At 65.1% G+C, this 111,898-nt stretch carries 107 protein-coding genes, 6 tRNA genes and 1 riboswitch (1 of these 114 cut by a window edge); of the genes, 73 read left to right on the top strand and 40 right to left on the bottom strand.

All coding sequences use genetic code 11. The features are described from left to right. The 7 genes in view from tssF to tssA are tightly spaced (at most 40 nt apart) and all read left to right on the top strand, a layout consistent with a single transcriptional unit that may run on beyond the window. A protein-coding gene (gene tssF, locus MY55_RS15820; RefSeq protein WP_065202650.1) for a type VI secretion system baseplate subunit TssF crosses the window boundary here: on the top strand, positions 1-1,342 show its 3' portion. Its footprint begins 518 nt before the window's first position; the window shows 1,342 of its 1,860 coding nt (coding positions 519-1,860); the start codon falls outside the window, past its left edge; it ends in the stop codon at positions 1,340-1,342. Next, complete coding sequence (gene tssG / locus MY55_RS15815; protein ID WP_047236394.1) at positions 1,306-2,322, top strand: type VI secretion system baseplate subunit TssG; 1,017 nt, start codon at positions 1,306-1,308, stop codon at positions 2,320-2,322. Before tssF ends, tssG begins: the two co-directional genes overlap by 37 nt. 15 nt (positions 2,323-2,337) lie before the next feature. Next, positions 2,338-3,045, top strand: a complete 708-nt coding sequence (locus tag MY55_RS15810) for a tetratricopeptide repeat protein (RefSeq protein WP_047236375.1) — start codon at positions 2,338-2,340, stop codon at positions 3,043-3,045. Between the two features lie 36 nt (positions 3,046-3,081). Then, a complete protein-coding gene (gene tssH, locus MY55_RS15805) occupies positions 3,082-5,724 on the top strand; it encodes a type VI secretion system ATPase TssH (RefSeq protein ID WP_047236376.1) in 2,643 nt (880 codons plus the stop codon). 12 nt (positions 5,725-5,736) lie between these two features. Then, positions 5,737-7,170, top strand: coding sequence for a hypothetical protein (locus tag MY55_RS15800; protein ID WP_065202649.1), 1,434 nt, complete (start codon positions 5,737-5,739; stop codon positions 7,168-7,170). Beyond that, positions 7,167-7,430: a PAAR domain-containing protein gene (locus MY55_RS15795; protein WP_047236378.1), complete on the top strand. Its 264-nt coding sequence runs from the start codon at positions 7,167-7,169 to the stop codon at positions 7,428-7,430. The genes MY55_RS15800 and MY55_RS15795 overlap by 4 nt, the downstream gene beginning before the upstream one ends. 40 nt (positions 7,431-7,470) lie before the next feature. Then, the gene (gene tssA / locus MY55_RS15790; protein WP_047258038.1) at positions 7,471-8,562 is read left to right on the top strand and encodes a type VI secretion system protein TssA; all 1,092 of its coding nucleotides are present in this window, start codon (positions 7,471-7,473) and stop codon (positions 8,560-8,562) included. A 76-nt stretch (positions 8,563-8,638) separates the two neighbouring features. Here tssA and MY55_RS15785 read toward each other — a convergent pair whose 3' ends face one another. Together MY55_RS15785 and MY55_RS15780 are read right to left on the bottom strand one after the other, a co-directional pair. Then, positions 8,639-9,631 carry a M14 family metallopeptidase gene (locus MY55_RS15785; protein WP_244270690.1) on the bottom strand — a complete coding sequence of 331 codons (993 nt, stop codon included), beginning with the start codon at positions 9,629-9,631 and terminating at the stop codon, positions 8,639-8,641. Next, positions 9,619-11,211 carry an ABC transporter substrate-binding protein gene (locus MY55_RS15780; RefSeq protein WP_047243526.1) on the bottom strand — a complete coding sequence of 531 codons (1,593 nt, stop codon included), beginning with the start codon at positions 11,209-11,211 and terminating at the stop codon, positions 9,619-9,621. Before MY55_RS15780 ends, MY55_RS15785 begins: the two co-directional genes overlap by 13 nt. A 154-nt stretch (positions 11,212-11,365) precedes the next feature. Between MY55_RS15780 and MY55_RS15775 the strand changes: the two genes are divergently transcribed. From MY55_RS15775 to recG, 10 genes are all read left to right on the top strand, one after another. Continuing rightward, positions 11,366-11,977, top strand: a complete 612-nt coding sequence (locus MY55_RS15775) for a M15 family metallopeptidase (protein WP_047236382.1) — start codon at positions 11,366-11,368, stop codon at positions 11,975-11,977. 132 nt (positions 11,978-12,109) lie between these two features. Next, entirely contained in the window at positions 12,110-13,117 is a 1,008-nt protein-coding gene (gene dusA, locus MY55_RS15770; RefSeq protein ID WP_065202655.1) for a tRNA dihydrouridine(20/20a) synthase DusA, read from the top strand. Positions 13,118-13,220: 103 nt separating this feature from the next. After that, positions 13,221-14,294: an ABC transporter substrate-binding protein gene (locus MY55_RS15765; protein ID WP_081284710.1), complete on the top strand. Its 1,074-nt coding sequence runs from the start codon at positions 13,221-13,223 to the stop codon at positions 14,292-14,294. A gap of 67 nt (positions 14,295-14,361) precedes the next feature. Then, positions 14,362-14,955 carry an RdgB/HAM1 family non-canonical purine NTP pyrophosphatase gene (rdgB, locus tag MY55_RS15760; protein ID WP_065202648.1) on the top strand — a complete coding sequence of 198 codons (594 nt, stop codon included), beginning with the start codon at positions 14,362-14,364 and terminating at the stop codon, positions 14,953-14,955. Next, positions 14,952-16,142, top strand: coding sequence for a radical SAM family heme chaperone HemW (gene hemW, locus MY55_RS15755; protein WP_047236383.1), 1,191 nt, complete (start codon positions 14,952-14,954; stop codon positions 16,140-16,142). The genes rdgB and hemW overlap by 4 nt, the downstream gene beginning before the upstream one ends. Continuing rightward, positions 16,142-16,522: a RidA family protein gene (locus MY55_RS15750; RefSeq protein WP_043580245.1), complete on the top strand. Its 381-nt coding sequence runs from the start codon at positions 16,142-16,144 to the stop codon at positions 16,520-16,522. Before hemW ends, MY55_RS15750 begins: the two co-directional genes overlap by 1 nt. A 150-nt stretch (positions 16,523-16,672) precedes the next feature. Further along, entirely contained in the window at positions 16,673-17,143 is a 471-nt protein-coding gene (locus MY55_RS15745) for a DUF4124 domain-containing protein (RefSeq protein WP_076098240.1), read from the top strand. Continuing rightward, complete coding sequence (locus MY55_RS15740) at positions 17,143-17,982, top strand: PhzF family phenazine biosynthesis protein (protein WP_080509550.1); 840 nt, start codon at positions 17,143-17,145, stop codon at positions 17,980-17,982. Before MY55_RS15745 ends, MY55_RS15740 begins: the two co-directional genes overlap by 1 nt. Before the next feature lie 95 nt (positions 17,983-18,077). Beyond that, the gene (locus MY55_RS15735; protein WP_047236386.1) at positions 18,078-18,509 is read left to right on the top strand and encodes a DUF2147 domain-containing protein; all 432 of its coding nucleotides are present in this window, start codon (positions 18,078-18,080) and stop codon (positions 18,507-18,509) included. Positions 18,510-18,593: 84 nt separating this feature from the next. After that, positions 18,594-20,642 carry an ATP-dependent DNA helicase RecG gene (gene recG, locus MY55_RS15730; protein ID WP_065202647.1) on the top strand — a complete coding sequence of 683 codons (2,049 nt, stop codon included), beginning with the start codon at positions 18,594-18,596 and terminating at the stop codon, positions 20,640-20,642. A gap of 198 nt (positions 20,643-20,840) precedes the next feature. Here the strand turns inward: recG and MY55_RS15725 are convergent, their stop codons facing one another. The 5 genes from MY55_RS15725 to pstS all read right to left on the bottom strand — a co-directional run bounded on the left by MY55_RS15725 (position 20,841) and on the right by pstS (position 26,335). Next, the gene (locus tag MY55_RS15725; protein WP_047236387.1) at positions 20,841-22,295 is read right to left on the bottom strand and encodes an inorganic phosphate transporter; all 1,455 of its coding nucleotides are present in this window, start codon (positions 22,293-22,295) and stop codon (positions 20,841-20,843) included. Between the two features lie 249 nt (positions 22,296-22,544). Beyond that, positions 22,545-23,318 carry a phosphate ABC transporter ATP-binding protein PstB gene (gene pstB / locus MY55_RS15720; RefSeq protein WP_197465989.1) on the bottom strand — a complete coding sequence of 258 codons (774 nt, stop codon included), beginning with the start codon at positions 23,316-23,318 and terminating at the stop codon, positions 22,545-22,547. Between the two features lie 3 nt (positions 23,319-23,321). Next, entirely contained in the window at positions 23,322-24,215 is an 894-nt protein-coding gene (gene pstA / locus MY55_RS15715; protein WP_279625455.1) for a phosphate ABC transporter permease PstA, read from the bottom strand. A gap of 34 nt (positions 24,216-24,249) precedes the next feature. Continuing rightward, the gene (gene pstC / locus MY55_RS15710; RefSeq protein ID WP_047236388.1) at positions 24,250-25,212 is read right to left on the bottom strand and encodes a phosphate ABC transporter permease subunit PstC; all 963 of its coding nucleotides are present in this window, start codon (positions 25,210-25,212) and stop codon (positions 24,250-24,252) included. Positions 25,213-25,297: 85 nt separating this feature from the next. Continuing rightward, positions 25,298-26,335, bottom strand: a complete 1,038-nt coding sequence (pstS, locus tag MY55_RS15705; protein ID WP_043580258.1) for a phosphate ABC transporter substrate-binding protein PstS — start codon at positions 26,333-26,335, stop codon at positions 25,298-25,300. Between the two features lie 167 nt (positions 26,336-26,502). On the opposite strand from pstS, the gene tpiA reads away from it, so the two are divergent. The 19 genes from tpiA to MY55_RS15610 all read left to right on the top strand — a co-directional run bounded on the left by tpiA (position 26,503) and on the right by MY55_RS15610 (position 43,473). Continuing rightward, positions 26,503-27,252 (top strand): triose-phosphate isomerase, encoded by a 750-nt coding sequence (gene tpiA, locus MY55_RS15700; RefSeq protein WP_043580260.1) that lies wholly within the window; start codon positions 26,503-26,505, stop codon positions 27,250-27,252. Between the two features lies 1 nt (position 27,253). Beyond that, the gene (secG, locus tag MY55_RS15695) at positions 27,254-27,604 is read left to right on the top strand and encodes a preprotein translocase subunit SecG (protein ID WP_043580262.1); all 351 of its coding nucleotides are present in this window, start codon (positions 27,254-27,256) and stop codon (positions 27,602-27,604) included. 19 nt (positions 27,605-27,623) lie between these two features. Next, positions 27,624-27,708, top strand: a tRNA-Leu gene (locus tag MY55_RS15690). Positions 27,709-27,799: 91 nt separating this feature from the next. Continuing rightward, positions 27,800-28,156 (top strand): NADH-quinone oxidoreductase subunit A, encoded by a 357-nt coding sequence (locus tag MY55_RS15685; protein WP_043580265.1) that lies wholly within the window; start codon positions 27,800-27,802, stop codon positions 28,154-28,156. Beyond that, positions 28,147-28,623: a NuoB/complex I 20 kDa subunit family protein gene (locus tag MY55_RS15680; RefSeq protein WP_019103471.1), complete on the top strand. Its 477-nt coding sequence runs from the start codon at positions 28,147-28,149 to the stop codon at positions 28,621-28,623. Before MY55_RS15685 ends, MY55_RS15680 begins: the two co-directional genes overlap by 10 nt. 11 nt (positions 28,624-28,634) lie before the next feature. Further along, a complete protein-coding gene (locus tag MY55_RS15675; RefSeq protein ID WP_043580268.1) occupies positions 28,635-29,231 on the top strand; it encodes an NADH-quinone oxidoreductase subunit C in 597 nt (198 codons plus the stop codon). After that, positions 29,224-30,477, top strand: coding sequence for an NADH-quinone oxidoreductase subunit D (locus MY55_RS15670; RefSeq protein WP_043580271.1), 1,254 nt, complete (start codon positions 29,224-29,226; stop codon positions 30,475-30,477). The genes MY55_RS15675 and MY55_RS15670 overlap by 8 nt, the downstream gene beginning before the upstream one ends. Next, positions 30,477-30,977, top strand: coding sequence for an NADH-quinone oxidoreductase subunit NuoE (nuoE, locus tag MY55_RS15665; RefSeq protein WP_043580273.1), 501 nt, complete (start codon positions 30,477-30,479; stop codon positions 30,975-30,977). The genes MY55_RS15670 and nuoE overlap by 1 nt, the downstream gene beginning before the upstream one ends. Next, the gene (gene nuoF, locus MY55_RS15660; RefSeq protein WP_043580275.1) at positions 30,977-32,272 is read left to right on the top strand and encodes an NADH-quinone oxidoreductase subunit NuoF; all 1,296 of its coding nucleotides are present in this window, start codon (positions 30,977-30,979) and stop codon (positions 32,270-32,272) included. Before nuoE ends, nuoF begins: the two co-directional genes overlap by 1 nt. 3 nt (positions 32,273-32,275) lie before the next feature. Next, entirely contained in the window at positions 32,276-34,627 is a 2,352-nt protein-coding gene (nuoG, locus tag MY55_RS15655; RefSeq protein ID WP_065202645.1) for an NADH-quinone oxidoreductase subunit NuoG, read from the top strand. Between the two features lie 3 nt (positions 34,628-34,630). Beyond that, positions 34,631-35,680, top strand: coding sequence for an NADH-quinone oxidoreductase subunit NuoH (gene nuoH / locus MY55_RS15650; protein WP_043580280.1), 1,050 nt, complete (start codon positions 34,631-34,633; stop codon positions 35,678-35,680). A gap of 29 nt (positions 35,681-35,709) precedes the next feature. Continuing rightward, positions 35,710-36,189 (top strand): NADH-quinone oxidoreductase subunit NuoI, encoded by a 480-nt coding sequence (nuoI, locus tag MY55_RS15645; RefSeq protein ID WP_197465992.1) that lies wholly within the window; start codon positions 35,710-35,712, stop codon positions 36,187-36,189. A gap of 9 nt (positions 36,190-36,198) precedes the next feature. After that, a complete protein-coding gene (locus MY55_RS15640; protein WP_043580283.1) occupies positions 36,199-36,840 on the top strand; it encodes an NADH-quinone oxidoreductase subunit J in 642 nt (213 codons plus the stop codon). A 27-nt stretch (positions 36,841-36,867) separates the two neighbouring features. Continuing rightward, positions 36,868-37,173 carry an NADH-quinone oxidoreductase subunit NuoK gene (nuoK, locus tag MY55_RS15635; protein WP_043580285.1) on the top strand — a complete coding sequence of 102 codons (306 nt, stop codon included), beginning with the start codon at positions 36,868-36,870 and terminating at the stop codon, positions 37,171-37,173. 32 nt (positions 37,174-37,205) lie between these two features. Beyond that, a complete protein-coding gene (gene nuoL / locus MY55_RS15630) occupies positions 37,206-39,257 on the top strand; it encodes an NADH-quinone oxidoreductase subunit L (protein WP_065202644.1) in 2,052 nt (683 codons plus the stop codon). Between the two features lie 41 nt (positions 39,258-39,298). Beyond that, on the top strand, positions 39,299-40,798 hold the full coding sequence (locus MY55_RS15625; protein WP_043580289.1) for an NADH-quinone oxidoreductase subunit M: 1,500 nt from the start codon (positions 39,299-39,301) through the stop codon (positions 40,796-40,798). A gap of 20 nt (positions 40,799-40,818) precedes the next feature. Then, positions 40,819-42,273 (top strand): NADH-quinone oxidoreductase subunit NuoN, encoded by a 1,455-nt coding sequence (gene nuoN, locus MY55_RS15620; RefSeq protein ID WP_043580291.1) that lies wholly within the window; start codon positions 40,819-40,821, stop codon positions 42,271-42,273. A gap of 13 nt (positions 42,274-42,286) precedes the next feature. Beyond that, on the top strand, positions 42,287-42,583 hold the full coding sequence (locus tag MY55_RS15615) for a DUF2818 family protein (protein WP_043580293.1): 297 nt from the start codon (positions 42,287-42,289) through the stop codon (positions 42,581-42,583). Positions 42,584-42,738: 155 nt separating this feature from the next. Then, positions 42,739-43,473 carry a ribonuclease T2 family protein gene (locus MY55_RS15610; RefSeq protein WP_065202643.1) on the top strand — a complete coding sequence of 245 codons (735 nt, stop codon included), beginning with the start codon at positions 42,739-42,741 and terminating at the stop codon, positions 43,471-43,473. 70 nt (positions 43,474-43,543) lie between these two features. Here MY55_RS15610 and MY55_RS15605 read toward each other — a convergent pair whose 3' ends face one another. Next, positions 43,544-44,410, bottom strand: coding sequence for a lipid A biosynthesis lauroyl acyltransferase (locus tag MY55_RS15605; protein WP_043580297.1), 867 nt, complete (start codon positions 44,408-44,410; stop codon positions 43,544-43,546). Beyond that, a complete protein-coding gene (locus MY55_RS15600) occupies positions 44,407-45,300 on the bottom strand; it encodes a lysophospholipid acyltransferase family protein (RefSeq protein WP_043580300.1) in 894 nt (297 codons plus the stop codon). The genes MY55_RS15605 and MY55_RS15600 overlap by 4 nt, the downstream gene beginning before the upstream one ends. A 78-nt stretch (positions 45,301-45,378) precedes the next feature. Between MY55_RS15600 and metK the strand changes: the two genes are divergently transcribed. Beyond that, positions 45,379-46,548 carry a methionine adenosyltransferase gene (metK, locus tag MY55_RS15595; RefSeq protein WP_043580302.1) on the top strand — a complete coding sequence of 390 codons (1,170 nt, stop codon included), beginning with the start codon at positions 45,379-45,381 and terminating at the stop codon, positions 46,546-46,548. Between the two features lie 61 nt (positions 46,549-46,609). Here the strand turns inward: metK and MY55_RS15590 are convergent, their stop codons facing one another. Continuing rightward, complete coding sequence (locus tag MY55_RS15590; protein WP_052258386.1) at positions 46,610-48,205, bottom strand: histidine kinase N-terminal 7TM domain-containing diguanylate cyclase; 1,596 nt, start codon at positions 48,203-48,205, stop codon at positions 46,610-46,612. Between the two features lie 89 nt (positions 48,206-48,294). Further along, positions 48,295-48,393, top strand: a riboswitch (S-adenosyl-L-homocysteine riboswitch). A 72-nt stretch (positions 48,394-48,465) separates the two neighbouring features. Here MY55_RS15590 and ahcY point away from each other — a divergent pair. From ahcY to MY55_RS15575, 3 genes are all read left to right on the top strand, one after another. Beyond that, positions 48,466-49,866 (top strand): adenosylhomocysteinase, encoded by a 1,401-nt coding sequence (gene ahcY, locus MY55_RS15585; RefSeq protein WP_065202642.1) that lies wholly within the window; start codon positions 48,466-48,468, stop codon positions 49,864-49,866. A gap of 134 nt (positions 49,867-50,000) precedes the next feature. Next, positions 50,001-50,837, top strand: a complete 837-nt coding sequence (gene metF, locus MY55_RS15580) for a methylenetetrahydrofolate reductase [NAD(P)H] (RefSeq protein WP_043580555.1) — start codon at positions 50,001-50,003, stop codon at positions 50,835-50,837. A gap of 54 nt (positions 50,838-50,891) precedes the next feature. After that, complete coding sequence (locus tag MY55_RS15575) at positions 50,892-51,437, top strand: TIGR00645 family protein (RefSeq protein ID WP_043580306.1); 546 nt, start codon at positions 50,892-50,894, stop codon at positions 51,435-51,437. A gap of 63 nt (positions 51,438-51,500) precedes the next feature. Here the strand turns inward: MY55_RS15575 and MY55_RS15570 are convergent, their stop codons facing one another. Beyond that, on the bottom strand, positions 51,501-51,986 hold the full coding sequence (locus tag MY55_RS15570) for an Lrp/AsnC family transcriptional regulator (protein ID WP_043580308.1): 486 nt from the start codon (positions 51,984-51,986) through the stop codon (positions 51,501-51,503). A gap of 426 nt (positions 51,987-52,412) precedes the next feature. Here MY55_RS15570 and hppD point away from each other — a divergent pair, with 426 nt between their 5' ends. From hppD to MY55_RS15540, 6 genes are all read left to right on the top strand, one after another. After that, positions 52,413-53,489, top strand: a complete 1,077-nt coding sequence (gene hppD, locus MY55_RS15565) for a 4-hydroxyphenylpyruvate dioxygenase (protein ID WP_043580310.1) — start codon at positions 52,413-52,415, stop codon at positions 53,487-53,489. 121 nt (positions 53,490-53,610) lie between these two features. Beyond that, positions 53,611-54,744, top strand: a complete 1,134-nt coding sequence (locus MY55_RS15560) for a homogentisate 1,2-dioxygenase (protein WP_047236393.1) — start codon at positions 53,611-53,613, stop codon at positions 54,742-54,744. A gap of 175 nt (positions 54,745-54,919) precedes the next feature. Beyond that, positions 54,920-55,897: a fumarylacetoacetate hydrolase family protein gene (locus MY55_RS15555; protein ID WP_043580314.1), complete on the top strand. Its 978-nt coding sequence runs from the start codon at positions 54,920-54,922 to the stop codon at positions 55,895-55,897. Beyond that, a complete protein-coding gene (gene maiA, locus MY55_RS15550) occupies positions 55,890-56,534 on the top strand; it encodes a maleylacetoacetate isomerase (RefSeq protein ID WP_065202641.1) in 645 nt (214 codons plus the stop codon). The genes MY55_RS15555 and maiA overlap by 8 nt, the downstream gene beginning before the upstream one ends. A gap of 157 nt (positions 56,535-56,691) precedes the next feature. After that, positions 56,692-56,767, top strand: a tRNA-Phe gene (locus MY55_RS15545). A gap of 7 nt (positions 56,768-56,774) precedes the next feature. Next, positions 56,775-56,850, top strand: a tRNA-Phe gene (locus tag MY55_RS15540). Positions 56,851-56,947: 97 nt separating this feature from the next. On the opposite strand, the gene MY55_RS23630 is transcribed toward MY55_RS15540, so the two are convergent. From MY55_RS23630 to MY55_RS15515, 6 genes are all read right to left on the bottom strand, one after another. Then, the gene (locus tag MY55_RS23630) at positions 56,948-58,483 is read right to left on the bottom strand and encodes a WD40/YVTN/BNR-like repeat-containing protein (protein ID WP_157889333.1); all 1,536 of its coding nucleotides are present in this window, start codon (positions 58,481-58,483) and stop codon (positions 56,948-56,950) included. A gap of 428 nt (positions 58,484-58,911) precedes the next feature. Then, the gene (locus tag MY55_RS15535; RefSeq protein ID WP_065202640.1) at positions 58,912-60,099 is read right to left on the bottom strand and encodes an MFS transporter; all 1,188 of its coding nucleotides are present in this window, start codon (positions 60,097-60,099) and stop codon (positions 58,912-58,914) included. A gap of 157 nt (positions 60,100-60,256) precedes the next feature. Continuing rightward, entirely contained in the window at positions 60,257-61,645 is a 1,389-nt protein-coding gene (locus tag MY55_RS15530; RefSeq protein ID WP_065202639.1) for a protein-tyrosine phosphatase family protein, read from the bottom strand. A gap of 70 nt (positions 61,646-61,715) precedes the next feature. Then, entirely contained in the window at positions 61,716-62,120 is a 405-nt protein-coding gene (locus MY55_RS15525; protein WP_043580321.1) for a CesT family type III secretion system chaperone, read from the bottom strand. A gap of 112 nt (positions 62,121-62,232) precedes the next feature. After that, positions 62,233-63,216, bottom strand: coding sequence for a hypothetical protein (locus MY55_RS15520; protein WP_052941372.1), 984 nt, complete (start codon positions 63,214-63,216; stop codon positions 62,233-62,235). 1 nt (position 63,217) lies between these two features. Further along, positions 63,218-63,658 carry an InvB/SpaK family type III secretion system chaperone gene (locus tag MY55_RS15515; RefSeq protein WP_047237716.1) on the bottom strand — a complete coding sequence of 147 codons (441 nt, stop codon included), beginning with the start codon at positions 63,656-63,658 and terminating at the stop codon, positions 63,218-63,220. A 194-nt stretch (positions 63,659-63,852) separates the two neighbouring features. Here MY55_RS15515 and MY55_RS15510 point away from each other — a divergent pair, with 194 nt between their 5' ends. Then, complete coding sequence (locus MY55_RS15510) at positions 63,853-64,650, top strand: Cof-type HAD-IIB family hydrolase (protein ID WP_047243516.1); 798 nt, start codon at positions 63,853-63,855, stop codon at positions 64,648-64,650. Between the two features lie 75 nt (positions 64,651-64,725). On the opposite strand, the gene ptsG is transcribed toward MY55_RS15510, so the two are convergent. From ptsG to MY55_RS15495, 3 genes are all read right to left on the bottom strand, one after another. Then, positions 64,726-66,489, bottom strand: a complete 1,764-nt coding sequence (ptsG, locus tag MY55_RS15505) for a PTS glucose transporter subunit IIBC (protein WP_043580327.1) — start codon at positions 66,487-66,489, stop codon at positions 64,726-64,728. Positions 66,490-66,661: 172 nt separating this feature from the next. Next, entirely contained in the window at positions 66,662-69,175 is a 2,514-nt protein-coding gene (gene ptsP / locus MY55_RS15500; protein WP_065202638.1) for a phosphoenolpyruvate--protein phosphotransferase, read from the bottom strand. 445 nt (positions 69,176-69,620) lie between these two features. Further along, positions 69,621-70,019, bottom strand: coding sequence for a DoxX family protein (locus tag MY55_RS15495; RefSeq protein WP_043580331.1), 399 nt, complete (start codon positions 70,017-70,019; stop codon positions 69,621-69,623). Between the two features lie 102 nt (positions 70,020-70,121). Here MY55_RS15495 and MY55_RS15490 point away from each other — a divergent pair, with 102 nt between their 5' ends. The 3 genes from MY55_RS15490 to MY55_RS15480 all read left to right on the top strand — a co-directional run bounded on the left by MY55_RS15490 (position 70,122) and on the right by MY55_RS15480 (position 71,831). Further along, positions 70,122-71,006: a LysR family transcriptional regulator gene (locus tag MY55_RS15490; RefSeq protein ID WP_043580333.1), complete on the top strand. Its 885-nt coding sequence runs from the start codon at positions 70,122-70,124 to the stop codon at positions 71,004-71,006. Further along, positions 71,003-71,386, top strand: coding sequence for a hypothetical protein (locus tag MY55_RS15485; protein WP_146008444.1), 384 nt, complete (start codon positions 71,003-71,005; stop codon positions 71,384-71,386). The genes MY55_RS15490 and MY55_RS15485 overlap by 4 nt, the downstream gene beginning before the upstream one ends. 124 nt (positions 71,387-71,510) lie before the next feature. Continuing rightward, on the top strand, positions 71,511-71,831 hold the full coding sequence (locus MY55_RS15480) for a hypothetical protein (RefSeq protein ID WP_052258394.1): 321 nt from the start codon (positions 71,511-71,513) through the stop codon (positions 71,829-71,831). Positions 71,832-71,859: 28 nt separating this feature from the next. On the opposite strand, the gene MY55_RS15475 is transcribed toward MY55_RS15480, so the two are convergent. The 5 genes from MY55_RS15475 to aroQ form a co-directional block, all read right to left on the bottom strand. Continuing rightward, positions 71,860-72,948 (bottom strand): DUF3426 domain-containing protein, encoded by a 1,089-nt coding sequence (locus tag MY55_RS15475; protein WP_043580335.1) that lies wholly within the window; start codon positions 72,946-72,948, stop codon positions 71,860-71,862. After that, complete coding sequence (prmA, locus tag MY55_RS15470; protein WP_043580337.1) at positions 72,945-73,841, bottom strand: 50S ribosomal protein L11 methyltransferase; 897 nt, start codon at positions 73,839-73,841, stop codon at positions 72,945-72,947. The genes MY55_RS15475 and prmA overlap by 4 nt, the downstream gene beginning before the upstream one ends. After that, complete coding sequence (accC, locus tag MY55_RS15465; protein WP_043580339.1) at positions 73,841-75,196, bottom strand: acetyl-CoA carboxylase biotin carboxylase subunit; 1,356 nt, start codon at positions 75,194-75,196, stop codon at positions 73,841-73,843. Before accC ends, prmA begins: the two co-directional genes overlap by 1 nt. 121 nt (positions 75,197-75,317) lie before the next feature. Beyond that, positions 75,318-75,785 carry an acetyl-CoA carboxylase biotin carboxyl carrier protein gene (accB, locus tag MY55_RS15460; RefSeq protein WP_043580341.1) on the bottom strand — a complete coding sequence of 156 codons (468 nt, stop codon included), beginning with the start codon at positions 75,783-75,785 and terminating at the stop codon, positions 75,318-75,320. Positions 75,786-75,821: 36 nt separating this feature from the next. Continuing rightward, positions 75,822-76,292, bottom strand: coding sequence for a type II 3-dehydroquinate dehydratase (aroQ, locus tag MY55_RS15455; protein ID WP_174459585.1), 471 nt, complete (start codon positions 76,290-76,292; stop codon positions 75,822-75,824). A gap of 269 nt (positions 76,293-76,561) precedes the next feature. On the opposite strand from aroQ, the gene queA reads away from it, so the two are divergent. The 8 genes from queA to MY55_RS15415 all read left to right on the top strand — a co-directional run bounded on the left by queA (position 76,562) and on the right by MY55_RS15415 (position 84,805). Next, positions 76,562-77,584, top strand: a complete 1,023-nt coding sequence (gene queA, locus MY55_RS15450) for a tRNA preQ1(34) S-adenosylmethionine ribosyltransferase-isomerase QueA (RefSeq protein WP_043580346.1) — start codon at positions 76,562-76,564, stop codon at positions 77,582-77,584. 62 nt (positions 77,585-77,646) lie between these two features. Then, on the top strand, positions 77,647-78,018 hold the full coding sequence (locus tag MY55_RS15445; protein WP_047243540.1) for a gamma-butyrobetaine hydroxylase family protein: 372 nt from the start codon (positions 77,647-77,649) through the stop codon (positions 78,016-78,018). 2 nt (positions 78,019-78,020) lie between these two features. Further along, complete coding sequence (ubiE, locus tag MY55_RS15440) at positions 78,021-78,755, top strand: bifunctional demethylmenaquinone methyltransferase/2-methoxy-6-polyprenyl-1,4-benzoquinol methylase UbiE (RefSeq protein WP_047238895.1); 735 nt, start codon at positions 78,021-78,023, stop codon at positions 78,753-78,755. Further along, a complete protein-coding gene (locus tag MY55_RS15435; RefSeq protein WP_065202637.1) occupies positions 78,755-79,270 on the top strand; it encodes a M15 family metallopeptidase in 516 nt (171 codons plus the stop codon). The genes ubiE and MY55_RS15435 overlap by 1 nt, the downstream gene beginning before the upstream one ends. A 13-nt stretch (positions 79,271-79,283) precedes the next feature. Then, on the top strand, positions 79,284-79,868 hold the full coding sequence (locus MY55_RS15430; protein WP_065202636.1) for a ubiquinone biosynthesis accessory factor UbiJ: 585 nt from the start codon (positions 79,284-79,286) through the stop codon (positions 79,866-79,868). A gap of 8 nt (positions 79,869-79,876) precedes the next feature. Further along, entirely contained in the window at positions 79,877-81,403 is a 1,527-nt protein-coding gene (ubiB, locus tag MY55_RS15425) for a ubiquinone biosynthesis regulatory protein kinase UbiB (protein WP_043580353.1), read from the top strand. A gap of 194 nt (positions 81,404-81,597) precedes the next feature. Beyond that, positions 81,598-82,914 carry an NAD(P)/FAD-dependent oxidoreductase gene (locus MY55_RS15420; RefSeq protein WP_043580355.1) on the top strand — a complete coding sequence of 439 codons (1,317 nt, stop codon included), beginning with the start codon at positions 81,598-81,600 and terminating at the stop codon, positions 82,912-82,914. 574 nt (positions 82,915-83,488) lie between these two features. Further along, positions 83,489-84,805: an MFS transporter gene (locus MY55_RS15415; RefSeq protein ID WP_230623444.1), complete on the top strand. Its 1,317-nt coding sequence runs from the start codon at positions 83,489-83,491 to the stop codon at positions 84,803-84,805. Here MY55_RS15415 and MY55_RS15410 read toward each other — a convergent pair. Then, complete coding sequence (locus MY55_RS15410) at positions 84,802-85,170, bottom strand: Mth938-like domain-containing protein (protein WP_043580357.1); 369 nt, start codon at positions 85,168-85,170, stop codon at positions 84,802-84,804. The genes MY55_RS15415 and MY55_RS15410 overlap by 4 nt on opposite strands. A 236-nt stretch (positions 85,171-85,406) precedes the next feature. On the opposite strand from MY55_RS15410, the gene MY55_RS15405 reads away from it, so the two are divergent. The 4 genes from MY55_RS15405 (at position 85,407) to thrC (ending at position 89,803) form a co-directional block, all read left to right on the top strand. After that, the gene (locus MY55_RS15405) at positions 85,407-86,639 is read left to right on the top strand and encodes a pyridoxal phosphate-dependent aminotransferase (RefSeq protein ID WP_043580360.1); all 1,233 of its coding nucleotides are present in this window, start codon (positions 85,407-85,409) and stop codon (positions 86,637-86,639) included. Between the two features lie 119 nt (positions 86,640-86,758). After that, the gene (locus tag MY55_RS15400; protein ID WP_065202635.1) at positions 86,759-88,069 is read left to right on the top strand and encodes a homoserine dehydrogenase; all 1,311 of its coding nucleotides are present in this window, start codon (positions 86,759-86,761) and stop codon (positions 88,067-88,069) included. Beyond that, the gene (locus MY55_RS15395) at positions 88,062-88,397 is read left to right on the top strand and encodes a hypothetical protein (protein ID WP_043580365.1); all 336 of its coding nucleotides are present in this window, start codon (positions 88,062-88,064) and stop codon (positions 88,395-88,397) included. Before MY55_RS15400 ends, MY55_RS15395 begins: the two co-directional genes overlap by 8 nt. Next, the gene (thrC, locus tag MY55_RS15390) at positions 88,394-89,803 is read left to right on the top strand and encodes a threonine synthase (RefSeq protein ID WP_047236275.1); all 1,410 of its coding nucleotides are present in this window, start codon (positions 88,394-88,396) and stop codon (positions 89,801-89,803) included. Before MY55_RS15395 ends, thrC begins: the two co-directional genes overlap by 4 nt. A 68-nt stretch (positions 89,804-89,871) precedes the next feature. On the opposite strand, the gene MY55_RS15385 is transcribed toward thrC, so the two are convergent. Beyond that, positions 89,872-91,995, bottom strand: a complete 2,124-nt coding sequence (locus tag MY55_RS15385) for an autotransporter outer membrane beta-barrel domain-containing protein (RefSeq protein WP_081284707.1) — start codon at positions 91,993-91,995, stop codon at positions 89,872-89,874. A gap of 144 nt (positions 91,996-92,139) precedes the next feature. On the opposite strand from MY55_RS15385, the gene flgA reads away from it, so the two are divergent. The 6 genes from flgA to MY55_RS15355 all read left to right on the top strand — a co-directional run bounded on the left by flgA (position 92,140) and on the right by MY55_RS15355 (position 96,622). Further along, positions 92,140-92,817, top strand: a complete 678-nt coding sequence (gene flgA, locus MY55_RS15380; RefSeq protein ID WP_236686476.1) for a flagellar basal body P-ring formation chaperone FlgA — start codon at positions 92,140-92,142, stop codon at positions 92,815-92,817. Between the two features lie 76 nt (positions 92,818-92,893). Continuing rightward, complete coding sequence (flgM, locus tag MY55_RS15375) at positions 92,894-93,190, top strand: flagellar biosynthesis anti-sigma factor FlgM (protein ID WP_043580371.1); 297 nt, start codon at positions 92,894-92,896, stop codon at positions 93,188-93,190. Between the two features lie 42 nt (positions 93,191-93,232). Beyond that, entirely contained in the window at positions 93,233-93,697 is a 465-nt protein-coding gene (locus MY55_RS15370; RefSeq protein WP_043580373.1) for a flagella synthesis protein FlgN, read from the top strand. Between the two features lie 143 nt (positions 93,698-93,840). Further along, positions 93,841-94,761: a CobD/CbiB family protein gene (locus MY55_RS15365; RefSeq protein WP_043580375.1), complete on the top strand. Its 921-nt coding sequence runs from the start codon at positions 93,841-93,843 to the stop codon at positions 94,759-94,761. 125 nt (positions 94,762-94,886) lie between these two features. Continuing rightward, entirely contained in the window at positions 94,887-96,248 is a 1,362-nt protein-coding gene (locus MY55_RS15360; RefSeq protein ID WP_047236273.1) for a DEAD/DEAH box helicase, read from the top strand. Between the two features lie 107 nt (positions 96,249-96,355). Further along, positions 96,356-96,622 carry a hypothetical protein gene (locus MY55_RS15355; RefSeq protein WP_047236272.1) on the top strand — a complete coding sequence of 89 codons (267 nt, stop codon included), beginning with the start codon at positions 96,356-96,358 and terminating at the stop codon, positions 96,620-96,622. A gap of 64 nt (positions 96,623-96,686) precedes the next feature. Here the strand turns inward: MY55_RS15355 and MY55_RS15350 are convergent, their stop codons facing one another. The 3 genes from MY55_RS15350 to MY55_RS15340 form a co-directional block, all read right to left on the bottom strand. Beyond that, on the bottom strand, positions 96,687-96,968 hold the full coding sequence (locus MY55_RS15350) for a hypothetical protein (RefSeq protein ID WP_047236271.1): 282 nt from the start codon (positions 96,966-96,968) through the stop codon (positions 96,687-96,689). Between the two features lie 121 nt (positions 96,969-97,089). Then, positions 97,090-98,022 (bottom strand): cation diffusion facilitator family transporter, encoded by a 933-nt coding sequence (locus MY55_RS15345; protein WP_047236270.1) that lies wholly within the window; start codon positions 98,020-98,022, stop codon positions 97,090-97,092. A 134-nt stretch (positions 98,023-98,156) separates the two neighbouring features. Continuing rightward, the gene (locus MY55_RS15340; RefSeq protein WP_047236269.1) at positions 98,157-98,417 is read right to left on the bottom strand and encodes a hypothetical protein; all 261 of its coding nucleotides are present in this window, start codon (positions 98,415-98,417) and stop codon (positions 98,157-98,159) included. 125 nt (positions 98,418-98,542) lie between these two features. Here MY55_RS15340 and MY55_RS15335 point away from each other — a divergent pair, with 125 nt between their 5' ends. Then, a complete protein-coding gene (locus tag MY55_RS15335; RefSeq protein WP_230623445.1) occupies positions 98,543-99,520 on the top strand; it encodes a serine/threonine protein kinase in 978 nt (325 codons plus the stop codon). Between the two features lie 4 nt (positions 99,521-99,524). Here the strand turns inward: MY55_RS15335 and MY55_RS15330 are convergent, their stop codons facing one another. The 10 genes from MY55_RS15330 to MY55_RS15285 all read right to left on the bottom strand — a co-directional run bounded on the left by MY55_RS15330 (position 99,525) and on the right by MY55_RS15285 (position 110,077). Next, entirely contained in the window at positions 99,525-100,703 is a 1,179-nt protein-coding gene (locus MY55_RS15330) for an EAL domain-containing response regulator (RefSeq protein ID WP_047236268.1), read from the bottom strand. Between the two features lie 11 nt (positions 100,704-100,714). After that, positions 100,715-101,812 (bottom strand): protein-glutamate methylesterase/protein-glutamine glutaminase, encoded by a 1,098-nt coding sequence (locus MY55_RS15325; protein ID WP_043580393.1) that lies wholly within the window; start codon positions 101,810-101,812, stop codon positions 100,715-100,717. Next, the gene (locus MY55_RS15320) at positions 101,809-102,399 is read right to left on the bottom strand and encodes a chemotaxis protein CheD (protein ID WP_052258398.1); all 591 of its coding nucleotides are present in this window, start codon (positions 102,397-102,399) and stop codon (positions 101,809-101,811) included. The genes MY55_RS15325 and MY55_RS15320 overlap by 4 nt, the downstream gene beginning before the upstream one ends. Before the next feature lie 92 nt (positions 102,400-102,491). Further along, positions 102,492-104,117, bottom strand: a complete 1,626-nt coding sequence (locus MY55_RS15315; RefSeq protein ID WP_065202633.1) for a methyl-accepting chemotaxis protein — start codon at positions 104,115-104,117, stop codon at positions 102,492-102,494. Positions 104,118-104,169: 52 nt separating this feature from the next. After that, a complete protein-coding gene (locus tag MY55_RS15310; RefSeq protein ID WP_047236267.1) occupies positions 104,170-104,715 on the bottom strand; it encodes a chemotaxis protein CheW in 546 nt (181 codons plus the stop codon). A 19-nt stretch (positions 104,716-104,734) separates the two neighbouring features. After that, positions 104,735-106,327: a methyl-accepting chemotaxis protein gene (locus tag MY55_RS15305; protein WP_065202632.1), complete on the bottom strand. Its 1,593-nt coding sequence runs from the start codon at positions 106,325-106,327 to the stop codon at positions 104,735-104,737. Beyond that, positions 106,324-108,459 (bottom strand): chemotaxis protein CheA, encoded by a 2,136-nt coding sequence (locus tag MY55_RS15300; RefSeq protein ID WP_043580398.1) that lies wholly within the window; start codon positions 108,457-108,459, stop codon positions 106,324-106,326. The genes MY55_RS15305 and MY55_RS15300 overlap by 4 nt, the downstream gene beginning before the upstream one ends. A gap of 14 nt (positions 108,460-108,473) precedes the next feature. Then, positions 108,474-108,749, bottom strand: coding sequence for an STAS domain-containing protein (locus MY55_RS15295; protein WP_043580400.1), 276 nt, complete (start codon positions 108,747-108,749; stop codon positions 108,474-108,476). A 25-nt stretch (positions 108,750-108,774) separates the two neighbouring features. Then, positions 108,775-109,143 (bottom strand): response regulator, encoded by a 369-nt coding sequence (locus MY55_RS15290; protein ID WP_043580402.1) that lies wholly within the window; start codon positions 109,141-109,143, stop codon positions 108,775-108,777. Between the two features lie 19 nt (positions 109,144-109,162). Further along, positions 109,163-110,077: a hypothetical protein gene (locus MY55_RS15285; protein ID WP_065202631.1), complete on the bottom strand. Its 915-nt coding sequence runs from the start codon at positions 110,075-110,077 to the stop codon at positions 109,163-109,165. Between the two features lie 228 nt (positions 110,078-110,305). On the opposite strand from MY55_RS15285, the gene MY55_RS15280 reads away from it, so the two are divergent. From MY55_RS15280 to MY55_RS15265, 4 genes are all read left to right on the top strand, one after another. Continuing rightward, positions 110,306-111,532, top strand: coding sequence for an aspartate kinase (locus tag MY55_RS15280; RefSeq protein WP_043580405.1), 1,227 nt, complete (start codon positions 110,306-110,308; stop codon positions 111,530-111,532). Between the two features lie 61 nt (positions 111,533-111,593). After that, positions 111,594-111,687: transfer RNA gene (locus MY55_RS15275), tRNA-Ser, on the top strand. Positions 111,688-111,693: 6 nt separating this feature from the next. Continuing rightward, positions 111,694-111,770 (top strand) — tRNA-Arg (locus MY55_RS15270). Positions 111,771-111,774: 4 nt separating this feature from the next. Continuing rightward, positions 111,775-111,849 (top strand) — tRNA-Glu (locus MY55_RS15265). The last annotated feature ends 49 nt before the right edge of the window (positions 111,850-111,898 follow it).

Genomic DNA, 111,898 nt, shown 5'->3' with positions numbered 1-111,898 from the left:
CGGCGGCCTGGCGGTGAGCGACATCGGCCTGGAGTCGTTGCGTTTCTTCCTGGACGGCGAACCGGCGCTGATGCATCTGCTGTACGAACTGCTGCTGTCCAAGGTGCTGCGCATCCGCGTCGGCGACGGCAGCGAGGATCCGGCGCACAGCGCGCTGCTGCCGGCCTCGGCCATCCTCCCGGTGGGCTTCGGCCGCGACGAGGGCATGCTGGAGTATGACGAGCGCTCGTTCATGGGCTACCGGCTGCTGACCGAATACTTCTGCTACCCGGAAAAATTCCTGTTCGTCGATATCGGCGAACTGGCCAAGGCGGCGCCGCGGCTGACAGGGGAGAAGCTGGTGCTGCAACTGGTGCTGGCCGACTATCCGGACAGCGAGCGCCACCACCGGCTGCAGGCGCAGTTGCAGGCCCATCATCTGAAGCTGGGCTGCGCGCCCATCGTCAATCTGTTCAACCACCCGGCCGAGCCCATCCGCGTCAGCCACCAGAAGGCCGGCTACGCGGTGCTGGCGGATTCGCGCAAGCCGCTGGCCTACGAGGCGATCCAGATCCGCCGCGTGGTGCGGGTGGAGAAATCGGGCGAGGGCGAAAGCAGCGAGGAGGTGCCGCCGTTCTACGCCACCCGCCACGGCAGCGAAAAGCAGGCGCCGCGCTTCTACTGGCACGCCAGCCGCGAGGGCTCGCCGCGCGCCGGCGACAAGGGCACCGACCTGGAGCTGCACCTGGTGGACCTGGCGTTCAATATGGTGCGCCCGGCGGCCGAGGTGCTGAGCCTGGACCTGCTGTGCAGCAACCGCGATTTGCCGGAGCAGATTCCGTTCGGCGGCAGCCAGTCCACCCAGCGCACCGATTTTTCGCTGCCGGGCCATTCGGTGGTGAAGCGGGTGAGGCTGCTGCGCAAGCCGTCCGCCAGCCAGCGCAGCCCGCTGGGCCGCGCCGTGCAGTGGCGGCTGATCTCGCACCTGTCGCTGAATTACATGTCCATCGTCGACTCCGGCTGCGCCGCCCTGCAGGAAATGCTGGCGCTGTACAATCTCACCGCTTCTCCGGTGAACGTGCGGCAAATCCAGGGCATAGTAGGCATTCACAGCGAGGCGGCGGTCACCCGCGTCAGCGGCCGCGATTTCGCCGGCTTCGTGCGCGGCAGTGAAATCCGCCTGAAACTTGACGCCGATTATTATGTCGGCGGCAGCGTTTACCTGTTCGCGTCGATCCTGGAGCGTTTCTTCGCGCTGTACTGCGCGCCCAACAGCTTCACCCGGCTGCGGGTGGAAACCGTGCAACAAAACGAGGAGGTGGCGGTATGGCCAGCCCGAGCCGGCGAAGCCCTCGTGATCTGACGCGCGAGCTGGCCGCCGACGCCAGCCAGTTCGGCTTCTTCCAGGCAGTGCGCCTGCTGGGGCTGGCCGGGCGCAAGCGCGGCGCCAAGCGCGGCCGTTTGCCGGATGCGCTGCGTTTCCGCACGCTGGCCTCCTTGTCGTTCCCGGCCAGCGAGCTGACAACTTACCGCCAGGCGGAAGCGGGCAGCGGCGGCCAGGACGAGATGACCATCAGCTTCCTCGGCCTGACCGGGCCGAGCGGAGCCTTGCCCACCGCCTATACCGAGCTGCTGCTGGAGCGCAAGCTGCGCCACCGCGACAGCACCATGCATGCTTTCTTCGATCTGTTCAGCCACCGCGCCGGCGCGCTGTTCTTCGAAGCCTGGTGCAAATACCGCAGCTGGGTGAATGTCGAAGCCGGCGAGCGCGACGGCTTCACCCGCAATCTGCTGGACCTGGGCGGAGTGGGCCTGGGCCAGCTGCGCCAGCAGATGGGGCCGGGCGCCGAGCTGGACGAGCGCATGTTCGTCTACTACGCCGGCCTGCTCAGCCAAAAGCCGATGTCGGCGCAAGCCTTGACCACGTTGGTGGAGGGCTTCTTCGGCGTGACGGCCAGCCTGGAGCAGTTCGTCGGCCAATGGCTGCCGGTGCCGCGCGCCGAGCAGAGCCAGCTGGGAATGGAAGGCTGCGAGCTGGGTTTTTCCGCCTTTGCCGGCGAGCGCATCTGGGATAGGCAAACCAAACTCAAGCTGCGGCTGGGGCCGTTGCGGCGCGCGCAGTTCGACGCGCTGCAGCCGCACGCCGCCGGCGCGCAGGCGCTGCGCGCGCTGATGAAGTTCGCGCTCGGCCACGCGCTGGCGGTGGAGGTATGCCTGGTGCTGGACAAGCGCGACGTCGCGGCGGCGGTGCTGGGCGACGCGTCGCTGCGCCTGGGCGGCGATGGCTGGTTGGGCAAGCCGGCGGGCCATCCCGACGATATGCGTTACACCCTGTTGTCCTGATCGGAAAGAAACGCCATGAGCATTCTGTCGCGCATCCTGGGCCGCAAAGCGATGCCCATCCAACTGGCCGAGCCGCAGGATGCGCCGCCGCAGCTGCGCGCCGCGCTGGACGCGCTGCAACGCGAGGAATGGCAGCAGGCGTTGAAGCTGGCGCAGCCCCACCTGGAGGCGAAGTCCGCCAGCTTGCGCGCCGACGCCTACCGCTTGTGCGCGCTGGCCAGCAGCCGGCAGATGCAGTGGAGCACGGCGCTTTCCTGCTGGCAGAAGCTGTTCGAGCTGGAGCCGTCAGCCCGCAATGCGTTGCAATTGGCCAGTTGTTCGGTGATGGCCGGCGAGGTGGCGCGGGGCAAGGCCTGGTTGATGAAGTTCGATGAACTGAACCACGCCAGCCGCGAGGTGCCGTGCGCGGCGGCTTATGTCAATTTCATCGCGGCGCTGGCTCAAGCCGGCCATGCGCGCGAAACGCTGCCCTACCTCGCCTGGCTGCGCGAGCTGTACCGCCAGCTGAGGATCACCGACGATCAGTTTTTGCAGCAGCGCGGCGTGCCGTTTTTCCCGGTCTTCCTGGAGAACAGCTGGCCCTTGCTGCGGCAATGCTTGGATGACCAGGCGCTGCTCAACTGGTACGCGCCGATGCTGGCCGACCTGGACGAAAACGGATGCGCGGCGCTGCGAGGCTGGCTGGGCGAGATGATGCCGGCCGCAGCCGCCAACGACGAATGATTTGAATCCATACCTTTAGAAGACGAGTACAAGCCTATGTCCGTATCGCTGAAATCCCTGATAGGCCGACTGACGCCGACCGCGCGCCAGGCCATCGAGCAGGCCGCCAGCCGCGCGCTGGCCCGCACCCACTTCGAGATCGAGATCGAGCATGCGCTGCTGGCGATGTTCGATCAGGACGACAACGCCGCGCTGGCGGCCTTGCGCGCGCTGGGCGCCGATCTGGCCCGCGTCGAGCGCGAGCTGGACGCCGCGCTGGACAATTTCCGCAGCGGCAACACCCGCAATCCGGTGTTGTCGTCCTGGCTGCCCAAGTGGCTGGAGAAGGCCTGGTTGCTGGCCAGCGCCGAGCATGGCCAGGACAATGTCTCCACGCTGGACCTGCTGCTGGCGCTGTGGCAGGACGACGCCTTGCGCGGCGCGCTGCAATCCGGCGCGCCGGCGCTGGCGCGCCAGGATGCCGGCAGGCTGCAGGGCGCTTACGCGGCGCTGCGCCAGCACGGCGGCGAAACGGGCAACGGCGGCGCGCAGCCTGAGGCGGCGGATGACGCGGATGCCGGCGAGCAGCCGGCCGCGCCGCAAGGCAAGCGCGGCAGCCCGGCGCTGGACAAGTACACCATCGATCTGACCGCGCAGGCGCGCGCCGGCAAGATCGACCCCATCCTGGGCCGCGACGTCGAAATCCGCCAGATGATAGACATCCTGATGCGCCGCCGGCAGAACAACCCCATCCTCACCGGCGAGCCCGGCGTGGGCAAGACCGCGGTGGTGGAAGGCCTGGCGCGCAAGATCGTGCTGGGCGAAGTGCCGCCGGTGCTGGCCGGCGTGACGTTGCGCACGCTGGACCTGGGCCTGCTGCAGGCCGGCGCCAGCGTCAAGGGCGAGTTCGAGAACCGCCTGCGCCAGGTGATAGACGAGGTCAAGGCCAGCCCGGTGCCGATCATTCTGTTCATCGACGAGGCGCACACCCTGATCGGCGCCGGCGGCGCGGCCGGCCAGAACGACGCGGCCAATCTGCTGAAGCCGGCGCTGGCGCGCGGCGAGCTGCGCACCATCGCGGCGACGACCTGGGCCGAATACAAGAAATACTTCGAGAAGGACGCCGCGCTGGCGCGCCGCTTCCAGGTGGTGAAGGTGGAAGAGCCGGCGCCGGAGATCGCCGTGCAGATGGTGCGCGGCCTGACCGGCGCGATGGCCGGCCACCACCAGGTGGAAATCCTCAACGAGGCGGTGGCAGCCGCCGTGCATCTGTCCAGCCGCTACATCGCCGGCCGCCAACTGCCGGACAAGGCCATCAGCGTGCTCGACACCGCCTGCGCCCGCGTCGCGCTGTCGCGCGCCGGCAAGCCCGGCCCGATCGAGGACGTGTCGGTGCTGATTGAAAACATCGACCGCGAAACCGCGGCGCTGGAGCGCGAAGAAGGCCACGCCGAGCGCATCGCCGAGCTGCAGGCGCGGCGCGCCGAGCTGGAACAGGACCTGGCCGCGCTGCACCAGGCCTGGGAGGCGCAGCAGAAGCTGATCGCCGAGATCGACGCATTGAAGGCGGCCCAGGACGAAGCCAAGCCGGCCAAGGGCAAGAAGATCAGCCCGCTGCAGGCCAAGCGCAAGGAATTGCGCGAGCTGCAAAAGCACCAGCCGCTGGCTTTCGAATGCGTGGACGAGAGCGTGATCGCCGACGTGATTTCCGGCTGGACCGGCATCCCGCTGGGCCGCATGGTCAGCAACGAGCTGGAGCAGGTGCAGAAGCTGGCCCAGCTGCTGGGCGAGCGCGTCATCGGCCAGGACCACGCGCTGGAGCAAATCGCCGAGCGGGTGCAGATCGCCAAGGCCGGCCTGGAGGACCCGGGCAAGCCCAAGGGCGTGTTCATGCTGGTGGGCCCGTCCGGCGTCGGCAAGACCGAAACCGCGCTGGCGCTGGCCGAGGCGCTGTACGGCGGCGAGCGCAACCTGATCACCATCAATATGTCCGAATACCAGGAAGCGCACAGCGTGTCCGGCCTGAAGGGCTCGCCGCCGGGCTATGTCGGTTACGGCGAGGGCGGCGTGCTGACCGAGGCGGTGCGCCGCAAGCCGTATTCGGTGGTGCTGCTGGACGAGGTGGAGAAGGCCCACCCTGACGTGCTGGAGCTGTTCTTCCAGGTGTTCGACAAGGGCGTGCTGGAGGATAGCGAAGGCCGCGAGGTGGACTTCAAGAACACCATCATCCTGCTGACTTCCAACGCCGGCACCGATCTGGTGATGCGCGCCTGCGAGCACGGCGTGACGGTGGAGGATGTCAACCGCGACCCGACGGCGGAAGACCTGGTGGAAATCCTGCGGCCGACGCTGCAGAAGGCGTTCAAGCCGGCTTTCCTCGGCCGCCTGACCATCGTTCCTTATTTCCCTATCGGCGACGAGGTGCTGCGCGCCATCGTCGGCCTGAAGCTGGAGAAGATCCGCCAGCGCATCGCCGACAACCACGGCGCGCAGGTCGAGTTCCCGGCCGATCTGGCCGAGCAGATGGCGTCGCGCTGCCTGGATGTGGACAGCGGCGCGCGCAACGCCGACGCCATCCTCACCCGCACGCTGCTGGCGCAGATTTCCAACGACCTGCTGGCGCGGATGGCAAGCGGCCGTGCGGTGAAGAAAATCGCCGTCTCGCTGAAGGGCGAGCAGGTGAAAGTGCGCTTGAGCTAAGGAGTTATCCACATGTGGAGAATGTTGGGCCTGTTCGGCGGCATCACCCTGGGTTGGTGGGCTTTGCTGTGGCTGGTGCTGCCGGTGAGCTGGCAGCGCATCAGCCCGTCCGCCATCCTGATGCTGCACCTGGCGCCGCCGATGCTGCTCAGCGTCGGCATCAAGCTGTGGGCGCATCTGAAGGAAACGCGGGCCAAGGCCGAAGCGCTGCGGCAGGAGGAGGCGGCGCAGAGCGAGCGCGACGGCAAGCGCGCAGCGGCGCGCGCCCAGCATGAGGCGGCGCTGCGGGAGCGCCAGCGCGCGGTGAGTTGCCGCTGGCTGTGGGCCGCCGCGGTGCTGGCCAAGGACGAGCCGGCCTGGCTGGCCGAGACCGCCGACGGCAGCTACTGGCTGGCGCTGGCCAAGGACGAGGTGGAGCCGGGCGAAGCGCTGGACGCGCTGGAGCCCCATCTGGCCGAGCTGCTGGCCAGCCTATACGCCGAAGCGCCGGGCGCGGCCTGGCTGCCGTTATACCTGGAAGCGATGCCGCTGGTGCCCGGCGTGGAGCAGCTGAACCGGGTCAAGGCCTTGAAGCAGGCCGCGGTGGCCGACGCGCTGGGGGCCGATTGCCATGTCGCCGGCGATTGCCGCTTCCTGCCGGGCAGCGGGCCGATCGCCGACCGGGTGCTGCAGGCATTGCAGCAAGATCCGGAGCTGCCGGGCCTGTTGGTGCTGGCCGCCGACGCGCCGCTGGCGCAGCGCGACGATGACGAGGATTGGGGCGATGTCGACCCAGCCTTGCAGGCGCACCGCCGTTGGCATGGCGAGCCGGGCATGGCGGCGGTGGCGATGCTGTTCCTGCGCGATGGCCTGCCGCTGCCGCAGGAGATGCGGCAGGACGAGGGCGCCGACCCCTACCAGCCGTATTGGGAGAAGGAGTTTTCCGGACCGGCGGCGGGCTGGGGCGCGGTGCCGGCCAGCCGCCAGGCCAGCCTGGCGCAGTTGCCGCTGCTGGCGGTGATGGCGCAGTCCAGCTCGGCCGACCTGTCGCAGGACCGGGCGCTGCAACTGGCGCGCCAGCTGCAGCCGGTGCTGGACAACGCGCTGGTCAATGCCGGTTTGCTGGACTATCCGTTCAGCCCGGAAGAGGCCAAGCCGGATGGTGGCCAGGCCGCCACCCTGGCCTGGCTGTGCCACAACAGCGGGCAGATCGACGTCGGCGGTGTCAGGCTGGCGGCCATCGCCACCGCGTTGTCGCGGCACGAGGTGGAGCTGCACCCGATAGACGAGGCCAGCAACGTGGTGCGCGAATGGGGCGACGCCGGCGCGGCGACGCCGATGCTGCTGGCGGCCGTGGCTGCCAGCCACTGCGCGCGCCTGCAGGCGCCGGCCGTCCTTACCCAGTTTCAACACGACAGGGTGTCGCTGGCGCTGGCCAGGCCGCCCCTGGAGGAGGTTAGCGAATGAAAGCGGCAATCCGTTTGGGCGACCCCACCGACCACGGCGGCAAGGTGGTGAGCGCCGCCTCGTCCACCACGCTGTTCGGCAAGCAGGTGGCTTGCGTCGGCGACTCCGTCAGCTGCCCGCAGCAGGGCCACGTCAACTGCACCATCGTCGAAGGCGACGGCGGCTGGCTGGTGGGCGGCAAGGCGGTGGCGCTGGATGGCCACAAGGTCAGCTGCGGCGCCACCCTGATTTCCACCCTGCCGCAAGTCAGCAAGGGCTAGCCGGCATTGGGGCGCAGCCCCGCATAACAAAGACAGAGTCATGGAACACGAAATCGAACACTTGCTGCAGCCGATAGGCGGCGGCGCTCCGGCCGGCGAAGACCTGGCCTATTCCGCCACTTTCGACCAGATCCGCGAAGCGCGCCGCAGCGACGATCCGTCGCTGTCGCAGGGCGACTGGGAGCAGACGCTGAAAACGGCGGAATGGCCGCTGGCGATCCGGCTGTGCGAAGACGCGCTGCGGAACAAGAGCAAGGATCTGCAACTGGTGGCCTGGTACGCCGAGGCGCAGGTGCAGGCCAACGGCGTGGCCGGCCTGGCGCGCGGCCTGGCGCTGGCCGCCGGCTGGCTGGAACGCTATTGGGAAAACGGTTTTCCGGAGCTGGACCCGCAGGATCTGGACGAACGGGTGGCCAAGCTGGAGTGGCTGAACCAGCAGCTGGGCGGCGCGCTGCGCAATGTGCCGTTGATCAAGCCGGAGTTCGGCGCCTACAGCTGGAACCAGTGGCAGCAGTCGCGCGAGGTGGAAAACCTGGGCTTGAAGGACAGCTACGCCCGCGAGGCCGCCATCGCCGAAGGCAAACTCAGCGGCGAGGTGTTTGAAAAGGCCGCCACCCAGTCCGGCCACGGCTGGTTTCAGGCCAAGGCCGAGGAGCTGGTCAGCGCGCTGACCGCCTACGAGGCGCTGGACGCCCAGGTGGATCTGCGCTTCGGCGCCGCCGCGCCCAGCCTGGCCGACATCCGCAACGCCATCTACGCCTGCCAGGACCTGGTGCTGCGCTATCGCCAGCAGTTTGCCGTCAACAAGCCGGCCGCGGCCCCGCAGCCGCAGCCCGCCGCAGAGGAAAGCCGAACCGTGAGCCACGCCGCCCCCAGCCCGGTGTACACCGCCGCCCCCGCCAGCGCGTTTGATGGCCAGATCCGCAGCCGCGACGAAGCCGTGCGCATGCTGGGCGAGGTGGCGCGCTATTTCCGCCACAACGAGCCGCACAGCCCGGTTTCGCTGCTGGCGGAGCGCGCCGCGCGCTGGGCCGAGATGAGCCTGGAGGAGTGGCTGCAGCATGTGGTGAAGGACAGCGGCACGCTCAGCCAGCTGCAGGAGCTGCTGGACGTGCGCCAGGACCAGGACTAAGCCGTCAGGCTGGTCCGCGCAGCCCGGTCCGCCCCGTTGATCACGGCGCGGGCTTTCTTGCGCCGCCGTGCCCCGCTCAGGCGGCCGGCGCCGATAGCCGGGACGAGGGGCGAGCCAGGTAGAACCATTCCTGGCCGACCGGCGCGCCGGGGCTGGGAAACACGATGCGGCCAGGGGCTTGGGCGCGCACCGGGCTGCCGTCGGCGCGCCAGCCTATCAATTCGTCCCGCTCCACCGGGTCGAAGCTGGCCCAGGCGCGGGCGAAGCGGTCGCCGTCGTCCAGCTTGTCCACCACCTCGTACAGGCTCAGCCATTCTTGCGCCCGCGGGGTCGGCGGCGCGGCGTCGCGCATGCCCAGGTGCGCCAGGGTGTCGAGAATGGCCTGATAGGCGATCTGCGGCGCGGCCGGGTCGGCGTGCTGGCCGCATTCCAGCGTCAGCGCCCAGCCGCCTTGCGAGCGCATGTATTCGGTGGTGCCCACGCCATAGCGCGGGTCGGCCCCCAGCGCGGCCAACTGCGGGTCGCCGGCCGGCGCCTGGCGGCGGCGCGCCACGCCCAGCGCGTAGGTGGCCAGCCAGCCGTCCACGGCGCGGCCCACGCCCAGCCGGCGCGCCAGCGCCTCTTCCTTGGCGGCGTGGACAAAGGGCTCCAGCTCGCCGGCGTTGTCGCGCGGCCCGAGAAACACGAAGGGTTGGCCGGGGGATTGGAAGGAATGCAGGTCGAGCAGCGCGTCGTGCTCGGCCAGCAACGGGCACAGCCAGTTGGCGACATGGTCCTCGTAGTCCTGCGGCGAGGCTGCCGGGGCGAGGTTGCGGTTCAGATTGCGCTCGCCGCCGCGCCGGCCCAGCTGGTAAGCCAGCGGGTTGGCCACCGGCACCAGGGTCAGCCGGCCGGCGGCAAGCGACAACGCGCCTTGCTCCAGCTCCGCCATCACGCGGCGGATGGCTTGGGCGCCGCAGGTTTCATCGCCATGCACCGCGCCGGTGACGATCAGCCGCGGCCCCGACCGCAACGCTTGGTAGCGGTGGCTGGCGAAGCCAGGCGGCCAGGCCGGGTTCATTTCAGCCATACATCCTCGAAATCGAATGAGCCATTCGGATTCATGATGAAGCCCTGCACATTGGCGCGCAACGGGATATAGATGCGCGAATGGGCGATGGTGATCCACGGCCGCTCGCGTTTGAAGATGTCCTGCGCCTGCAGATAGTACTGCGCGCGTTTTTTCTGGTCGGTGGTCTGGCGGCCTTGTTGCAGCAGGCGGTCGAACTCGGCGTTGCAGAAGCGCTGGCCGCCCTTGCTGACGCTGCAGGACAGGCTGTTCCACAGGAAGTCGTCCGGGTCGCCGGAGTTGCTCGTCAGGCCGGACATGTAGACGTCGTGTTCGCCGGCGCCGGCGCGTTTCAGGTATTCGCCCCATTCATAGGACTGGATATTGGCCTTGACGCCTATCCTGGCCCAGTCCTGCTGGATCATCTGCGCCATCAGCTTGCCGTTGGGATTGGTGGGGCGCTGCACCGGCAAGGCCCACAGGTTGACGGTGAAACCGTTGGGGTAGCCGGCCTGGGCCAGCAGCGCGCGCGCCTTGGCCGGGTCGTACTCGTTGCGGGTGCGCGGGTTCCAGCTCCAGGTGGACGGCGGGAAGGGATTCACCGCCTGGGTGGCGCCGCCCTTGGGGAACAGCGCCTTGAACAGCGCGTCGCGGTTGATGGCGATGTCCAGCGCCACCCGCACCTCGCGCTTGGCGAATTGCGGCCGCTTCAGGTTGTAGGCGAGGTAGGAGATGTTGCTGGCGCCGGTGGAGGCGATCTTGACGTTTTTGTCGGAGGACAGCGCGTCGAGGTCGGACTCGCGCACCGCGGCGGCCACCTGGCATTCGCCGGCCTTCAATTTCTGGATGCGCACCTGCGGGTCGGCGACGATGGCGAAGATCAGGTCGCGGGTTTTCTGCGGTTTGCCCCAGTACTGCGGATTGGCCTCATAGCGGATGATGGAATCCTTGGCGTAGCTCTTGAAGCGGTAGGGGCCGGTGCCTATCGGCAGCTGGTTGATCTGTTGCGGCTTGCCGGCTTTCAGCAGCTGCTCGGCGTATTCGGCCGACTGCATGCCGGCGAAACCCATCGCGAAGAAGGTGAGGAAGGTGGCGTTGCGCTCCTTCAGCCGGATTCGCACGGTGCGGGCATCGACTTTCTGCACCGACTCTATCAGCTTGGACAGGCCGTAGCCGTCCGGCCCGGTCAACGGCGTTTTGAACGCCTGGTTGAACGGCAGGTCGGGGCGGATCCAGCGGCTGATGGTGAACACCGCATCGTCGGCGGTGAAGTCGCGGCTGGGGGTGAAATAGGCGGTCTGGTGGAACTTGACGCCGCGGCGCAGTCTGAAGGTGTAATTCAGCCCGTCCGGCGACACGGTCCAGCTTTCGGCGAGGCCGGGGCGCAGCGCCACGCCGCCGCGCTGGAACTCGACCAGGCCCTGGAATACCGGCTTGGTGATGTTGTAGGTGGTGGCGCTGTCCCACAGCGCGGGGTCGAAGCCTTCCGGCGAGGCCTCGGCGCAGAAGACCAGCGGTTTGGCCGCCGATGCCGCCGCGGGCAGCGCGCCGGCCAGCAGCGCCGCCAGACACAGGGTTTTGAGGAGGGGGGGCAGGGTCATTTCCGCTTCCTGTTCAGGTTTCGCTTGCCGCGGATTATCATGATTTTGGCCTGCGGGTTTGCGCCCGGCATGGCTTGACGGCGCATCCGCATCGAATGCGCATGGAATTATCGCATACTACGCAATCGGGTTCGACTGGCGGGAGCGGAGGCTAATGACGGAAACGATGGCGATGGAAGCGCTGGCGGCGCATCCGGAATATGTGTCGATTGCCGGCATCGACGGTTTGAGCCTGGACCTGCGTTATGCCGGCAGCGACAACTTCGTGGGGCGCGATCTCTACGGCGGGACGGCCTGCGCGCTGTTGCACCGCCGCGCCGCCGGCAAGCTGGCCGCAGCCGCGCGGGAACTGCGGCGCCGGCTTCCCGGCCATAGGCTGCGCATTTTCGACGCCTTGCGCCCCGGGCGGGTACAGCGCGTGCTGTGGGAGATCGTCAAGGACACGCCGCAACGCATTTACGTCGCCGATCCGGCGCGCGGCTCCATCCACAGCTTCGGCATGGCGGTGGATCTGGGCATCGAGGACGGCGAGGGGCGCGAGCTGGACATGGGCACCGGTTTCGACGATTTCACCGAGCTGGCGCAGCCGCAGCGCGAAGCCGAAATGCGGGCGGCCGGCCGCCTGAGCGAGGCGCAGCTGGCCAACCGCCTGCTGCTGCGCGGCTGCATGGAGGCCGCCGGCTTCCGCGCCATCGCCACCGAGTGGTGGCATTTCGAAGCGGACGACCGCGACTGGGTGCGCGCGCATATGCGGCTGATCGAGTGAGCGCGGGGAGGTTTCGCCTTGACCCTGCCTTGGCGTAGGTAGGATAATTCCCAGTTTGATCAAACGCTTATGCGTCGCAGCGTGTCCGGCCAGGCCGCGCGTTTTGCCGCTGCGAAGAATTGGTTTTCCCGGATGAATCAAACGTTTGCCACCCGCCGCGCGTTGCCGCCGCGGCGTCTGTCCGTCGCTCCGATGCTGGACTGGACCGACCGCCACTACCGTTATTTCGCCCGCCAGATCACCCGCCACACCTGGCTGTATACCGAGATGGTGACTACCGGCGCCTTGCTGAACGGCGATGTCGCGCGCCATCTGCGCTTCGACGAGGCCGAGCATCCAGTCGCGCTGCAGCTGGGCGGCTCCGAGCCTGCCGAGTTGGCCGCCTGCGCCAAGCTGGCGGAGCAATGGGGCTATGACGAGGTGAACCTTAACGTCGGCTGCCCGTCCGAGAGAGTGCAGAAGGGCGCTTTCGGCGCCTGTTTGATGGCGGAGCCGCAGCTGGTGTCCGACTGCGTCAAGGCGATGCGCGATGCCGTGGGCATCGACGTCACCGTCAAGCACCGCATCGGCATCGATCAGATCGAGCATTACGATTACCTGCGCGAATTCGTCGACACCGTGGCCGAGGCCGGCTGCCGCACTTTCATCGTCCATGCGCGCAACGCCATCCTGAAGGGCCTGAGCCCGAAGGAAAACCGCGAGATCCCGCCGCTGAAGTACGACTACGTCTACCGGCTGAAGCGGGAGAGGCCGGAGCTGGAAATCCTGATCAACGGCGGCGTCAAGACCAATGCCGAGATCGCCGAGCATCTGCAGCACGTCGACGGCGTGATGGTGGGCCGCGAGGCGTATCACAACCCGTGGTTGATGGCCGAGTGGGACGCGCAGTTCTACGGCGACGCGGCCGCCGGCCCCGAGCGCGCGGCGGTGGTGGAGGCGATGATGCCCTATGTGGCGGCGCGTCTGGGCGACGGCAGCAATGTCCGCCACATCGCCCGCCACATCCTGGGCCTGTTCCAGGGCCTGCCCGGCGCGCGCAACTGGCGGCGGATGCTGTCCGACTCCAAGCTCTTGGACGGCGCCGATGCCGGCCTGCTGCGCCAGGCCTACGAGGCGACTCTGGCGGGCCGCCGCGCCTGATTATCCGATGGCCGCCGACGAGCGGCTGTCTTCGGCAGGCGGCCCCGGCCGCCTTTTGTCATTGTTGTCATGCCCGGCATGACCGTCTGGAGGTGAGTCCCAAGTGAAAAAGTTGCAAAAGTTGATGCTGGCCCTGAGCATGTCCACCAGCCTGGCTTACGCCGGGCCTAGCGACGTGCTGCACATCTACAACTGGAGCGGCTCGCTGTCCGACAACATCGTCAGACAGTTCGAGAAGCGCTGCGGCTGCAAGGTGGTGCAGGACTACTACGGCGACAACGAGGAAATGCTGGCCAAGCTGGCCGCCGGCGCCAAAGGCTACGACATGGTGTTTCCCTCCAGTTTCGTCGTGCAGGCGATGACCAAGCAGAAGCTGCTGCAACCCTTGGACCACCGCCAGATTCCGAATCTGAAAAACGTGGCGCCGGCCTATCTGTCGCAAAGCTACGATCCGGACAACAGCTACACCATCCCCACCGTGCTGTCGCTGACGTCGGTGGGATACAACGTGGAGAAGCTGAAGCAGTTGGGCGTGGACCCAACTAGCTGGTCGGTGATCTTCGATCCCAAGGTGCTGCGGAAGATCAAGGGCAAGGTGACGGTGCTGGACAGCTCGCGCGAGGTGTTCGCCGCCGCCTTGTTCTACCTGGGCAAAGATCCGAATACCGCGACTGACGCCGACATGCGCGCCGCGCGCGACGTGATCAAGCAGGCCAAGCCGTACTGGGCCGCCTTCTCCAACGCCAGCTATCTGAAGCAGCTGGCGGTCGGCAATATCTGGGTGGCGCTGGGCTATTCCACCGAATTCTTCCAGGCCAGCGAGGACGCGCGCCAGACCAAGCGGCCCTTCCATATCGGCAATGCGCCGCAGCGCGAAGGCAACGAGATCGGCGTGGACACCATGGCGATCACCGCCAGCGCCAAGCGGCCGGATTTGGCGCACCAGTTCATCAATTTCATGCTGGACGGCCAGAACGCGGCGCAGTTGACCAACCTCAATGGCGCGACCAACCCGGTGGCCACCGCCAGCGGCTACTTCCGCGCCGATCTGAAGGCCAGCCCAGTGATCAATCCGACGGCCGAACAGGCGAAGAGATGGACGGTCTTGCGCGAACTGACACCGAAAGAACGTCGTTCCTTGGCGCGGATGTGGACGGAAGTGAAGGTCAGCCGCTAAGCTGGCGTCCTGGCCGGACGCCATTGGGCTGGTTCGGCCGCACCCACAAGATAGAAAGAGCGAAGAAATGTTCGATCAATTGGTTCTCGCCAGCAATAACGCCGGCAAGCTGAAGGAGTTCGGCGCGCTGTTCGCCGAACTGGGCGTCACCGTGCGCCCGCAGCGCGACTTCGATGTGCCGGAGTGCCCGGAGCCGCATCACACCTTCCTGGAGAACGCGCTGGAGAAGGCGCGCCACGCCAGCCGGCTGACCGGCCTGCCGGCGCTGGCCGACGATTCCGGCATCTGCGTCGAGGCGCTGGGCGGCGCGCCGGGCGTGTCCTCGGCCCGTTTCGCCGGCGAGCCCAAGTCCGACGCGCGCAACAACGCGCTGTTGGTGGAAAAGCTGCAGGGCGAGGCCAACCGCCGCGCCTGGTACTACTGCGTGCTGGTGTTGGTGCGCCATGCCGATGACCCGCAACCGCTGGTGGCCGACGGCATCTGGCTGGGCGAAGTGCGTGACGAGGCGGCCGGCGAAGGCGGCTTCGGCTACGACCCTTACTTCTTCCTGCCCAGCCACGGCGTGTCGGTGGCCGAGCTGGACGCCGCCGAAAAGAACCGCGTCAGCCACCGCGGCCAGGCGCTGGCCGCACTGATGGCCAAGCTGAAGGCGCTGGCATGAGCGTGATCGATCTGTCGGCGCTGACGGGCGGCCTGCGCGAGCTGCCGCCCCTGGCGCTGTACGTCCACTTCCCGTGGTGCATCCGCAAGTGTCCGTATTGCGACTTCAATTCCCACGAGCCGAAGAACGGCTTCGACGAGATGGCCTATGTCGACGCGCTGTTGCGCGATCTGGAATTCAGCCTGCCCGAAGTATGGGGCCGGCCGCTGACCAGCATCTTCATGGGCGGCGGCACGCCCAGCCTGTTCAGCCCGCAGGCGATGGATGCCTTCCTGGCCGGGGTGCGCGCGCGGATGAAGCTGCATCCGGACGCCGAAATCACGATGGAGGCCAATCCCGGCACTTTCGAGATCGAGCGCTTCCGCGGCTACCGCGAGGCCGGCATCAACCGCTTGTCCATCGGCATCCAGAGCTTTAATCCCAAGCATTTGCAGGCGCTGGGCCGCATCCACGACGGCGACGAAGCCAAGCGCGCGGTCGAGATCGCGCTGACCTACTTCGACAACGTCAACCTGGACCTGATGTACGCGCTGCCGGGCCAGACCCTGGACCAGGCGCTGTCCGACCTGAACACCGCGCTGTCCTACGGCATCACTCACCTATCGGCCTACCATCTGACGATAGAACCGAATACGATGTTCGCGGCGCAAACGCCGAAGAACTTGCCGGACGACGAGGTGTCGGCCGATATGCAGGAAGCGATAGAATCCTGTCTGGCAGCCGCCGGTTTCGATCACTACGAAACCTCGGCCTTCGCCAAGCCCGGCCGCCACAGCCGCCACAATCTCAACTACTGGCAGTTCGGCGACTACGTCGGCATCGGCGCCGGCGCCCACGGCAAGATCAGCAGCCACGCCGGCATCGTCCGCCAGATGCGGCACAAGCAGCCGGCGGCCTATCTGAAGGCGGTGGCGGATGGCGCGCCGTTGCAGAGCAGTCAAAAGGTTGCCCGCGCCGACCTGCCGTTCGAATTCATGATGAACCTGCTGCGCCTGACCGGCGGCTTCGAGAGCCGCCTGTTCCAGGAGCGCACCGGGCTGCCGCTGGCGTCGATCCGCCGCCAGCTGGACGAAGCCCAGGCGCAAGGCCTGCTGGACGATGACGGCGCGATCCTGCGCCCAACGCTGAAAGGCCAGCGCTTCCTCAACGATTTGCTCACCCTGTTCCTCAAAGAAGGAGATGAATAATGGCTAAAGAAATCATCCACACCGACAAAGCCCCGGCCGCCATCGGCGCTTACTCGCAAGCCGTCAAGGCTGGCAATACCGTCTACCTGTCCGGCCAGATCCCGCTGGACCCGGCCAGCATGACCGTGGTGGAAGGCGGCTTCGCCGCGGAAACCCACCAGGTATTCAAGAATATGAAAGCCGTGTGCGAAGCCGCCGGCGGCAGCCTGGACCAGATCGTCAAACTCAACGCCTACCTGACCGACCTGTCCAACTTCGGCACCTTCAACGAAATCATGGCGCAATACTTCAGCCAGCCTTACCCGGCGCGCGCCGCCGTCGGCGTGGCCAGCCTGCCCAAGGGCGTGCTGGTGGAAGCCGAAGCGGTGATGGTGCTGTAAGCGTTTCCTTGATCCGCAAGTCTCGAGCCCCGGGCCAACGGTCCGGGGCTTTTTGCTGTCCGGATGGCCTGGCGGCCTTGACCGAGTAGCCAGTGTCCGGCGCCGCCGGGATTTGGCATGTTGCCCGGAACGAATAGCCGGGAGCGCGCGATGAAAGCAGTCTTACTGGTTTGCCTGGGATGGACGGCGGTGTGCTGCCAGGCGCAGGTATTCAAGTGCCGCGATGCGGACGGCGGCATCAGCTACAGCCAGCAGCCATGTCCGGCGGGCAGCCGCAGCTTGGCGATGGATGGCAGCGCGCCGCTCAGCGTGATCGACGGCGGCGACAGCCAGCGCGCGGCGCGGCAGCAATACCGCCAGTCGCTGCGGGATTGGTCAGGCCGGCGCGACAAGGCGCGCCAGGCGGAAGAGCTGGCCGCGCAGCGCGAGAGGCTGGCCGGACGCAAGAAATGGCTGGCGGAGCGCCAGCATTGCCAGCGCTTGGCGGGCAAGCAGGCGTCGTTGCGGCAAGGCCTGCGCCAGGGGCAGACGGCTAGCGAACTGGAGCGCTTGAAGTTCCGCCTTGCCAAGGTGGAAGATCAGATGCAGGATCGCGCATGTCATTTATATAAGGACGATTGATGGCGACTTATCGTTTCGAGCTTGTCAATGTGTTCGCCGAGCAGCGCTTCGGCGGCAATCCGCTGGCGGTGTTTCCCGAAGCGGCCGGCCTGTCCGACCAGGACATGCAGCTGATCGCGCGCCAGTTCAACCTGTCGGAAACCGTGTTTCTGTTTCCCGGCGACGCCGAAGCTGCCGCCAGCCTGCGCATCTTCACGCCCAGCTACGAGCTGCCCTTCGCCGGCCACCCGACGCTGGGCAGCGCCGCGGCGCTGCACGCCCGCGGCGGGCTGGGCGACAGCTTCGCGCTGCGCACCCGTTCCGGACTGATCCCCATCCGGCATCAGGACGGCCTGTTCCGCTTGAGCGCGCTGCCCGCCAGCGTGCGGGCGGCCGGCTTCGGCAGCGACACGGCGGCCGCCATGCTGGGTTTGGCGCCGGAGGATATCGCCCAGCCGCCGCAATGGCTGAACGCCGGCAGCGAGCAGCTGCTGATCGGCCTCTCCAGCCGCGAGGCGGTGCTGCGCGCGCGGCCGGAGCCGGAGCTGTTCCGCCGCCACGCCACCTTGCACCCGGGCCGCAGCATCGCCTACCTGTGGCACCAGCAGGGCGGCGTCGCCACCGTGCGCTTGTTCTTCGACCAGCAAGGCTCGGTGATAGAAGACCCGGGCACCGGCAGCGCCTGCGCCAACTTGGGCGGCTGGTGCGCGCTGAACGGCCTCGCGCCGCTGTCCTGGCGGCTGGAGCAGGGCGAGGCGATAGGGCGGCCCAATGTGCTGTACCTGGATGTCGACGCCGCAGGGCGGGTCGAGGTGGGCGGCCGGGCGCAGGCGGTCGGCAGCGGCGAATTCACGCTGTGAAACGCGCGGCGGCTTGACGATGCGGCCGGCTGTTGGCATCCTAGAGCCGCTACTCCAAACTGCTGTTTCATAACAAACAAGACGAGGAAAACATCATGATTCGAATCGCCAAAGCCGCTTGCCTGGCTACCGCGCTGGGCCTGGCCAGCCAATTGGCTCTGGCTGGCAGCGCCGCCGGCCTGTGGAAGACCATAGACGACGAGACCCACCAGGCCAAGGCGCTGGTGCAGATCAACGAAAGCCCCAACGGCGAGCTGACCGGCAAGGTGATCAAGCTCTACCTGCACCCGGAGGCGGTGTGCGACAAGTGCGACGGCGCCAACAAGGGCAAGCCGGTCAACGGCATGCAGATCCTGTGGGGTCTGAAAAAGAGCGGCGACGAATGGAGCGACGGCCAGATCCTGGACCCGAAGTCCGGCAAGATCTACACCTCCGGCGCCAAGCTGATGGAAGACGGCAAGAAGCTGCGCGTGCGCGGCTACATCGGTCCGTTCTTCCGTTCCCAGGTGTGGGAGCGCCAGCAATAAGCTGACGGCTTGCTGGCCAAACGACAAGGCGGAAGCGGCGCGAGCCGCTTCCGCCTTTTGCATTCTTGAGTACAATCTGTCCTCATGACTCCGCCGATCGATCTCGCCAACCAGCCGCCCGCGGTGCCGGCTGCGTTGGCCAAAAAGCTGGAGAAGCTGGGCATACGCCGCCGCTTCGACCTGGTGCTGCATCTGCCGCTGCGCTATGAGGATGAAACCCATCTGTACCCGATCGCCGACGCGCCTTATGGCCAGCCGGTGCTGGTGGAGGGCACCGTGGTGTCGCATGAGGTCAGCTTCCGGCCGCGCAAGCAGCTCAGGGTGCAGATCGAGGACGGCAGCGGCGCGCTGCTGCTGCGCTTCATCCATTTCTATCCCAGCCAGATCAAGCAGTTCGCCGAAGGCAGCCGGGTGCGGGCGCTGGGCGAGATCCGCCGCGGCTTCGCCGGCGACGAGATGGTGCATCCGAAGACGCGGGAGGTGCGCGAAGGCGCGCCGCTGGCGGAAAGCCTCACCCCGGTCTACCCGACGGTCAACGGCCTGACCCAGCCTATGCTGCGCAAGCTGGTGCACGGCGAGCTGCGCCTGCAGACGCTGGACGAGCTGCTGCCGCTGCCGCTACTGGAGCCGCTGGCGCTGCAGCCGTTCGCCGAGGCGATCCGCCTGCTGCATCAGCCGCCGCCGGAGTGGTCGGCGCAGCAACTGGCCGATCCGCGGCTGCCGGCCTGGCAGCGGCTGAAATTCGACGAATTGCTGGCGCAGCAGCTGTCGATGCGGCTGGCCTACCGCGCGCGCCGGCTCGGCAGCGCGCCGCGCATCGTCGGCGACGGCAGCCTGAGCGAGCGCCTGCTGCGCAATCTGCCGTTCCCGCTTACCGGCGCGCAGCGCCGGGTGCTGGCGGACATCCGCGCCGACCTGGCGCTGCCGCACCCGATGCACCGGCTGTTGCAGGGCGATGTCGGCAGCGGCAAGACCATCGTCGCGGCGCTGGCGGGGCTGTCGGCGATCGAGGCCGGCTATCAGGTGGCGCTGATGGCGCCGACCGAAATCCTGGCCGAGCAGCACTACCTGAAATTGTCCAGCTGGCTGGCGCCCTTGGGCATAGGCGTGGCCTGGCTGTCCGGCAGCCTGAGGAAAAAAGCGAAGCAGCAGGCGCTGGACGAGATCGCTTCAGGCCAGTGCCGGCTGGCGGTGGGCACCCACGCGCTATTCCAGGATGACGTGGCGTTCCAGAAGCTGGGCCTCGCCATCGTCGACGAGCAGCACCGTTTCGGCGTCGGCCAGCGGCTGGCGCTGCAGGACAAGGGCGAGGAGCCGCACCAACTGATGATGTCGGCCACGCCGATTCCGCGCACGCTGGCGATGAGCTTTTACGCCGATCTCGACGTGTCAGTGATAGACGAATTGCCGCCGGGACGCACGCCCATCGTCACCAAGCTGATCGGCAATCCGCGCCGGCCCGAGGTGGTGGGGCTGGTGGAGCGCACCTGCGCCGAAGGGCGGCAGGCGTATTGGGTATGCCCGTTGATCGAGGAATCGGAGGCGCTGCAGCTGCAGACGGCGGTGGACAGCCACCAGCAATTGCAGCAGGACTTGCCGGGGCGGCGCATCGGCTTGGTGCACGGCCGGATGAAGGCGGCGGAGAAAGCGGCGGTGATGGCGGCCTTCGCGGCGGCGGAGCTGGACGTGCTGGTGGCCACCACGGTGATCGAGGTGGGCGTCGATGTGCCCAACGCCAGCCTGATGGTGATAGAGCACGCGGAAAGAATGGGCCTGGCCCAGCTGCACCAGCTGCGCGGCCGGGTAGGGCGGGGCAGCGCCAGGAGCGTGTGCGTGCTGCTGTTCGACAGCCCCTTGTCCGACCTGGCCAAGGCCAGGCTGAAGGTGATCTACGAAAACGTCGATGGTTTCGAGATCGCGCGCCAGGATCTGCAGATCCGCGGTCCCGGCGAGTTTCTCGGCGCGCGCCAGAGCGGCCTGCCGATGCTGCGCTTCGCCGACCTGGAGCAGGACCAGGCGCTGCTGGAGGCGGCGCGCGATCTGGCGCCGCAATTGCTGGAGCGCTGGCCGCGCGAGGCGGAGGCGCATCTGGAGCGCTGGCTGGCTGGCCGCGAGCAATTTCTCAAGGCATGAAAAAATCCGCCGCGATTGGGGGAAATCGCGGCGGCTAGGGAGGGTTGCTGCAAACAAAAGAAACCATTAATGAAGCCGAATAATATTAGCAATTTATGAATTAATGGCTCAAGCGCAGCCAGCGCTCCCCTTGACGCAGATCAAGCATGAAAAAAGCCGACGCGGGCGCGTCGGCTTTTTGTCGGACATCGGCGGGGATCAGAACCACTGCGCCGCCAGGTAGTACAGGCCGCCGGCCAGCGCCATCGACGCCGGCAGCGTGAACAGCCAGGCCAGCGCGATCGAGCGGATGGTGCCCATCTGCAGGCCGGCCTTGTCGGCGATCATGGTGCCGGCCACGCCGCTGGACAGCACGTGGGTGGTGGACACCGGGAAGCCGAACCAGCTGGCCAGGCCGATGGACACCGCGGCGGTGGCTTGCGCCGCCACGCCCTGGGCGTAGGTCATGTCCTTCTTGCCTATGCCTTCGCCGACGGTCTTCACCACGCGCTTCCAGCCGATCATGGTGCCGATGCCCAGCGCCAGCGCCACGGCGACGATCACCCAGGTGGGCGCGTATTCGGTGGTGGTGGTCAGGTCCTTGCGCAGATTGTCCAGCAGCTGCTTGTCGTCCGAGCTCAGCTTGGGCAGGGTGGCAGCCTTCTTGGCGGCGTCATCCAGGCACAGCAGCTGGGTGCGCACGTCCCAGCGTTGCGAAGCGCTCAGCTTGTGGTAGTCGGAACCGTCGCCCATCAGGGTCAGCAGGTTCTGCGCGGTGGCCACGGTTTGCTGCGGGTGGCATTCGTACTGGCTGGTGCTGGTGGATTTGACGATGATCTTGGACAGGTCCGCCTCGTGGCGCTGGTAGAACTGCTGCAGATGCTGCGCCGCGTCGCGGGTGCGCTCCAGCTGGTACGGGGTGCTGTCCAGGTTCAGCACGAACTTGGCGGGCACGATGCCGATCAGCACCAGCATCACCAGGCCGACGCCTTTCTGGCCGTCGTTGGAGCCGTGGGCGAAGCTGACGCCCATCGCCGACACGATCAGCATGAAGCGGGTCCAGAACGGCGGATGCTTGCGGCCTTCCACCTGCTGGCGCTGGTACGGGGTTTTGTGCACGTTGCTGTGCGGGCGGAAGCGCCGCAGCAGGATGACGATCAAGCCGGCGACCAAGGCGCCCACCAGCGGCGAAACCAGCAGCGAGGCGCCGACGTCCACCGCCTTGCCCCAGTTGATGCCGTGCGACAGCGAGGTGTGGTTGATCAGGCTGTTGGCCACGCCGACGCCCAGGATGGCGCCGATCAGCGTGTGGCTGCTGGAGGCCGGCAGGCCCAGATACCAGGTGCCCAGGTTCCACAGGATGGCGGCCGCCAACAGCGCGAACACCATCGACATGCCGCGGGTGGTGTTCACCGAAATCAGCAGATCCACCGGCAGCAGGTGGACGATGGCGTAGGCGACGGCCAGGCCGCCGCTCATCACGCCGAGGAAGTTGCAGATGCCGGAATAGAACACGGCAAGGCGCGGCTTCATCGACTGGGTGTAGATGACGGTGGCGACAGCGTTGGCGGTATCGTGGAAACCGTTGATGAACTCAAATGCGAGCACGAAGCCCAGCGAAAGCATCAAAGTGATGGCTACATGGGTGTCGAGCCCGGAGAACAGGTCCAGCATGGCGAGTCTGCGATAATCGTAAAGGCGGGATTGTTGTGTTCCAGGCCAGTGGCGTCAAGTGTTTATAAAAAAAAATAAACCGTGTGGTTTTGCCTGTGAAAACGGCAAAATCAACTTGACAGCGCGGGCTTGCCAGCCGGCTAAGTCCATGATTTTTCATCATGTCGCTGGCATTGCGCGCGGGCCTGGGCGTAGGGTAGGCGGCGGGCGGCATGGCGATTCGTCATGCGCGTCCCGCCGCCTGCGGCATCAGCCGAACTTGCCGGTGATGTAGTCTTCGGTCGCCTTCTGCTGCGGCGTGGTGAAGATGGTGTCGGTCTTGCCGAACTCCACCAGTTCGCCCAGGTACATGTAGGCGGTGAAGTCGGACACCCGCGCCGCCTGCTGCATATTGTGCGTGACGATGGCGATGGTGTAGTCCTCTTTCAATTCATGGATCAGCTCTTCGATATGGGCGGTGGAGATCGGGTCCAGCGCCGACGTCGGCTCGTCCAGCAGCAGCACTTCCGGCTTCGATGCCACCGCGCGGGCGATGCACAGCCGTTGCTGCTGGCCGCCGGACAGCGAGTGGCCGGACTGCTTGAGCTTGTCCTTCACCTCATCCCACAGCGCGGCCTTGCGCAGCGCCCATTCCACCCGGTCTTCCATCTCGCCTTTGGACAGCTTTTCGTACAGCTTCACGCCGAAGGTGATGTTGTCGTAGATCGACATCGGGAACGGGGTGGGCTTCTGGAACACCATGCCCACCTTGGCGCGCAGCAGGTTGACGTCGATGTCGCGCGCCAGGATGTTCTGGCCATCCAGCAGGATGTCGCCATCGGCGCGCAGGCCGGGGTAAAGCTCGTACATGCGGTTGAAGGTGCGCAGCAGCGTGGACTTGCCGCAGCCGGACGGGCCGATGAAGGCGGTGACCTTGTGCGGCGCGATTTCCAGCTGGATGTTTTTCAGCGCGTGGAAGTTGCCGTAGAAGAAGTTGAGGTTGCGGACCTCGAGCTTGGTGGAGGGGCTTGCCATGGTCGTCATGCCTTAATTCGATTGATTTTTGCTGCCGCCCATCCAGCGGGCGACGATGTTCAGGGTCAGCACGCTGAAGGTGATCAGCAGCGAACCCGCCCAGGCCAGTTTGTGCCAGTCCTCGTAGGGGCTCATGGCGAACTGGAAGATCACGATGGGCAGGTTGGCCATCGGCTGGTTCATATTGCTGTTGAAGAACTGGTTGTTCAGCGCGGTGAACAGCAGCGGCGCGGTCTCGCCGGAAATGCGCGCCACCGCCAGCAGAATGCCGGTGAGCACGCCGGCCTTGGCCGAGCGCAGCGTGACGGTGAGGATCACCTTCCATTGCGGCGCGCCCAGGGCGATGGCCGCTTCGCGCAGGCTGTTGGGCACCAGGCGCAGCATGTTCTCGGTGGTGCGCACCACCACCGGGATCACCAGGATGGCCAGCGCGAAGGAGCCGGCCCAGCCGGAGAAGTGGCCGACCGACACCACGTACACCTCGTAGACGAACAGGCCGATGACGATGGACGGCGCCGACAGCAGGATGTCGTTGATGAAGCGGGTGGCCGGCGCCAGCCAGCCGCGCTGGCCGTACTCGGCCAGGTAAATGCCGGCCAGGATGCCGATCGGTGTGCCGAACAGGGTGCCGAAGCCGGTCATCACCAGGCTGCCGTAGATGGCGTTGGCCAGGCCGCCGGCGCTGCCCGGCGGCGGCGTGCTTTCGACGAACACCCGCCATTCGATGCCGGACAGGCCGTATTGCAGCAGGGTGGCCAGGATCCAGAACAGCCAGAACAGGCCGAAGGCCATGGTGAACATCGAGCAGGCCATGGTCACCCGGTTGACCAGCCGGCGGCGGCGGTAGGTGAGGCTGTCCTGCTTCAGGCTGACGGGCGCGCTGGCGCGCGGAAGGGCTTCGCACATGGGGCTTGGACTCATCGGTGTGGCGTCTTTCATATCAGGAAGGCTGGCCTTCCTGCTTCTTCAGGCGCAGCAGCAGCAGCTTGGAGCAGGCGAGCACCACGAAGGTGATGAAGAACAGGATCAGGCCCAGCTCGATCAGCGAGCCCATGTACAGGTCGCCGTTGGCTTCGGCGAATTCGTTGGCCAGCGACGAGGCGATGGAGTTGCCCGGCTCGAACAGGCTGGCGGCGAAGCGGGTGGAGTTGCCGATCACGAAGGTGACCGCCATGGTCTCCCCCAGCGCGCGGCCCAGGCCCAGCATGATGCCGCCGACCACGCCGGTCTTGGTATAGGGCAGCACCACGTAGCGCACCACTTCCCAGGTGGTGGAGCCCAAGCCGTAGGCGGATTCTTTCAGCATGGTCGGCACTACTTCGAACACGTCGCGCATCACCGAGGCGATGAACGGAATCACCATGATGGCCAGGATCAGTCCGGCGGTGAACAGGCCGATGCCCATCGGCGCGCCCTGGAACAGGAAACCCACCAGCGGGAAGGGGCCGAGGTGGTCTATCACCCACGGCTGGATATGGTCGGCGAAGAAGGGCGCGAATACGAACAGGCCCCACATGCCGTAGATGATGGACGGGATGCCGGCCAACAGTTCGATGGCGATGCCCAGCGGCCGCTTCAGCCAGGTGGGGCATAGCTCGGTCAGGAACAGCGCGATGCCGAAGCTGACCGGTACGCCAATCAGCAGCGCGATGATGGAGGTGGCCAGCGTGCCGAAGATGGGCACCACCGCGCCGAATTTCTGCTGGACCGGATCCCAGTCGGTGCTGGTCAAAAAGCCCAGGCCGAAGCCTTTGATGGCAGGCATCGCGCCGATCAGCAGCGAAATGAGGATGCCCACCAGCAGCGCTAGCACCAGGAAGGCGAAGCAGCGGGTGGTGATGCGGAACAGCTTGTCCAGCAGCATCTGGTAATTCATCTGCTGCTCATTGCTCAGTTTTTGCATGTGTCGATTCTTGATGGTTCAGACACAAGGCCGGAGAGAGTCGACTCTCCCCGGCCTGGGTGACAGCTAGTATGGCTTCGGCTTGTCAGTTCCAGACAGTCTTGCCGCTGGCGTCGGTGATCTGCTTCCAGCTGGTGCGGATGACGGTCTTGACGTTGTCCGGCATCGGGATGTAGTCCAGCTCCTGCGCGGTCTTGTCGCCGTTCTTGTAGGCCCAGTCGAAGTATTTCAGCACTTCGGCGGCTTGAGCCGGCTTATCCTGCTTCTTGTGCATCAGGATGAAGGTGGCGCCGGCGATCGGCCAGCTGGCCTTGCCCGGCTGGTTGGTCAACAGCAGGTAGAAGCCTGGGGCCTTTTTCCAGTCGGCGTTGGCGGCGGCGGCCTTGAACGATGCCTCGTCCGGCTTCACGAAGGCGCCGGCCTGGTTTTGCAGCAGGCCGTAGGCCAGCTTGTTCTGCTTGGCGTACGCGTATTCGACGTAGCCGATGGCGCCCTTGATGCGCGACACGTAGTTGGCGACGCCTTCGTTGCCCTTGCCGCCGACCGAGCTGCCCTTCCAGCTGACGGCGGTGTTGGAGCCGACATCCTTCGCCCATTCCGGCGAAACCTTGGACAGGTAGTTGGTGAAAATGAAAGTGGTGCCGGAGCCGTCGGAGCGGCGCACCACCGAGATGCGCTGGTCAGGCAGCTTGACGCCCGGGTTCAGCTTGGCGATGGCGGCGTCGTTCCACTTGGACACCTTGCCCATGTAGATGTCGGCCAGCAGCGGGCCGGTGAACTTGATCTGGCCGGCGGCGATGCCCGGGATGTTGTACACCGGCACCACGCCGCCCATTACGGTCGGGAATTGGGTCAGGCCGGATTTCTCCAGCTCTTCGGGTTTCAGCGGCATGTCGGACGCGCCGAAGTCTACAGTCTTGGACTGGATCTGCTTGATGCCGCCGCCGGAACCGATGGACTGGTAGTTCATGTTGTTGCCGGTGTTGCCCTTGTAGGTGGCGGCCCACTTGGCGTACAGCGGGTAGGGGAAGGTCGCGCCGGCGCCGGTGATGTCGGCCGCATAGACCGAACCCGCGATCATGACGGAACCAAGAGCCGCTGCCAGACGTACAGACTGTTTCATGCTTAACTCCCGAACGATGTAATGGGACTGCTGTTGTGATGGCCGCCATCGTATAGCCGAAATTTTGCAGTAATATTACAAGTCGTAAATCGCTTGAGCTGAAGACGTTGGTGCGCTTTCCGCGGCGAGGTATAATCCGCCCCGACAACCATTTCGTGGAGATTTCGATGTCCGGCAAGTTGGTGATTGGCAACTGGAAGATGAATACCCGCGGCGACAGCGCGGGCCGGCTGGCGGCGGAGCTGCTGGCGGATCAGGACACCAATCGCGAAGGCGTCGGCATCGCCGCGCCGGCGGTTTACCTGGCCGCGCTGGCCGCGCAGCTGCGCGGAAGCCACATCGCCTTGTCGGCGCAGGATGTCAGCCGCTACGACGCGGACGGCGCCTTCACCGGCGAGGTGAGCGCCGCGATGCTGGCCGACGTCGGCTGCCGCTATGCGCTGGTGGGCCATTCCGAGCGCCGCCAGTATTTCGCCGAGGACAACGCCTCGCTGTTGAAGAAGATGCGCCACGCGATCGCCGCCGGCCTAGTGCCTGTGCTGTGCGTGGGCGAAACCCTGGAACAGCGCGAGGCGGGGCAGTATCTGGAAGTGGTGCGCGGGCAACTTGCGCTTCTGGCTGAGATCGGCCATGGTGATGAATACGTCGTGGCTTATGAGCCGGTATGGGCGATCGGCACCGGCAAGGTGGCAACCCTGGAGCAGATCGCCGAGATCCATGCATTCATCAAAAATTGGTGCTTGCAAAACGCGGGAGGCTCGGCTAAGATTCGCGTCCTCTACGGCGGCAGTGTCAAAGCAGAGAACGCCGAGTCCATCCTGGCGACGGAAAACGTCGACGGAGCATTGGTCGGAGGGGCCTCTCTGGACGCCCGTTCATTCAGAGTGATTTGCCAAGCCGCAGGAAAAATGATATAGTATGGAACTTCTCAAGACGCTTATTTGGATTGTAAACCTTCTGTCCGCAGCGGGTATCATCGTCCTTGTTCTGATGCAGCACGGCAAGGGCGCCGATATGGGCGCGGCTTTCGGTAGCGGATCGTCCGGCAGTCTGTTCGGTGCGTCTGGTTCTGCGAATTTCTTGAGTAGAACAACCGCGATTGCAGCGGTGGTGTTCTTCTCGACTTCCATGGCGCTGGCTTATCTTTCCGGGGGTGGAAAAGATAATCTGGGCGTGATGGGTGGCAAGATTGAACAGGTTGCGCCGCAAATCCCGGCAGGCGCGCCTAATAACAAAGCTTCGGGCCCAGCTTCCAAGATCCCGGAGTAACAATTTAAAGCTTTGCTGTGCCGACATGGTGAAATTGGTAGACACGCTATCTTGAGGGGGTAGTGGCGAAAGCTGTGTGAGTTCGAGTCTCACTGTCGGCACCACCATTCAAAAACAGGCCACCGGGACTCCGGTGGCCTGTTTTATTTGGAGCCTAGGGGGGGTGACCCCTCTTTTTTTGGGGGTGTACGGGAAATGCTGCAAAACTACTTTCCCATTCTGATGTTTGTCATTGTCGGACTTCTGGTCGGCGTGGGCCCTATCGCATTGGGCAAATTGCTGGCGCCGAATCGTCCCGACTCTGAGAAACTTTCTCCATACGAATGCGGCTTCGAGGCCTTCGAAGATGCCCGCATGAAGTTTGACGTCCGCTATTACCTGATCGCCATTCTCTTCATCCTGTTCGACCTGGAAATCGCCTTCCTGTTTCCGTGGGCCGTGGTGTTGAAGGATCTGGGCGTCTATGGTTTGGGCGTGATGGTCGAATTTCTCGCCGTGCTGACGCTCGGCTTCGTCTACATGTGGAAGAAGGGAGCTCTGGAATGGGAGTAGAAGGGATTCTGGAGAAAGGCTTCGTCACCACGACGGCCGACAAACTTATCAACTATACCCGCACGGGTTCCTTGTGGCCGATGACTTTCGGCCTCGCCTGTTGCGCGGTGGAAATGATGCACGCCGGCGCGGCGCGCTACGACCTTGACCGCTTCGGCATCGTGTTCCGCCCCAGCCCCCGCCAGTCCGACCTGATGATCGTCGCCGGCACGCTGTGCAACAAGATGGCGCCGGCGCTGCGCAAGGTCTACGACCAGATGGCCGAGCCGCGTTGGGTGATTTCGATGGGCTCCTGTGCCAACGGCGGCGGGTATTACCATTATTCCTATTCTGTAGTTCGCGGCTGCGACCGCATCGTGCCGGTCGATGTCTATGTGCCGGGCTGTCCTCCGACGGCCGAGGCGCTGCTGTACGGCATCATCCAGCTGCAGAACAAGATCAAACGTACCAATACCATCGCCCGCTAAGGTAGAAACTTATGGCCTCCAAGAAAATGGAAGCGCTGGGTTCGGTCGTTGCCGCGGCGCTGGGCGACAAGCTCGTGCGCAGCACGCTGGCCCTGGATGAGCTGACCATCGTGTGCAAGGCCGCGGACCTGCTGTCCGTGGCCGAGACGCTGCGCGATCACGCCGAACTCGCTTTCGAGCAGTGCATCGACTTGTGCGGCATGGACTACAGCGCCTACCGCGACGAGCCGTGGGACGGTCCGCGCTTCGCCGTGGTCTATCACCTGCTGTCGGTCAAGCTGAACCACCGCATCCGCCTGCGCGTCTTCGCCGAAGACGACTCCTTCCCGGTCGTCGCGTCGGTCAACGGCATCTGGAACGCCGTCAACTGGTTCGAGCGCGAAGCGTTCGACCTGTACGGCATCGTGTTCGAAGGCCACCCCGACCTGCGCCGCCTGCTGACCGACTACGGTTTCGTCGGCCACCCGTTCCGCAAGGACTTCCCGCTGTCCGGCCATGTGGAAATGCGCTACGACCCGACTCAGCAGCGCGTGATCTATCAGCCTGTCACCATCGAACCGCGCGAAATCACGCCGCGCATCATCCGCGAGGAGAACTACGGTGGCTGAGATCCGTAACTACACCCTCAACTTCGGCCCGCAGCACCCGGCCGCGCACGGCGTATTGCGCCTGGTGCTGGAGCTGGACGGCGAAGTCGTCCAGCGCGCCGACCCGCACATCGGCCTGCTGCACCGCGGCACCGAGAAGCTGGCCGAGCACAAGACCTTCATCCAGTCGCTGCCGTACATGGACCGTCTCGACTACGTGTCGATGATGTGCAACGAGCACGCCTACTGCCTGACCATCGAAAAGCTGATGGGCATCGAGGTGCCGGAGCGCGCGCAGTACATCCGCGTGATGTTCGCCGAGATCACCCGCGTGCTGAACCACCTGCTGTGGATCGGCGCCCACGCGCTGGACATCGGCGCGATGACCATGTTCCTGTACGCGTTCCGCGAACGCGAGGACCTGATGGACTGCTACGAGGCGGTTTCCGGCGCGCGGATGCACGCGGCTTACTTCCGCCCGGGCGGCGTGTACCGCGACCTGCCTGACAGCATGCCGCAGTACACGGTGTCCAAGATTAAGAACGCCAAGGAGCTGGCGCGCCTGAACGAAGGCCGCAAGGGCTCGATGCTGGACTTCATCAGCGATTTCACCGACCGTTTCCCCGGCTACATCGACGAATACGAAACCCTGCTGACCGACAACCGCATCTGGAAGCAGCGTACCGTGGGCATCGGCGTGGTGACGCCCGAGCGCGCGCTGAATCTGGGTCTGACCGGCCCGATGCTGCGTGGTTCCGGCATCGCCTGGGATTTGCGCAAGATGCAGCCGTACGACGTGTACGACAAGATGGACTTCGACGTGCCGGTGGGCGTGAAGGGCGACTGCTACGACCGCTACCTGGTGCGCGTGGAAGAAATGCGCCAGTCCAACCGCATCATCCAGCAGTGCGTGGCCTGGCTGCGCGCCAACCCCGGCCCGGTGATCACCGACAACCATAAAGTGGCGCCGCCTTCGCGCGAAGGCATGAAGTCCAATATGGAAGACCTGATCCACCACTTCAAGCTGTTCACCGAAGGCATGCACGTGCCCGAAGGCGAGGCCTATGTCGGCACCGAACACCCGAAGGGCGAGTTCGGCGTCTATCTGGTATCCGACGGCGCCAACAAGCCGTACCGCCTGAAGATCCGCGCGCCGGGCTACGCCCACCTGGCGGCGCTGGACGAGATGGCCAAGGGCCACATGATCGCCGACGTCGTCGCCATCATTGGTACCCAGGACATCGTATTTGGGGAGATCGACCGCTGATGCTGTCCGCACAATCGTTAGCATTGATAGACCGCGAGGTCGCCAAATATCCCGCAGACCAGAAGCGCTCGGCCGTGATGGGCGCGCTGCGCATCGCGCTGGAGGAGCGCCGCGAGAGCGGCAGCACGCCGGAAGAGCGCTGCCTGAACACCGGGATCATCGAGTTCGTCGCCAACTACCTGGGTATCGCCCCGGTGGCCGCCTACGAAGTCGCCACGTTCTACAACATGTACGACATGAAGCCGGTGGGCCAGTACAAGATCACCGTCTGCACCAATCTGCCCTGTGCCTTGCAAGGCGGCGTCAACGCCGCCCAGTACATTTCGCAGAAGCTCGGCATCGCCATCGGCGAGACCAGCGCAGACGGCAAGTACACGCTGCTGGAAGGCGAATGCATGGGCGCCTGCGGCGACGCGCCGGTCTTGCTGGTCAACAACCACAAGATGTGCAGCTTCATGACGGCCGAAGCCATCGATAAAAAACTGGCGGAGTTGAAATAATGGCAGTCTTCGTCAATGGCGTAATTTTCGACGGCGTCGATACCAGCCAGCCCGACTGCTGGCGTCTGGACGCCTATGTGGCCCGCGGCGGCTACCAGGCGCTGCGCAGCATCCTCGAGCGCAAGATGGCGCAAGAGGACGTGATCGCCGAAGTGAAGAACTCCGGCCTGCGCGGCCGCGGCGGCGCTGGCTTTCCCACCGGCCTGAAGTGGAGCTTCATGCCGCGCTCGTTCCCGGGCGACAAGTACGTCGTCTGCAACACCGACGAGGGCGAGCCGGGCACCTTCAAGGACCGCGACATCATCCGCTACAATCCGCATTCGCTGATTGAAGGCATGATCATCGCCGGTTACGCGATGGGCACCAAGGCCGGCTACAACTACATCCACGGCGAAATCTTCGAAGACTACGTGTTGTTCGAAGAAGCGCTGGAAGAGGCGCGCAAGGCGGGCTTCCTCGGCGAGAACATCCTGGGTTCCGGCTTCAGCTTCGACCTGTTCGCCCACCACGGCTACGGCGCCTACATCTGCGGCGAAGAAACCGCGCTGCTGGAGTCGCTGGAAGGCAAGAAGGGCCAGCCGCGCTTCAAGCCGCCGTTCCCGGCCAGCTTCGGCCTGTACGGCAAGCCGACCACGATCAACAACACCGAGTCGTTCGCCTCGGTGCCGTTCATCATCCGCGACGGCGCGCAGAAGTTCCTGGAAGCCGGCAAGCCGAACAACGGCGGCACCAAGCTGTTCTCGGTGTCCGGCCACGTCAACCGTCCGGGCAACTACGAAGTGCCGCTGGGCACGCCGTTCAGCGCGCTGCTGGAAATGGCCGGCGGCATGAAGGACGGCAAGAAGCTGAAGGCGGTGATCCCGGGCGGCTCGTCCGCTCCGGTGCTGCCCGCCGACGTGATGATGCAATGCACGATGGATTACGACAGCATCGCCAAGGCCGGCTCCATGCTCGGCTCCGGCGCCGTCATCGTAATGAATGAAGACGTGTGCATGATCAAGGCGCTGGAGCGCCTGGCCTACTTCTATCACGAGGAATCCTGCGGCCAGTGCACGCCGTGCCGAGAAGGCACCGGCTGGCTGTACAAGGTCATCCACCGCATCGCCAACGGCCAGGGCCGCAAGGGCGATCTGGAGCTTCTGGATTCCGTGGGCAACAACATGGCCGGCCGCACCATCTGCGCGCTGGCCGACGCCGCGGTGTTCCCGGTTCGCAGTTTCACCAAGCATTTCCGCGAGGAGTTCGAGTACGCGATCGAACACGGAAAGACCTTGGTGGACCACAAATGGTGTTGAGCGATGCTTGAAATCGAAATCGACGGTAAAAAACTGACGGTGCCGCAAGGCAGCACCGTCATCGAGGCGGCCCACTCGGTGGGCACCTACATTCCGCACTTCTGCTACCACAAGAAGCTGTCCATCGCGGCCAACTGCCGGATGTGCCTGGTGGAAGTGGAAAAGGCGCCGAAGCCGCTGCCGGCCTGCGCCACGCCGGTGACCGACGGCATGAAGGTCCATACCGCGTCGCCGCTGGCCAAGAAGGCGCAGCAGGGCGTGATGGAATTCCTGCTGATCAACCACCCGCTGGATTGCCCGATCTGCGACCAAGGCGGCGAATGCCAGCTGCAGGATCTGGCGGTCGGCTACGGCAACTCCACCTCGCGCTACGAGGAAGAGAAGCGCGTGGTGGTGGGCAAGGATATGGGTCCGCTGGTTTCCGCCGAGGAAATGTCGCGCTGCATCCACTGCACGCGCTGCGTCCGCTTCACGGAAGAAGTGGGCGGCTTCCAGGAAATCGGCATGGCCAACCGCAGCGAATTCTCGGAAATCCTGCCCTTCCTGGGCAAGACCGTGGATTCGGAAATCTCCGGCAACGTCATCGACCTGTGCCCGGTGGGCGCGCTGACCTCCAAGCCGTTCCGCTACAGCACCCGCGCCTGGGAGCTGTCGCGCCGCAAGTCGGTCAGCCCGCACGACGGCCTGGGCTCCAACCTGGTGGTCCAGGTGAAGAGCAACGAAGTGATGCGCGTGCTGCCGCTGGAGAACGACGCCATCAACGAATGCTGGATCGCCGACCGCGACCGCTTCTCGTATGAAGGCCTGAACAGCGCCGAGCGCCTGCAAAAGCCGATGATCAAGTTCGACGGCAAGTGGCACGAGACCGACTGGGAAACCGCGCTGGAATACGTGGTGAAGGGCCTGAACGGCGTGTCCGCCGATCACGGCAAGGACGCCATCGGCTTCCTGACCAGCCCTCACTCCACCACCGAGGAGCTGTTCCTGGCCCAGAAGCTGGCGCGCGCCTTCGGCGTCAACAGCATCGACTACCGCCTGCGCCGCAGCGACTTCTCGGCCGACAGCGCCAAGCAGGGCGCCGAATGGCTGGGCTCCACCATCGCCGAACTGGCTGCCGCCAAGTCGGTGCTGGTGGTCGGCTCCACGCTGCGCAAGGAACAACCGCTGCTGGCTTCCCGTCTGCGCCAATCGGTGAAGAAGGGCGGCGAGCTGAACATTATCCATGTCGCCGACGACAACCTGCTGACCCAGATCAAGGGCAAGCTGATCGTCTCGCCGCTGGCGCTGGTGAACGCGCTGTCGCAGGTGCTGAAGGCCGTGGCCGAGATCAAGTCGGGTTCGACCGGCATCGATCTGGCCGCAGTTGAAGCATCGGCCGAAGCGCGCCGCATCGCCGAAAGCCTGACCGGCGCGGAAACCGCGTCCGTCGTGCTGGGCAACGTCGCCCAGCATCATCCGGCTTACGGCCAGCTGCTGTCGCTGGCGCAGGAAATCTCCCGCCTGTCGGGCGCGCGTTTCGGCATTCTGGCCGAAGCCGCCAACAGCGTGGGCGCCGAACTGGTCGGCGCGCTGCCGACCCGCGGCGCGCTCGGCTCCGCCGTCAACGCCGGCGACAACGCCGCCGCGATGATCGCCAAGCCGCGCAAAGCCTATGTGCTGCTGAACACCGAAGTGGAATTCGACAGCTACGACAGCCAGGCCGCCGTGGCCGCGATGAAGCAGGCCGCCACCGTGATCGCGCTGACCGCCTATAAGGGCCAGGGCCTGCTGGATTACGCCGACGTGCTGCTGCCGATCGCGCCGTTCTCCGAGACCGCCGGCTCCTTCGTCAACATGGAAGGCAAGCTGCAGACCTTCAATGGCGTGGTGCGTCCGCTGGGCGAAACCCGCCCGGCCTGGAAGGTGCTGCGCGTGCTGGGCAATATGCTGAGCCTGCCGGGCTTCGACTACAACAGCGCCGAAGAAGTGCGCGCCGAGTTCGCCGCCGGCAACCTGGCGGCCGCGCTGAACAACGCGCTGTCGGCAGTGGCCGCGCAACCGGCCGCCGCGGCCGGCATCGTCCGCGTCGGCGAAGTGCCGATGTACCAGGCCGACGCCATCTGCCGCCGCGCGCCGTCGCTGCAAGCCACCAACGAGGCCAAGGCCCCGGTGGCACGCGCGCACGGCAGCCTGCTGCAGAAGCTGGGCATCGCCGCCGGCAGCACCGTGGTGCTGAAGCAGGGCGCGGGCGAGGCGCGCGTCGCGCTGGAAGCCGACGACAGCCTGCCGGCCGACGTGGTACGGGTGGCCACCGCGCACGCAGCGACGCTGCAGCTCGGCGGCATGTTCGACGCAATCGAGATCAAGCAGGGGTAAGCCATGGAGTTCTTGCAAGGTATTCTTGGCAATGAAGCGGGGCTCCTGGTCTGGACCCTGCTGAAGATTGTCGCCATCGTTCTGCCGATGTTGGGCTGCGTCGCCTACCTGACGCTGGCCGAGCGCAAGGTGATCGGCTACATGCAGATCCGTATCGGCCCCAACCGGGTCGGTCCGTTCGGTCTGCTGCAGCCCATCGCCGACGCGGTCAAGCTGCTGATGAAGGAAATCATCCTGCCGACCAACTCCAGCAAGGGCTTGTTCCTGCTGGCGCCGGTGCTGGCCATCGGCCCGGCGCTGGCGGCCTGGGCGGTGATTCCGTTCACCGAGCACCTGGTGGTGGCCAACGTCAACGCCTCGCTGCTGTACATCCTGGCGCTGACCTCGATGGGCGTGTACGGCGTGATCATCGCCGGCTGGGCGGGCAACTCGAAGTACTCCTTCCTCGGCGCGATGCGTTCCGCCGCCCAGATCGTGTCCTACGAGCTGGCGATGGGCTTCGCCCTGGTCGGCGTGCTGATGGTGTCCGGCAGCCTGAACCTGGTCGACATCGTCAAGCAGCAGTCGTTCGGCATGGGCGGCGGCTCCATCGTGTCGTGGAACTGGATTCCGCTGTTCCCGCTGTTCATCGTCTACCTGATCTCCGGCGTGGCGGAAACCAACCGCGCCCCGTTCGACGTGGCGGAAGGCGAGTCGGAAATCGTCGCCGGTTTCCACGTGGAATACTCGGGCATGGCCTTCGCCATCTTCTTCCTGGCCGAATACGCCAACATGATCCTGGTCGCCGCGCTGACCGCCATCCTGTTCCTGGGTGGCTGGCTGTCGCCGTTCCCGGCTTCGTGGGGCCTGCTGGGCGCCGGCGGCTTCCACTGGCTGGCGATCAAGGTGTCGCTGGTGCTGTTCTGCTTCCTGTGGTTCCGCGCCACTTTCCCGCGCTACCGCTATGACCAGATCATGCGCCTGGGCTGGAAGGTGTTCATCCCGGTGACCCTGGTGTGGATCCTGGTGGTGGGCGTGTGGATGTTTACCCCGCTGTCCATCTGGACTCATTGAGACAGGGGATAGGTGAAAAAATGAATTCGATCCGCAACTTTTTCAAGACCTTCCTGCTGGTGGAGCTGGTCAAGGGCCTGATGGTCACTGGCCGCTACTTCTTCGCCCGCAAGATCACGGTGCAGTTCCCGGAAGAGAAGACCCCGCTGTCTCCGCGCTTCCGCGGCCTGCACGCGCAGCGCCGCTACGCCAACGGCGAAGAGCGCTGCATCGCTTGCAAGCTGTGCGAGGCGGTGTGCCCGGCGCTGGCCATCAGCATCGAATCGGAGCAGCGCGAAGACGGCACCCGCCGCACCTCGCGCTACGACATCGACCTGACCAAGTGCATCTTCTGCGGCTTCTGCGAGGAAGCCTGTCCGGTGGATGCGATCGTGGAAACCCACATCTTCGAATACCACGGTGAAAAACGTGGCGACCTCTACTACACGAAGCCGATGCTGCTGGCGATCGGCGACAAGTACGAGGCCGAGATCGCTGCCAACAAGGCAGCCGACGCCAAGTATCGCTAAGGGGAGGCCATGAACCTTACAACGGTAATTTTCTACGTTCTGTCCGCCATTCTGATCTTCGCCGCCCTGCGCGTGGTGACGGCCAAGAACCCGGTGCACGCCGTGCTCTACCTGGTGCTGGCTTTCTTCACCAGCGCCGGCCACTGGCTGCTCTTGGAGGCGGAGTTCCTGGCGATCACGCTGGTGCTGGTATACGTCGGCGCGGTGATGGTGCTGTTCCTGTTCGTGGTGATGATGTTGGACATCAATATCGAGAAGCTGCGCGAAGGCTTCTGGAACAACCTGCCGGTGGCCGCCCTGGTCGGCGCCATCATGGTGTTCGAGATGGCGCTGATCCTGATGAGCCCGGCAACCGGCCTCGGCCAGTTCAAGGCCGCCGCGCCGCTGGCCGCCGACTACAGCAACGTCAAGGTGCTGGGCCATCAGCTCTACACCACCTACCTGCTGCCGTTTGAAATCGCCGCCGTTGTGCTGCTGCTGGCCATGGTGGCCGCCATCGGCCTGACCATGCGCGCGCGCAAAGACAGCAAGGCGATCGATCCGGCCATCCAGGTGAAGGTCCGCCGCGAAGACCGCGTGCGCATCGTCAAGATGGATGCCGTAAAACAAGTGGAAGAGGCCGCGGCCGATTCCGGTGAGCAACAGGCCTGACGGCCAATCAACCACAAGGGAGGAAACGTGCTGACACTGACTCACTTTCTGGTGCTGGCCGCCATCCTGTTCGCCATCAGCGTGTTGGGGATTTTCCTGAACCGGAAAAACCTGATCGTGCTGCTGATGGCCATCGAGCTGATGCTGCTGGCGGTGAATTTCAACTTCATCGCGTTCTCGCATTACCTGTCGGATTCGGCAGGCCAGATCTTCGTATTCTTCATCCTGACGGTTGCCGCCGCCGAGTCCGCCATTGGTCTGGCGATTCTGGTGGTGCTGTTCCGCAACCTGCAGAGCATCAACGTTGAAGACTTGGGCAGCCTCAAGGGCTAAGGCAAACCGGAACCTTTAAAAAGCACAAAAGCATGGATATGAAGAGCTTATACCTGCTGATTGCACTCGCTCCGCTGGCGGGTTCCATCATTGCAGGCCTGTTTGGATGGGCGATCGGACGGCGCGCTTCGCACGTCGTCACGATAGCCGGCGTGGCGGTTTCCGCCGCGCTGTCGCTCAAGGTGCTTCTGGGCTTCCTGAATGGAAGCGCGGAAGTGTTCAACGGACCGGTCTACACCTGGCTGACGGTAGGGGGCTACGAGTTCTCGGTAGGCTTCCTGGTGGACGCGCTGACCGCGATGATGCTGGTGGTGGTCACCAGCGTGTCGCTGATGGTGCATATCTACACCATCGGCTACATGCAGGAAGACCCGGGCTACCAGCGCTTCTTCAGCTACATCTCGCTGTTCACCTTCTCGATGCTGATGCTGGTGATGAGCAACAACTTCGTCCAGCTGTTCTTCGGCTGGGAAGCTGTGGGCCTGGTGTCCTACCTGCTGATCGGCTTCTGGTTCAAGCGCCCGACCGCGGTGTTCGCCAACCTGAAGGCCTTCCTGGTCAACCGCGTCGGCGACTTCGGCTTCCTGCTGGGCATAGGCATGGTGCTGGCCTACTTCGGCGGCTCGCTGAACTACAGCGATGTGTTCGCCGCCGCTCCGGCGCTGGCGCACAAGACCATCGAAATCATCCCGGGCCACGAATGGTCGCTGCTGACCGTCACCTGCATCCTGCTGTTCATCGGCGCGATGGGCAAGTCGGCGCAGTTCCCGCTGCACGTGTGGCTGCCTGACTCGATGGAAGGCCCGACCCCGATCTCGGCGCTGATCCACGCGGCCACCATGGTGACCGCCGGCATCTTCATGGTGTCGCGGATGAGCCCGCTGTTCGAGATGTCCGACACCGCGCTGAACGTGGTGATGGTGGCAGGCGCGATCACCGCGCTGTTCATGGGCTTCCTCGGCATCGTCCAGAACGACATCAAGCGCGTGGTGGCTTACTCCACGCTGTCGCAGCTGGGCTACATGACCGTTGCGCTGGGCGCGTCCGCCTACTCGGTGGCGATGTTCCACGTGATGACCCACGCCTTCTTCAAGGCCCTGCTGTTCCTGGGCGCCGGTTCCGTGATCATGGGCATGCACCACGATCAGGACATGCGCAATATGGGCGGCCTGCGCAAGTACATGCCCATCACCTGGATCACTTCGCTGGTGGGTTCGCTGGCGCTGATCGGCACGCCGTTCTTCTCCGGCTTCTACTCCAAGGACTCGATCATCGAAGCGGTCGCCGCTTCGCATCTGTCCGCAGCCGGTTTCGCCTATTTCGCCGTGGTGGCTGGCGTGTTCATCACCGCCTTCTACTCGTTCCGCATGTATTTCCTGGTCTTCCACGGCAAGGAACGCTGGATGCAGAACCATGGTTCGCACCACGAGCATCATGGCGACAGCGATGAAGAAGAGGTGTCGCATGACCACCATCATGGCCTGGGCCCGAACGACAAGCCGCACGAAAGCCCGTGGGTCGTGACCCTGCCGCTGGTGCTGCTGGCCATCCCGTCGGTGCTGGTAGGCTTCTTCGGCATCGACAAGTTGGTTTACGGCAGCTTCTTCGGCAAAGCGATCAGCGTCAACGAAGCGCTGCACCCGGGCATGGAAGAGCTGCACCACGAGTTCCACGGCGCCGTCGCCATGGCGCTGCACTCGTTCACCACCTTGCCGCTGTGGCTGGCCATCGCCGGCGTCGTGGTTGCCTGGTACTTCTACATGAAGGCGCCGCACATCCCGGCCGCCATCAAGGAAAAGTGCGCGCCGATCCACAAGCTGCTGGAAAACAAGTACTACCTGGACGAGATCTACTTCGCCGTGTTCGCCAAAGGCTCGCGCGCGCTGGGCACCTTCTTCTGGAAGATCGGCGACATGCTGCTGATCGACGGCCTGCTGGTGAACGGCACGGCCAAGCTGGTTGGTTGCTTCTCCGCCGTGATCCGCCGCCTGCAGACCGGTTTCATCTACAGCTACGCCACCGCGATGATCATCGGGGTGCTGGCGCTGATGACGATATCGTTCTGGCAGCTGATCTGGCGTTGAGCGCTGGCCCTCGCGATTGAAATAACAATATAGGTTTGATTATGTTCACAAATCTGTTAAGTCTGGTGATCTGGACGCCGATACTGGCCGGCTTGGTAGTGCTGGCCACTGGCGGCGACCAGCGCGCGCCGCTGGCGCGCTGGCTGGCGGTGGCGGGCGCCCTGGCGGGCTTCCTGCTGTCGGTGCCGCTGTTCACCGAATTCAACAACCTCAACGGCGGCATGCAGTTTGTCGAAAGCAAGCCGTGGATCGCCTCGCTGGGCATCAACTACCGCCTGGGCGTGGACGGCATCTCGATGCTGTTCGTGGTGCTCAACAGCTTCACCACCTTGTTGGTGGTGATCGCGGGCTGGGAAGTGATCCAGAAGCGCGTCGCGCAGTACATGGCCGCCTTCCTGATCATGTCGGGCCTGATCAACGGCGCCTTCGCCGCGCTGGACGCGATCCTGTTCTATGTCTTCTTCGAAGGCATGCTGATCCCGATGTACCTGATCATCGGCGTCTGGGGCGGTCCGCGCCGCGTGTACGCGTCGATCAAGTTCTTCCTGTACACGCTGCTGGGCTCGCTGCTGATGCTGGTGGCGCTGATCTACCTGTACTTCCTGGCCGGCAAGAGCTTCGACATCCAGGCTTTCCATCAGATCGCCAAGATCCCGCTGACCGCGCAGCTGCTGCTGTTCGGCGCGTTCTTCCTGTCGTTCGCGGTGAAGGTGCCGATGTGGCCGGTGCACACCTGGCTGCCGGACGCCCACGTCGAAGCGCCGACCGGCGGCTCGATGGTGCTGGCCGCGATCACGCTGAAGATCGGCGCTTACGGCTTCCTGCGGTTCGCGCTGCCCATCCTGCCTGACGCCTCGCGCGAACTGGCCCCGGTCATCGTCGGCCTGTCGCTGGTGGCGGTGGTCTACATCGGCCTGGTGGCGCTGGTGCAGTCGGACATGAAGAAGCTGGTGGCTTATTCGTCCATCTCCCACATGGGCTTCGTCACCCTGGGCCTGTTCATGTTCACCGGTTCGGAGATGAACCAGTGGGCGGTGGAAGGCGCGCTGGTGCAGATGGTGTCGCACGGCTTCGTCTCCGCCGCGATGTTCTTCTGCATCGGCGTGATGTACGACCGCGTGCACAGCCGCAACATCGCCGACTACGGCGGCGTCGCCAACAAGATGCCGATCTTCGCCGCCTTCATGATGCTGTTCGCGATGGCCAACTCCGGCCTGCCGGCTACTTCCGGCTTCGTCGGCGAGTTCATGGTGATCATGGGCGCCGTGCAGGTGAATTTCTGGTTCGCCTTCGCCGCCGCCACCACGCTGATCTTCGGCGCCGCCTACACCCTGTGGATGTACAAGCGCGTGATCTTCGGCGATGTGGCCAACAGCCACGTGGCCGAACTGTCCGACGTCAACAAGCGCGAGTTCCTGGTGCTGGCCATCCTGGCGCTGATGGTGCTGGGCATGGGCCTGTATCCGCAGGCCTTCGTTTCCAAGATGCACCTCGCGGTGAATGACCTGATCGCGCATGTTGCGCAGACCAAGCTGCCGTAAGGACGGAAGGAATAAACACAATGAATTGGGCTGATCTCAACCTGATACCCGCCTTGCCGGAGCTGTTCCTGATCGGCGCGCTGCTGGTGGTGCTGATGCTGGATCTTTTCATCCCCGATGAAAAGCGCTGCATCACCTACGGCCTGACGCTGCTGACCCTAGCCGGCACCGCCGTCGCGCAGGTCTACACCTTTACGCCGTACCCGGTGACCACCTTCTCCGGCATGTACGTCGCCGATCCGCTGGCGGCGCTGGTCAAGCTGGCGATGTACGGCGCCACCGCGGTGGTGCTGGTCTACAGCCGCCAGTACACCGCCGACCGCGGCCTGTACAAGGGCGAATACTTCTCGCTGGCGTTGTTCGCGCTGCTGGGCATGAACCTGATGGTGTCGGCTTCGCACTTCCTCAGCCTGTACATGGGCCTGGAGCTGCTGTCGCTGGCGCTGTACTCGCTGATCGCGCTGCAACGCGATTCGGTGGCCGCCACCGAGTCGGCGATGAAGTACTTCGTGCTGGGCGCGCTGGCTTCCGGCCTGCTGCTGTACGGCATCTCGATGATCTACGGCGCCACCGGCACGCTGGAGTTGGCCGGCGTGGCCAAGTCCATCAAGTTGCACGCCGCCAACCCGATGCTGCTGCTCTTCGGCCTGGTGTTCATCGTGGCGGGCCTCAGCTTCAAGCTGGGCGCGGTGCCGTTCCACATGTGGGTGCCTGACGTCTACCAGGGCTCGCCGACTTCCGTCACGCTGATGGTCGGCGCGGCGCCCAAGCTGGCCGCCTTCGTGTTCGTGCTGCGCATCCTGGCCCAAGGCCTGGACGTGCTGGTCGGCGACTGGCAGGGCATGCTGGTGATCGTGGCCGTGCTGTCGATGGCCATCGGCAACATCACCGCCATCGTGCAGACCAATATCAAGCGGATGCTGGCCTACTCCACCATCTCGCACATGGGCTTCCTGCTGCTGGGCGTGCTGTCCGGCACCCAGCAGGGCTACTCCGCCGCGCTGTTCTACGCGGTGGTGTATGTGGCCATGTCGATGGTCGGCTTCGGCATCATGCTGGCGCTGTCGCGCAAGGGCTTCGAGTGCGAGAAGATCGACGACCTGAAGGGCCTGAACAGCCGCAACAGCTGGTACGCGCTGTTGATGCTGCTGGCGATGTTCTCGATGGCGGGCATCCCGCCGCTGGCCGGCTTCTACGCCAAGTTCGTGGTGATCAAGGCCATCCTGGACATCGGCATGGTCAAGCTGGCGGTGTTCTCGGTATTGATGTCGGTGATCGGCGCGTTCTACTACCTGCGCGTGGTGAAGGCCATCTACTTCGACGATGCGGCTGACAACAGCCCGATCGCCGTGCGCGCCGACATGAAGCTGGTGCTGTCGCTGAACGCGCTGGCGCTGCTGGCGGTGGGCGTGCTGCCGGAATCGCTGCTGGAGCTGTGCCTGCAAGCGATGCGCCAATCGCTGACCGTGATCTGACAGGACAAGACCCATGCAAAGCAGCATCACCATTCTGCTCCTGCTGGCCTTCGCGGCCGCCAACCTGCCGTTCATCACCACCCGTGTGGCCGGCTTCGTCAAGGTGGCGCGCAAGCATTTCGGCTGGCAGGCGCTGGAGCTGGCGGCGCTGTTCTTGCTGATGGGCGGCCTGGCCAGGCTGCTGGAGTCGCGGCAGATGCCGGTGCACGAGCAGAACTGGCAGTTTTACGTCACCACCTTCTCGCTGTTCCTGGTGGCGGCCTTTCCGGGCTTCGTCTACCGCTACTTCTGGCGCAAGCCAGGCCAGTAGATCCGTTCGCCCCCACAAAAAAGCACTGCCTCGGCAGTGCTTTTTTTATTTAGATGTGTTGCCGCGGCTTGCGTGGCGGCCGGATATGGTTGACATTGGCATGCCTTGTGCGCGCCGCCCGCACGCGATGCGGGCCAACTTCATCCACAGATCCCATGCTCAAATTCCTATTGTCTTCCCTTGCCGCGCTGCTGTTGGCCGGCGCGGCGCAGGCCAAGCCGCTGCAGCCCGCCCGGCACGGCGATTTCGCCCATTACACCTTCGCGCTGACCTGGCAGCCCGGCTTTTGCGCCACCGGCGACGGCTGTCTGCCGGAGCAGCCCAAGCAGCCGCTGATCGGCCTGCACGGCTTGTGGCCGTCGCTGCCGCAAAGCCTCATCCAGCAGGGCGTGCCGGTGCAGCAGTGGTGGGCCAAGGGCTGCGCTTTCTTCCCGCACGCGCTGGCCATCGCGCTGCCGCCGACCGAGCTGCGGCAGCGTTTGAGCCAGGTGATGCCGCAGCTGAAGGATGATTTGTACACCCACGAATACGTCAAGCACGTGCAGTGTTTCGGCTACAACGGCGTCGACTTCTTCTCGACGGCGATGGACATGCGCCAGGCGGTGGCAGACAGCGGCTTCGGCGCCTATCTCTTGGCGCAGGCCGGCCAGGTGCGGCGGCGCGAGGAGTTGGAAGAGGCTTTCGTCAAGGCCTTCGGCACCGATCAGGCGCGCTCGCTGCAGCTGCAGTGCGGCAAGGACAAGCAAGGCCGCAATGTGCTGACCCAGGCCTGGTTCACGTTGAAGGCGGACAGGCTGGCGGACTTCCCGAAGGCCGAGGCTTTTGTGAATACGCCGGACGGCGAGTACGAGGATACCTGCAAGGAGCCTTTCCTGTTGCCTGCTTGGTAGCCGAGGAGGGGCTGATGGCAAATAGGCCGTCCGGCATCGGGCGGGACGGCCTGCGGCTGGCGGGCGGCGCTCAGTAGAAGCGCGGCTCGCCTTGCGGGCGGTTCTTGAAGCGCTTGTGCAGCCAGAAATACTGGTCGGGGATTTCGCGCACGCGCTCTTCGAGGAAGGCGTTCATGCGGCGGGTATCGGCTTCGATGTCTTCGCTCGGGTAGTTGTCCCAGGGCGGATAGAACTCCAGCTCGAAGCGGTCGCCGACGCGGCGGGCGATGGCGGGCACCACTTTGGCGCGGGCCAGCTTGGCGATGCGCGACATGCCGGTGATGGTGGCGGCCTTGACGCCAAAGAAGTCGACGAACAGCGAGTCGCGCACGCCGAAGTCCTGGTCCGGCAGATACAGGAAGGGCGCGTGGTCCTTGCGCATCGCCTTGATGATCGGGCGCAGGCCTTCCTGGCGCGACACGATGTAGGCGTTGTCGTAGCGCTGGCGGCCGGCGTAGATCTGGCGGTCCAGCGTGTCGTTTTTCTGGTGCGAATAGACGCTGACCAGCGGGATGTATTGGTTCAGCGCGTATACGCACATCTCGAAGCCGACGAAATGCGGATAGAACAGGATCACGTCCTCGCCCTTGTCGCGCAGTTCGGTGACGTAATGCAGGTTCTTGATGTCGACCAGGTTGTCGATGCGCTTGGCCGAACTCCACCAGCAGACGCCGTATTCCAGCACCAGCCGCATCATGTGCTGGCAGTTCTTGCGCACCAGCCGCCTGCGCTCGGCCAGCGGCATGTCGGGGAAGCAAAGCCGGAGGTTGATCAGGCCGACGCGGCGGCGGCCGCCGGCCAGCAAGTAGGCGATATTGCCCAGGCCGGCGGCGATCAGGCCGATGGCCCGCATCGGCAACAGGCGGATCAGCCACAACAGGGCGAAAGCGAGTCTCATGCGTGTCCTTGTGCATCGTCCGGCCGGGTGACGCCGGCCGGGCATTTATAACGGTTGTAGCTCCACAGGTACTGGCTGGGGAAGCGGCGGATCAGGTTTTCCACCTGGGCGTTCATCAAGGCACAATCCGCTTCCTTGTCGCCGGTGAACGGCTGGGCCAGCGGTTCGATGTGGACGGCGAAGCCCTGGCCGCGCGGCAAGCGCTCGCCGACGAAGAACAGCGTGGCCACGCCGCTCATCTGCGCCAGCCGCGGCACCAGCGTCATGGTGTAGGCCGGCCGGCCGAAGAAGGGCGCCCAAGCGCCTTCGCCGTTGCCGGGGGCCTGGTCGGGCAGGATGATGGTGGCTTCGCCGGATTTCAGCGCCTTCATCAGCACCCGCACGCCGGCGGCGGTGGCCGGCGCGGTCTTGCCCTTGCCGCGCGAGCGGCCGGCTTGCATCACCGGCTCCAGCCAGGCGAGCTTGGGCGGGCGGTACATCGCGGTCAGCGGGAAGGGCAGACGCGAACTTATATAACGTCCGGCGATATCGTAGCTGCCCAAATGCGGAGTTACGAATATAATGCCATTGCCTTGAGCCAGCGCCGACTCCACGTGATGCCAACCGTCGCAGCTTTTGACCATCGCGGCGATGTCTTCCGGACTGCGGCACCAGGCGATGGCCAGCTCCAGCGCGCCCTTGCCGGTTTCCGCCGCGCTGCGTTTGACTTCGCGTGGTAAAACCTGATAGTTTTCGAAGATTTTACTAGAACTAAGATTCTCCCGCAGCCGCATCGCGAAGCGGGGGGATGCATGATAAGTCAATCGTCCGAGAACGGCACCCAAACCTTGTAGCCAGGAGAGGGGTAGGTGCGCCAGGAAAGACAGCAGTAAATGGACTAGCTTTGACATATGGAAGCGCAGTCTTGGTCTCAAAGCGGCCTATTTTATCATCACAAGGTTTTGTATTTTTTTGGGAACGCAGAATAAATGAGTGAATACCTGTTTACCTCGGAATCCGTATCCGAAGGCCACCCCGACAAGGTCGCCGACCAGATCTCCGACGCCATCCTCGACGCGATCCTGCGCGAGGACAAGCACGCGCGCGTAGCGGCCGAGACCCTGGTCAATACCGGCCTGGTGGTGCTGGCCGGCGAAATCACCACCACCGCCAATGTCGACTACATCAAGGTGGCACGCGAAACCATCAAGCGCATCGGCTACGACGACTCCGAACTGGGCTTCGATTTCCGCGGCTGCGCGGTGATGGCCTGCTACGACAAGCAGTCTCCGGACATCGCCCAGGGGGTCAACGAGGGCGAGGGCATCGACCTGAACCAGGGCGCCGGCGACCAGGGCCTGATGTTCGGCTACGCTTGCGACGAAACTCCGACGCTGATGCCGTTCCCGATCTACTACGCGCACCGCCTGGTGCAGCGCCAGGCCGAACTGCGCAAGGACGGCCGCCTGCCGTGGCTGCGCCCGGACGCCAAGAGCCAGATCACCTGCGTGTACGATGCCGCCACCGGCCTGCCCAAGCGCATTGACACCGTGGTGCTGTCCACTCAGCACAGCCCGGACATCGACCACAAGACGCTGACCGACGCGGTGATCGAGGACATCATCAAGCCGGTGCTGCCGCCGGAGATGATCACCCCGGAAACCAAATTCCTGATCAACCCGACCGGCCGCTTCGTCATCGGCGGCCCGATGGGCGATTGCGGCCTGACCGGCCGCAAGATCATCGTCGACACCTACGGCGGCGCGGCGCCGCACGGCGGCGGCGCGTTCTCGGGCAAGGATCCGTCCAAGGTTGACCGTTCGGCGGCGTATGCCGGCCGCTACGTGGCGAAGAACATCGTCGCCGCCGGCCTGGCGCGCCAGTGCCAGATCCAGATCTCCTACGCCATCGGCGTGGCCGAGCCGACTTCGATCGCGGTCGACACCTTCGGCACCAACAAGGTGCCGAACGAAAAGATCGTCGAATTGGTGAAGAAGCATTTCGACCTGCGGCCGAAAGGCATCATCCAGATGCTGGACCTGCTGCGTCCGATCTACGGCAAGACCGCGGCTTACGGCCACTTCGGCCGCGAAGAGCCGGAATTCAGCTGGGAGCGCACCGACAAGGTGGAGGCGCTGCGCGCCGACGCCGGTCTGTAAGGACTCGGGCATCGCCAGAAAAACCGCCGGTTTCGACCGGCGGTTTTTTCATGGGCGCGGCTCAGGCGGGGGCGCGCACGCTGCAGTTCTTGCCGGCGGCCTTGGCCTGGTACAAGGCGCGGTCGGCATGATGGTAAAGTTCGGACAGCGCGCGGCCATGGCGCGGCAGCGCGGCGATGCCGCAGGAGAAGCTGGCCTGGAATGGATGATCGCGGCCGGCATGGCTAAGCCGGGCGAAGCCGCCGCGCCAGCCCTCCACCCTCGCCTGGGCCTGTTCGGCGTCGCTGCCGGGCAGCAATACCAGGAACTCCTCGCCGCCCAGCCGGCAGACGATGTCGGTGGCGCGGCATTCGCGCTGCAGCAGGCGGGCCAGCGCTTGCAGCACCCGGTCGCCGACCTGGTGGCCATGGCTGTCGTTGATCTGCTTGAAGTTGTCCAGATCGAGTATCGCCATCGCGATCGGCTGGCTTTCGCGTTCGGCGCGCCGGCTTTCGCGCTCGAAGGTTTCGTCCAGGTAGCGGCGGTTGTACAGGCCGGTCAGCGGATCGCGCAGCGCCTGTTCGCGCAGCGCCGCCTGCAGCTGTTCGATCTGCGCCAGCCGTTCCACCAGTTGCTGGTTGGCGTTTTTCAGCGCGTCCTCCGCCTCGCGGCGCTGGGTGATGTCGCGCATCACCAGCATCAGGGTGTGGCCGGGATGCCGGCCTTGGTCGATGGCGTAGGCGCGGATGTCCAGAATCTTGCCGCTGGCCGGCGCCATCATCTCCAGCAACTGGCCTTCGCGCCGCAGCCTGGCGCTGTCCAGCCAGGGCGCGGGCAGCGCGCTGCCTTGCAGCTGTCCGGCCGGCTGGCCCAGCATCCGCGCGCCGGAAGGATTGATGTCGAGAATGCGCAGCTGCTGATCCACCACCACGATGCCGTCGCCCATCGCCTCGAAGGCGCGGGCGCGCGCCACCGGCACCAGATAGAGCTGGCGCAGGTAGAGCAGGTCGATCGCGAAGACGATGCCGGTGAAGGCGAAGGAGTGCGGGGTTGGATCCAGCCCCTGCAGGGGGAACAGGCCGCTCAGGTAGAGGATGTTGCCCAGCCAGGGCGCCAGCGCGCTGAGCATCAGCGTGATGGACTGGCCGCGGAAATGCGGCGGGTAGTAATGCAGCGAGCGGATCAGCAGCAGGCTGCCCAGCAGCATCATCAGGTAGGAATAGCCGGCCACGCCCAGCCAGAACGCCGGTCCGTGGCCGTAGATCAGCAAATTGTAGCCGGACGGGCTGGGGCGGTAGCTGGTCCAGACCAGCTGGTGGTATTCGTTGCTGGCGGCCAGCAGCAGGCATAGCGCGGGAATCGCGAACAGCACCGGCAGCCAGCGGCGGCGGCGCATCAGGTCGATGTGGTTGTAGTCGAGCGCCAGCAGCAGGAACAGCACCGGGGTGGAGAGGGTGCCCAGATATTCCACCTTGGACCACAGCACTTTGGCGGACAGGCTGGTGGCCGACAGTTCGCACATCGCGCCGGCGGCCCAGAACGCCACCGAGGCCATCAGCAAGGCCAGCCAGCGCACGCCGGCGAACTGCCTGCGGTTCCAGGCGATGACGCTGATGGCGGCGGACAACAGCGCGGCGAGGCCGGACAGCGCGGCCAGCGGTGTGAACACGAAGGGCATGGGCGGCGGCGGGATGGAAAGACCGCCAGTTTATCGCCTTGACATGACTTGTCCTATCCTTTCTCGCCTGACTAGGTATAATTACTCGGCATCCCGAGGAGCGCTGCGAGGAGCGGTTCAGCAACCGCATCCCCAGGCTCGGGAAGCGTGGAGACGCAAAGTCTGCGACACAACGGCGCTCACCTGACTCATGACCGTGGCTGGCACGGAATGGCGGGTGAGCCCCATTCCTCCTGCCGCGTGAACAAGGATGGCTCACGATGGCTGATTTTTCCGATTTTCACGTAGCTGACATCAACCTTGCCGGCTGGGGCCGCAAGGAACTGAACATCGCCGAGACCGAAATGCCCGGTCTGATGGCGACCCGCGACGAATTCCGCGCCAGCCAGCCGCTGCGCGGCGCCCGCATCGCCGGCAGCCTGCACATGACGGTGCAGACCGCGGTGCTGATCGAAACCCTGACCGCGCTGGGCGCCGAAGTGCGCTGGGCGTCGTGCAATATCTTCTCCACCCAGGACCACGCCGCCGCCGCGATCGCCGCCGCCGGCATTCCGGTATTCGCCTTCAAGGGCGAGAGCCTGGACGAGTACTGGGAATTCAGCCACAAGATCTTCGAATGGCCCGAGGGCCAGCCGGCCAACATGATCCTCGACGACGGCGGCGACGCCACCTTGCTGCTGATGCTGGGCAGCAAGGCGGAAAAGGACATCGGCGCGATCGCCCATGCCACCAATGAGGAAGAGACCGCGCTGTTCGCGTCGATCAAGCGCCACCTGGCCATCGATCCGTACTGGTATTCGAAGCGCCTGCAGCACATCCAGGGCGTGACCGAGGAAACCACCACCGGCGTGCACCGTCTGTACCAGCTGGAAAAGGACGGCCACCTGCCGTTCCCGGCGATCAACGTCAACGATTCGGTCACCAAGTCCAAGTTCGACAATCTGTATGGCTGCCGGGAATCGCTGGTCGACGGCATCAAGCGCGCCACCGACGTGATGATCGCCGGCAAGGTGGCGGTGGTGCTGGGCTATGGCGATGTGGGCAAGGGCTGCGCGCAAAGCTTGCGCGGCCTGGGCGCCACGGTGTGGGTGACCGAGATCGACCCGATCTGCGCGCTGCAGGCGGCGATGGAAGGCTACCGCGTGGTGCGGATGGACGAGGTGGCCGGCGAAGCCGACATCTTCGTCACCGCCACCGGCAACGTCGGCGTGATTTCCCACGAGCACATGAAGAAGATGCGCAACAACGCCATCATCTGCAATATCGGCCACTTCGACAGCGAGATCGAAGTCGCCTCCCTGCGCCAGTACCAGTGGGAGAACATCAAGCCGCAGGTCGACCACATCATCTTCCCCGACGGCAAGCGCGTGATCCTGCTGGCCGAAGGCCGCCTGGTGAACCTGGGTTGCGCCACCGGCCACCCGAGCTTCGTGATGTCCAACAGCTTCACCAACCAGGTGCTGGCGCAGATCGAACTGTTCGCCAACGGCCAGAAGTACGACAAGAAAGTGTATGTGCTGCCCAAGCATCTGGACGAGAAGGTGGCGCGCCTGCACCTGGCCCGCATCGGCGCGCGGCTGACCGAGCTGTCCGATCAGCAGTCGGCCTACATCAGCGTGCCCAAGCAAGGCCCTTATAAGCCGGATCACTATCGTTATTGATTATTGAACCAAGGCGAAACGGACAGCCCCCATAGAATGGAGCTGTCCGTTTTTTTCGGGCAGCGGCAAACGCGCAACGGCACAAAGAGGCCGGCGACGACAAGATAGCCAGGACAGCGATAGAGAGGATCATGATGACGCAGACGCCACGCACCTTCAGTTTCGAGTTTTTCCCGCCCAAGACGCCGGAAGGCATCGCCAAGCTGCGCACCACGCGCCAGCAGCTGGCCCAGTTCAAGCCGCAGTTTTTCTCGGTGACTTTCGGCGCCGGCGGAACTACCCGCGACGGCACCTTGTCCACCGTGCTGGAGATCCGCAGCGAGGGGCACGCGGCGGCGCCGCACCTGTCCTGCATCGGCTCGACCCGCGAGAACATCGCGGCGATCCTCGACGAATACCGCAACAACGGCATCCGCCACTTGGTGGCGCTGCGCGGCGACATCCCGTCCGGCATGGTGGCGGCCGGCGAATTCCGCTACGCCAACGAGCTGGTGTCCTTCATCCGCGAGCAGCACGGCGAGCACTTCCACATCGAGGTGGCGGCCTATCCCGAATTCCACCCGCAGGCGCGCTCGGCCGAAGACGACATCAACAACTTCGTGCGCAAGGTGCGGGCCGGCGCCAACTCGGCGATGACCCAGTATTTTTTCAACGCAGACGCCTATTTCCGCTTCGTCGACGAGATCCAGGCGCGCGGGGTGGACATTCCGGTGGTGCCCGGTATCATGCCGATCTCCAATTTCGGCCAGCTGTGCAGATTTTCCGACATGTGCGGCGCGGAAGTGCCGCGTTGGCTGCGGCAGCGGATGCAGGCCTATTATGACGACACCGCTTCCATCCGCGCGCTGGGGCTGGATGTGGTGACCGAGCTGTGCGACCGCCTGTTGCAGGGCGGCGCGCCCGGTCTGCATTTTTACACTTTGAACCAGGCGGGCCTGGTCTCCACCATCTGGCAGAGGCTGGGCCTGTGACGGCCGGAGGCGTTCCCGCGGGAGCGCCTCCGGCTTGCAACATCAGGAAGCCTCATGCAAGAAAACATAACGAATCGCCGGGAGCCCAGGAAGTCGCTGCTGGGCCAGGTCATCTTCAGCAGCCGCTGGCTGCAGCTGCCCATCTATCTGGGCCTGATCGTGGTGCAGGGCGTGTACGCGTGGAAATTCCTCGCCCAGCTGTGGGAGCTGCTGGAGGGGCTGGACCACCTGACCGAGACCGACATCATGCTGGCGGTGCTCGGCCTGATCGACGTGGTGATGATCGCCAACTTGCTGGTGATGGTGACGGTGGGCGGCTACGAGACTTTCGTGTCGCGGCTGCGCATCGACACCCACCCGGACCAGCCGGAGTGGCTGGATCATGTCAATGCGTCGGTGCTGAAGGTGAAGCTGTCGATGGCCATCATCAGCATCTCGTCGATCCACCTGCTGCAAACCTTCATCAACGCCAGCCGCATCGACGAGCACACCATCAAATGGCAGCTGTTCCTGCACCTGGCCTTCCTGCTGTCGGCGGCGGCCATCGCCTATACCGACAAGCTGCTGTCCAGCACCGCCGCCCATCATCAGGGGCATTGAGGCGGCGCGCTTCTCCATGAAAAATGGCCCTCTCGGGCCATTTTTTCCGTCTTCCGCCAGCGCTTACATGCTGCGCAGCTGTCCCAGCGGCAGCGCGGTGGTGCGCTTGATCTCCTTCAGCACGAAGCTGGACTTCACGTCTTCCACGCCCGGGTGCTGCAGCAGTTCGTCCATCACGAAGCGCGAGAAATGCTCCATGTCTTCGAAATACACCTGCAGCAGATAGTCCATCTCGCCGGTCATCGCGAAGCAGTTGATCACTTCCGGCCAGCTCTGCACCGCCTCGATGAAGCTTTGCAGATGCAGATTGCCGCGTTTTTCCAGCGTCACGCGCACCCAGGCCTGCAGGCCCAAACCGATATGCGCAGGATCCAGCAGGGCGACATATTGGCGGATCACGCCCGACTCTTCCAGTTGCTTCAGCCGGCGCAGGCAGGGCGATGGCGACAGGGCCACGCGCTCGGCCAGCTCGACGTTGGTCAACCGGCCGTCAAGCTGCAGCTCGGCCAGAATACGCAAGTCTGTCTTGTCTAATGTGAGACTTGGCATATTTTCTCCTGATTATCGGTTAGTTGAGACATTTTATTCTTCAATATTGCTTAAGTTAAGCCATTTAGCAAGATAATTGCTGCGGGCTTTCCATAGAATAAAAAGCCTAAATCAAGCAAACGGCAGCATCAGACTGCCGATGCGTGTCGATGGTGTGTGACAGCAGATAACGATTCGTTCGGAGGAGAGTTTGCCGTGCCGTCATCGGCGTCCGGCGCCAGTTCGCGTGTTCCTGCGCGAGCCGCGGCTTTCCTCTCCCTGCCTCGTCCCGCCCTGTCGAAACTGCCATCCTCCCGCCGCGCGGGAGGGAAGGCGGCCTGCTTACATAACGCGGTCCGCCTGCAGACGTTTACAAGTAGCGCTCATGCCGAGTCGATTGTCTGCGCAAGAAAATTCTTTCGCCAGACTATAACAGAGGAGAAACTGATGAAAATGGAAGCCATGCTGCAAAATCCGCTAGCCACCGACGGTTTTGAGTTCGTCGAATACACCGCCCCCGACGCCGAGGGCGTGGAGAAGCTGAACCAGCTGTTCCTGTCGCTGGGCTTCACCGAGGTTGCCCGCCACCGCAGCAAGGACGTGCGCCTGTATCGCCAGGGCGACATCAACTTCATCCTGAACGCCGAGCGCAGCCAGCCGGCCAGCGAGTTCGCCAAGGCGCACGGCCCGTCCGCTTGTGCGATGGCCTGGCGCGTCAAGGACGCCGCCAAGGCGTATGAATACGCGCTGTCGCACGGCGCCAAGCCGTATCAGCGCCCGGTCGGCGCGATGGAGTTGAATATCCCGGCGGTGCAGGGCATCGGCGGTTCCGCCTTGTACTTCGTCGATCGTTACGGCCAGGGCAAGGACATCTACGAGATCGACTTCGTGCCGCTGGAAGGCGTGGACCAGCACCCGTTCGGCGTCGGCCTGACCCTGATCGACCACCTGACCCACAATGTGGCGCGCGGCAATATGGCCACCTGGGCCGACTTCTACACTGGCATCGCCAACTTCCGCGAAATCCGCTACTTCGACATCGAAGGCAAGCTGACCGGCCTGGTGTCCAAGGCGATGACCAGCCCCTGCGGCAAGATCCGCATCCCGATCAACGAGTCGTCCGACGACAAGAGCCAGATCGAGGAATTCCTGCGCCAGTACAACGGCGAAGGCATCCAGCACATCGCGCTGACCACCGACGACATCTACGCCACGGTGGAAACGCTGAAGGCGCGCGGCACCCGCTTCCTCGATACGCCGGACACCTATTACGAAAAGGTGGACACCCGCGTGCCGAACCACGGCGAGGACGTGGCCCGCCTGAAGAAGAACAGCATCCTGATCGACGGCGCGCCGGTGGAAGGCATCCTGCTGCAGATCTTCACCGAAACCGTGATCGGGCCGATCTTCTTCGAGATCATCCAGCGCAAGGGCAACGAGGGCTTCGGCGAAGGCAACTTCAAGGCTCTGTTCGAGTCCATCGAGGAAGATCAGATCCGCCGCGGCGTGCTGAAGGCCGATTGATCCTACGCTTTGCCGCGCCAGCCCGTCCGGGAGCCTCCCCGACGGGCGCGCGGCGTCGCGCCGCTTATCCCTTGCAATGCGCCGGCCAACGCGGCATGGCCGGACGGACAGGACATCAAACATGCGTAAATGGATCAGTTACCCCCACCGCGAAGGCACGTTCTCGCGCCAGGCCCACGCCGATTTTCCGGCCGAGGCCATTTACGAGCGGGAAGTCGGCCGCAGCGGCTTCTTCGGCCCGGCCACCCATCTGCACCACAAGCACCCGCCCACGGCCTGGAGCGCGTGGGAGGGCCCGTTGCGCCCGCGCGCCTTTGACCTGAACGAGCTGCCGCACGGCGCGCCGGCGCCGTGGGACGCGCCGCTGGTGTTGCACAACGCCCAGTGCAAGCTGCGCATCTGGCGCTGCGAGCAGGCGATGACCCAGCTGTTCCGCAATGCCGACGGCGACGACCTCTTGTTCATCCACGCCGGCAGCGGCGAATTGTTTTGCGATTACGGCCACTTGAGCTACCGCGACGGCGACTACATCCTGGTGCCGCGCTCCACCAGCTGGCGCATCGAGCCGGCCAGCCCGACCACCATGCTGCTGGTCGAGACCAGCAACGGCGCTTACCAGCTGCCGGAAAAAGGCCTGGTCGGTCCGCACGCGATCTTCGACGAGGCGGTGCTGGACGTGCCGGCGATCGATGATGTCTTCAAGGCGCAGCAGACGGAGGACGAATGGCAGGTGGTGATCAAGCGCCGCGGCGCGCTGTCCATCGTCACCTATCCGTTCAATCCGCTGGATGCCATCGGCTGGCACGGCAACAATTCGGTGGCGCGCGTCAACTGGCGCGACATCCGCCCGCTGATGAGCCACCGCTACCATCTGCCGCCGTCGGCCCACACCACCTTCGTCGCCGACGGCTTCGTGATCTGCACCTTCGTGCCGCGGCCGATCGAGTCCGACCCGGGCGCGCTGAAAGTGCCGTTCTATCACAACAACGACGATTACGATGAAGTGATCTTCTACCACGCCGGCGACTTTTTCAGCCGCGACAACATCAAACCTGGCATGCTGACCTTCCACCCGGCCGGCTTCACCCATGGCCCGCACCCGAAGGCCTTCGCCAAGGCGATGACCGAGCCGAAGAAATTCACCGACGAAGTGGCGGTGATGATAGACGCCCGCGACGCCCTGGAGCAGGGGCCGGGCCTGGCCAGCGTCGAGTGGCAAGGATACGTGGACAGCTGGAAGCCCAAGCCGGTTTGAGGCCAGCGCCGCAGAGCGGCCCGACCTTGGCGCCGAGAGGCTTGCGGTACGATGGCTACCGCTGAGCTTCTCCCGCCGACCGAGGCCCGCTCGCGGCGCAAGCGCGCTCAGGCCAAGCCGGAAAATGGATATAGAGGAACGGCCCGCAGCGGCCGCTAGCAGAAAGAACATCAAGATGAAATTAGCCACTTATCACAACCACACCCGCGACGGACAGCTGATGGTGGTCAGCCGCGATCTGACCCGCGCGGTGGCCGTTTCCGCCATCGCCGCCACGCTGCAGGGCGCGCTGGACAACTGGGCGCAGGCCGCGCCGCGCCTGCAGGAAGTCTACGCCGCCCTGAACCAGGGCAAGGTGCCGGACGAGGTCGCCTTCGACTCCGGGCGCTGCCTCAGCCCGCTGCCGCGCGCCTACCAGTGGGCCGACGGCAGCGCCTACCTGAACCACGTCGAGCTGGTGCGCAAGGCGCGCGGCGCCGAGGTGCCGGAAAGCTTCTACACCGACCCCTTGATGTACCAGGGCGGCTCCGACGCCTTCCTCGCCCCGACGGCCGGCATCCCGCTGCGCGACGAGGCCTGGGGCCTGGATTTCGAGGGCGAGGTAGCGGTGGTCACCGGCGACGTGCCGCTGGGCGCGCCAGCCGATGAGAAGCACATCCGCTTGCTGATGCTGGTCAACGACGTGACGCTGCGCAATCTGATCCCGCCTGAGCTGGCCAAGGGATTCGGCTTCTTCCAGAGCAAGCCGGCCACCGCCTTTTCACCGGTCGCCGTCACGCCGGACGAGCTGGGCGACGCCTGGCAGGGCGGCAAGGTGCATCTGCCGCTGTTGGTCGACTACAACGGCGCGTTCTACGGCAAGCCCGATTGCGGCGTGGAGATGCAGTTCAGCTTCCCGCAGCTGGTGGCGCACGTCTCCAAGACCCGCGAGCTGGTCGCCGGTTCCATCGTCGGCTCCGGCACCATCTCCAACAAGGACCGCAGCGTCGGCTCCTGCTGCCTGGCCGAACAGCGGATGATAGAAACCATCGAGCAGGGCGCGGCGAAGACGCCGTTCATGAAGGTGGGCGACACGGTGCGCATCGAGATGAAGAGCGCGGCCGGCGACAGCATCTTCGGCGCCATCGAGCAAACCGTGGTCGCCCATGGCTGAACGCGTCCTGTACGGCTACTTCCGCTCCAGCGCCGCATACCGCGTCCGCATCGCGCTGAACCTGAAGGGACTGGCTTACCAGTATCGGGCGGTGAACCTGCTCAAGGGCGAGCAGCGCAGCGCCGACTATCTGGCGATCAACCCGTACGGCCTGGTGCCGCTGCTGGACGATGGCGGCGTGCAGATCGCGCAGTCCTTGGCGATCTGCGAATACCTGGACGAAGCCTATCCGGACACGGCGCGGCTGCTGCCGGCCGAGCCGGCGGCGCGGGCGCGGGTCCGTTCGATCGCGCTGGCCATCGCGGCGGACATCCACCCCTTGCAGAACCCTAGGGTGGGCAAGTTCCTGCAGGCCGAGCACGGCGCGAGCGAAGAGGGCAAGACCGAGTGGATCCGCCACTGGATCCGCACCGGCTTCGACGCGCTGGAGCGGCAGCTGGCGCAGACTGCCGGCCGTTATGCGGTAGGCGACGCGCCGACGCTGGCTGACGTGTGCCTGCTGCCGCAGGTATTCAGCGCGCGCCGCTTCGGCGTGGACCTGGCGCCGTATCCGACCATCGTCCGCATTGCGGAGGCGTTGGAGGCGCTGCCGGCATTTGCCGACGCGCATCCTGCCAAGCAGCCGGACGCGGTGTAAGTGTTTGATCCGGCAGCCCGGGCGCGTTGAGCGGCCGGGCTGTTTGTGTTTTCAGGCGGAGGGCGAGCCGTTTTTTTGCAATTATGCCTTGACTCAAAAGCCGTCCTCTGATTAAATGCATGGCTCTGACGGCGCGACAGCGCGGGCAGACAGATGTGGCCAGTTAGCTCAGTTGGTAGAGCAGCGGATTGAAAATCCGCGTGTCCGTGGTTCGATTCCGCGACTGGCCACCACAACTTAGGCCAGTTAGCTCAGTTGGTAGAGCAGCGGATTGAAAATCCGCGTGTCCGTGGTTCGATTCCGCGACTGGCCACCAGATTACGACGCCCAGCAAGCAATTGCTGGGCGTTTTCCATTTGGGATCGGCTTAATTCGAGGCGGACCGAAACGGTCCGCTTGGCGCTGCTTAACGGTCAGTCCTTTGTGTTATTTTGCCTTGAGTCGTAGCTCGTGACTTCAGTACTCCAGGTAGCTCCTCCATCATTCGAATATTGGATGTCCTCAACTCCGTTAATGCTATTCGATACGCTGATCAGGCCTGCCGTCGGCATGACCCAGATGTGATCGCGCAATATCAGCTGATCGCTGTAAATCTTGCTCCAGTTGCTACCATCGTCACTGCGGTAAATGCCGGTATCGCCGAATACGCCACCGCTTTCCAAAATCTGGCCTGATGGCAGAATGATGGGAGCGGAAGCTTTGACGGTATAGGGGGAGTGAGTTTCTTTCCAGTTGGCTCCGCAATCTGAGCTGTAATGGGTTTTGGCGAATACTCCCGCAATTCCTAAGCCTACCTGAGTTAGCACGCCGACCGACTTTGTCGGTCCACCGGCCACTGAGATGATATAACGCTTTTCAGGAGTATCATTTTGGCGCCATTGCTTTTGCGCATAGTCATAGCAGGCAATCACTCGGACCGAGCTTGATGCATAACCAATACCGCCAGGATAGTGCCATAGCCATAATATTCCTGCCGGATTTTCTCTTGCAATTTTCCAGTTTCCATTTTCCAATTGATTGGATTCATACAAGGATACTTTTCCAGGCAGCTGGACTCCGACAAACCAGTGTTTTTGATCTGGAGAACTGTCTATGAAGAAATAATTTCCAAGAGGAAGATTTCCTCGGTCGATAGGCAAGGTTTTGCCATCCATGCGCACTTTGAAAAAACTACCGAACTCACCGACGGCAACCGCCATATAGGGCTGGATGGGATAGGGAGTGGTGAATAGAATGGAATTGAGTTCACCAGTTCTTCCAATCAGTTTCCAGTGGCCAGAATCTTGGCGTACCAATATGCTGCCAAACCTTGACCCACCTATTATCCTATGATCAGCTAATTCGCTAAAGCCGCCAGCCCCTTGCGGTCTGCTGAGCGCGTATGCCTCAATGCGGTCTGTTGGCTCGGTTTTCAGCCAGCCTGTTGATGAGGCTTGTTGATAGAGACTTTGGTATGACGGCGCCGCAAGCGCTACTAATTTTCGGTTGTCTTTTTCATGAAGACTGCGTCCAAAGGCTACTTTGTAGTTGATCGCTGTCAGAATAAGTCGACCAAGATCTGAGGTTTTCCCTGGTTCAACGCGAAAATCTCCAACTAGCTCTCGCTGTCCTGGAGATACTGACAAAAATTTCAATTGAGCACGCAAGTAGTCAAGTTTATAGGTTCCAGCTGGAAGGGTGCCAATATAAAGTGCAGTATCTTTTGAGAGGCCTGGAACGATATTCTTGAGCTGATATTTTTTATTAAATCCTGATGTGGGATCCTCATTTCTGGTCAGTTCAATAAGCTCAATGGGCGGTACTTCACCAGTATTGATGGTGAGCGATAAGATGACAGTTCCAGATTGGCTATCTGGTTTTTCATTTAAAGGATCGCCAGCGAGCTGTGTGCTTGTGCATGCGCTCAATAAGGTTAGAGTCAGAAGACTGGCTAATAAACGGGTTTGCATGTCAATATCGCTTTCTTCTATGTTTTGACTAGCATGGATAGGCTAGTCTGATGTGCGAATTCACGGTTATGGGCTACACGCTACTGGAGTAGTCCGCGGAGTGGATGAAATCCCGCGGTTTAGGAGTTTCATGAAAATTGTATCGTATTGTCGCATCGGATTGCGGGGCAGATCCGAGGTGATATCGAGTGGTCCACGTGTCGGTCGTGAGTATGGATATTCGTGAGCGATTGGACGTATCGATGCAATGTGTAAGCGAGGACGGAGCCGTATGCGCCTCGTGGGCTGCAAACTATGCTTGTGCAGGCTTGTGAGAGCATTAAAATTTCTCAGTGTGAAATTCTATATACAGACAGGATGGATTTGCCAGAGTCAAAAAGCCACAACTCATGCGGGTTCGGCCTTTAACATTGCTTCAGGCAGGGCTTTCAGCAAGCGCTTTTCGTGGGTACTACGCGCGGTTGCAAGGCGGCGATCGATAGCGAGGCGAGGCCAGCCGCCAGCGCCAGGCTCAGGCCGGCCCGGGCGCCGTAGGCGTCGGTCGCCAGGCCGCACAGCGAGGCGCCGCCGGCGACGCCCAACTGGATGCCGGTGACCAGCCAGGTCAGGCTTTCGGTCAGACGCGCGCGCGGCACGGCCTTTTCCACCATTTCCATCGCGACGATCAGCGTCGGCGCGAAGGACAATCCCGACAACAGCATCACCGCCGCCAGCCATATCACATTCGGCGCCAGCGCGATCAGGGTGGAACTGGCCGCGGTGGCCAGGCAGCAGCCCAGCAGCAGCCTACCCAGCGGCAGAGCCGGCTTGAGCGCGCCGAAGGCCAGTCCGCCTATGCCGGAGCCCAGCGCGTACAGCGCCAGCACCCAGCCGGCTGCGGCGGGCTGGCCCTGCGCCTTGGCGAAGGCCACCGAGGCGACGTCTATGGTGCCCGCGATGGCGCCCAGCGTGCCCATCAGCAAGGCCAGAACCGGCACCGGCCGCAGGAAGAGCGCCGGACGGCGGCTGTCCGACGTGATGGGATGGGGCGGCGGCTCGGTGGCTTTCTGGCGTAGCAGCGCGGAAACACTGAACAGGATCAGCAGCGCGGCCAACAGCGGGCCGGCTTCGGGAAACCAGGCCATGCACAGGCCTATCGACAACGGCGGACCCATGACGAAGGCGGTTTCGCTCAAGACGCTGTCCAGCGCGAACGCTGTCGGCAGCAGCGGCTGGCCTTCCAGCAGTCGCGCCCAGCGCGCGCGGGTCATCGCCGGGATGCTGGGCAGGCAGGCAGCCGGCGCCGCGCACAGGTACAGCGTCCACGCCGGCGCGTGCAGATGGTTGCACAGAATCAGCGCCAGCAGCGCGCAAGCGCCGATGCCGGTGGCCGGCGGCAGCACCCGGCTTTGGCCGTAGCGGTCGGCCAGCCGCGATACCTGCGGCGCCAGCAGCGCGGAGGCCAGCGTCAAGGTGGCGGCGACCGCGCCGGCGAGGCTATAGCTGTTACGGCTCAGCGACAGCATGGTGATGACGCCGACGGCCACCATGGTGCCGGGCAGGCGCGCCACCCAGCCGGCCAGCGCAAGCTCGGCGACACCCGGCGTGCGGAACAACTGGCCGTATCGATTGCTCATGGATTCTCCTTGCGGCGCGGCGGCGGGATGTGGGGGGCAATGGGTCAAGCTATCCGTCCCTTATGTCTTTGTCAATTTGCGGATGATAGGCATTAGGCTGCCGGCAGCCATGAAAAAAGCACGCCAACAGGCGTGCTTTTTCCGTTTGCCGGCAGGCTTAGCGCGGATGGCGGGGCGGCAGCGGCGGGGCGGTATTGGCGTATATCGGCTGATTGCCGGCGGCGGCCGGCTGGGAGGCGACGACGGCGCGGCCCTGTTGTTGGGCCAGGTCGGCCAGCGTATTCAGCTGCTCCGCCGTCTGCACCATCAGGTGGTTGCGGCTGCGGCGCATGTCGCCGACGATGGACTCCAGACTGGACGCGCCGGGCTTCAGCAGCTCGGTGGCGGCGATCAACTGGCCGGTACGGCCGACGCCGGCGCGGCAGTGGATCACCGGCAGCAGCTTGTCCGGGTCGTTCAGCGCGCTGCTGTTGCCGCGCTGGTAGACGCCGATCTGCTTCTCCTTCACCGCGTTGACGTGTTCGGCCAACGCTTTCAGAGCGACCGGGCCTTGGGCGCCGAAATCAGCCCAGTTGGGCACGTGCAGCACCGGGATGGAGATTTTCTTGCCGCCGCCGTCCTGCACCGCCAACTGGTAGGCGCGCACTTCCAGGCCGCCCGCCAGTTGGCTATGGCTGCCTTCGCGCGCGCTGACGGCCACCTTGCCGTATTGGCCGCTTTGCGAGAAGTAAGGCGGCAGCGGATTGCCGCCGCCCTGGCTCTTGGCGATGTCGTGGTCGGAGGCCAGCACCACCAGCACCGGAGTGCGGTTGGCGGCCAGCATGCCGAAATAGCTCTCCAGCTGGCCCGCCGTCGGATATTGGCTGGCGATGGCGACATTGGCGCCGCCCACCTGCACGCGGTTGGCCGGCAGCTGCGCGCCGTCCGGCGCCCGCACCAGGGTGGCGGCGGCGGTGGGGATGTCGCGGAAGCGCGCGCCGGCCAGGTCATTGATGAAGGCCGCGCCGCTGGCGGCCGGGCCGGCTTGCTGTTGCAGCTGGCTGGACAGGCCGACGCGGTTGTCGCTGCTGCCCAGCGCGCGCGCCAGCGCGGCCTGCGGGTTTGCCGGCGCGGCGGCGGGCTGCGGTGCCAGTTTCAGATGCTGCAGGCCGCGGCGCTGGCTCAGCGAGGCGGCTTCCTGGCGCGGCGGCTGCTGGTCAGCCCAGCGCAGATGCGGCTTGGCGCCGGCGTCGGTCCGCTGCGCCAGATCCTGCGGGCTGGGACGGGTGTGGCTGTTGGCGCGGGTGTTCAGCCGCGTCACCAGGTCGAGCAGGCGGATGTCGCGCGGGCGCTCTTGCGGCTCCAGCAAGTGGTTCTGGCGCAGGAACTGCTGCGCGCGGCGGGTCTGGTCCGGGTGCAGCAGGTAGGAGCGGCCGGTGTAGACCACCAGGCTGCCGTCCTTGCGGATGCCGATGCGGGCGCTGTCGGCGCGCAGGCCGGCGCCCAGTTCGTTCAGCTGGGACAGGTTGGGCCGGATCATGTGAATGCCGGTGTGGATGGTGCTCATCTGGCTTCTTTCTTAGCGGATTGCCCAAAGGGCTTATGGCGGCGCGGGCGAGCGGCCCGGCGCCGGAGATTCAGCGCGCGGCGGCGGCGCTGTCCAGCAGCGCTTCGGCGCGGGCGATCAGCGCGTCGAAGGCGGCGGCGAGCTGCGGCAGGTCGAGGCCGCGGCACGGCAGGCGCAGCCAGCAACACAGCCGCTGTTCGGCATCCAGCGCCGCTACCGGCTGCCAGGACTGGCCGCACAGCTGGTTGCCGCGCAAAGCCTGCGCCAGCAGCGGGTCGGCGTCACGCAGCGGATGTTCGCCCAGCTCGGCCTGCATGAACCAATGGTCTTGGTCGATGGCGCCCAGGTGGACGGCGAAGCGCTGCTCCACGGTCAGGCTGATCACTTCCTGATGGCTGGCCGGCACGATGGCGTCGAAGCCCAGGTGTTGCAGCAGTTCATTGGCGCAATGGTGGAAGGCGGCGAGGTCTGGCATGGTGCGGAATCCTGGCCCGGTACTGGCGGGCGTTATCATGTAAATGAGCGAATTCTTATTCAGCCGACCAAAGCCGGCTTCCAGAATTCGCTCATGACGACGCAGACGCGGCTTACTTGCGCGGAGTGAATACCTGCTTCAGCTCCGACGCCCGGCTATCGGCGGCGCCAGGCAGGCGGCGCGAGCTGTGGCCGATCTGGCTGAAGGTCACGCCGGCGCCGTGGTAGCCGGCGACCTCCGGCTGTTTGAAGCCCTGCTTGGCCAACTCGTCGCTCAGCGATTGGGCGAAAGGCTGGCTCAGCACCGGCCGTTTGCCGAACAACTGCAGGAAGCCCGGGCGCGGTCCCAGCGCCGGCGCGGCGGCGCGGCCCAGGTCTGCCGGGTGGAAGGAGGTCGGCTCGCGGGTGTCGGCGCTGAAGCAGGCGGTGGCGCGGAAATCGCGGAAGGCGCGGTCCAGGCCGCCGGCTGCCAGCTGTTGCGCCACATCGGCGGACGTGGCCTTGCCCTGGGTCACCTGCTGGTCGGCCGCCAGGATGTCCATGCCCGGGCCGCCGTGGCCGACGATGTAGATCTTGTCGCGCTGCGGCTGCAGCCGGCCCAGCTCCGCGCCGTGCTCGTTGCTGCGGATCTCCATCCGCTGCAGCACGTCGGCCTGGCGGGCGAAGGTGGCAGAGGCCTGCATCGCCTTGTCGAATTCGGCCGGGCCGATATGCTGGCGCAGGACGTCTTGCGACAGATTGTGCTGTTGCTGCAATTTGCGGATTTGGTCGGGAAACAGCGAGCCCTTGCCGCGCAGATCCTGAACCTGCTGCTGCTGCAGCTGCTGCAGCCGGACATGGGCCTGGTCGTCCTGCGCGATCAGCGGCAGCAGTGGTTTGCCGTTTTGCTCGCGCACCAGGTTCTTGCCCAGGCTCTGGGTCACCACGTCGCCGGCGGCGAACGGCGCGTAGATCACCGCTTGGCGCGACGATGTCGGGCCGGGGAGCGGGCTGCTTGTCAGCCCGGTTGGCTGGCCGGCGCGCGGAGCGGCCGGGGTGGAGGGCGAGGCGGCGCGCTGGGCGCCGCCGGCGTGGGAAATCGTGGTGATGCCCGGCATGTCATTCTCCCGTCAGGTTCAGCGTCTGGCACAGCGCGCGCAGCCGCTCGATGAAAGCGGCCAGCACAGGCTGCAGCCCGCCATCGCGGCTCAGGCAGTCCAGCCTCACCAGCGCTTTCAATTCATAACCGTGCTCGCCGCGTCCCAGCGCTAGCTGGCCGCTTTCCACGTCTTCCACCGGCTCCAGCAGGATGGCCAGCGTCTCGGCCGCCATCGCGTGCAGCCTGGCTTCGGACAGGCCGGGCAGAATGCTCCATACCCACAGGCGGTCGTCCAGCGCCGACACCATCACGTCGGGCAGCGCTTGCAGCTGGATGGCGAGGGTGGCGTGCTGGTCCACGTCGGCCAGCCGTCCTTCGGGGCAGCCAAGCTGGATCACGGCCTGGCGCAGCAAGGCGTCCAGGCTGGCGCCGCTGTGGGCGGCAAGGGAAAGCGGGTTCATGCGGCGGGCTCCTGGCCGGCGCGAAAGGGCCGGCACGGTTGCCAGCTTGCCCGCGGCGGCGGGCGCCGGCTTGCAAAAAACGTCCGCGCCAGAATGGGCCGCATTGGCGTTTACGCAACTCGCGGCGCTGCCGTCAGTCTGATTGTTAGCGCTATCAGCGTATAATCAAACACTTCCGCCGCACCGGAGTTCGCATGTCTTACCGTTTCATCGCTTCAGATCTCGACGGCACGCTGCTGGACCAGCACCATGCCGTCAATTCCCTCACCGCCGCCACCTTGCAGAGCCTGGAAGCCCGCGGGGTGCAATTCGCGCTGGCCACCGGCCGCCATCACCTGGACGTGAAGGGCATCCGCGACGCGCTGGGCGTGCGCGCCCACCTGATCACTTCCAACGGCGCCCGCATCCACGACCCGGACGGCAGGCTGATCCACCGCCAGGACATCGCGCCGCAGCTGGTGCGGGCGCTGGCGCAGCCGGAATACGCCGCCGGCTCCATCCTCAATTTCTATCTGGACGACGAGTGGCTGATCGATCAGCCCTGCCAGTCCTTCCTCGACATGCACCGCGATTCCGGCTTGAGCTACCGGGTAGACAATCTGGCCGAGCATGACGGCGTCGGCGTCGGCAAGGTGCTGTACATTGGCGAGCACGCGCACCTGCTGCGGGTGGAGGAGGCGTTGCAGCGGCGCTTCGGCGACCAGCTCTACATCACCTTCTCGCTGGAGAACTGCCTGGAAGTGATGGCGGCGGGCGTCTCCAAGGGCCACGCGCTGCGGCTGGTGCTGGGCCGGCTGGATATCGATCCGGCGCATTGCCTGGCTTTCGGCGACGGCCAGAACGACGTGGAGCTGCTGCGCGCCGCCGGGCATCCGCGCCTGATGGGCAATGCCCATCCGCGGCTCAGCAGCGAAATGCCGGACGCCCATCGCATCGCCAGCAACGCTGAATCCGGCGTGGCGCAGCACCTGCGCGAATTGTTCGCGCTGTGATCCCGTCCGCGCCGGCCGGCGCGGCAAAAAAACGCCAGCGCGAAGCTGGCGTTTTTGTTGGCGCTAAGACCGGTTTCAGGCTAGCAGCGCTGCGGCCAGCGCGGCCGCCTGATCGCCGACGATCAGGTGCAGCGTGCCCGGCGCGACCTGCATCACCGCCATGACGCCGGCGGAGCGGGCCGCGGCTTCGTCGAAGCGGGCGGCGTCCTTCAGTTCCACCCGCAGGCGGGTGTGGGCGATGGCTTCCACCTTGCCGAGGTTGGCGTTGCCACCCAGCGCCTGCTTCAGCGCGGCGATATCTGCCTTGGCGGCAGCCGCCGGCGCGGCGGGAGCCACCGCGACAGGCGCGGGGGCCGCAAGCGGGGCGGACGACAGCTCGGCATCGCTGCCGGCGCTGCGCAGATAGATGTCCATATCGGTTTTCAGGTTTTCCGACAGCGGCCCGAAAATGGCCTGGATGCCGTTGCCGACCACCACCACGCCGGAGGCGCCCATGGCTTTGAGCTTGGCTTGGTCAACTTTGGCGGTGTCCTGCACCGAGATGCGCAGACGGGTGATGCAGGCGTCCAGCGTGCGGATGTTGGAGCGGCCGCCGAAGGCCAGCACCAGTTCGCGCGCGCGCTGGTCTTCGCTGACGGCGCCGGCGGTTTCCAGGCTTTCATCTTCGCGGCCCGGGGTTTTCAGGTTGAACTTGGCGATCACGAAGCGGAACACGCCGTAGTAGATCACGAAGTAGATCGGGCCGAGGATGAACACATAGCCGGCGTGCTTGGCCTTGTCGCCGATCAGGTTGAACAGCACGAAGTCGATGCCGCCTTGCGAGAAGGTGAAGCCCATGTGCATGTCCAGCGTGTTGGCGATGAACTGGGCCGAGGCCACCAGGCAGGCGTGGATGAAGTACAGCACCGGCGCGACGAACAGGAAGGAGAATTCGATCGGTTCGGTGATGCCGGTGAGGAAGGACGCCAGCGCGGCGGAAATCATCATGCCGCCGACCTTGGCGCGGTTTTCCGGCTTGGCCGAATGCCAGATGGCGATGGCGGCGCCGGGCAGGCCGAACATCTTGAAGAAGAAGGCGCCGGCCAGTACGCCGGCGGTGCTGTCGCCGGCGAAGAAGCGGTTGATGTCGCCATGCACGTGCTTGCCGGTGGCGTCGACGAAGTCGCCCATTTCAAAGAAGAACGGCAAATTCCAGATATGGTGCAGGCCGAAGGGGATCAGCATGCGCTCGACGAAGCCGTACACGGTGGCGGCGGTGCGCGGGTCGCTGACGGCGGCCCAGTGCGAGAAGGTGGCGATGCCTTCGCCGATCGGACGCCAGATCACCGACAGCACCGCGCCCAGGCCGATGGCGCTGATGGCGGTGATGATGGGCACGAAGCGCTTGCCGGCGAAAAAGCCCAGGTAGGTGGGCAGATTGATCCGGTAGAAGCGGTTGAACAGATAGGCCGCCATGCCGCCGGCCAGGATGCCGCCGAACACGCCGGTCTGGATCGACGGCAGGCCCATGATGGTGGCGGTTTTCACGCCCATCAGGCCGGCCATCACGCCCAGGGTGACGGTGGTGACCAGGTGGCCGATCACCGCGGCGATGGCGGCGACGCCATCGTTCTCGGTGAAGCCGAGCGCCACCGCGACAGCGAAGATCAGCGGCAGGTTGCCGAAGATCACGTCGCCGGAGTTCTTCATCAAGGACAGGATCGCCAGAGCGACGCTGTTCGTGGTGTGGAAGTCGGTCGCGCCGATGCCGAGCAGCAGGCCGGCGACAGGCAGCACCGCGACCGGCAGCATCAGCGATTTGCCTATCTTCTGCAGAAAAGCGAATGATTGACTAAACATGATTATTATCCTGCTTTGACATGCTTATGGAATGTCGAGCGGCTGTGACGCCGTCCCCTCTATAAAGCCCTAGGCGCGCCAAATCCGCTGGCATGGCGCCGGACGGCACCGGGTCGCCCCGATGGTCTCCCCATCCGGCGCCGCGGACTTTGCCGCGCCGAGGCTTATTCTTTTAACGAGCGTGTTGGTTCAGGTGGTGGCGGACGTCGGTGACGGTGGACAGCGCCAGCACGGCGCGGGCCAGCTCGCGGCACTCGTCCAGGCTCCAGCGCGCCAGCGTGGCTTTCACCGAGGCGACGGCCGGAGTGCTGACCGACAGCTCGGTGACGCCCATGCCCACCAATAGCGGCGCGGCGCGTTCGTCGGAGGCCAGGCCGCCGCAGACGCCCACCCACTTGCCGTGGGCGCGCGCGCCGTCGCAGGTCATCGCTATCATGTTCAGCACCGCCGGGTGCAGCGCGTCGGCCTGCTTGGCCAGCTGCGGATGGCCGCGGTCCATCGCCAGCACGTACTGGGTCAGGTCGTTGGTGCCGATCGAGAAGAAGTCCACCTCGGGCGCGAAGCGCGCGGCCAGCACGGCGGCGGAAGGCACTTCCACCATGATGCCGACCTTGACGTCGGCGACGCCCAGCGCGGCTTGCTCTTCGGCCAGCACCGCCTTGGCGGCGCGCAGCTCTTCCAGCGAGGCCACCATCGGGAACATGATGTGCAGCTGGGTCAGAGGAGCCGCTTGCAGAATGGCGCGCAGCTGGGTGCGCAACAGGTCGGGACGGTCCAGGCTGACGCGGATGCCGCGCAGGCCCAAGAAGGGGTTGTCTTCCTTCGGCAGCGGCAGGTAGGACAAGGGCTTGTCGCCGCCCACGTCCAGCGTGCGCACCACCAGCGGACGCTCCTTGCCCAGCGCCTCGGCCACCGCGCAGTATTCGGCGGCCTGTTCGGCCTCGGTCGGCGCGGTGTCGCGGTTGTCGAACAGGAATTCGGAACGCAACAGTCCCACGCCCTCGGCACCCTTGGCCACCGCTTCGCGCGCGTCGGCGGCGTTGCGGATATTGGCCACCACGTCGATGCGCGCGCCGTCGCGGGTTTGCGCCGGCTGCATCGAGCCCTTGGCTTCGGCGGCGCGGCGCTCGGCCAGGCGGGCGATCTCGCGCTCGGCGGCGGCCAGGTCGTCGGCGCTAGGCGCGATGGCCAGCGTGCCTTCGCTGCCGTTGAGAATGACCTGGCGGCCTTCCGGCAGTTTCAGCGCGGCCTGGGAGATGCCGCAGATCGCCGGAATGCCCAGCGAGCGCGCCAGGATGGCGACGTGGCTGGTGGCGCCGCCGGTGCGGGTACAGAAGCCCATCACCTTGGACGGATCCAGCGCGGCGGTGTCGGAGGGCGCCAGATCCTCGGCGATCAGGATGGAGCCGGCCGGCAATTCCAGCGCGGCTTGCTTGACGCCGGCCAGCAGCGCCAGCACGCGGCGGCCGACGTCGCGGATGTCATTGGCGCGTTCGCGCAGCAGCGGGTTGTCCTGCGCCTCCAGGCGGGCGGAGTAGGCGCTGAAGGCGGCGCGCCAGGCCCAGCCGGCTGACTTGCCTTCGGCCAGGCCGGTATAGGTCAGCGCCAGCAGGTCGGGGTCCTGCAGCAGTTCCTGGTGCATGGACAGGATGGCCTGCTTGGCCGGGTCGGACAGCTGGGCCTTGACCAGCTCGATCTGGGCCGCGGCCTCTTCGGCGGCGCGGGCGAAGGCCTGCTGCTCGACATTGCCGCCCTTGCCCTGCTCGGGCACGTCGAATTCCTGCAGACGGTGATGGACGATGCGGCCGATGGCGATGCCGGGCGAAGCGCCGACGCCGGCCAGCTGGCTCTCGCTATCCTGTTGCTGGATGGCGATCGGCGCGGCGGCCGGGGCGGCCGGCGCCTCGTCGGCCTTCTCGCCGCAGCGCTCGTTCAGCAATTGGGTCAGCTCGGCGATGGCGATGGCGGCGTCGGCGCCCTGCGCGCGGATGCGCACCGCGTCGCCCAGCTTGGTGGCCAGGCCCATCACGGCCACCACCGACTTGGCATTGGCCTCCTTGTCGGCGAGGATCAGCTGGATGTCGGAGGAGAAACTCTTGGCCTTGCTGGCGAACACCGCGGCCGGGCGGGCGTGCAGGCCGGCCGGGTTGCCGATGGCGATGGCGGCCGACAGCTGCGGCTCGCCGCTCTGGACTTGCGCCGCGGCCTGGCCATTGGCCAGCGTCAGGCTGAGCACCACGTCGCGGCCGGCGTTCACCATGCCCCGGGCCGGCTGCATGCTGTGCACGCTGTCGCCATTGGTGACGATGATCTGGGTCAGCAGGCTGGCGGCGCGGCGGCCCACCTGGTCGATGTCGAAGTCGATCACGGCCTGGCCGGCGCTGACCTGCTGGCCCTGCTCGACCAGCGGGAAGAAGCCTTCGCCCTTCAGCATCACGGTGTCGATGCCGATGTGCACCATCACTTCCACGCCTTCGGCGGTGGTGATGGTCAGCGCGTGATGGGCGGAATGCAGATTGCTGACCACGCCGGCCACCGGCGCCAGCAGGCTGCCGGAGGTGGGGTCGAGCGAGATGCCGTCGCCGACCATTTTGCCGGCGAATACCGGGTCCGGGACGCTGTCCAAGGGGACCAGCCACCCGGAAAGGGGGGCCAGAACGTCGAGTCTTGGTGCGGTGGTGCCCATGAGTCACTCCTCAATTCGTGGATAATTCCAGTCGTTTTATTACGAGCGTCAATCAAGCCGATTAGTTTTGTTCCAGCATGCGGCCCCTTGAGCTTCTGCTGGGGCCCTGGCTTGTTCTGACAAGATTCCGACAATTATATACAGGCTTTCGCCAGGCAGCCGCGGCGACCTGGCTGATGCGTATCTTGCCAACTTTGTAGTTAAACTACAGACAAATCACGCAGCAGCTTGATGGCAATCAAGAAAATGTGCAAGTCAGAATTGTCCGGATTGCATGCTGCGGCGCAACATCCATTTCGGCTCTATGGAAATAGCGCTTGATTCTTGCGGGCTTGGCGAAAATGCGGGTCGGGAAGGCGTTGTTGCATTTTTGTATGGCAACTCTAAAACGGCGGCGGCAATGCGAAAAGCCCGCCTGGACGGCGGGCCTTGGGGGATGGATTGCTTATCGGGCGGCGGATTGGCTGCGGGCCGGTTCGCCCAGCAGGAACAGCGCCAGCGACGCGGCGATCAGGAAGGCGGGATATTCCCAGCCGCCGCCCTCGTTGGTGAACATCCAGCCCTTGGCGCCGTGCACCAGCGCAATGGCGCCGAGCAATTGCGGGATCAACAGCAGCGCGACCCAGCGCGCCTTGACGCCTGCCAGCAGCAACAGGCCGCCGCCGATTTCGATCACGATGGCGACATAGCCGAAGAAGCCGGGCAGGCCCAGGCTGGCGAAGTACTCGGCGGTGCCGGCGGGAGTGAACACGAACAGCTTCAGCGCGCCGTGGGCGAGATACATCAGGCCGAGGGACAGGCGCAGCAGCAGGGCGGCGAGCGCGGGGTTTTGCAGTCGATTCATGAAAAGCTCCAGGTCAGATTGGGTATGGCGTTATTTGACCATCGGCTTTATATTCAATAAATACGGCAAATTGAAAATCATTGTTCATTTTTAAGAAATAATATGGACCGCTTCTCTGAAATCCGCGCCTTCGTCGCGGTGGCCGAGCTGGGCAGCTTCGTCGCCGCCGCCGACAGGCTGGAGCTGTCGCGAGCGATGGTGACCAAGCTGGTGGCTTCGCTGGAAAACCGGTTGGGCGCTCGGCTGATGCACCGCACCACCCGCAAACTGTCGCTGACCGAGGCCGGCGAAACCTATCTGTCGCAGGCGGGCAGCCTGCTGGCGGAGCTGGACGAACTGGACGCGCTGCTGTCGCACGGCGCCAGCGAGCCGGTGGGGCGGCTCAGGGTGTCGGCGCCGGTGTCCTTCGGCATGCGCTACCTGGGCCGCATCATCGGCGGCTTCCACCAGCGCCATCCGCAGATAGAAGTGGAGCTCAGCCTCAACGACCGGCGGGTGGACCTGGTGGAAGAGGGCTTCGATCTGGCGCTGCGGGTGTCCAACCTCAGCGACTCCACGCTGGTGGCGCGCCGGCTGGCGCAGATCGACGATCTGCTGGTGGCTGCGCCGTCCTACCTCGCCCGCCACGGCGCGCCGGCGCATCCGTCGGAGTTGGCCGCGCATCAATGCCTGCTGTACGCGCTGACGTCGCAGCCCAATGTATGGGACTACCAAGCGCCGGATGGCAGCCGCGACAAGGTGAGGGTGAAGGGGCCGCTGAAGGCCAATAACGGCGATGTGCTGACCGATGCGGCCATCAACGGCATGGGCATCGTGCTGCAGCCGCGCTTCCTGGTGGAGCAGGCTTTGGCCGAGGGCAGCCTGGTAGCCATCCTGCAGGACTACAACTGGCATTGCCTGGACCTGTCGGTGGTTTACCCGGTGCGTCGGCATGTGCCGGGCAAGGTGCGGGTGTTTGTCGATTATCTGGCGGAGTTCTTCGCTTGAAAGGCCGCGGCGGCCGCGAGCAAGGCAGGAAAGGAAGGACGGCGGTGCGCAGGTTTTGCTTGTTGGCGGTGGCCGCGGCGGGCTTGAGTCTGCCGGCATTCGCCCTTGAGGCGAATTGCCGGCACATGGCGGCGCCGGCGTATCCGATACGGGCCGAGATGGACAAGATCGCAGGCGACGTGACGCTGGTTTTTCACACCGATGCCCGCGGCCGTTACGACGGCCGGGCAAGCATGGTGTTTTCCGCGACGATTCCCGAGGCTTACCGCGAGGATTTTCGTTTGGCGCTCGACGCCATGCTGGAGGAATATCGATGCCGGCCCAATGCCAACCTTCAACTCAAGTTGAGATTCGTGCCGGATGACGGCGCGCAGCGATAGCCGGCTCGCCGCGACTGCGGGAGGGGCGGGGTGTTGAAAATGTTCTAATAGAAAATATCCATATCAGTTCTATAACGGAAGCCGGCGCGGCGATTGCGCCGGACGGTATGGGAAGGAGATGGATATGCGGAAAACGAAATGGCTGGCCGGCCTGTTGGCCGCCGGAATGGCGGCCGGCGCCGTTGCGGCGGGCTGCTCGCATCAGGAGGCGCCGGATTACCCGTTGAAGGCATTGCGCGACGAGGTGGGCGGCGTGGTCAAGGTGATGTTCCAGACCCGGGCCGACGGCACGGTGGCCGGCATCCAGAGCGCGGATTGGCGCCAGATTCCGCCGCAGTACCGCAGCGGCTTTCGCTACGAGATCAATAAAGCCTTGCGCGAATACCGCTGCACGCCGGGCGCCAGCCTGACGCAGGAGTTCGCATTCCGGATGGAGGAGGAGTGAGGCCTGGCGGCGCCGGGAGGCGCCGCTGTCAGGGATAGAACCAGTACAGGCTGTAACCCATCGCATGCACCTTGCCGGCATCCAGCCGCATGGTGATCTTCGCCTCGCTGTTGGGGTTGAAGCGTCCCAGCTTCAGATCGTCCGGCTTCAGATATTCCTTGGGCGCGAACACTTTGCGGATCAGCACCTGGTCGTCGCTGTCCTTCAGCGTCACCTCCAGCATCGGGAAGGCTTGCGCGTACTGGGCGTGGTTTTTCAGCGTGGCCGACAACTGGATCAGGTTGGGGTAGTCCGGCACGAAGGCGAGCTCGGACCATTCGGTGCGGATCAGCGCGATGTCGGTCGGCCAGGGCACCTGGCAATCCAGCGCGCGGCACATGCTTTCCAGCGCCGGCCGCATTTCCGGCACTTCGGCGGCGATGCGGGTGCGGTTGATGTAGACCAGCTGCGCGGCGAGGAACAGGATGCCGATCACCGCCAGCACCGCCAGCACGCCGTTGAGCCAGGGGCCGGCGGGTTGGTGGCTGGCGGCTTCCGCTTCTTCCTCGGCGTCGGCGTCGGTGAACAGCGGCTCTTCTTCGATAGGCGCGCGCGCCGGCTTGCTTTCCGGCTCCGGCAGCGCTTCCGCGCGGCGGCGGCGGCCGAAGACTTCCGGTTCGGCGGCGGCGATCGGCTGCGGATCGTCGAAGGGGTTGCCTATCGGCGCGGTGGCCTGGCGGTTTTGCATCGCCTCGGCCAGCGCGCGCTGGAATTCTTCCATTTCCGCCTGCGGCGCCGCTTCGGGTTCAGGCTCGGCCGCCGGCATCGCGGACGGCGGCGGGGCGATCAGCGGATTGTCGGCGGGGATGTCGATGTCGGGATGATTGCCTTGCGGATCGAAATCCGGCACTTCCAGCTCGAAGTCGTCGATGGGGTCGCGTTCGGCGGCCGGCTCCGGAGCGGGCGCCGGCTGGGCGACAGCCGGCTCGGGAGCCGGCTGCGTGACGACGAAATGATCCGGCGCCTTGAACACATGCGAACAGCGCCCGCACCGCACCAGGCCGTTGGCAGCGGCTAGCTGGTTGTCATTGACCTTGAAACGGGTCTGGCAGTTGGGGCACTGTGTCGTATATGTCATACCGTGGCGCGTCGGGTTCCTGTCAATCGAGTCCATCCTTCGTCGAACACCGGCGCGTCCATCTCGAACCACTGGCTGTAGATGGCGGACAGTTCGTCGGCCTGTTCGGCGAGGATGCCGGAAAGGACGATTCTACCACCGGTTTTGACATGGCTAGACAGCAGCTCGCCCAACATGCGCAGCGGATTGGCCAGGATGTTTGCCAGCACCACGTCGTACTGGGCTTGCGGATTGGCGTCCGGCAGGAAGAAATCGGCCTTGACGCCGTTTTGCGCGGCGTTGTCGGCGCTGGAGCGAACCGCCTGGGCGTCGATGTCGATGCCGACGGCGGAGGCCGCGCCCAGCTTCAGCGCGGCGATGGCCAGAATGCCGGAGCCGCAGCCGTAGTCGAGCACGCTTTCATTGCCTTGCAGCTGCTTGTCCAGCCACTGCAGGCACAGCCGCGTGGTGGGGTGGCTGCCGGTGCCGAAGGCGAGGCCCGGGTCCAGCTGCAGATTGACCGCGTCGGGCGCCGGCGCGTCGTGCCAGGTCGGGGTGATCCACAGCCGGTCGGAGATGCGGATGGGTTCGAACTGCGACTGCGTCAGGCGCACCCAGTCCTGCTCTTCGACGCGCTCCACGCTGTAGCCGGGCATCGCCAGCTGGCAGGCGTTGGCGGCGGCGGCGATCAACAGCGCGACGTCGGCGTTTTCGTCGAACAGGGTGATGATGCGGCTCTGGCTCCACAATTGGTCCACCGGCTCGCCGGGCTCGCCGAAGATCGGCTGCTCGCGGTCGGTGCCGGCCCAGGCGTCTTCAATCGCGGTGGACAAGGCGCCTGCGTCCATCAGCGCGTCGGCCAGCTTTTCCGCGACGGCGGAGTCGGAATCAATGGTGGCTTGCAACCAGGCCATCAGGCTTCCCCTTTTTTCTGCTGCAGGCGGTGCTCCAGATAATGGATGCTGGTGCCGCCGCGCTGGAAGGCCGCATCGAGGAACAGCTCCTGGTGCAGCGGGATATTGGTCTTGATGCCGGAAATCGCCATTTCCGACAGCGCCACGCGCATCCGCGCCATCGCCTGCTCGCGGGTGTCGCCGTAGGCGATCAGCTTGCCCACCATCGAATCGTAGTGCGAGGGCACGGTGTAGCCCTGGTAGATGTGCGAATCGATGCGGATGCCGGGGCCGCCGGCCGGGTGGTAGCTCTCGATCTTGCCCGGGGAGGGCACGAAGGTGAACGGGTCCTCTGCATTGATCCGGCATTCCATCGCGTGGCCGTGCAAAACGATGTCTTTTTGCTTATAGCGCAGTTTTTCGCCAGCGGCGATGCGGATCTGTTCCTGGACGATGTCGACGCCGGTGATCATTTCGGTTACCGGATGCTCCACCTGCACGCGGGTGTTCATCTCGATGAAGTAGAACTCGCCGTTTTCGAACAGGAATTCGAAAGTGCCGGCGCCGCGATAGCCGATGCGGCGGCAGGCTTCGGCGCAAGCTTCGCCGATCTTCTCGCGCTGCTTGTCGGTGATGCCCGGGGCCGGCGCTTCTTCGATGATCTTCTGGTGGCGGCGCTGCATCGAGCAGTCGCGCTCGCCCAGATAGATGGCGTTGCCGTATTCGTCGGCCAGAATCTGGATTTCGATGTGGCGCGGTTCCTGCAGGAACTTTTCCATGTATACGGTGGGGTTGCCGAACGCGGCGCCGGCTTCGGTGCGGGTCATCTGCACCGAGTTGATCAGCGCGCCTTCGGAGTGGACCACGCGCATGCCGCGTCCGCCGCCGCCGCCGGAGGCCTTGATGATCACCGGGTAGCCGATCTTCTTGGCGATCTTGGAAATTTCAGCCGGATCGTCCGGCAGCGCGCCGTCGGAGCCGGGCACGCAGGGCACGCCGGCTTCAATCATCGCGTGCTTGGCCGACACCTTGTCGCCCATGGCGCGGATGGTTTCCGCGCGCGGGCCGATGAACACGAAGCCCGATTGCTCGACGCGCTCGGCGAAGTCGGCGTTTTCCGACAGGAAGCCGTAGCCGGGGTGGATGGCCTGGGCGTCGGTCACCTCCGCCGCGGCGATCAGCGCCGGCACGTTCAGATAGCTCTTGCCGCTGGGCGCGGGGCCGATGCAGACGGATTCGTCTGCCAGCTTCACGTATTTGGCTTCGCGGTCGGCCTCGGAGTGCACGACCACGGTCTTGATGCCCATTTCACGGCAGGCGCGCTGGATGCGCAACGCGATTTCACCACGGTTGGCGATCAGAATTTTTTCGAACATGGAATTTCTCCGCGATCTGGCCCCAGCCGGACGCTTGCCCGGGGAGCCGTTGCTGTCACGTCAAACGACAAGGGCACAGACCTTGGCCGTGCCCTGAATCTCGCGATGTCGTCCGAGGGTTTTACTCGATGACGAACAGCGGTTCGCCGTATTCCACCGGCTGGCCGTCTTCCACCAGGATGGCTTTCACCACGCCGGAGCGGTCGGCTTCGATCTCGTTCATCAGCTTCATCGCTTCGATGATGCACAGAGTGTCGCCGGCGTTGACGCTCTGGCCCACTTCGACGAAGGACTTGGAGCCCGGGCTAGGCGAGCGGTAGAAGGTGCCGACCATCGGCGACTTCATCGCGTTCTTGTCGCTGGCGGCGGCGGGAGCCGCGGCCGGGGCGGCATCGGTTGCGGCGGCGGCGGCGGGAGCCGCGGCGGCCGGGGCGGCGTACATCTGGGGCATCGGCTGCGCGTAAACCTGCTGTTGGCTGGCGGATACGCGGGTGATGCGGACTTTTTCCTCGCCCTCGGTCACTTCCAGTTCGGCGATGCCGGACTCTTCGACCAGGTCGATCAGTTTTTTCAGTTTACGCAGGTCCATTGTCAATCCTTCGAATGGGATGTTCTGTAACGGTGGTCAGGCTTGCGCGGCAAGATGCCGTACGGCGTGCGCAAGCGCCAGCTCGTAACCGTGGGCGCCCAGCCCGCAGATGACGCCGACCGCCAGGTCGGAAAAATAGGAATGCTGGCGGAACGGTTCGCGGGCGTGAACGTTGGATAGATGTACTTCAATGAACGGCAGCTTGACCCCGGCCAGCGCGTCTCGCAGCGCGACGCTGGTGTGGGTGAACGCCGCCGGGTTGATCAGGATGAAGGCGGTGCCGTCATCCAGACATTGGTGTATGCGTTCTATCAATACATGTTCGGCATTGCTTTGCAGCGCCGACAGGGAAAAACCGGCGGCCTTGGCCTGTTTGGCCAAGCGCTGGTTGATGTCGTCAAGGGTGTCCCGGCCATAGTGTTGAGGTTCCCGCACCCCGAGCAGATTGAGGTTAGGGCCGTGCAGCACAAGGATGGATCGGCTCAAAGCCTGACTCCTGTTTTTCATCTTGGCCGCGAGTTTGCCGCAATTCGCCGCAAAATGTCCAGCATTTGCGGAATTTAAAACGGCTGTTTAAGCGAGGCGGACAACGGCCGAGAACTGGTTTTAGAGTGAAAGCATTAGATTTTAAGGGGAAAATCGGTGTGGCATGTTTGCAATATGTAAATGGAATATCGGCATGGGTCAAGCTGTGTGCGTCGGCGATGTGATGCGCGGCACTGTGCCGGGAAGGTGGGCGCGGGTATAATTTGCCGATTCTGATTGATTGTTTCCGTATGCAGCTCTCCGACTTCGATTATCACCTGCCTGAGGCATTGATTGCCCAGCATCCGCCCGCGGTGCGCGGCGCCAGCCGCCTGCTGCACGTGGACGGCATGAACCTGTCCGACCAGACCTTCGCCGATCTGCCGACCAAACTGCAGGCCGGCGACCTGTTGGTATTCAACGATACCCGCGTGATCCGCGCCCGCCTGTTCGGCGAAAAAGCCAGCGGCGGCAAGATAGAAGCGCTGATCGAGCGCGTGCTGGACGACCACACCGCGCTGGCGCACGTGCGTTCGTCCAAATCGCCTAAGCCGGGCAGCCGGCTGATCTTCGCCGGCCGCTGGGAGGCCGAAATGCTGGAGCGCCAGGGCTCGCTGTTCAAGCTGCGCTTCCTGGCCGAGGACAAGCTGTTCGACATCCTGGAGGCTTCCGGCAAGTTGCCGCTGCCGCCTTATATAGAACGCAGCGCCGAGGGCGACGACGACGAGCGCTACCAGACCGTTTACGCCCGGGAACAGGGCGCGGTGGCGGCGCCGACCGCCGGCCTGCACTTCACCGACGCGCTGTTGGAGCAGCTGCGGGCGCAGGGCGTGGAAACCGCCTTCGTCACGCTGCACGTCGGCGCCGGCACCTTCTTGCCGGTGAAGGTGGAGAACGTGGCCGAGCACAAGATGCACAGCGAGATCTATGAGATCCCGCAAGCGACGGTGGACGCCATCGCCCGCGTCCGCGCCCGCGGCAACCGCGTGGTGGCGGTGGGCACCACCAGCGTGCGCGCGCTGGAATCGGCGGCGCGCGGCGGCGAACTGGCCGCCGGCCGCGGCGAGACCGACATTTTCATCACGCCGGGCTACCGCTTCCGCGTGGTGGACCGCCTGCTGACCAATTTCCACCTGCCGAAATCGACGCTGCTGATGCTGGTGTCGGCCTTCGCCGGCTACGACGAAATTTTCCAGGCTTACCGCCACGCGGTGGAGAAGGAGTACCGTTTCTTCAGCTACGGCGACGCCATGCTGCTGGAGAAAAAGGGCTAAGGTTTCCTTGTATGCAAAGCGCGGCGCCTGGCGCCGCGGCAGAACCCATAGAAAGCAAGACCATGTCCGGAGTCGCCCCCCAAGCCGCCCAGCCGGTGGAAATCCAGCTGCACCAAGTGTCGAAGATGCTGGAAATCGCCTTCGACGACGGCGCCCGTTTCGAATTGCCCTGCGAATACCTGCGCGTCCATTCGCCGTCGGCGGAAGTGCGCGGCCACGGCGTCGGCCAGGAAACGCTGCAGACCGGCAAGAGGCAGGTCGGCATCACGGCGCTGGAGCCGGTCGGCCACTACGCGCTGAAGATCACCTTCGACGATGGCCACGACAGCGGCCTCTACAGCTGGACTTATCTATACGAACTGGGCGCCAAGCGCGACCAGTACTGGCAGGAATATCTGGACAAGCTCGCCGCCGCCGGCGCGAGCAGGGAGTGAGCATGGACAAGACCACGCATTTCGGTTTCAAGACCGTCGATGAAAGCGAGAAGGCCGGCAAAGTGGCCGAAGTCTTCCATTCGGTGGCTGGCAAGTACGATGTGATGAACGATCTGATGTCGGGCGGCCTGCACCGGGTGTGGAAGCATTTCACGCTGACCACCTCCGGCGTGCGCGCCGGCGACAAGGTGCTGGACATCGCCGGCGGCACCGGCGATTTGGCGCGCGGCTGGGCCAAGCGCGTCGGCAAGACCGGCGAAGTGTGGCTGACCGACATCAACAGCTCGATGCTGACCGTGGGCCGCGACCGCCTGCTGGACGAAGGCGTGATCCTGCCGGTATCGCTGGCCGACGCCGAGAAGCTGCCCTTCCCCGACAATTACTTCGACGCGGTGTCGGTGGCCTTCGGCCTGCGCAACATGACCCACAAGGATGCGGCGCTGCAGGAAATGTGCCGGGTGCTGAAGCCGGGCGGCAAGCTGTTCGTGCTGGAGTTCTCCAAGGTGTGGAAGCCGCTGTCGCCGATCTATGATTTCTACTCGTTCAAGGCGCTGCCCATCATGGGCAAGCTGGTGGCGAACGACGCCGACAGCTACCAGTACCTGGCCGAATCCATCCGCATGCACCCGGATCAGGAAACGCTGAAACAGATGATGCTGGACGCCGGCTTCGGCAAGGCCGACTACCATAATCTGACCGGCGGCGTGGTGGCGCTGCACAAGGGCTTCAAGTTCTGATGCAGGCCGAGCTGGCGGCGCGTCTGGCTGAACTGGGGATAGATCCCGCCAGCTTGCTGGCGCGGGGGCTGGAGACGCATCCCGAGCCGGCGGAGCTGGCGCTGGCGGAAACCAATGCCGAGGGGCGCGAGTTTCACCTCACGCCCGCGGCGGCGCAAGCTTGGACGGCGATGCGACGCGCGGCGGCTGAGGATGGCGTGGAGATGTTTCTGCTGTCCGCTTTCCGCAGCGTGGCGCGGCAGCATGAAATCGTCGCCGCCAAGCTGGCGCGCGGCTTGAGTTTGGACGATATCCTGCAAGCCAGCGCCGCGCCGGGTTTCAGCGAGCACCATACCGGCTGCGCCGTCGATATCGGCGCGCCGGGATCGCCGCCGCTGGAAGAAGCGTTCGAAACCACCGCCGCCTTCGCCTGGCTGAGCCGCCGCGCCGCGGCTTTCGGCTTTCACCTGAGCTATCCGCGCGGCAATGCCTGCGGCTATCTGTATGAGCCCTGGCATTGGCGCTGGCGGGTTTAGCGGGAGGATACCCATGGCACTGACCATCGCTGCCTTCAATCATCTTTTAAACCAGCATCCGGCGCGGCGCGCCGAGCTGGCCGCCCATGCCGGCCGCCGCGTGGCCATCGCGCTGCCGCCCTTGCATGTGGCCGGGGTGATTACCGACGAAGGCTGGCTGGCCGCCTGCGAGGGCGAGCCGGAGGCTAGGCTGAAGCTGCGCCACGGCGCGGTGCTGTCGCAGCTGAGCGGGCAGCCGCCGCAACTGTCCGACATCGCGCTGGAGGGCGACGCCGAGCTGGCCGCCGCGCTGGGCCGCATCGTCGGCCAGTTGCATTGGCATGCGGGCGAAGACCTGTCGCGCCTGTTCGGCGACGTGGCGGCGCAGCGGATGGAAACCCTGGCGCGCGGCCTGTTCGGCGTCAAGGGCCAGCTGGCTTTCCGCCTGGCGGAAAACTGGGTGGAACACCTGCGCGAGGAAGCGCCGGTGCTGGCCAGCCGCCGCCTGGTGCAGCGCTTCGTGTCCGAAGTGGACCATCTGCGCGACGACGCCGGCCGGCTGGATAAGCGGCTGGCGCGGCTGGAGGCCGCGCTCAATAAACCGAATACCCCGACCTGACGGACTTTATGTCGATATCGCGTTCGCTGAAGATAGTTGCCACCCTGTACCGCTACGGTCTGGACGATTTCCTCGAGGGCCATTCCAAACTGGCCTTTTTGCACCGCTTGTTCGCGTTGTGCCCGGTGGGCCGCGACATCCGCGCCCCGCTGCCCGAGCGGGTGCGCTTGGCGCTGGAGAGCCTGGGGCCGATCTTCGTCAAGTTCGGCCAGGTGCTGTCCACCCGGCGCGACCTGCTGCCGCCGGAGTACGCCGACGAACTGGCGCGGCTGCAGGACCGGGTGCCGCCGTTCGACGGCGACATCGCCCGCCAGGTGGTGGAAAACAGCCTGGGGCGCAAGGTGGAGGAGCTGTTCGTCGATTTCGACCTCAAGCCGGTGGCCAGCGCCTCGGTCGCCCAGGTGCACAAGGCCTGGCTGCGCCAGCCCGATGGCAGCCGCGGCCGCGAAGTGGCGGTCAAGGTGCTGCGGCCGGGCATCCTGCCGGTGATCGAGCAGGATCTGTCCTTGATGCGCACGCTGGCCGGCTGGGTGGAGAAGCTGTTCTCCGACGGCAAGCGTTTGAAGCCGCGCGAAGTGGTGGCCGAATTCGACAAATACCTGCACGACGAGCTGGACATGATGCACGAGGCGGCCAACGCTTCGCAGCTGCGGCGCAATTTCAAGGGCTCGCAGCAGCTGATCGTGCCGGAAGTGTTTTATGACTACTCCAGCCGCGACGTGCTGACGCTGGAGTGGATGCACGGCATCCCGGTGGGGCAGGTGGAGCGGTTGCGCGAGGCCGGCGTGGATCTGCAGAAGCTGTCCCGCTTCGGCGTGGAGATCTTCTTCACCCAGGTGTTCCGCCACGGCTTCTTCCACGCCGACATGCACCCGGGCAATATCTTCGTCGCGCCGGATGGCCGCTACATCGCGCTGGATTTCGGCATCGTCGGCAGCCTGACCGACACCGACAAACATTATTTGGCGGTCAACTTCCTGGCCTTCTTCAACCGCGACTACCACCGCGTCGCCACCGCCCACATCGAATCGGGCTGGGTGCCGAAGGATACCCGCGCCGAAGAGCTGGAAGCGGCGGTGCGCACCGTGTGCGAACCGATCTTTGAAAAGCCGCTGAGCCAGATTTCGTTCGGCATGGTGCTGCTGCGCCTGTTCGAGACCAGCCGCCGCTTCAATGTGGAAATCCAGCCGCAGCTGGTGCTGCTGCAAAAGACGCTGCTGAACATCGAAGGCCTGGGCCGCCAGCTGGATCCGGAGCTGGACTTGTGGGACACCGCCAAGCCCTTCCTCACCAAGTGGATGAACGAACAGGTGGGTTGGCGCGGCCTGCTGCGCACGCTGAAGAATGAAGCGCCGCAATGGGCGACCACGCTGCCGACGCTGCCGCGCAAGTTGAATGAGGCGCTGGGTTCGGCCAAGACCGAGCTGTTGGTGGAGGGCTACATCCAGCTGATGCGCGAACAGAAGCGGCAGAATTTCCTGCTGATGCTGATCGCCATTTTGCTGGCGGGATTGCTGGCCAAGGTGTTGTGGTAAACCTGCCATGCCGACCGTGAACAAGCCGTCCATTCCGCGCCGAATGGGCGGCTTTTTCTTTGGCCGCGGCGGCGCGCGGGCGATGGATCGGCACGATACTGCCATGGCGACGCGCTAATTATCGCGGCTGGCGTCTGGCGATGGGGAAAATGCGGTAACCTTGGCAAAAAAATACCACTAATAAGGAGTTGCTTATGCTAAGCCGAAACGCGGCGCTGCCGCGCATCGTCATCGTCGGCGGCGGGGCCGGGGGGCTGGAGCTGGCCACCCGGCTGGGCCGCACGCTGGGCGCCCGCCACCGCGCGCAGGTCGTGCTGGTGGATGGCTCGCCCACCCATATCTGGAAACCGCTGCTGCACGAAGTGGCCACCGGCGCGCTGAACACCGGCGAGGACGAGGTCAACTACTTCGCCCACGGCTACCGCAACGGCTACGACTTCGAGTTCGGCTATATGCAGGGGCTGGACCAGGCGCGCCGCAGCATCCGCCTGGCGGCGATACCGGGCAGCGACGGCCAACAGCTAAGCCCGGAGCGCGAGATAAGCTATGACTGGCTGGTGATCGCCGTCGGCGCCGAGGCCAACGATTTCGGCACCCCGGGCGTGGCCGAGCACGCGATGTTCCTGAACACGCCCAACGACGCCGAAAAGCTGCGCCACCGCGTGTTGGAGCAGGCTTTCCGCGCCAGCAGCGGCGATGCGCCGGCGCGCGCGCTGTCCATCGCCATCGTCGGCGGCGGCGCCACCGGCGTGGAGCTGGCGGCCGAGCTGAACCACACCATGTGCGAATTGCACCACTACGGCGCGCGGCTGCAGCCGGAGCGGGTGAGGATCAGCGTGATCGAAGGCGCGGAGCGCATCCTGGCCGCCGCGCCGGCGACGCTGTCGGCTTACGCCGAGGAGCAGTTGGCCGGCAAGCGCATCCAGGTGCTGACCAACAGCCGGGTGGCGGCGGTGGAGGCGGACGGCGTGGCGCTGGCAGACGGCCGCAAGGTGGACGCCGACATCACGGTGTGGGCGGCCGGGGTGAAAGCTCCGGGCTGGCTGGCCGGCCTGGACGGCCTGGAGACCAACCGCGTCAACCAGCTGGTGGTGGATACCCGGCTGCACTGCGCCGGCGGCGACTGCGTATACGCGATGGGAGACTGCGCGGCGGCGCCGGACGGCGACAGCGGCCGCATGCTGGCCGCCACCGCCCAGGTGGCGCACCAGCAGGCGCGCTATCTGGCCGACGAATTGGCGCGCAGGCTGGACGACAAGCCGGCGCGGCCGTTTGTCTTCAAGCCGCAGGGCATGATGGTGTCGCTGGGCAAGCACACCGCGGTGGGCAGCCTGGCGGCGGTGGTGGGGCCGAAGCGCGACTACCACGTGGAAGGCCGCGGCGCGAAGCTGATCTACGCGTCGCTGTACCGGATGCACCAGGCGGCGGTGCACGGCTGGGCGCTGGCGATCCTGCTGTTCATCGGCGACAAGCTGCGGCGCGCGGCGCGGCCGGCGTTGAAGCTGCACTGAGGCTGATCCGAGGAGGGGGGCGGAGCCCGTCTGCATCGATGCCGTTTGCCTATTTGGCGAGCGGCATTTTCTTTGGCGACAAAGCAGCGGACGTTTGCCGGTTTTGGCGTTCGGGTAGATGGCTGATCGGCGACCATACCCCCTTCGGCACGCGCCGGCAAAAAAGCGTCTGGCCAGGTTTGAAGCCGCCGATTTGTTCGACGCCGCGCGACGTTAGCGCGTACCGCTGAGCGAATCAAAGATGCGCACGCATGTAGTTTCGGCGGCTCCTGGCCAGGCATTTTTTGCCGGGGTTCGCGGGCTGAGGGGCGGCCTGGGATCGCCTCTGCGTGCGAATCTTCGATTCGCTCAGCGACAGGGCTGGCCGCACAGCCCCTGGCCTGTTTGGCGGGCGGAACCGCCACCTAAAATATTATCCGCGCAGCGGATGCAACTGATGATTTGCGATGGCGTGGCCATTGCTTTGTCATTCATGCATGGATAGCATCCGCTTGAATGTGTGCTGCGCCGCAACTTGACCCATCCTCGCCTTTCTTCGATGCTGCTTTGACATTCGCATATTGAAGGGACGGGCATGGAGATGGAGTTGGGCAAGTGGCTGGACGAGCGGCCGCTGGGCGGGTTTCAGTACCGGCTGTTGGTTTTGTGCGGGCTGTGCATGATCCTGGACGGTTTCGATGTGCAGGCGATGGGTTATGTCGCGCCCGCGCTGCTGGAGGACTGGGGCATCGCCAAATCGGCGCTGGGGCCGGTGTTCGGCGCCGGCTTGCTTGGCTTGATGCTGGGCGCCTTGCTGTTCGGCGCCTTGGCCGACCGCATTGGCCGCCGCCCGGTGCTGCTGGGCTGCGCGCTGCTGTTTTCCGCCGGCATGCTGCTGACCGCGGGTGCCGCCAATCTGCCGCAGCTGATTGCGCTGCGCTTTGTCACCGGGGTGGGACTGGGCGGCATCATGCCCAACGCGATGGCGCTGGCCGGCGAGTACAGCCCGGCGCGGCGGCGCGCCAGCCTGATGATGCTCATTTCCTGCGGCTTCACCGCCGGCGCCTTGCTGGGCGGCTTGCTGGCGGCCTGGCTGATTCCCGCGCACGGTTGGCGCTCGGTGTTCATCGTCGGCGGCGTCGCGCCGCTGCTGCTGTGGCTGCCGATGTGGCGCGGCTTGCCGGAGTCGGCCAAATTTCTGCTGCTGCGCGATCGGACCGGTCAGGCCGAGGCCTGGTTGCGCAGGATGGAGCCGTCGCTGCCGGCGGGTATTCGGCCATGGCTGGCGGAGCGGCCGGCCCGCAGCAATCCGGTGGCCGAGCTGTTCCGCAACGGCTTGGCCCGGCGCACGCTGCTGTTGTGGCTGCTGAGCTTCCTCAATCTGATCGTGCTGTATTTCCTGTCCAACTGGATGCCGTCGCTGTTGCGCGCGCAGGGGCTGGACATGCGCCATGCCTTGCTGGCGGGCAGCATGCTGCAACTGGGCGGGGTGATAGGCACGCTGGCCTTCGGCTATTGGATAGACCGGGCCGGGTTTCGCCGCGCGCTGCCGCCTTGCTTTCTGTTGGCCGCGCTGGGCTTATGGCTGTTGGGCAGGGCGCAAGGCGAGGCGCTGTGGCTGCATATGCTGCTGTTCGGCGCCGGCTTCTGCATCATAGGCGCGCAGCCGGCGGTGAACGCGCTGGCGGCCAGCGCTTATCCGACCAGCCTGCGCGCCACCGGCGTAGGCTGGAGCCTGGGCATCGGCCGCATCGGTTCGGTGCTGGGGCCGTGGCTGGGCGGGGTGCTGATCGGCCTGGCCTGGAGCCAGGCGGCGCTGTTCGCGTTGCTGGCGCTGGTGGCGCTGGCCGCCGCCGCCGTGGTGCTGGCCTACCACCGCGAGCCGGCGCGGCGGGTAGGGGAAGCGGTTTAGATCGCCAGCAGCGCGGCGACCACGCGGCGGTCTTCGGCCAGCAGGATGTTGAAGGTGCGGCAGGCGGCCTGGGTGTCCATGCATTCCACGCCGATGCCGGCCTCGGTCAGCGCCGCGTACAGCCGCGGGTGGACGAAGCGCTGGCTTTCGCCGGAGCCGAACAGCACCACTTCCGGCTGGTAGGCCAGCAATGCGTCGAAGTGCGCGGCGGCGAGGCCGGAAAAGTCCGGCGCGGCCCAGGCGGCCACCTCGTCGGCGCTGACGATCAGGTTGCCGTCGTGGCGCTGGGCATTGATCAGCACGTGGCCGTCGCCGTAGCCGGTGAACAGGTTTTTGCCCTGTCCCAGCGACTGGTGCATTTTCATCGGAATGGCTCCCTTGGCAGTGGTTGGCGGCCACCGCGCGGCGCATCGGGCGGCGCTCGTGCAGTGCACCAAAGATTGGGATAGGATTATACCCAGACCCGGGGCTCAAGCGACCACGCCCTGAATGTGGCTTTAGCCGCCGGGCGGAATACAGAGATCCCATGAAACAGCAACCACACCGCCACAAGCATGCCGTCCCATCCGGCGGGCGGCCTGAAACGGAAGCCGTCGCCGCCATGCAGCCAGTCCACAAATCGCAGAAACTCGCCAACGTCTGTTACGACATCCGCGGCCCGGTGCTCGAGCACGCCAAGAGGATGGAGGACGAAGGCCACCGCATCATCAAGCTGAACATCGGCAATCCGGCGCCGTTCGGCTTCTTCGCCCCGGACGAGATCATCGAGGACGTGATCGTCAATCTGCCGGCGGCGTCGGGCTATTCCGATTCCAAGGGCCTGTTCGCGGCGCGCAAGGCCATCATGCATTACGCGCAGCAGAAGCATCTGCCCAATGTGGCGATGGACGACATCATCGTCGGCAACGGCGTGTCCGAGCTGATCGTGATGGCGATGCAGGCGCTGCTGGACAATGGCGACGAAGTGCTGGTGCCCGCGCCGGACTACCCGCTGTGGACCGCCGCGGTGGGGCTGGCCGGCGGCAAGGCCGTGCACTACCTGTGCGACGAGGAGCAGGGCTGGTTCCCCAGTATCGCCGACATCCAGGCCAAGATCACGCCGTCGACCCGTGCCATCGTCATCATCAATCCCAACAACCCGACCGGCGCGGTGTACCCGCCGGCGCTGCTGCAGCAGATCGTCGAGGTGGCGCGCCAGCATCAGCTGATCATCTACGCCGACGAAATCTATGACAAGGTGCTGTACGACGCCGCCAGCCACACCTCGATAGGCTCGCTGGCGCCGGACTTGTTCGTTGTCACCTTCAACGGGCTGTCGAAGAATTACCGCGCCTGCGGCTACCGCGCCGGCTGGATGGTGCTGTCCGGCGAGAAGAAGCACGCCAAGGACTACATCGAAGGCCTGAACATGCTGGCCTCGATGCGGCTGTGCGCCAACGTGCCGGCGCAGTACGCGATCCAGACCGCGCTGGGCGGCTACCAGAGCATAGACGACCTGGTGGCGCCGGGCGGCCGGCTGGCGCGCCAGCGCGACCTGGCCTACAAGCTGCTGACCGATATTCCGGGCGTGTCCTGCGTCAAGCCGCAGGGCGCGCTTTACCTGTTCCCCAAGCTCGATCCCAAGATCTATCCGGTGGGCGACGACCAGCAATTCATCCTGGAATTGCTGCAGCAGGAAAAGGTGCTGCTGGTGCAGGGCAGCGGCTTCAACTGGATTGCGCCGGATCACTTCCGCGTGGTATTCCTTCCTAATACGGATGATCTGGTGGAGGCCATCGGCCGCATCGCCCGTTTCCTGGAGAACTACCGCAAGCGTCACGGCAGCGCCGACTAAGCGCCGGCAGCGGCGGCGGGACAGATTCCCGCCGCCCGAGGACCGCCCGGACAGGACGCGCCTGTCCAGACGGCCTTTGGCCTGAATAAAAAATCAAGGGACTGAACGGAGACAGATTTATGAAACCGATCCATATCGGCCTGCTGGGCGTCGGCACCGTCGGCGGCGGCACCGCCACCGTGCTGAAGCGCAACGCCGGCGAGATTACCCGCCGCGCCGGCCGCGAGATTCGCCTGATCCAGGCTGCCAGCCGCGACCTGGCCAAGGCGCGCGCCGTGCTGGGACCGGAGGTGGCGCTGGTGGACGACGCGCGGCGGATCGTCGACAACCCGGACGTCGACATCGTGGTGGAGCTGATCGGCGGCGACACCATCGCCAAGGAGCTGGTGCTGAAGGCGATCGAGAACGGCAAGCACGTGGTCACCGCCAACAAAAAGCTGCTGGCGCTGCACGGCACCGAGATCTTCGCCCGCGCGCAGGAAAAGGGCGTGATGGTGGCGTTCGAAGCGGCGGTGGCCGGCGGCATCCCCATCATCAAGACCCTGCGCGAAGGCCTGGCGGCCAACCGCATCGAGTGGATCGCCGGCATCATCAACGGCACCTCCAATTTCATCCTGACCGAGATGCGCGACAAGGGCGCCAGCTTCGCCGACGTGCTGGCCGAAGCGCAGAAGCTGGGTTATGCCGAGGCGGACCCCACTTTCGACATCGAGGGCCATGACGCCGGCCACAAGCTGACCATCATGGCGGCGCTGGCCTTCGGCATTCCGATGCAGTTCGACCAGTGCTATCTGGAAGGCATCAGCCAGCTGGACGGCCGCGACATCCGCTACGCCGAGGAACTGGGCTACCGCGTCAAGCTGCTGGGCCTGACTCGCCGCACCGACAGCGGCGTGGAGTTGCGCGTGCACCCGACGCTGATCCCGGAAGGCCGGCTGATCGCCAATGTCAACGGCGTGATGAACGCGGTGCTGGTCAAAGGCGACGCGTTGGGGCCGACCTTGTACTACGGCGCCGGCGCCGGGGCTTTGCCCACGGCCTCCGCGGTGGTGGCCGACATCGTCGACGTCACCCGCCTGCTGACCTCCGATCCGGAACACCGGGTGCCGCACCTGGCCTTCCAGCCGGACCAGTTGCAGGACTTGCCGATTCTGCCGATCTCCGAGGTCACCAGCTCCTACTATCTGCGCATCGGCGCGATAGACCGCGCCGGCGTGCTGGCCAGCATCACCCGGCTGTTGGCCGAGAACGGCATCTCGATCGAAGCGCTGATCCAGAAAGGCTCGGTGTCCGACGGCACCGCCGAAGTGGTGATCCTCACCCACCGGGTGCAGGAGAAGGCGATCAACCATGCCATCGCCGGCATCGAAGCGCTGGACAGCGTGGCCGGCAAGGTGGTGCGACTGCGCATGGAAGAATTGAATGACTAGGCATTGGCAAGCCGGCCTGTGCGCCGCGCTCTTCACCGGTTTCGCGGCGGCCACGCCGCTCAGCCCCGGCCAGCACCAGCTGCTGCAGGGCTTCTTGATGCGCGGCTGCGTCAAGCGCACGCCGGCGTCCGACGGCGTCGGCCTGCCCGGCAACGAGCAGGTGCAGCGCTACTGCCAGTGCGCCAGCGAGAAGCTGGCCAGCACTTTCACCGCGGAAGAGGTGATGGGCGTGGTGACCGGCCAGATCAAGAAAGACGATCCGCGCGGCAAGCAGCGCCTGAAGGAAGCCTCCGCCGCCTGCGGCCAATACCTGGAACCACAGCAATGAAATATGTCAGTACCCGCGGCGGCATGGCGCCGCTGCCGTTTTGCGAAACCGTGCTGATGGGCCTGGCGCCGGACGGCGGCCTGCTGCTGCCGGAGCGCTATCCCCGGATAGACCGCGCCACGCTGGACGCCTGGCGGCAGCTGGGCTACGCCGAGCTGGCGTTCGAGATCATCCGCCTGTTCGCCGACGACATTCCGGCGGATGATCTGAAAGGCATCGTTTCGCGCGCCTACCGGGCCGAGACCTTCGGCAGCGAAGCCATCGCGCCGCTCAAGCGCCTGCATGACGGCCTGGCCATCCTGGAGCTGTCCAATGGCCCGACGCTGGCGTTCAAGGACATGGCGATGCAGTTCCTCGGCCAGCTGTTCGAATATGTGCTGGAGAAGCGCGGCGAGAAGCTGAACATTCTGGGCGCCACTTCCGGCGACACCGGCTCCGCCGCCGAATACGCGATGCGCGGCAAGCGCGGCATCAATGTGTTCATGCTGAGCCCGGACGGCAAGATGAGCGCTTTCCAGCGCGCGCAGATGTACAGCCTGCAGGACGAGAACATCCACAACATCGCCATCCAGGGCATGTTCGACGACTGCCAGGACATAGTGAAGGCGGTGCAGAACGACCACGTTTTCAAAGCGCGGCACAAGATCGGCACCGTCAACTCGATCAACTGGGCCCGCGTCGTCGCCCAGGTGGTGTACTACTTCCACGGCTATTTCCGCGCGACGGCCAGCAATGACGAAACCGTAAGCTTCTGCGTGCCGTCCGGCAATTTCGGCAATGTCTGCGCCGGCCACGTGGCGCGGCAGATGGGCCTGCCGGTGGAGCGACTGATCGTCGCCACCAATGAAAACGACGTGCTGGATGAGTTCTTCAAGAGCGGCCGCTACGCGCCGCGCGGCAGCGAGCGCACCTACGTCACCTCCAGCCCGTCGATGGACATTTCCAAGGCATCCAACTTCGAGCGTTTCGTGTTCGACCTGGTCGGCCGCGACGGGGCGAAGGTGAAGCAATTGTGGGCCGAGGTGGACGCGGGCGGCGGTTTCCAGCTGGATGGAGAAACCATGCGCCAGGTGCGCGACGCGTTCGGCTTCGTCTCCGGCAAAAGCGCGCATGCCGACCGCATCGCCACCATCCGCCTGGTGGACGCCGACGATGGCGTGGTGGTGGACACCCATACCGCCGACGGCATCAAGGTGGCGCGCGAACTGCGCCGCGAAGGCGAAACCGTGGTGTGCCTGGAAACCGCGCTGCCGGCCAAGTTCGCCGAAACCATACGCGAGGCGCTGGACCGCGAACCGCCGCGTCCGGCGGGCTTCGAGCGTCTGGAGTCGCTGCCGCAGCGGGTAGTGACCTTGCCAGCGGATGCCGGCCAGGTGAAGGCGTTGATGGAGAAGGCGCTGGGCTGATCCGCTCCGCGCCGTTCAGGCAAAAAAACAGGCTCCCTCGGGAGCCTGTTTCGTTATGGCTGCAACGATCAGAACGACACGGCCACGCCGAGGTTGCCGCCGGTCTGATTGCCGCCGCTCCTGCCGCTGGTGACCGAGAACTGGCCGTAGGCGGTGACGGTTTTGCTGAAGTTGGCGCTGACGCCGGCGGTCCACTCCATCCAGTTGGCGTCCGCCTTGCCGATGTTGGTGGTCCAGTCGCCCAGCGTGCTGGTGAGGCCGGCGGTGATGTTGCGGTCGTCTTGCTGGAACTCGTGGGCGAAGCTCACCTTGGCGTAGGGGCTGAACTTGCCGACGTCGGCGTCAAGCTGCCAGCCGACGCGTCCCACCAGCGAGCTGGCGTTCTGGCCGCCGAAGGCCATGCTGCTGCTGCCGCCTTGCTCGGCGAAGCCGGCCACCTTGACGTGGGCGTAGTCGAGGCCGGCCACCGGGCCGGTGGTGAAGTTGCCGTACTGCAGCCGGTAGCCGCCGCCGATGCGCAGGCCGTACTGGGTCTGGCGGGTGCTGCCGTTGATCTGCACCTGGGTCGGCCCCAGGGTGACGGCGCGGCTGGTGTCCAGATCGCCGGAGCCGATGTGAACGTCGCCGTCGATCCAGAACTTGTCCTGGTTGTAGCTGACCAGGCCGGACATCAGCGTGGTGCGGTCGTCCACGCTGCCCGGGGTGCCTGTGCTGGAGATGTCGGTCTTGCCCTGCTGGCGCGACATCGCCACGCCTATGCTCAGCGCCGGGCTGGCCTGGTAGTCGAGGCCCAGCGTGTACAGCTGGCCCTTCGGTTTGGCGGCCAGGTTGTTGTAGCCGATCTTGTCGTCGTTGAAGGCGCCGTCGACAAAGGCGCTGACGGTGCCGACCGCGCGTTTTTGCGAGCGGATGGCCTGGTAGCGGCTGTCCAGCGCGCCGCCCAGCTGGCGGGCGTTGTTCAAGGCGGAGTCAGGCAGCGCCGCGGCGTAGTAAGGCGCTTGAAGCAGGCCGTAGACGTAGTCGCCGATGATTTGCTGGGCCGCCGGAGTGGGGTGCAGCTGGTCGGTGAAGACGTAGCTTTGGCCAGGCAGCGTATTGGCCGCGCACTGGATGGCGGAGGTGGCGCAGGCGGAGCCGATGGTATTGGTGAAGCCGTATTGACCGGGGTTGGCCAGGATTTCCTGGAACAGCAGCGAGATATTCGGGCGAACGATATTGTGCTGCACGCCGGCGCCGGACAGCGTCATGTCGGTGAGCTGGTTGTAGCCGGCGGCCAATTGCTGCAGGCTGGGCTGGACGCCGGGGTTGGCAGCCGTGCCGTTGCCATTGTAGGCGGTGGCCACGCTGCCGGCCGGCACCGCGCCGCCGGTGGCGGTGGAGAGCGAGGTGTTGGCGGCGGTCAGCGCGGCCTGGATGACGGCGGCGGAATTGCTGGGGCCGACATTCTGCGCGCTGATGACTTGCCAGGCCGCTACCCAGGCGTTGTTGACCGCGGTGGTGGTGACGAGGCCTGGAACCTGCGCGTTGACGGTTTGCTGGACTGCGGTCAGCGAAGCGTAAATCGCCAGCGGCGCGGCGCCCATATTGGGAAGGTTGGGCACGATGACGTTTTTGGCGCCGGCCTTGACCAAGGCCTGCACGCTGGCGGCGGTGTACTGGGCCGAAGCGCCGAGCAGTTGCTGGCCGCTGGTGCTGGAGGCCGTGCCAAGCGCGGCGATCACGTCGTTGCCGCCGATCCAGACCGAATAAACGGCGTTCGGATCAGCCTTGCCGCCGGTGCTGGCGAGATAGGCCGCGGTCTGTTGCGGCAGTTCCTGGATCAGCAGGGTGCCGCCCGGGCCGTATTGCTCGACAGAGCCGCTGCTGCCGGAGGTGTTGGGATACTGGGTGATGGCCTGGTAGGTTTGGGCGACGGCGCCGCCCTGGGCATAGTTGTTGCCGCTGCTGCTGGTAGTGGCGTTGAGCGGGTTGTTGGCGACTGATTGCAGGCCGAAATGGCCGCTCAGCACATTGGTCCAGTTGGGACCGTAGCCGGTGGTCCAGCGGGCGCCGGCGGGCAGGCCGGATTGGCCGCCGAAGGCGCCGACATCGGACAGGCTGTCCCCAAAGTAATAGATGTTGCTGTAAGCGTTGGCTGCGGCCGGCAGGGCAAGGGCGGTGGCCAGGGCGAGAGCGGTCAAGCGACTACGCATTGTGTTTCTCCTCGGGCGAACGATTTATGTTTGCGTATTATTTAGTGTCAAGAGTCTAAGCTCTATTCAAACGATTATTCGAATCTTGCCGGCGCTTGTCAATCGCCATCGCTGCATTGGCTCGCCTTGCGCTAAAATGCAGGGATGCGAAGATCAATTTTGTGGTTTTGCGGCTTGTTGGCGGCCATGCCGGCCTGTGCCGACGGCATCCAGAACCTGGTCCAGCTGGAGCGGCTGGCCGATCAGTTTCTCAAGCATGAGCTGGAGTTGCGCGCCGCCACCTGGCGGCTGGGACAGTTGGACAGGAGGCTGGCGCTGCCCGCCTGCAGCCGTCCCAAGGCGGATTGGGCGACGCCGGGCGTCACCACCGGAGCGACTTTCGTCGCGGTGTCCTGCCCGGATCTGGGCTGGTCGCTGCGGATTCCGGTCAGCATCAATGAAAAGCGGATGGGCGTGGCGCTGAGCCGGCCGATGGCCGCCGGCGAGACGATAGGCGCCGCCGACGTCCGGTTGGTGGATATCGCCAACCCCGCGCTGGCGAGCAATGTGCTGGACGATCTCAACCTGGCGGTCGGCCAGGTGTTGCGGACCGGCGCGCCGGCGGGCGCGTGGCTGCGCACTTTCATGGTGCGCGCGCCGTATCTGGTGCGCAGCAACCAGCAGGTGAAGGTGCTGGCGCAGGGCGACGGCTTTTCCGCCGAAGCCGAGGGCATGGCGATGGGCAACGCCGCCCAGGGCGAGCAGGTGATGGTCAGATTGAGCAGCGGCAGGGTGGTGCGGGGCACCGTGCAGGCCGATGGCAGCGTGGCCGTGATTTTTTGATGAGAAAATAGTTCAAGAGATTGTTTTTTCGGTCGATAATAGGATCAGTTGAGATTAGCTACGGGAAGGCCAGGCCATGAAGATCGACAATTCGGGCAAGCTGTCGGGAACCTACAGCACCCAGAGCAAGACCACTGCCCGTGCGCCGTCCAGTTCGACCAGCAGCCAAGGCAGCAGCAGCGACAGCGTGCAGATCAATTCCGTCGCCAGCCGTCTGAGCGCCATCGGCAATGATCCCAGCCAGCAGCCGGCCTTCGATGCGGCCAAGGTCGAATCGATCAAGTCGGCCATCGCCAATGGCAGCTTCAGCATCAATCCGGACAAGATCGCCGACGGCCTGATTTCATCGGCCCAGGAGCTGTTGCAGGGTTGAGCCTGAGCCGGAAGTGGACAAGCAGCGCAAAGAAGCAGGGATATGTCTGTCATTGATGAGTTCGCACAGCTTTGCCGGGACGAGGCCGACCTCGTGTCCCGGCTTGTCGTTTTGCTGGAGCAGGAGCAGGCCCTGCTGATACAGGGCGAGGAGCACAAGCTGGAGGCGCTGGCCGACAACAAGAGCGCCGTGCTCGACGAACTGGCGCGGCAGTCCTCCGTCCGCGGCCGGCTGATGACCACGCTGGGCGTGCAGGACCGCGACACGCTGTATATCTGGCTGGCGGACAAGCCTCCGGCCTGCGAGGCCTGGACCAGTCTTGAGGACGCGGTCAACCGGGCGCAAAGCATCAATCAGCTGAACGGCAGTTTCGTCAGCGAGCGGCTGGCCATGGTGGAGGAGTCGTTGCTGGTGCTGCGCACTGCCGCGGCGTCCACGCTGGGCTATGACCGCGGCGGCAACCAGCCGGAGGTGGTGACAGGCCGCCGCCTGCTGGGTTCGGCTTGATCCGGCCGCTCAAACAGTCCGCAAGGGCGCCCATCGGGCGCCTTTCGCCATTTTGGCGGCGCGCCGGCATCACTTCGGTGGGCGGGGCGAGCGCCTTTATGGTATCTTCCCCAGCGGTCCCGTGAAAATCACATCCAGAAACCATGACCCTGATTTCCCTGATTCTCGCTCTGGCTTTGGAGCAACTGCGACCGCTCGGCAATCGCAACCGGGTGTGGTTGTTGTTCACCCGCTACGCTAACCATCTTGAGCGCAACCTGAATGCCGGCGCCGAGCGCCATGGCGTGCTGGCCTGGCTGGTCGCCATCGTGCCGGTGCTGCTGCTCAGCCTGTTGCTGTTCTATTCGCTGAAAGCCGCGAGCCCGCTGCTGGCGCTGGCGCTCAATGTGCTGGTGCTGTATCTGACCATGGGCTTCCGCCATTTCTCCAGCGCATTTTCCGAGATATCGCAAGCATTGGCCGAGGGCCGGGATCTGGATGCGAGAGTGGCGCTGTCCAACTGGACCGGCCTGCCGACGGCGGAGCTGTCGGTAGAGGAGATCTCGCGGCTGGCGATCGAGCAAGGCGTGCTGGACAGCTACCGCCATGTGTTCGGCACCATGTTCTGGTTCGTGGTGCTGCCGGGGCCGTCGGGAGCGTTGTTGTTCCGCCTGTGTTCGATGCTGAACCAGAAGTGGGGCAGCCGCAATGCCGCGGAAGACCCGTTCGGCGTGTTCGCCGCGCGCGCGGCGGCCTGGCTGGACTGGATTCCCGTCCGGCTGACGGCGGCGGCTTTCGCCATCATGGGCGACTTTGAAGACGCGATCTATTGCTGGCGTTCGCAAGCCAGGACTTGGGGCAACTACGCCAACGGCATCCTGCTGGCGTCTGCCGCCGGCGCGTTGGGCGTGAAGCTGGGCGACCCGCTGCGGCAGGACTATTCGGTGAAATACCGGCCGGAGCTGGGCCTGGGCGACGATGCCGATCCCAGTTTCCTGAAAAGCGCGGTCGGCCTGGTATGGCGTTCGGCGCTGCTGTGGCTGGCCGTCACCCTGTTGATCAGCGTGGCCAGCCATATGGGCTGACGATGGAGCTGCCGCCCGCCCCGGGCGGCATTTGATTTTATCTGCCGCCGGTTTACTTAATGAACATCGGGGCGCGTTGACGGATAGACCGCAACGTGCCCCTACGTATTGCAGGAGTGTGTTACATGTTGTTTTCCGAACTCGGCCTGTCGCCGGAAATCCTGCGCGCCATCGAAGAGCAGGGCTATAGCCAGCCGACGCCGATCCAGGGGAAGGCAATCCCGCTGGTGCTGTCCGGCCGCGACCTGCTGGCCGCCGCGCAGACCGGCACCGGCAAGACCGCGGCCTTCATGCTGCCTATCCTGGAGCGCTTGAAGAAATTCGCCAATACCAGCGTGTCGCCGGCGATGCACCCGGTGCGCGCGCTGGTGATTTCGCCGACCCGCGAGCTGGCCGACCAGATCGGCGAGAACGTCAAAAGCTATACCAAGTATCTGCCGCTGCGCGCGACCACCGTCTACGGCGGCATGAATATGGATCCGCAAACCCAGGAGCTGCGCCGCGGCGTGGAAATCCTGATCGCGACGCCAGGCCGCCTGCTCGACCACATCCAGCAGAAGAACGTGCAGCTGGGCAAGGTGGAAGTGCTGGTGCTGGATGAGGCCGACCGCATGCTGGACATGGGCTTCATCCAGGATATCCGCAAGATCATGGGGCTGCTGCCCAAGGAGCGCCAGACGCTGCTGTTCTCGGCGACGTTCGCGCCGGAGATCAAGCGTCTGGCCGCCGATTTCATGCATTCGCCGCAGACGGTCGAGGTGGCGCGCCAGAACGCCACCAACGACCAGGTGGAGCAGCTGGTGTTCAAGGTGGACGCCTTCCGTAAGCGCCAGGTGCTGGCGCAACTGATCCGCGCGCGCGACATGAGTCAGGTGATCGTGTTCTGCAAGACCAAGATCAGCGCCGACCAACTGGCGCGCGACCTGAAGCGCGATGGCCTGGATGCCGAGGCCATCCACGGCGACAAGACGCAGGGCGCTCGCCTGGAGACGCTGGCGTCGTTCAAGGACGGCGAACTGCGCGTGCTGGTCGCCACCGACGTGGCGGCGCGCGGCCTCGACATTTCCGAGCTGCCCTACGTGGTCAACTACGAAATGCCGAACTCCCCGGAAGACTACGTGCACCGCATCGGCCGCACCGGCCGGGCCGGCGCCAAGGGCGTGGCCATCTCGCTGATGAGCCCCGATGAAACCCGCCAGCACGAGGCGATCGAAAAGCTGACCCGCCAGACGCTGACGCCGCAAAGCGTGGACAGCTTCATGCCGGCGCAGCCGCCTGCGCGCGCCAAGCCGGCCGCGCGTGAACGCGAACAGGGCGGCGACCGCGAGCCCGCAGCCATGCGCGAACGCGAACGCGAAGTTCCGGCGCTAACCGGCAATGGCGAAGGCCTGAAGCAGGCCCGTCCCGCCAGGCGCAACCGCAAGGCCCGGCGCGAGGTTCCGGCATTGTTGTTGCCGCCGCGCTACAAGGTGGAAATCATCCGCTAAGTTTGTTAACAAACCCCGCCGCCGGCGGGGTTTGTTTTGGCTGTCGTTGCGCTAATCTTGCAGGGATGAGACCTGCCGGCGCCATGGCCGGCACAGGAGAGTCGACGATGAAAAGAAAATGGATCGCCGCGCTGGGCGCGGGGGGCGCGATGCTGGGAGTCGGCGCGATTTGCCAGGCCTCGCCGCTGCCGATGTCGGCGGGCGCGCCGACGCTGGACAGCCACGGCAGCGCCAGCCTGGCGCAGGGCAAGCAGGGAGCGCAAGGCGAGGCCGACAGGCTGAGCCGGCTGCGCGCGCTGGTGCACAATAGTTCGATCCACTGCAGCAATCCCGGCTGCCCGATCTGCCACCCGCAGCCAAGCGCGTCGCTGTAAGCCGCGCGCGCAAAGAAAATGCCGGCCTGTGGCCGGCATTTCGCATTCAAAACCGGGGGGGCGCTCAGCTGGCGTCGCTGGGGCGCGGCATGGCGGCGACATCGCGCACCGGCGTGCCGGCATCGCGTTTGGCGTCGGCGTGGCGCAGCTGGTCGCGCACTTCCTGCACCAGCAGGAAAGGCGTGTCCGCCGGCCAGTGTTCGGTCCAGGTGCTGATGGTGGCAGGCTGGGGGTTGCCGTTGAACGGCGCGCGGCTGACGGCGTAGTTTTCAAACTGCCACAGCAGCGGCAGCAACAGCAGGGCGTGCAGCAGCCAGCGCGGAATGGATTGAAATGGTATCGTCATAGTATGTGTAGACTACGCCGACTATGGAAAAGTTGCACGTAAAAACTTCATTTACGTACAAAAGCAGCCGACAAGGCTATTTGGCGGCTGCTTTTATCTGAAATATCGCGCCTGCGCGCGCTTAACCGGCAACGGGCATGTTGCCGTCGCGGTAATGCTCGGCCGGGTCGACGTGGGTCATCACGTCCAGCACAGGGTGCTGGCGCAGCACGCGCTGCTGCGCTTCTTCGGTGATGGCGTGGGCCTGGTAGACATTGATGTTGCCGTCCACTTCCAGGTGCACGTCGACCAGGATCATGTCTCCCATTTTGCGGGTGCGCAAATCGTGGATGCCGACGATGCCCGGGGTGGCGAGCAAGGTGGCGCGAATGGCGGCGATGTCGTCCTCGCTGGCGGCGCGATCCATCAGGTCGCTCAGCGCGTCCCAGGCGAAGCGCCAACCCATGCGGCCGACCAGCAGGCCCACCACCAGCGCCGCCACCGGATCCAGTATCGGATAGCCCAGCAGATTGCCCGCCACGCCGGCGGCCACCACCAGCGAGGAGGCGGCGTCGGAGCGCGCATGCCAGGCATTGGCCACCAGCAGGCTGGAGCGCACTTTCTGCGCGGCGGCCAACATGTAGCGGAACAGGCTTTCCTTGGCGACCAGCGCCAGCGCGGCGATCCACAAGGCCAGGCTGTGGACTGCCGGAATATCGGCGGGGTGGATGAATTTGTTGGCTGCCGAATACAGCATGCCGGCGCCGACGGCCAGCAGCAGCAGGCCCAGGGCCAGCGAGGCGGCGTTTTCGTAGCGCTGATGGCCGTACTGATGGTCGTGGTCGGGACCCTTGCCGCTGTGGCGGCCGGCGACCAGCACGACGAAGTCGGACAGCAGGTCGGACAGCGAGTGGATGCCGTCGGCTATCAGCGCGGAGGAATGGGCCCAGACGCCGGCGATGATCTGCAATGCCGACAGCAGCACATTGACCGCCACGCTGACCAGCGTGCTGGCGCGCGCGGTTTTCTGGCGTTCAGCGCTGTCTCCGCTTTCTGTTGCGTGTGGGTGTTTCATCGCGGACTTCCGGTCTAGGGGGGACAGCCGCCATTTTCTCATTATTTTCGCTATTGGTCATTAAAAGTTGATTGCAAAAGTAAATGATAATGAAAACGAGAATGAGCTGCAGAGTCCCTGCCCGGACAAGGGGATTACCAGCGCGTGGAAACCAGATAGAGCAGGTAGGCCAGCGCGAGCAGCACCAAGCTGCCGCTCAGCCAGCAGGCGAAGCCTTGCAGCAGCTGCCGCGTGTTTAACCGGTGTTCAAGCAGGCGCCGCCAGGCCTGGCGGCGGGCGCCGCGGTCCAGCAGCACCAGCCAGCCTTGCAAAGTCAGGTTGGCCCAACGCTCGGAGCCGTGCCGCAGCTGGTCTCCATCGAGGTGGAAGGAAAGAGGGGGGAGGTGCGGTTTCATGGCTTTCCTTTCCTGCGCCGACGGTTTTCACTTTAGGCTTAGCAGATGGCGCGGGCGTTTGCGGGTTTATCTGCCGCGCTGAACGCCGGCCTCGTTGCGCGTATAATCGGCGGATGGATACCACCTTGCCTCCCCCTTTCGCCGCGCTGACGCCGGACGCCATTCTCGACGCGGTCGAGAGCCTGGGCCTGCGCGCCAGCGGCAGCCTGCTGGCCTTGAACAGCTATGAAAACCGCGTCTACCAGGTCGGCATCGACGACGGCGCGCCGCTGGTGGCCAAGTTTTACCGGCCGCAGCGCTGGAGCGACGACGCCATCCTGGAGGAGCACGCCTTCTCCTGGCAATTGGCCGAGCGCGAAATTCCGGCGGTGCCGCCGTTGCGGCTGCAGGGACGCACGCTGCACGAACACGGCGGCTTCCGTTTCGCGCTGTTCGAGCGCCGCGGCGGCCGGGTGCCGGAACTGGACCGCGACGACACCTTGCAGTGGATAGGCCGTTTCCTCGGCCGCATCCACGCGCTGGGACGGGTGGAGGATTACCGCAGCCGCCCGACGCTGGACCAGCAAAGCTTCGGCCGCGAGCCGGCGGACTTTCTGCTGCAGGGCGGATGGCTGCCGCCGGAGCTGGGCAATGTCTACCGCGGCGTGTTGGAGCAGGCCTTGGAAGGGGTGGCGCGCTGCTTCGAGCGGGCGGGCCAGGCGAGCCAGTTGCGCCTGCATGGCGACTGCCATGTCGGCAACCTGCTGTGGACCGACGCCGGCCCGCATTTCGTCGATTTCGACGACAGCCGCATGGGGCCGGCGGTGCAGGACTTGTGGATGCTGCTGTCCGGCGAGCGCGCCGAGCAGTCGCGGCAACTGGCCGAGGTGCTGGCCGGCTATGAAGACTTCTGCGAGTTCGACACGCGCGAGCTCTATTTGCTGGAAGGCCTGCGCACGCTGCGGCTGATCCATTACAGCGCCTGGCTGGCGCGGCGCTGGCACGATCCCGCGTTTCCGGCAGCCTTCCCGTGGTTTGGCGGCCAGCGCTATTGGGAGGAGCAGATCCTGGCGCTGCGAGAGCAGATCGCGCTGATGGACGAGCCGCCGCTGTGGTCTTGCTGAGCTTTCATTTAGACGCCGCGGCGGTGCGGGCGCGGCTCCAGTCCAGGAGTTCGTCCGGCGGCAGCGCTTCGGCGAAATAGCGGCCCTGGCCCAGCTGGCAGCCGCGCTCGGCCATCAACTGGCAGTCTTCCTGGCTTTGCACGCCCTCGGCCACCGTCGCCAGCTTCAGCCGGCGCGCCAGCTCGACGATGCTGTTGAGCACCGCTTGCAGATGGGGTTTGCCGCCGATCGAGGTCACCAGCGAGGGGTCGATTTTCAATTCGGTGAATGGAAAGCGCTCCAGCTGCTGCATGGCGGCGAAGCCGGTGCCGAAATTGTCCACCGCCAGGCCTACTCCGGCCATGCGCAAGCGCACGGCGCAGCCTATCGCCCGCGACAGATTGTCCGCGATCGCGGTTTCCGTCACTTCGAAGCTGATGAAGCGGACCGGCACATGGCTGTCGGCGATGATGCGCTCGATCTGCTCGACCAGGCCATCCTCTTGCAGCGAGCGCGGCTCCAGATTGAGGGACAGCGGCAGGCGCAGACCCTGGCGCGCCCATTCCCGCCATTGCCCCAAGCCTTGTGTCAGCATCTGCATGGTCAGTTCGGTGGCCCAGCCGGATTGTTCTATGACCGGCAGAAAGCTGTCGGCGTCGATTGCGCCCAGTTGCGGGTGCCGCCAACTGGCCAGCACCTCGGCGCCTTTGAGCGCGCCGTCGGCCAGATCGACCTTGGGCTGGTAGCTGGGGCGGATCTGGTCCGCGTCCAGTGCCGCGCGCAACTCCGCCGGCGCGAACTCGCGGCCGTCCATCCGCGCATCCGGCGTCCAGGCTCTTTGCGCCAGGTCGCGCAGCGCATCCAGCCGCAGCGGTTTTTGCAGCGCGCCCAGCACCGGCAGGCCCAGCTCGCGGCCCATCATCTCCACTGTGGAAATCAGCAGGTAGTCCTTGCTGGAGGCGACCACCACTGGCGTGTGCAGGCCGGAGGCGGCCATGCCCTGCATCACCCGCACGCCGTCCATGCCGGGCATCTCCAGATCCAGCAGCACCAGGCTGGGGAGGCGCTCCCGCATCATGGCCAGCCCTTGCCCGCCGTCGGCGGCCTCGCGCACGCTGGCGGCGCCCAGCGCGCGGCACAGTTCCAGCGCATGCTGGCGCTGCACCTTGCTGTCGTCGATCACCAGGATGTCGTCCAGTTCCATGGGCGGCCCGATCAGCGGCAGATGGCCTTGGCTATCATGTCCAGCGCCATCACTTCGTCGGCGGCGCCCAGCTTGATCGCTTCCTTGGGCATGCCGAACACCACGCAGCTTTCTTCGTCCTGGGCGATGGTTTTGGCGCCGCAGTCGTGCATTTCCTTCAGGCCCTTGGCGCCGTCGTCGCCCATGCCGGTCATGATGATGCCCAGCGCGTTCTTGCCGGCGAACTTGGCGGCGGAGCGGAACAGCACGTCCACCGACGGCTTGTGGCGGCTGACCAGCGGGCCGTCGACGACTTCCACCTGGTAGAAGGCGCCGCTGCGCTTGACCATCATGTGCTTGCCGCCGGGGGCGATCAGCGCGCGGCCGGGCAGGATCCGGTCGCCGTTGCTGGCTTCCTTCACCTCTATCTGCGACAGGCTGTTCAGCCGTTCGGCGAAGGAGCGGGTGAATTTCTCCGGCATGTGCTGGACGATGGCGAGGCCGGGACAGGTGCGCGGCAGCTCGGTCAGCACGGTTTCCAGCGCCTGGGTGCCGCCGGTGGAGGTGCCGATGGCGATGATGCGCTCGGTGGTGGCGAAGACATTGCTGCCGGTGGGCGCGGACAGGATGGCGTCGGCCGACAGCTTGGGACGGGTTTCCAGCGGATTGGAGCCGGACGGCGCGGCCGTGGGCGAGCCGCTGGCCGACGGCATCACCCGCACCCGGTTCATCCGCGCGGCGGCGGCGCTGCGCACCGCCATCACCAGCTGGGCCGAGCTTTCCTCCAGGAAGCCCTTGACGCCGGAAGTCGGTTTGGCGATCACCTCCACCGCGCCCGCCGCCATCGCCTGCATGCTGATGTCGGTGCCCTTTTGCGTCAGCGACGAGCAGATCACCACCGGGGTGGGGCGGCTGCTCATCAGCTGCTTGAGGAAGGTGATGCCGTCCATGCGCGGCATTTCCACGTCCAGCACCACCACGTCGGGCCAGCGCAGCTTCATCTTGTCCATCGCCATGTAGGGATCGTTGGCGACATCCATCACCTCTATGCCGCTGGCCTCGGTGAACACCTGGCTTAGCACCTGCCGGACCACGGCGGAGTCGTCTACGATCAGAACCTTGATACTCATGTTCGCATCCTTGTATTTTTGGGCGGAACCAGTTCCAGCTCGGCCTCTTGCGATTGCTTGATCCAGACGTTGCCGCTGGCGACATCGAACAACACCAGGCGCGGACAGTTGCCGCCCAGGTCTTCCGCCTGCAGGCGCAGGCCAAGCTGCTTGACCATGGCGCGCGCCAGGCTGATGTTGCGCGCCGGCACGTCATGGGTGAGTTTGCGTTCGCGGCTGATCAGCATCGAGGCGCCGCCTATCAGCCGGGCGTGGAACTCCTGCAGCGGCAGGCCGCAGGCCAGGATTTCGCGCAGCAGCAGCAGCATGGCCTCGTCGCCGTAGCGGCCGGACAGGGCTTCGCCGCGGCGGTTGGTGCGCTGGGCCAGCAGGTAGTGGCACATGCCGCCCACCTGGGCCTGGGGATGCCAGAGGATGATGGAGACGCAGGAACCCAGCAGCGTGCGGATGCGGGTGCCGCGGCCGCCGAAGTGCCAGTCGCCTGGGTGGAGGAAGATGGCGTCGCCGGCGGCGTCGGCGGCCGCCGTTGCGCTTGGCCGGCTGTCGGGCGCGGGCGCCGCCGCCGGTAGCGGCGGAGTCAATGCCATGGTCTTGGCTTTCCTTAATCAGCGCCGGGCGGACTGCCGGCGACATTCACATGTTTCAATCTAGTACAGTGCGCCCGCGCCGCGCGCGGCTTTCAAAAGCGGAACATGTCGTCCAGCTGTTCCTGATCGTGGGCCGGAGGCTCGGCCGGCGGAGGCGCCGAGTCTGCGCGGGCTGCGGGCGCGGCCGCAACGGGCAGGGCGGCGGTGCTGGCCGCCAGCCGGAAGAAATCCATTGCCTGCTGCAGCCGGTTGGCCTGCTGGGTCATTTCCTCGGCCGTCGAGGCAAGCTCCTCGCTGGCGGCGGCGTTCTGCTGGGTGGAGTGGTTCAGGTGCAGGATAGCCTGGTTGATCTGGCCGATGCCGCCGGCCTGCTCCTTGGTGGCGGCGGCGATCTCCTGCACCAGGTCGGCGGTGCGGCCGCTGGAGCGGACGATCTCCTTCAGCAGCCGCCCGGCGTGCTCGGCCACGGCGACGCTGCGCTCGGCCAGCTCGCCTATTTCCTGCGCCGCCACCTGGCTGCGTTCGGCCAGCCTGCGCACTTCGGCCGCCACCACCGCGAAGCCGGCGCCGTGCTTGCCGGCGCGGGCGGCCTCGATGGCGGCGTTCAGCGCCAACAGGTTGGTCTGGTAGGCGATTTCATCGATGATGCCCACCCGGTCGGCGATCTGGCGCATCGCCTGCACCGTCTGCTGCACCGCCTGGCCGCCTTCGGTGGCTTCAGCCGAGGCCTGTTCGGCGATCGCTTCGGTGGTGTGGGAGTTGTCGCTGGTCTGGTTGATCGACGCCGATACCTGCTCTATCGAGGCCGAGCTTTGCTCCAGGCCGGCGGCGGAAGAGCTGGCTCCCTGCGACAGCGCCAGCGCGGTGGAGCTGATCTGCTGCGCGGCGCTGGCCACGCCGTCGGAGGCGGTCTTCACTTCGCCGATGATCGCCCGCAATTGCAGGCACATCAGCCGTATCGCTTCGCTGAGGCTGCCTTCCGGCGCCGGCGCCAGCTCGATGTCCAGCCGGCCCGCGGCCACCTCGCGGGTGGCGCGCGCCACGTCGCGGGGCTCGCCGCCCAGCCGGCGGATCAGCTGGCGGTAGATCAGCAGCAGGAAGCCGGCCAGCAGCAACAGCACCGTCAGGCTGACGCCGGCCAGCCAGGCGAAGGTCTGGCTGGTGATGCGCTGCGCTTCGTCCTCCATCTGCCGTTGCATCCGGCTGGTTTGTTCGATCAGCGGCAGGATGGTCTGATGGTTGCGGTCGTACTGGGCGGCCAGCCGGTCGAAGGACAGATTGATGGCCAGTTGGTCGTGCGCGTCCAGCGCCGGCAGGAAGCGGGTGTCCACTTCCTGGAAGAAGGCGTCGCCGCTGGGCTGCACCTTTTGCGCCAGGGTGGCGCGCATCTCGGCCGGCAACGGATTGGCTTCCCATTTTTTCAGCCCGTCGTAGAATTCGGCGCGTTGCGCCTGCATCTGGTTGAGCAGTTGCTGGCGGATGGATGGATCCATGGCGCCGCGCAGCTGGTTGGCCAGCAGGAAGCTGGCTTGCAGCTCCAGCGTCGGCGGATCCAGGTCGTTGATGAAGTCCTTGCCAAGCACCACCTGGCGGTACATGTCGCCGTTGATCATCACCGTGCGCAAGCCCTGCCAGGCGGTGGCGGTCAGGCAGCCCAGGCCCAGCAGCACGCCGGTGGTCAGCAGGATGAACTGGTGTCGAATGCTGAAATGCTTCATCGGGATTCTCCGCGGCCGTCGCCGGTTTGCCGGCGCGCATGGCGTGCCGTCATCATTCCTCCTCCGCCTCTTCCTGCCGGCTCAGCTCCGACAGCAGCGACATCTCGTGCACCGACAGCACCTTGTCCACGTTCAGCAGCACCACGAAGTGGTCGTCCAGCCGGGCCATGCCCTCGATGAAGTCGACGCGGATCTTGCTGCCGAACTGCGGCGGCGGCTCGATGGCGTCGTCGGGAATCGCCAGCACCTCGTGCACGGCGTCCACCAGCACGCCGATCAACTGCCACTGCTCCTCATGCTCCACTTCCATGATGACGATGCAGGTGCGGCGGTGGATCGCGGTTTCGTCGCGGGCGAAGCGCAGCGACAGGTCTATCACCGGCACCACCGCGCCGCGCAGGTTCATCACGCCGCGGATGAACGGCGGCATCAGCGGCACCGAGGTCGGCCGGATGTATTCGAGGATTTCCCGTATCCGCAAAATGCCGATGGCGAAGGTTTCCCCCGCCAGCTGGAATGTCAGGAACTGCCGGAGTTCCGCCGCTTCCGCTTCGGCGGCGTCGCTATCGGCGCGGCGCAGGATATTGAGTGCGGCCATATTGATGTCTCCCGCCGGTTCAGAATGGCATTCGGCCGCGCGCGGCGGCTTCCGGCGCCGCCGGCGTCCCGCGCGCGTCCACGCCGGCGCGCAGGGCGCCCAGATGAAAGAAGCCGATCAGGTCGTGCAGGTTTTCGGCCTGGCGGTTCATTTCCTCGGCGGTGGCGGCCAATTCCTCGCTGGCGCTGGCGTTCTGCTGGGTGGTCTGGTTCAGCTGCTGCACCGCCAGGCTGATCTGGCCGACGCCGTCCGACTGCTCGTTGGACGCGGCGGCGATTTCCTGCACCAGGTCCGAGGTGCGGCGGCTGGAGCGGACTATCTCTTCCAGCAGGCCGCCGGCTTCGTCCACCAGCAGCACGCTGTCGCGCGCCAGCGCGCCGATTTCCCGCGCCGCGACCTGGCTGCTTTCGGCCAGCTTGCGAACTTCGGCCGCCACCACCGCGAAGCCTTTGCCGTGCTCGCCGGCGCGGGCGGCCTCGATGGCGGCGTTCAGCGCCAGCAAGTTGGTTTGGTAGGCGATGTCGTCGATGATGCCGATCCGCTCGGCGATCTCGCGCATCGCGCGTATGGTCTGCTGCACCGCCTCGCCGCCCTGGCCGGCCTCCCGCGACGCCTTTTCCGCCATGCTTTCCGTCAGCCGGGCGTTGTCGTTGGTCTGGTTGATCGACGCCGACATCTGCGCGACCGACGACGAGGTCTGCTCCAGGCCTGCGGCTTGCTCGCTGGCGGAGCGCGCCAGCATCTGCGAGGTGGCGTGGATGTGCTGGGAGGCGACGGACAGGCTTTCCGAGCCGTTCTTCACCTCGCCGATGATGGCGCCCAGCGTCTGGATGGTTTGGGCGATGGAGGCGGCCAGGCTGGTCTGATCGTCGGGGCGCAGCGCGATGCCGCACTGCAGGTTGCCGTTGGCCACTTCGCGCATCACGCCGGCCACCGCCTGCGGCTCGCCGCCCAGCGTGCGCAGCAGATTGCGGCGGATGGCGGCGGCGATCAGCAGGCTGGCGGCGACCGCCAGCGCGGCCAGCAGCAGCATCCGGCCGCGGCTGGCCTGGTAGGCGGCCGCGCTTTGCCGCGCCAGCTCCTCGTTGAGTCCGTCTTCGACATCGGCCAACGCGCTGATCTGCTCGTTCAGCCGGCCGCCCTTGCCGGCCAGCAGCGCGCGCGCGTCGCGGGGTTTCTGCTGTCCGACCAGCGCCAGCGCCTGCAGGTAATCCTGATGGGCGTCGCGGCTGCCGTTCTGGATGGCGGCCATCAGCTCCCGCTCGCGCGCGTTGGTGCCGGCTTCGCGCTGGAACATCTGCGCCAGTTGCCGCTCGGCTTCCTGGTAGCGGCGCAGCGCGTCCTGCAGATTCCGTCCGGCGCGTTCCAGCTCGCCGCGGTTGCTGGCCAGCAGGCCGTTGCGTATTTCGAGCCGCGCCAGCTGGTTGGACTCCAGCAGTTGGTGGGCGAGGCGGGCTTCGACATTGTTGACCCGGGTGATGTTGTGGACGGCGCTGTTGATATTGCCGAAACCCTGCAGCGCCACCGCGATGCACAGCAGCATCAGCAGGATGACGGCGCCGTAGCCCAGCGCCTGCCGGGTGGCGATGCGCATGCCGGAGAAGGCGGTCATCGCGCGTTTCCCGGCAGCGGGGCGTGGGAGCGGGCCGCCGCGCCATCGGGCGGCGGAAAATGCTCAGCCTCCTTGCGGCAGGCATGGCGGAGCAGCGACGGCACGTCCAGGATCAGCGCCACCTCGCCGCTGCCCAGTATGGTGGAGCCGCTGATGGCCTTCAGCGTGCTGAACAACGCGCCCAGCGGTTTGATCACGGTCTGGAATTCGCCTTGCAGCGCATCCACCACCAGGCCCGCCTTGCGGTCGTCGTAGTGGACCACCACCACGTTGCGGCGCGGCGCGGCCTTGGCGGGCAGTTCGAAAAAGGACGACAGGTGCAGCAGCGGCAGCAGCTCGCCGCGCAGATTGATCCAGTCGTGCACGCCGTTGGCAGGCAGGCCGTCCGGCAGTTCTATGCATTCCACCACCGCTTCCAGCGGCAGCACGAAGGTGGAGGCGGCCACTTCCACCAGGAAGCCGTCGATGATGGCCAGCGTCAGCGGCAGGCGGATGCGGAAGGTGGTGCCGCGGCCGGGCTCGCTGTCGATGTCTATCGTGCCGTGCAGCTGCTGGATGCTGCGTCTGACGACGTCCATGCCGACGCCGCGTCCGGACAGATTGGTCACCTGTTCCGCGGTGGAGAAGCCCGCCGCGAAGATTTGCTGGAACACCGCGCTGTCAGGCGGCTCGTCGTCCGGGCCCAGCAGGCCGCGTTCGCGCGCCTTGGCCAGGATGCGCCGCCGGTCCAGGCCGCCGCCGTCGTCGGCCACCTCGATCACCACGCTGCCGGATTCGTGATAGGCGTTGAGCCAGAGGTTGCCCTGGGCCGGCTTGCCGTGGGCCTGGCGCAGATCGGTGGCCTCTATGCCGTGGTCGATGGCGTTGCGCACGATGTGCAGCAAGGGATCGCCCAGTTTTTCCACCATGGACTTGTCCAGTTCGGTTTCGGCGCCGACGATGTGCAGGTGGATGTCCTTGCCCAGCTCGCGCGACACATCGCGAACCACCCGCGGGAAGCGCTGGAAGATCTCGCCTATCTGCACCATCCGCATCGACAGCGTGCCGGCGCGGATCTGCTCGATCAGGCTGGCGATGGTCAGCGTCGCCTCCACCAGCGGCGTTTGCTGTGCGCGGCGGGCGATCAGGTTGGCCGCCGCGCCGGCGATCACCAGCTCGCCGATCAGATTGATCAGGTTGTCCAGCTTGCCGGCCTCCACTTTGATGAAACGGCTCTCCGCCGGTTTGGCGCTGCGGGCTTCGCCGTCCGCTGCGGTTTCGGCGGCCGCCGGGAGCGGGGCATGGCCGGGCGGTTCGGGCTGGGCGTCAGCCGCCGCGTCGATGGGCTCCAGAACGCCGAAGCGCGTCCAGGCCTGCCGCACCGCCGCCGTCTCTTCGGCGCCGGCGTTCGCGCAGGCGTCGGGCAGGCTGGGCTGGACGAGCGCCAGCGGCCAGAGATGGATGGCGCTGTCTTCGCGCGCGAATTCGAATACGTCCAGCAGGCTTTTCTCATCCTGCTCGCCGTGATACAGCGCCTCCAGCCGCAGATAGTTGGATTCGGGGTCGAAGGCGTCGCCGTCAGGCAGCGCGCAGCAGATGGCCTCGATCTGCTCGATCCGGCCTATCGAGGCCAGATAGCGGATGAAGGACGAGGGATCGAGGCCGTTGCGCAGCGCGTCGGGGCCGAAACGCAGCGATAGCAGCCAGCGGCTGCTGGCCGGCGCCGGCGGCGGCTCAATGTCGGCAGAGTCGGCCGCGGGCGGCGCCTGCGGATGCGCCAGGTAGTCCCGCAGCGCCGCCAGCAAGCCTTCGTCGCGCAGCGCCGTCAGATCCTGCTTGGCGGCCAGCGCCTGTATCATCAGCTTCACATGGTCGTGGCAGCGCAGCAGCAGGCCGACCAGCTCGTCGTCCAGCCTCAGGTGGCCGTCGCGCAGTTGATCCAGCAGGTTTTCCGCCTGGTGGGTGAAATTGACGATTTCCTCCAGGCCGAACAGGCCGGCGGAGCCCTTGATGGTGTGCATGGCGCGGAACAGCGCGTTCAGCTGCTCGGCGTCGGCATGTTCGGCCTCGATGTCCAGCAGGGTGCTTTCCATGTCGGCCAGCAGTTCGCGCGATTCCTCCAGGAAGGTTTGCAGCGCCTGTTCCAGATCCATCGCCTCTCCTCTAGTCAGGGCTCCAGCCGCAGTTCGCGCTGCAGCCCCATCAGCTGGACAAAGTCGCGCACGGCCCGGCTGGGCGACAGCAGCGCCACCGGCTGTCCCAGGCGGATGCCTTCGCGCTGCAGCCATAGCAGGACCTGGGCGCCGGCGCAGTCGATCTCCTCCACGGCCGACAAGTCCAGCGTAACGCCGGCGCCGTCCCGCAGCGCGCCGGCCAACTGCGCGCGCAACTGGGCCGCCTGGTAGATGGTTTGCTCGTGGCCGGCGCGGATCGCAAGCGGCATGTCGGCTCCTGGCTGCGGCGCCCGCTCAGGGCAGGATCAGCTTGGCGACCGCCGTCAGCAGCACCGGGGGTTGGAAGGGCTTGACCACCCAGGCTTTGGCGCCGGCCTCCTTGCCTTCGCGCTTTTTCTCTTCGGCCGACTCGGTGGTCAGCATGATCACCGGGGTGAACTTGTAGCTGGACAGCTGCTTGATGTGCTTGAGCAGGCCGATGCCGTCCAGCAGCGGCATGTTGACGTCGGAGATGATCAGATGGATTTTGCGCCCATCCAGGATGTCCAGTGCCTCCTTGCCGTTTCCGGCCTCCAGCACTTCATAGCCGGCGCCGGCCAAGGTCATTCTCACCACCTGCCGCAAGGTGGTGGAGTCGTCGACTATCAATATGGTCTTGGCCATCTGCCGCGTTCCCAGTGATTCAGAAGAAGGTGATGTCGCTAGGCCCGGGAGGGCGGTCGCCGCCGTCCCGGTTGTGCAGCGCGCGCTGCTCGTGCGTGGTGTAGCTGCTTTTGAGCGCGCTGAGCCAGGCTTCGGTATCCGGCGGGGCCGGCAGCTCGTCCTCGCTGCTCAACGCCTCGTGCAACATGGCTTCCAGCTGCCAGATATCGTTCTGGACGTGGGACAGGATCTGGTTGACCCGGTCCTGGAACTGCAACTGGGTCAGCGTGTCCTCGGCGGCGGCCCGCAGATCGAAGCCGGCCGCGTTGCCGTCGCGCTTCTGGCCGGGCGGAGGCTGGGAGTCGCGCTCCAGCGTTTCCAGCTGCCGCAGCAGATTGCCGACCTGGCTGGCGATCTGCCCATCCGGCTGGCTGTTTTCCCGCGCCTGAGCCAGCGCTTCCAGTTGCAGGGCCGATTGCTGCAGTTGCTTGAGCATGGGCATCAGCATCCTGTCCGGCGGCGATAGGCCGCTTGGCGCGCCCAGCGGGGGGGCGTCGGCCGTTTTCTGCTCGGCGGCGGCATCCGCCGGCTCCGGCGCCTGGTATCCAAGCTGGCGCAGCATATTGTCGCAGTGCCCGGTCAGCCGGCCGGCGGCCTCGTCTATCTGTTCGCGCCCCAAGGCGATGTGGCCGGCCCACAGCGGCAATAGCGCGTAAACATGGCCGGCGACATCGCGCCAGTATTGCGCCTGCGAGCCGATGTCGCGCGGCGGCGGGCGGGAGGCGGCGGGCAGGCTGCGCGGCCACAGCAGCAACAGCAGCAACAGCAGGGTGGTAAGGCCGAGAGCCGGCCAGAACAAGGGATGGTCGATGAACAGCGCGTACTGGATTCCCCCGTTGACGACCAGGCCGATTTCCAGCCGGATCCAGCGCCAGGGTTGAACAGGGGCAGTCATGCATGGGTCCCGTCAGTCGGATCGTGATCTCTCTCTGTTTTGTAGCCTTTAGGCTTAGGGGATGCAAACAGCCAGCCAGTTGTCTTAGCGCGATGGCGTGCGCCAGGGGATGCGAGGCGCGGCGTGGGCCGGCATGTTCGACTTTGCCAATTCAGCCTTGCATTTATCGACATTCTGTGGTCAGAATCGAAGCTCGACATTTCAACCATTTTGAAACAAGAAGCACGTATGGCACTCATCGTACAGAAGTACGGCGGCACCTCGGTCGGGACAACCGAGCGCATCAAGAATGTGGCCCGTCGCGTCGCCAAATGGAAGGCCCAGGGGCATGATGTGGTGGTGGTGGTTTCCGCGATGAGCGGCGAGACCAACCGCCTGATCGCCCTGGCCAAGGATATTCAGGATTACCCGGACCCGCGCGAGCTGGACGTGATCGTTTCCACCGGCGAACAGGTCACCATCGGCCTGTTGGCGATGGCGCTGAAGGAAATCGGCGTGCCGGCCAAGAGCTATTGCGGCTGGCAGGTGAAGGTGGTGACCGATCAGTCGCACACCAAGGCCCGCATCCAGTCGATAGACGAGGAGGTGATGCGTTCCGACCTGAAGGAAGGCCGCGTGGTCATCGTCGCCGGCTTCCAGGGCGTGGATGAGGAAGGCAACATCACCACGCTGGGCCGCGGCGGCTCCGATACTTCGGCGGTGGCGCTGGCCGCCGCGCTGAAGGCCGACGAGTGCCAGATCTACACCGACGTCGACGGCGTCTACACCACCGATCCGCGCGTGGTGCCGGAGGCCCGCCGCCTGAAGACGGTCACTTTCGAAGAGATGATCGAAATGGCGTCGCTGGGCTCCAAGGTATTGCAGATCCGCTCGGTGGAGTTCGCCGGCAAGTACAAGGTACGCTTGCGCGTGCTCTCCAGCTTCGAAGACGAAGGCGAGGGCACCCTGATTACGTTTGAGGAAGATGAGAGCATGGAAAAGGCGGTAGTGGCAGGCATCGCATTCGATCGCAACGAGGCCCGCATCAATGTCAAGGGCGTGCCGGACAAGCCGGGCATCGCTTACCAGATCCTGGGCCCGATCGCGGATGCCAACATCGAAGTGGACATGATCATCCAGAATGTCGGCGAAAACGGCACCACCGATTTCTCCTTCACCGTGCCGCGCGGCGAGTTCCAGCGCACGCTTGCCATCCTGCGCGAGGTGCAGACCCATATCGGCGCGGCCAAGATCGATGCCGATGACAAGGTGGCCAAGATTTCCATCGTCGGCGTCGGCATGCGTTCGCACTGCGGCATCGCTTCCACCATGTTCCGCACGCTGGCCGAAGAAGGCATCAACATCCAGATGATCTCCACTTCGGAAATCAAGGTTTCGGTGCTGGTGGACGAGAAATATCTGGAGCTGGCGGTTCGCGTTTTGCATAAGGTTTTCGGCCTGGACCAGGCGGCATAAATAATTTTGCATTTATGCTTGACAGCAAGAGCGCCCCTATTTAATATGGCGCTCTCTGAACGGAGAAATGGCCGAGTGGTCGAAGGCACTTCCCTGCTAAGGAAGCATACGGGCTTAAACCTGTATCGAGGGTTCGAATCCCTCTTTCTCCGCCAGAAACTGCACCCGTAGCTCAGTTGGATAGAGTATCTGGCTACGAACCAGAGGGTCGGGCGTTCGAATCGCTCCGGGTGCACCAAGACGTCCCTATAGTTTAGCGGTTAGAACACCGCCCTTTCACGGCGGTAGCCGGGGTTCGATTCCCCGTGGGGACGCCAGGATTCAGAAAAAAGCCCAGCATGAAAATGCTGGGCTTTTTCTATTTTC

The organism is Chromobacterium subtsugae (assembly GCF_001676875.1).
Taxonomy (GTDB): Bacteria; Pseudomonadota; Gammaproteobacteria; order Burkholderiales; family Chromobacteriaceae; genus Chromobacterium; species Chromobacterium subtsugae.
This window is presented reverse-complemented; position numbering and strand designations above follow the sequence as displayed.

Coding starts and splice junctions, on each gene's coding strand:
- tssG (WP_047236394.1), top strand. CDS start 1,306: ATGGCCAGCCCGAGCCGGCGAAGCCCTCGTGATCTGACGCGCGAGCTG.
- MY55_RS15810 (WP_047236375.1), top strand. CDS start 2,338: ATGAGCATTCTGTCGCGCATCCTGGGCCGCAAAGCGATGCCCATCCAA.
- tssH (WP_047236376.1), top strand. CDS start 3,082: ATGTCCGTATCGCTGAAATCCCTGATAGGCCGACTGACGCCGACCGCG.
- MY55_RS15800 (WP_065202649.1), top strand. CDS start 5,737: ATGTGGAGAATGTTGGGCCTGTTCGGCGGCATCACCCTGGGTTGGTGG.
- MY55_RS15795 (WP_047236378.1), top strand. CDS start 7,167: ATGAAAGCGGCAATCCGTTTGGGCGACCCCACCGACCACGGCGGCAAG.
- tssA (WP_047258038.1), top strand. CDS start 7,471: ATGGAACACGAAATCGAACACTTGCTGCAGCCGATAGGCGGCGGCGCT.
- MY55_RS15785 (WP_244270690.1), bottom strand. CDS start 9,631: ATGGCTGAAATGAACCCGGCCTGGCCGCCTGGCTTCGCCAGCCACCGC.
- MY55_RS15780 (WP_047243526.1), bottom strand. CDS start 11,211: ATGACCCTGCCCCCCCTCCTCAAAACCCTGTGTCTGGCGGCGCTGCTG.
- MY55_RS15775 (WP_047236382.1), top strand. CDS start 11,366: ATGACGGAAACGATGGCGATGGAAGCGCTGGCGGCGCATCCGGAATAT.
- dusA (WP_065202655.1), top strand. CDS start 12,110: ATGAATCAAACGTTTGCCACCCGCCGCGCGTTGCCGCCGCGGCGTCTG.
- rdgB (WP_065202648.1), top strand. CDS start 14,362: ATGTTCGATCAATTGGTTCTCGCCAGCAATAACGCCGGCAAGCTGAAG.
- hemW (WP_047236383.1), top strand. CDS start 14,952: ATGAGCGTGATCGATCTGTCGGCGCTGACGGGCGGCCTGCGCGAGCTG.
- MY55_RS15750 (WP_043580245.1), top strand. CDS start 16,142: ATGGCTAAAGAAATCATCCACACCGACAAAGCCCCGGCCGCCATCGGC.
- MY55_RS15745 (WP_076098240.1), top strand. CDS start 16,673: ATGAAAGCAGTCTTACTGGTTTGCCTGGGATGGACGGCGGTGTGCTGC.
- MY55_RS15740 (WP_080509550.1), top strand. CDS start 17,143: ATGGCGACTTATCGTTTCGAGCTTGTCAATGTGTTCGCCGAGCAGCGC.
- MY55_RS15735 (WP_047236386.1), top strand. CDS start 18,078: ATGATTCGAATCGCCAAAGCCGCTTGCCTGGCTACCGCGCTGGGCCTG.
- recG (WP_065202647.1), top strand. CDS start 18,594: ATGACTCCGCCGATCGATCTCGCCAACCAGCCGCCCGCGGTGCCGGCT.
- MY55_RS15725 (WP_047236387.1), bottom strand. CDS start 22,295: ATGCTGGACCTGTTCTCCGGGCTCGACACCCATGTAGCCATCACTTTG.
- pstB (WP_197465989.1), bottom strand. CDS start 23,318: ATGACGACCATGGCAAGCCCCTCCACCAAGCTCGAGGTCCGCAACCTC.
- pstA (WP_279625455.1), bottom strand. CDS start 24,215: ATGTGCGAAGCCCTTCCGCGCGCCAGCGCGCCCGTCAGCCTGAAGCAG.
- pstC (WP_047236388.1), bottom strand. CDS start 25,212: ATGCAAAAACTGAGCAATGAGCAGCAGATGAATTACCAGATGCTGCTG.
- pstS (WP_043580258.1), bottom strand. CDS start 26,335: ATGAAACAGTCTGTACGTCTGGCAGCGGCTCTTGGTTCCGTCATGATC.
- tpiA (WP_043580260.1), top strand. CDS start 26,503: ATGTCCGGCAAGTTGGTGATTGGCAACTGGAAGATGAATACCCGCGGC.
- secG (WP_043580262.1), top strand. CDS start 27,254: ATGGAACTTCTCAAGACGCTTATTTGGATTGTAAACCTTCTGTCCGCA.
- MY55_RS15685 (WP_043580265.1), top strand. CDS start 27,800: ATGCTGCAAAACTACTTTCCCATTCTGATGTTTGTCATTGTCGGACTT.
- MY55_RS15680 (WP_019103471.1), top strand. CDS start 28,147: ATGGGAGTAGAAGGGATTCTGGAGAAAGGCTTCGTCACCACGACGGCC.
- MY55_RS15675 (WP_043580268.1), top strand. CDS start 28,635: ATGGCCTCCAAGAAAATGGAAGCGCTGGGTTCGGTCGTTGCCGCGGCG.
- nuoE (WP_043580273.1), top strand. CDS start 30,477: ATGCTGTCCGCACAATCGTTAGCATTGATAGACCGCGAGGTCGCCAAA.
- nuoF (WP_043580275.1), top strand. CDS start 30,977: ATGGCAGTCTTCGTCAATGGCGTAATTTTCGACGGCGTCGATACCAGC.
- nuoG (WP_065202645.1), top strand. CDS start 32,276: ATGCTTGAAATCGAAATCGACGGTAAAAAACTGACGGTGCCGCAAGGC.
- nuoH (WP_043580280.1), top strand. CDS start 34,631: ATGGAGTTCTTGCAAGGTATTCTTGGCAATGAAGCGGGGCTCCTGGTC.
- MY55_RS15640 (WP_043580283.1), top strand. CDS start 36,199: ATGAACCTTACAACGGTAATTTTCTACGTTCTGTCCGCCATTCTGATC.
- nuoL (WP_065202644.1), top strand. CDS start 37,206: ATGGATATGAAGAGCTTATACCTGCTGATTGCACTCGCTCCGCTGGCG.
- MY55_RS15625 (WP_043580289.1), top strand. CDS start 39,299: ATGTTCACAAATCTGTTAAGTCTGGTGATCTGGACGCCGATACTGGCC.
- nuoN (WP_043580291.1), top strand. CDS start 40,819: ATGAATTGGGCTGATCTCAACCTGATACCCGCCTTGCCGGAGCTGTTC.
- MY55_RS15615 (WP_043580293.1), top strand. CDS start 42,287: ATGCAAAGCAGCATCACCATTCTGCTCCTGCTGGCCTTCGCGGCCGCC.
- MY55_RS15610 (WP_065202643.1), top strand. CDS start 42,739: ATGCTCAAATTCCTATTGTCTTCCCTTGCCGCGCTGCTGTTGGCCGGC.
- MY55_RS15605 (WP_043580297.1), bottom strand. CDS start 44,410: ATGAGACTCGCTTTCGCCCTGTTGTGGCTGATCCGCCTGTTGCCGATG.
- MY55_RS15600 (WP_043580300.1), bottom strand. CDS start 45,300: ATGTCAAAGCTAGTCCATTTACTGCTGTCTTTCCTGGCGCACCTACCC.
- metK (WP_043580302.1), top strand. CDS start 45,379: ATGAGTGAATACCTGTTTACCTCGGAATCCGTATCCGAAGGCCACCCC.
- MY55_RS15590 (WP_052258386.1), bottom strand. CDS start 48,205: ATGCCCTTCGTGTTCACACCGCTGGCCGCGCTGTCCGGCCTCGCCGCG.
- ahcY (WP_065202642.1), top strand. CDS start 48,466: ATGGCTGATTTTTCCGATTTTCACGTAGCTGACATCAACCTTGCCGGC.
- metF (WP_043580555.1), top strand. CDS start 50,001: ATGACGCAGACGCCACGCACCTTCAGTTTCGAGTTTTTCCCGCCCAAG.
- MY55_RS15575 (WP_043580306.1), top strand. CDS start 50,892: ATGCAAGAAAACATAACGAATCGCCGGGAGCCCAGGAAGTCGCTGCTG.
- MY55_RS15570 (WP_043580308.1), bottom strand. CDS start 51,986: ATGCCAAGTCTCACATTAGACAAGACAGACTTGCGTATTCTGGCCGAG.
- hppD (WP_043580310.1), top strand. CDS start 52,413: ATGAAAATGGAAGCCATGCTGCAAAATCCGCTAGCCACCGACGGTTTT.
- MY55_RS15560 (WP_047236393.1), top strand. CDS start 53,611: ATGCGTAAATGGATCAGTTACCCCCACCGCGAAGGCACGTTCTCGCGC.
- MY55_RS15555 (WP_043580314.1), top strand. CDS start 54,920: ATGAAATTAGCCACTTATCACAACCACACCCGCGACGGACAGCTGATG.
- maiA (WP_065202641.1), top strand. CDS start 55,890: ATGGCTGAACGCGTCCTGTACGGCTACTTCCGCTCCAGCGCCGCATAC.
- MY55_RS23630 (WP_157889333.1), bottom strand. CDS start 58,483: ATGCAAACCCGTTTATTAGCCAGTCTTCTGACTCTAACCTTATTGAGC.
- MY55_RS15535 (WP_065202640.1), bottom strand. CDS start 60,099: ATGAGCAATCGATACGGCCAGTTGTTCCGCACGCCGGGTGTCGCCGAG.
- MY55_RS15530 (WP_065202639.1), bottom strand. CDS start 61,645: ATGAGCACCATCCACACCGGCATTCACATGATCCGGCCCAACCTGTCC.
- MY55_RS15525 (WP_043580321.1), bottom strand. CDS start 62,120: ATGCCAGACCTCGCCGCCTTCCACCATTGCGCCAATGAACTGCTGCAA.
- MY55_RS15520 (WP_052941372.1), bottom strand. CDS start 63,216: ATGCCGGGCATCACCACGATTTCCCACGCCGGCGGCGCCCAGCGCGCC.
- MY55_RS15515 (WP_047237716.1), bottom strand. CDS start 63,658: ATGAACCCGCTTTCCCTTGCCGCCCACAGCGGCGCCAGCCTGGACGCC.
- MY55_RS15510 (WP_047243516.1), top strand. CDS start 63,853: ATGTCTTACCGTTTCATCGCTTCAGATCTCGACGGCACGCTGCTGGAC.
- ptsG (WP_043580327.1), bottom strand. CDS start 66,489: ATGTTTAGTCAATCATTCGCTTTTCTGCAGAAGATAGGCAAATCGCTG.
- ptsP (WP_065202638.1), bottom strand. CDS start 69,175: ATGGGCACCACCGCACCAAGACTCGACGTTCTGGCCCCCCTTTCCGGG.
- MY55_RS15495 (WP_043580331.1), bottom strand. CDS start 70,019: ATGAATCGACTGCAAAACCCCGCGCTCGCCGCCCTGCTGCTGCGCCTG.
- MY55_RS15490 (WP_043580333.1), top strand. CDS start 70,122: ATGGACCGCTTCTCTGAAATCCGCGCCTTCGTCGCGGTGGCCGAGCTG.
- MY55_RS15480 (WP_052258394.1), top strand. CDS start 71,511: ATGCGGAAAACGAAATGGCTGGCCGGCCTGTTGGCCGCCGGAATGGCG.
- MY55_RS15475 (WP_043580335.1), bottom strand. CDS start 72,948: ATGACATATACGACACAGTGCCCCAACTGCCAGACCCGTTTCAAGGTC.
- prmA (WP_043580337.1), bottom strand. CDS start 73,841: ATGGCCTGGTTGCAAGCCACCATTGATTCCGACTCCGCCGTCGCGGAA.
- accC (WP_043580339.1), bottom strand. CDS start 75,196: ATGTTCGAAAAAATTCTGATCGCCAACCGTGGTGAAATCGCGTTGCGC.
- accB (WP_043580341.1), bottom strand. CDS start 75,785: ATGGACCTGCGTAAACTGAAAAAACTGATCGACCTGGTCGAAGAGTCC.
- aroQ (WP_174459585.1), bottom strand. CDS start 76,292: ATGAAAAACAGGAGTCAGGCTTTGAGCCGATCCATCCTTGTGCTGCAC.
- queA (WP_043580346.1), top strand. CDS start 76,562: ATGCAGCTCTCCGACTTCGATTATCACCTGCCTGAGGCATTGATTGCC.
- MY55_RS15445 (WP_047243540.1), top strand. CDS start 77,647: ATGTCCGGAGTCGCCCCCCAAGCCGCCCAGCCGGTGGAAATCCAGCTG.
- ubiE (WP_047238895.1), top strand. CDS start 78,021: ATGGACAAGACCACGCATTTCGGTTTCAAGACCGTCGATGAAAGCGAG.
- MY55_RS15435 (WP_065202637.1), top strand. CDS start 78,755: ATGCAGGCCGAGCTGGCGGCGCGTCTGGCTGAACTGGGGATAGATCCC.
- MY55_RS15430 (WP_065202636.1), top strand. CDS start 79,284: ATGGCACTGACCATCGCTGCCTTCAATCATCTTTTAAACCAGCATCCG.
- ubiB (WP_043580353.1), top strand. CDS start 79,877: ATGTCGATATCGCGTTCGCTGAAGATAGTTGCCACCCTGTACCGCTAC.
- MY55_RS15420 (WP_043580355.1), top strand. CDS start 81,598: ATGCTAAGCCGAAACGCGGCGCTGCCGCGCATCGTCATCGTCGGCGGC.
- MY55_RS15415 (WP_230623444.1), top strand. CDS start 83,489: ATGGAGATGGAGTTGGGCAAGTGGCTGGACGAGCGGCCGCTGGGCGGG.
- MY55_RS15410 (WP_043580357.1), bottom strand. CDS start 85,170: ATGAAAATGCACCAGTCGCTGGGACAGGGCAAAAACCTGTTCACCGGC.
- MY55_RS15405 (WP_043580360.1), top strand. CDS start 85,407: ATGCAGCCAGTCCACAAATCGCAGAAACTCGCCAACGTCTGTTACGAC.
- MY55_RS15400 (WP_065202635.1), top strand. CDS start 86,759: ATGAAACCGATCCATATCGGCCTGCTGGGCGTCGGCACCGTCGGCGGC.
- MY55_RS15395 (WP_043580365.1), top strand. CDS start 88,062: ATGACTAGGCATTGGCAAGCCGGCCTGTGCGCCGCGCTCTTCACCGGT.
- thrC (WP_047236275.1), top strand. CDS start 88,394: ATGAAATATGTCAGTACCCGCGGCGGCATGGCGCCGCTGCCGTTTTGC.
- MY55_RS15385 (WP_081284707.1), bottom strand. CDS start 91,995: ATGCGTAGTCGCTTGACCGCTCTCGCCCTGGCCACCGCCCTTGCCCTG.
- flgA (WP_236686476.1), top strand. CDS start 92,140: ATGCGAAGATCAATTTTGTGGTTTTGCGGCTTGTTGGCGGCCATGCCG.
- flgM (WP_043580371.1), top strand. CDS start 92,894: ATGAAGATCGACAATTCGGGCAAGCTGTCGGGAACCTACAGCACCCAG.
- MY55_RS15370 (WP_043580373.1), top strand. CDS start 93,233: ATGTCTGTCATTGATGAGTTCGCACAGCTTTGCCGGGACGAGGCCGAC.
- MY55_RS15365 (WP_043580375.1), top strand. CDS start 93,841: ATGACCCTGATTTCCCTGATTCTCGCTCTGGCTTTGGAGCAACTGCGA.
- MY55_RS15360 (WP_047236273.1), top strand. CDS start 94,887: ATGTTGTTTTCCGAACTCGGCCTGTCGCCGGAAATCCTGCGCGCCATC.
- MY55_RS15355 (WP_047236272.1), top strand. CDS start 96,356: ATGAAAAGAAAATGGATCGCCGCGCTGGGCGCGGGGGGCGCGATGCTG.
- MY55_RS15350 (WP_047236271.1), bottom strand. CDS start 96,968: ATGACGATACCATTTCAATCCATTCCGCGCTGGCTGCTGCACGCCCTG.
- MY55_RS15345 (WP_047236270.1), bottom strand. CDS start 98,022: ATGAAACACCCACACGCAACAGAAAGCGGAGACAGCGCTGAACGCCAG.
- MY55_RS15340 (WP_047236269.1), bottom strand. CDS start 98,417: ATGAAACCGCACCTCCCCCCTCTTTCCTTCCACCTCGATGGAGACCAG.
- MY55_RS15330 (WP_047236268.1), bottom strand. CDS start 100,703: ATGGAACTGGACGACATCCTGGTGATCGACGACAGCAAGGTGCAGCGC.
- MY55_RS15325 (WP_043580393.1), bottom strand. CDS start 101,812: ATGAGTATCAAGGTTCTGATCGTAGACGACTCCGCCGTGGTCCGGCAG.
- MY55_RS15320 (WP_052258398.1), bottom strand. CDS start 102,399: ATGGCATTGACTCCGCCGCTACCGGCGGCGGCGCCCGCGCCCGACAGC.
- MY55_RS15315 (WP_065202633.1), bottom strand. CDS start 104,117: ATGAAGCATTTCAGCATTCGACACCAGTTCATCCTGCTGACCACCGGC.
- MY55_RS15310 (WP_047236267.1), bottom strand. CDS start 104,715: ATGGCCGCACTCAATATCCTGCGCCGCGCCGATAGCGACGCCGCCGAA.
- MY55_RS15305 (WP_065202632.1), bottom strand. CDS start 106,327: ATGACCGCCTTCTCCGGCATGCGCATCGCCACCCGGCAGGCGCTGGGC.
- MY55_RS15300 (WP_043580398.1), bottom strand. CDS start 108,459: ATGGATCTGGAACAGGCGCTGCAAACCTTCCTGGAGGAATCGCGCGAA.
- MY55_RS15295 (WP_043580400.1), bottom strand. CDS start 108,749: ATGCCGCTTGCGATCCGCGCCGGCCACGAGCAAACCATCTACCAGGCG.
- MY55_RS15290 (WP_043580402.1), bottom strand. CDS start 109,143: ATGGCCAAGACCATATTGATAGTCGACGACTCCACCACCTTGCGGCAG.
- MY55_RS15285 (WP_065202631.1), bottom strand. CDS start 110,077: ATGACTGCCCCTGTTCAACCCTGGCGCTGGATCCGGCTGGAAATCGGC.
- MY55_RS15280 (WP_043580405.1), top strand. CDS start 110,306: ATGGCACTCATCGTACAGAAGTACGGCGGCACCTCGGTCGGGACAACC.